Source organism: Caulobacter sp. AP07, assembly GCF_000281955.1.
Taxonomy (GTDB): domain Bacteria; phylum Pseudomonadota; class Alphaproteobacteria; order Caulobacterales; family Caulobacteraceae; genus Caulobacter.
In genome coordinates, this window is sequence record NZ_AKKF01000205.1 from 1 (window position 1) to 91678 (window position 91678).

The 91678-nt window shown below is 66.6% G+C and carries 85 protein-coding genes; 50 read left to right on the forward strand and 35 right to left on the reverse strand.

The annotated features are described in order from the left end of the window. The 7 genes from PMI01_RS18215 to PMI01_RS18245 form a co-directional block, all read left to right on the forward strand. A partial coding sequence (locus tag PMI01_RS18215) for an aminotransferase class III-fold pyridoxal phosphate-dependent enzyme (RefSeq protein ID WP_007672252.1) occupies positions 1–888 on the forward strand: 888 nt, incomplete at its 5' end. 86 nt (positions 889–974) lie between these two features. Continuing rightward, the gene (locus PMI01_RS18220; protein ID WP_007672253.1) at positions 975–2486 is read left to right on the forward strand and encodes an aldehyde dehydrogenase family protein; all 1512 of its coding nucleotides are present in this window, start codon (positions 975–977) and stop codon (positions 2484–2486) included. A 154-nt stretch (positions 2487–2640) separates the two neighbouring features. Next, on the forward strand, positions 2641–4065 hold the full coding sequence (gene leuC / locus PMI01_RS18225; RefSeq protein ID WP_007672256.1) for a 3-isopropylmalate dehydratase large subunit: 1425 nt from the start codon (positions 2641–2643) through the stop codon (positions 4063–4065). Then, positions 4062–4676: a 3-isopropylmalate dehydratase small subunit gene (gene leuD, locus PMI01_RS18230; RefSeq protein WP_007672260.1), complete on the forward strand. Its 615-nt coding sequence runs from the start codon at positions 4062–4064 to the stop codon at positions 4674–4676. Before leuC (PMI01_RS18225) ends, leuD (PMI01_RS18230) begins: the two co-directional genes overlap by 4 nt. Next, a complete protein-coding gene (gene alr / locus PMI01_RS18235) occupies positions 4670–5842 on the forward strand; it encodes an alanine racemase (RefSeq protein WP_007672263.1) in 1173 nt (390 codons plus the stop codon). The genes leuD (PMI01_RS18230) and alr overlap by 7 nt, the downstream gene beginning before the upstream one ends. Then, positions 5839–7095 (forward strand): D-amino acid dehydrogenase, encoded by a 1257-nt coding sequence (locus PMI01_RS18240; protein WP_007672266.1) that lies wholly within the window; start codon positions 5839–5841, stop codon positions 7093–7095. The genes alr and PMI01_RS18240 overlap by 4 nt, the downstream gene beginning before the upstream one ends. Before the next feature lie 31 nt (positions 7096–7126). Further along, complete coding sequence (locus PMI01_RS18245) at positions 7127–7474, forward strand: RidA family protein (RefSeq protein ID WP_007672269.1); 348 nt, start codon at positions 7127–7129, stop codon at positions 7472–7474. 68 nt (positions 7475–7542) lie between these two features. Here PMI01_RS18245 and PMI01_RS18250 read toward each other — a convergent pair whose 3' ends face one another. The 5 genes from PMI01_RS18250 to PMI01_RS18270 form a co-directional block, all read right to left on the reverse strand. Further along, positions 7543–7920, reverse strand: a complete 378-nt coding sequence (locus tag PMI01_RS18250) for a Fur family transcriptional regulator (RefSeq protein WP_085954887.1) — start codon at positions 7918–7920, stop codon at positions 7543–7545. Between the two features lie 88 nt (positions 7921–8008). Next, positions 8009–8368: a MerR family transcriptional regulator gene (locus PMI01_RS18255; protein WP_007672276.1), complete on the reverse strand. Its 360-nt coding sequence runs from the start codon at positions 8366–8368 to the stop codon at positions 8009–8011. A gap of 496 nt (positions 8369–8864) precedes the next feature. After that, positions 8865–9371: a TetR/AcrR family transcriptional regulator gene (locus tag PMI01_RS18260; protein WP_202948096.1), complete on the reverse strand. Its 507-nt coding sequence runs from the start codon at positions 9369–9371 to the stop codon at positions 8865–8867. Positions 9372–9424: 53 nt separating this feature from the next. Then, positions 9425–9769, reverse strand: a complete 345-nt coding sequence (locus tag PMI01_RS18265; RefSeq protein ID WP_007672287.1) for a DMT family transporter — start codon at positions 9767–9769, stop codon at positions 9425–9427. Positions 9770–10015: 246 nt separating this feature from the next. Next, positions 10016–11086 carry an AraC-like ligand-binding domain-containing protein gene (locus PMI01_RS18270; RefSeq protein WP_157223814.1) on the reverse strand — a complete coding sequence of 357 codons (1071 nt, stop codon included), beginning with the start codon at positions 11084–11086 and terminating at the stop codon, positions 10016–10018. Positions 11087–11314: 228 nt separating this feature from the next. On the opposite strand from PMI01_RS18270, the gene PMI01_RS18275 reads away from it, so the two are divergent. The 4 genes from PMI01_RS18275 (at position 11315) to PMI01_RS18290 (ending at position 18557) form a co-directional block, all read left to right on the forward strand. Next, positions 11315–13732: a TonB-dependent receptor gene (locus PMI01_RS18275; RefSeq protein ID WP_007672293.1), complete on the forward strand. Its 2418-nt coding sequence runs from the start codon at positions 11315–11317 to the stop codon at positions 13730–13732. 11 nt (positions 13733–13743) lie between these two features. Further along, entirely contained in the window at positions 13744–15933 is a 2190-nt protein-coding gene (locus PMI01_RS18280; protein WP_007672295.1) for a PQQ-dependent dehydrogenase, methanol/ethanol family, read from the forward strand. Positions 15934–16022: 89 nt separating this feature from the next. Next, positions 16023–17426 carry an aldehyde dehydrogenase family protein gene (locus PMI01_RS18285; RefSeq protein ID WP_007672297.1) on the forward strand — a complete coding sequence of 468 codons (1404 nt, stop codon included), beginning with the start codon at positions 16023–16025 and terminating at the stop codon, positions 17424–17426. A gap of 42 nt (positions 17427–17468) precedes the next feature. Then, the gene (locus tag PMI01_RS18290; RefSeq protein WP_007672299.1) at positions 17469–18557 is read left to right on the forward strand and encodes an aromatic ring-hydroxylating dioxygenase subunit alpha; all 1089 of its coding nucleotides are present in this window, start codon (positions 17469–17471) and stop codon (positions 18555–18557) included. Positions 18558–18845: 288 nt separating this feature from the next. Here PMI01_RS18290 and PMI01_RS18295 read toward each other — a convergent pair whose 3' ends face one another. The 3 genes from PMI01_RS18295 to PMI01_RS26125 all read right to left on the reverse strand — a co-directional run bounded on the left by PMI01_RS18295 (position 18846) and on the right by PMI01_RS26125 (position 21232). Further along, on the reverse strand, positions 18846–19265 hold the full coding sequence (locus PMI01_RS18295; RefSeq protein ID WP_007672301.1) for a nuclear transport factor 2 family protein: 420 nt from the start codon (positions 19263–19265) through the stop codon (positions 18846–18848). A 54-nt stretch (positions 19266–19319) separates the two neighbouring features. Beyond that, complete coding sequence (locus PMI01_RS18300) at positions 19320–19880, reverse strand: NAD(P)H-dependent oxidoreductase (protein WP_007672303.1); 561 nt, start codon at positions 19878–19880, stop codon at positions 19320–19322. 527 nt (positions 19881–20407) lie between these two features. Continuing rightward, positions 20408–21232, reverse strand: a complete 825-nt coding sequence (locus PMI01_RS26125; RefSeq protein ID WP_007672305.1) for a helix-turn-helix transcriptional regulator — start codon at positions 21230–21232, stop codon at positions 20408–20410. 479 nt (positions 21233–21711) lie between these two features. On the opposite strand from PMI01_RS26125, the gene PMI01_RS18310 reads away from it, so the two are divergent. The 6 genes from PMI01_RS18310 (at position 21712) to PMI01_RS18335 (ending at position 27318) form a co-directional block, all read left to right on the forward strand. Next, positions 21712–21990, forward strand: coding sequence for a hypothetical protein (locus PMI01_RS18310; RefSeq protein WP_007672307.1), 279 nt, complete (start codon positions 21712–21714; stop codon positions 21988–21990). A gap of 340 nt (positions 21991–22330) precedes the next feature. After that, positions 22331–23134, forward strand: coding sequence for an alpha/beta fold hydrolase (locus tag PMI01_RS26130; RefSeq protein ID WP_007672309.1), 804 nt, complete (start codon positions 22331–22333; stop codon positions 23132–23134). A gap of 10 nt (positions 23135–23144) precedes the next feature. Beyond that, positions 23145–24503, forward strand: a complete 1359-nt coding sequence (locus tag PMI01_RS18320) for an LLM class flavin-dependent oxidoreductase (RefSeq protein ID WP_007672310.1) — start codon at positions 23145–23147, stop codon at positions 24501–24503. A gap of 105 nt (positions 24504–24608) precedes the next feature. Then, complete coding sequence (gene leuC / locus PMI01_RS18325) at positions 24609–26000, forward strand: 3-isopropylmalate dehydratase large subunit (RefSeq protein WP_238537082.1); 1392 nt, start codon at positions 24609–24611, stop codon at positions 25998–26000. After that, positions 25997–26620 carry a 3-isopropylmalate dehydratase small subunit gene (gene leuD / locus PMI01_RS18330; protein ID WP_007672315.1) on the forward strand — a complete coding sequence of 208 codons (624 nt, stop codon included), beginning with the start codon at positions 25997–25999 and terminating at the stop codon, positions 26618–26620. The genes leuC (PMI01_RS18325) and leuD (PMI01_RS18330) overlap by 4 nt, the downstream gene beginning before the upstream one ends. A gap of 80 nt (positions 26621–26700) precedes the next feature. Next, positions 26701–27318 carry a TetR/AcrR family transcriptional regulator gene (locus PMI01_RS18335; protein WP_007672317.1) on the forward strand — a complete coding sequence of 206 codons (618 nt, stop codon included), beginning with the start codon at positions 26701–26703 and terminating at the stop codon, positions 27316–27318. Between the two features lie 107 nt (positions 27319–27425). On the opposite strand, the gene PMI01_RS18340 is transcribed toward PMI01_RS18335, so the two are convergent. Further along, positions 27426–28202 (reverse strand): alpha/beta fold hydrolase, encoded by a 777-nt coding sequence (locus PMI01_RS18340; RefSeq protein WP_007672319.1) that lies wholly within the window; start codon positions 28200–28202, stop codon positions 27426–27428. Between the two features lie 153 nt (positions 28203–28355). Here PMI01_RS18340 and PMI01_RS18345 point away from each other — a divergent pair, with 153 nt between their 5' ends. Further along, positions 28356–28982 (forward strand): NAD(P)-dependent oxidoreductase, encoded by a 627-nt coding sequence (locus tag PMI01_RS18345; protein ID WP_007672321.1) that lies wholly within the window; start codon positions 28356–28358, stop codon positions 28980–28982. Between the two features lie 101 nt (positions 28983–29083). Here the strand turns inward: PMI01_RS18345 and PMI01_RS18350 are convergent, their stop codons facing one another. From PMI01_RS18350 to PMI01_RS18365, 4 genes are all read right to left on the reverse strand, one after another. Then, on the reverse strand, positions 29084–29305 hold the full coding sequence (locus PMI01_RS18350; RefSeq protein ID WP_007672323.1) for a hypothetical protein: 222 nt from the start codon (positions 29303–29305) through the stop codon (positions 29084–29086). Between the two features lie 347 nt (positions 29306–29652). Then, on the reverse strand, positions 29653–30669 hold the full coding sequence (locus tag PMI01_RS18355) for an aromatic ring-hydroxylating dioxygenase subunit alpha (protein ID WP_007672324.1): 1017 nt from the start codon (positions 30667–30669) through the stop codon (positions 29653–29655). A gap of 137 nt (positions 30670–30806) precedes the next feature. After that, positions 30807–31925, reverse strand: a complete 1119-nt coding sequence (locus PMI01_RS18360; protein ID WP_007672325.1) for an alpha/beta fold hydrolase — start codon at positions 31923–31925, stop codon at positions 30807–30809. 16 nt (positions 31926–31941) lie between these two features. Continuing rightward, positions 31942–32475 carry a VOC family protein gene (locus tag PMI01_RS18365; protein ID WP_007672326.1) on the reverse strand — a complete coding sequence of 178 codons (534 nt, stop codon included), beginning with the start codon at positions 32473–32475 and terminating at the stop codon, positions 31942–31944. 320 nt (positions 32476–32795) lie between these two features. On the opposite strand from PMI01_RS18365, the gene PMI01_RS18370 reads away from it, so the two are divergent. The 3 genes from PMI01_RS18370 to PMI01_RS18380 all read left to right on the forward strand — a co-directional run bounded on the left by PMI01_RS18370 (position 32796) and on the right by PMI01_RS18380 (position 35405). Next, positions 32796–33338 (forward strand): hypothetical protein, encoded by a 543-nt coding sequence (locus PMI01_RS18370; protein ID WP_007672327.1) that lies wholly within the window; start codon positions 32796–32798, stop codon positions 33336–33338. Between the two features lie 178 nt (positions 33339–33516). Next, positions 33517–34761, forward strand: a complete 1245-nt coding sequence (locus tag PMI01_RS18375) for an NAD(P)/FAD-dependent oxidoreductase (protein WP_007672335.1) — start codon at positions 33517–33519, stop codon at positions 34759–34761. Between the two features lie 164 nt (positions 34762–34925). Then, the gene (locus PMI01_RS18380; protein ID WP_007672338.1) at positions 34926–35405 is read left to right on the forward strand and encodes a flavin reductase family protein; all 480 of its coding nucleotides are present in this window, start codon (positions 34926–34928) and stop codon (positions 35403–35405) included. Positions 35406–35523: 118 nt separating this feature from the next. On the opposite strand, the gene PMI01_RS18385 is transcribed toward PMI01_RS18380, so the two are convergent. Further along, the gene (locus tag PMI01_RS18385) at positions 35524–36987 is read right to left on the reverse strand and encodes an NAD(P)/FAD-dependent oxidoreductase (RefSeq protein ID WP_007672340.1); all 1464 of its coding nucleotides are present in this window, start codon (positions 36985–36987) and stop codon (positions 35524–35526) included. Positions 36988–37136: 149 nt separating this feature from the next. After that, entirely contained in the window at positions 37137–37508 is a 372-nt protein-coding gene (locus tag PMI01_RS18390; RefSeq protein ID WP_007672350.1) for a VOC family protein, read from the reverse strand. A gap of 386 nt (positions 37509–37894) precedes the next feature. Between PMI01_RS18390 and PMI01_RS18395 the strand changes: the two genes are divergently transcribed. After that, a complete protein-coding gene (locus tag PMI01_RS18395; RefSeq protein WP_007672352.1) occupies positions 37895–38905 on the forward strand; it encodes an aromatic ring-hydroxylating dioxygenase subunit alpha in 1011 nt (336 codons plus the stop codon). 248 nt (positions 38906–39153) lie between these two features. On the opposite strand, the gene PMI01_RS18400 is transcribed toward PMI01_RS18395, so the two are convergent. The 4 genes from PMI01_RS18400 to purU all read right to left on the reverse strand — a co-directional run bounded on the left by PMI01_RS18400 (position 39154) and on the right by purU (position 42832). Beyond that, positions 39154–40530: an aminomethyltransferase family protein gene (locus PMI01_RS18400; protein ID WP_007672354.1), complete on the reverse strand. Its 1377-nt coding sequence runs from the start codon at positions 40528–40530 to the stop codon at positions 39154–39156. Between the two features lie 158 nt (positions 40531–40688). Then, positions 40689–41117: a dihydroneopterin aldolase gene (locus PMI01_RS18405; protein WP_007672357.1), complete on the reverse strand. Its 429-nt coding sequence runs from the start codon at positions 41115–41117 to the stop codon at positions 40689–40691. Next, positions 41089–41967, reverse strand: a complete 879-nt coding sequence (locus tag PMI01_RS18410) for a bifunctional 5,10-methylenetetrahydrofolate dehydrogenase/5,10-methenyltetrahydrofolate cyclohydrolase (RefSeq protein ID WP_007672359.1) — start codon at positions 41965–41967, stop codon at positions 41089–41091. Before PMI01_RS18410 ends, PMI01_RS18405 begins: the two co-directional genes overlap by 29 nt. A gap of 4 nt (positions 41968–41971) precedes the next feature. Then, positions 41972–42832: a formyltetrahydrofolate deformylase gene (gene purU / locus PMI01_RS18415; protein WP_007672361.1), complete on the reverse strand. Its 861-nt coding sequence runs from the start codon at positions 42830–42832 to the stop codon at positions 41972–41974. 297 nt (positions 42833–43129) lie between these two features. Here purU and PMI01_RS18420 point away from each other — a divergent pair, with 297 nt between their 5' ends. Then, a complete protein-coding gene (locus PMI01_RS18420; protein WP_007672363.1) occupies positions 43130–43474 on the forward strand; it encodes a cupin domain-containing protein in 345 nt (114 codons plus the stop codon). A 153-nt stretch (positions 43475–43627) separates the two neighbouring features. On the opposite strand, the gene PMI01_RS28230 is transcribed toward PMI01_RS18420, so the two are convergent. The 6 genes from PMI01_RS28230 to PMI01_RS18450 form a co-directional block, all read right to left on the reverse strand. After that, positions 43628–43909, reverse strand: coding sequence for a helix-turn-helix domain-containing protein (locus PMI01_RS28230; RefSeq protein ID WP_007672365.1), 282 nt, complete (start codon positions 43907–43909; stop codon positions 43628–43630). 82 nt (positions 43910–43991) lie between these two features. Next, positions 43992–44738 (reverse strand): SDR family NAD(P)-dependent oxidoreductase, encoded by a 747-nt coding sequence (locus PMI01_RS18430; protein WP_007672367.1) that lies wholly within the window; start codon positions 44736–44738, stop codon positions 43992–43994. Continuing rightward, on the reverse strand, positions 44738–46042 hold the full coding sequence (gene fahA / locus PMI01_RS18435) for a fumarylacetoacetase (protein ID WP_007672369.1): 1305 nt from the start codon (positions 46040–46042) through the stop codon (positions 44738–44740). The genes PMI01_RS18430 and fahA overlap by 1 nt, the downstream gene beginning before the upstream one ends. Continuing rightward, a complete protein-coding gene (gene hmgA, locus PMI01_RS18440; RefSeq protein WP_007672371.1) occupies positions 46039–47334 on the reverse strand; it encodes a homogentisate 1,2-dioxygenase in 1296 nt (431 codons plus the stop codon). The genes fahA and hmgA overlap by 4 nt, the downstream gene beginning before the upstream one ends. A gap of 364 nt (positions 47335–47698) precedes the next feature. Continuing rightward, complete coding sequence (locus PMI01_RS26135) at positions 47699–48526, reverse strand: helix-turn-helix transcriptional regulator (protein WP_007672374.1); 828 nt, start codon at positions 48524–48526, stop codon at positions 47699–47701. 502 nt (positions 48527–49028) lie between these two features. Continuing rightward, positions 49029–51296, reverse strand: a complete 2268-nt coding sequence (locus PMI01_RS18450; RefSeq protein ID WP_007672376.1) for a TonB-dependent receptor — start codon at positions 51294–51296, stop codon at positions 49029–49031. Positions 51297–51744: 448 nt separating this feature from the next. Between PMI01_RS18450 and PMI01_RS26140 the strand changes: the two genes are divergently transcribed. From PMI01_RS26140 to PMI01_RS18465, 3 genes are all read left to right on the forward strand, one after another. Next, positions 51745–52953, forward strand: a complete 1209-nt coding sequence (locus tag PMI01_RS26140) for an aromatic ring-hydroxylating oxygenase subunit alpha (protein WP_007672377.1) — start codon at positions 51745–51747, stop codon at positions 52951–52953. A gap of 135 nt (positions 52954–53088) precedes the next feature. After that, positions 53089–54246 (forward strand): enolase C-terminal domain-like protein, encoded by a 1158-nt coding sequence (locus PMI01_RS18460; protein WP_007672379.1) that lies wholly within the window; start codon positions 53089–53091, stop codon positions 54244–54246. A 19-nt stretch (positions 54247–54265) separates the two neighbouring features. After that, positions 54266–55180 carry a ketopantoate reductase family protein gene (locus tag PMI01_RS18465; RefSeq protein ID WP_007672381.1) on the forward strand — a complete coding sequence of 305 codons (915 nt, stop codon included), beginning with the start codon at positions 54266–54268 and terminating at the stop codon, positions 55178–55180. Positions 55181–55235: 55 nt separating this feature from the next. Here PMI01_RS18465 and PMI01_RS26145 read toward each other — a convergent pair whose 3' ends face one another. Then, a complete protein-coding gene (locus PMI01_RS26145) occupies positions 55236–55835 on the reverse strand; it encodes a TetR family transcriptional regulator (RefSeq protein ID WP_007672383.1) in 600 nt (199 codons plus the stop codon). A gap of 67 nt (positions 55836–55902) precedes the next feature. Next, positions 55903–57369, reverse strand: a complete 1467-nt coding sequence (locus PMI01_RS18475; protein ID WP_007672384.1) for an amidase — start codon at positions 57367–57369, stop codon at positions 55903–55905. A gap of 544 nt (positions 57370–57913) precedes the next feature. Between PMI01_RS18475 and PMI01_RS18480 the strand changes: the two genes are divergently transcribed. From PMI01_RS18480 to PMI01_RS18490, 3 genes are all read left to right on the forward strand, one after another. Next, positions 57914–59119, forward strand: a complete 1206-nt coding sequence (locus PMI01_RS18480; RefSeq protein WP_007672389.1) for an MFS transporter — start codon at positions 57914–57916, stop codon at positions 59117–59119. 135 nt (positions 59120–59254) lie between these two features. Next, the gene (locus tag PMI01_RS18485) at positions 59255–59827 is read left to right on the forward strand and encodes a hypothetical protein (RefSeq protein WP_007672391.1); all 573 of its coding nucleotides are present in this window, start codon (positions 59255–59257) and stop codon (positions 59825–59827) included. Positions 59828–60167: 340 nt separating this feature from the next. Continuing rightward, entirely contained in the window at positions 60168–61541 is a 1374-nt protein-coding gene (locus tag PMI01_RS18490; RefSeq protein WP_007672393.1) for an anthranilate synthase component I family protein, read from the forward strand. On the opposite strand, the gene PMI01_RS18495 is transcribed toward PMI01_RS18490, so the two are convergent. From PMI01_RS18495 to PMI01_RS26150, 4 genes are all read right to left on the reverse strand, one after another. Next, positions 61506–61847, reverse strand: coding sequence for a DUF6572 domain-containing protein (locus tag PMI01_RS18495; RefSeq protein ID WP_007672395.1), 342 nt, complete (start codon positions 61845–61847; stop codon positions 61506–61508). The two genes, PMI01_RS18490 and PMI01_RS18495, sit on opposite strands and share 36 nt — an antisense overlap. Positions 61848–61851: 4 nt before the next feature. Further along, a complete protein-coding gene (locus PMI01_RS18500) occupies positions 61852–62694 on the reverse strand; it encodes a fumarylacetoacetate hydrolase family protein (RefSeq protein WP_007672396.1) in 843 nt (280 codons plus the stop codon). Between the two features lie 270 nt (positions 62695–62964). After that, a complete protein-coding gene (locus PMI01_RS18505; RefSeq protein ID WP_007672397.1) occupies positions 62965–63567 on the reverse strand; it encodes a cupin domain-containing protein in 603 nt (200 codons plus the stop codon). Positions 63568–63646: 79 nt separating this feature from the next. Next, positions 63647–64438, reverse strand: a complete 792-nt coding sequence (locus PMI01_RS26150) for a TetR/AcrR family transcriptional regulator (protein ID WP_157223815.1) — start codon at positions 64436–64438, stop codon at positions 63647–63649. 111 nt (positions 64439–64549) lie between these two features. Here PMI01_RS26150 and PMI01_RS18515 point away from each other — a divergent pair, with 111 nt between their 5' ends. From PMI01_RS18515 to PMI01_RS18555, 9 genes are all read left to right on the forward strand, one after another. After that, complete coding sequence (locus PMI01_RS18515; protein WP_007672399.1) at positions 64550–66814, forward strand: TonB-dependent receptor; 2265 nt, start codon at positions 64550–64552, stop codon at positions 66812–66814. Between the two features lie 11 nt (positions 66815–66825). After that, the gene (locus PMI01_RS18520; protein WP_007672400.1) at positions 66826–68289 is read left to right on the forward strand and encodes an amidohydrolase family protein; all 1464 of its coding nucleotides are present in this window, start codon (positions 66826–66828) and stop codon (positions 68287–68289) included. Between the two features lie 169 nt (positions 68290–68458). Beyond that, complete coding sequence (locus PMI01_RS18525) at positions 68459–70087, forward strand: long-chain-fatty-acid--CoA ligase (protein ID WP_007672401.1); 1629 nt, start codon at positions 68459–68461, stop codon at positions 70085–70087. Between the two features lie 59 nt (positions 70088–70146). Next, entirely contained in the window at positions 70147–70497 is a 351-nt protein-coding gene (locus PMI01_RS18530) for a hypothetical protein (RefSeq protein ID WP_238537084.1), read from the forward strand. A gap of 178 nt (positions 70498–70675) precedes the next feature. Next, on the forward strand, positions 70676–71272 hold the full coding sequence (locus PMI01_RS18535) for a hypothetical protein (RefSeq protein WP_007672403.1): 597 nt from the start codon (positions 70676–70678) through the stop codon (positions 71270–71272). 43 nt (positions 71273–71315) lie between these two features. Beyond that, complete coding sequence (locus PMI01_RS18540) at positions 71316–72209, forward strand: nucleotidyl transferase AbiEii/AbiGii toxin family protein (protein ID WP_238537085.1); 894 nt, start codon at positions 71316–71318, stop codon at positions 72207–72209. 127 nt (positions 72210–72336) lie between these two features. Further along, positions 72337–72798, forward strand: a complete 462-nt coding sequence (locus PMI01_RS27210) for a hypothetical protein (RefSeq protein WP_157223817.1) — start codon at positions 72337–72339, stop codon at positions 72796–72798. Positions 72799–73242: 444 nt separating this feature from the next. Next, on the forward strand, positions 73243–73980 hold the full coding sequence (locus PMI01_RS27215; protein ID WP_007672412.1) for an antitoxin Xre/MbcA/ParS-like domain-containing protein: 738 nt from the start codon (positions 73243–73245) through the stop codon (positions 73978–73980). Next, entirely contained in the window at positions 73977–74573 is a 597-nt protein-coding gene (locus PMI01_RS18555) for an RES family NAD+ phosphorylase (RefSeq protein WP_007672414.1), read from the forward strand. Before PMI01_RS27215 ends, PMI01_RS18555 begins: the two co-directional genes overlap by 4 nt. On the opposite strand, the gene PMI01_RS18560 is transcribed toward PMI01_RS18555, so the two are convergent. Beyond that, positions 74570–76942, reverse strand: coding sequence for a GTPase domain-containing protein (locus PMI01_RS18560; RefSeq protein ID WP_035037083.1), 2373 nt, complete (start codon positions 76940–76942; stop codon positions 74570–74572). The two genes, PMI01_RS18555 and PMI01_RS18560, sit on opposite strands and share 4 nt — an antisense overlap. Positions 76943–77338: 396 nt before the next feature. Between PMI01_RS18560 and PMI01_RS18565 the strand changes: the two genes are divergently transcribed. After that, positions 77339–77803: a PaaI family thioesterase gene (locus tag PMI01_RS18565; RefSeq protein WP_007672418.1), complete on the forward strand. Its 465-nt coding sequence runs from the start codon at positions 77339–77341 to the stop codon at positions 77801–77803. 51 nt (positions 77804–77854) lie between these two features. Here PMI01_RS18565 and PMI01_RS18570 read toward each other — a convergent pair whose 3' ends face one another. Further along, positions 77855–78817 (reverse strand): C-terminal binding protein, encoded by a 963-nt coding sequence (locus tag PMI01_RS18570; RefSeq protein WP_007672420.1) that lies wholly within the window; start codon positions 78815–78817, stop codon positions 77855–77857. A 210-nt stretch (positions 78818–79027) separates the two neighbouring features. Here PMI01_RS18570 and PMI01_RS18575 point away from each other — a divergent pair, with 210 nt between their 5' ends. The 4 genes from PMI01_RS18575 (at position 79028) to PMI01_RS18590 (ending at position 81816) form a co-directional block, all read left to right on the forward strand. Continuing rightward, a complete protein-coding gene (locus PMI01_RS18575) occupies positions 79028–79282 on the forward strand; it encodes a hypothetical protein (RefSeq protein WP_007672422.1) in 255 nt (84 codons plus the stop codon). Between the two features lie 239 nt (positions 79283–79521). Further along, entirely contained in the window at positions 79522–79854 is a 333-nt protein-coding gene (locus PMI01_RS18580) for a helix-turn-helix domain-containing protein (RefSeq protein WP_007672424.1), read from the forward strand. Between the two features lie 3 nt (positions 79855–79857). Further along, positions 79858–81138: a type II toxin-antitoxin system HipA family toxin gene (locus PMI01_RS18585; protein ID WP_007672426.1), complete on the forward strand. Its 1281-nt coding sequence runs from the start codon at positions 79858–79860 to the stop codon at positions 81136–81138. A 144-nt stretch (positions 81139–81282) separates the two neighbouring features. Continuing rightward, on the forward strand, positions 81283–81816 hold the full coding sequence (locus PMI01_RS18590) for a hypothetical protein (RefSeq protein ID WP_007672428.1): 534 nt from the start codon (positions 81283–81285) through the stop codon (positions 81814–81816). Between the two features lie 19 nt (positions 81817–81835). Here the strand turns inward: PMI01_RS18590 and PMI01_RS18595 are convergent, their stop codons facing one another. Continuing rightward, a complete protein-coding gene (locus PMI01_RS18595) occupies positions 81836–82795 on the reverse strand; it encodes an MBL fold metallo-hydrolase (RefSeq protein ID WP_007672429.1) in 960 nt (319 codons plus the stop codon). 169 nt (positions 82796–82964) lie between these two features. Here PMI01_RS18595 and PMI01_RS18600 point away from each other — a divergent pair, with 169 nt between their 5' ends. From PMI01_RS18600 to PMI01_RS18615, 4 genes are all read left to right on the forward strand, one after another. Beyond that, positions 82965–83882, forward strand: a complete 918-nt coding sequence (locus tag PMI01_RS18600; protein ID WP_007672431.1) for a LysR family transcriptional regulator — start codon at positions 82965–82967, stop codon at positions 83880–83882. 252 nt (positions 83883–84134) lie between these two features. After that, positions 84135–86348, forward strand: a complete 2214-nt coding sequence (locus PMI01_RS18605; RefSeq protein WP_007672433.1) for a PAS domain-containing hybrid sensor histidine kinase/response regulator — start codon at positions 84135–84137, stop codon at positions 86346–86348. 95 nt (positions 86349–86443) lie between these two features. Beyond that, on the forward strand, positions 86444–87268 hold the full coding sequence (locus tag PMI01_RS18610; RefSeq protein WP_007672435.1) for a trypsin-like peptidase domain-containing protein: 825 nt from the start codon (positions 86444–86446) through the stop codon (positions 87266–87268). 7 nt (positions 87269–87275) lie between these two features. Beyond that, positions 87276–87677: a hypothetical protein gene (locus PMI01_RS18615; RefSeq protein ID WP_007672438.1), complete on the forward strand. Its 402-nt coding sequence runs from the start codon at positions 87276–87278 to the stop codon at positions 87675–87677. Here PMI01_RS18615 and PMI01_RS18620 read toward each other — a convergent pair. Beyond that, complete coding sequence (locus PMI01_RS18620) at positions 87674–88027, reverse strand: MmcQ/YjbR family DNA-binding protein (RefSeq protein WP_007672440.1); 354 nt, start codon at positions 88025–88027, stop codon at positions 87674–87676. The two genes, PMI01_RS18615 and PMI01_RS18620, sit on opposite strands and share 4 nt — an antisense overlap. 273 nt (positions 88028–88300) lie before the next feature. Here PMI01_RS18620 and PMI01_RS27220 point away from each other — a divergent pair, with 273 nt between their 5' ends. The 3 genes from PMI01_RS27220 to PMI01_RS18635 all read left to right on the forward strand — a co-directional run bounded on the left by PMI01_RS27220 (position 88301) and on the right by PMI01_RS18635 (position 91299). Further along, entirely contained in the window at positions 88301–88627 is a 327-nt protein-coding gene (locus tag PMI01_RS27220) for a DUF2218 domain-containing protein (protein WP_007672442.1), read from the forward strand. A 300-nt stretch (positions 88628–88927) separates the two neighbouring features. After that, positions 88928–90775, forward strand: coding sequence for a phosphoenolpyruvate carboxykinase (GTP) (locus PMI01_RS18630; protein ID WP_007672444.1), 1848 nt, complete (start codon positions 88928–88930; stop codon positions 90773–90775). 14 nt (positions 90776–90789) lie between these two features. Next, positions 90790–91299: a MerR family transcriptional regulator gene (locus PMI01_RS18635; RefSeq protein ID WP_157223818.1), complete on the forward strand. Its 510-nt coding sequence runs from the start codon at positions 90790–90792 to the stop codon at positions 91297–91299. The last annotated feature ends 379 nt before the right edge of the window (positions 91300–91678 follow it).

Sequence of the window (91678 nt, forward strand, 5' to 3'; positions counted from 1 at the left end):
GGCGGCATGTCCGCCTGCGGCGGCGACGCCTGGCGTCGCAACTACGAGCCGCTGATGCCCGGCTTCCTGAACGTGGAGTCCCCCAACCTCTACCGTCCGCCGTTCGACGTCGACGCCGAGACGCTGTCGCAGATGTGCGCGACCCTGATGGAGCGGGAGATCCTGTTCCAGGGTCCTGACACCATCGCCGCCCTGATCGCCGAGCCGATCCAGGGCGCCGGCGGGGTCAACGTCCCGCCCGCCAGCTACTGGCCCAAGCTGCGTGAAATCTGCGACCGGTACGGCATCCTCCTGATCGCCGATGAGGTCATCACCGGCCTTGGCCGGTCGGGCGCCCTGTTCGGCGTCCGTAACTGGGGGGTCAAGCCCGACATCATGTGCTTGGCCAAGGGCATCACCTCCGGCTACATCCCGCTGGGCGCGACCTTGATCAATGAACGCGTGGCCAGCGCCTGGGAGGCCCAGGGTCCGCGCGCGGTCGTCATGCACGGCTACACCTACAGCGGCCACCCGGTGGCCTGCGCCGCCGGCCTGGCGGCCATCGACCTGACCCTCAACGAAAACCTGGCGGAAAACGCCCGCGTCGTGGGCGACTACTTCCTGCAGAAACTGCAAGGGCTGAAGGATCGCCACGAGGTGATCGGCGACGTCCGCGGCAAGGGCCTGATGATCGCCGTCGAACTGGTCAAGGATCGGGCGACCAAGGAGCCCTTCACGCCGCTCGACAGCTATCCCGGCCGGGTTTCGGACGCCTGTCTCGATCGCGGGGTCATGCTGCGGACCATCGTCAACAAGTTCATCATCTCGCCGCCGCTGATCTTCACCAAGGCGCACGTCGACGAGGTGGTCTCCGCGCTCGACGACGCCCTGAGCAAGACCCCCCGCTAGGCCAAAAGCCACGGCGCCCGCCCCAAGGGCGGGCGCCCTCCGGCCGCCCCGACGCGGGGCGCCTCTCGCGCAGTTGGAAACCGATCATGACGGCGAACCTCTTCAAACACGACCTTTCGACCATCGACCCGGCTGTCCGCGCGGTGCTGGCGCGCAAGCCCGCCTTCTACATCGACGGCCAATGGACGCCGGCCGCCAAGAGCTTGCCGGTCATCGACCCCTCGTCGGGCGAGACGGTGGCGGCGATCGGCGCCGGCGGCGGCGATGAGGTCGACGCCGCGGTCAAGGCCGCCAAACAGGCCCTGTCGTCGCCCGAATGGGGCAAGCTTGGACCGGTGGGCCGCGAACGCCTCCTGCATCGCCTGGTGGCGCTGATCGAGGAAAACGCCGCGGTGCTGGCCCAGGTCGAGACGATCGACAACGGCATGCCCAGCTGGTTCGCCTTTGGTCCGACCATCCTGGGGGCCGCCGACGTCTACCGCTACTATGCAGGATGGCCCAGCAAGCTGGCCGGCGAGACCATGCCGGTCGAGGGTCCGCCCGGGGCCGGCGTCTTCACCGGTTTCACGCGCCGCGAGCCGGTGGGCGTCGTCGCCGCGATCATTCCCTGGAACGTGCCGTTCATGATGGCGGCCTGGAAGCTGGCGCCCGCCCTGGCCGCCGGCTGCACCGTGGTGCTCAAGCCGGCCGAAGACACCAGCTTGACCGCCTTGATGCTGGCCGATCTGGCCCAGCAGGCCGGCTTCCCCAAGGGCGTGATCAATGTCGTCACCGGCCGGGGCGCCGAGGCGGGCGAAGCCCTGGTGTCGCATCCCGACGTCGCCAAGATCAGCTTCACCGGCTCGACCGTCACCGGACGGCGCATCGGCGAGATCGCCGGACGCAATCTGAAGAAGCACACGCTCGAGCTGGGCGGCAAGTCGCCCACCCTGGTGTTCGACGACGCCGATCTGGACGCCGCGGTGCCCGGGGCGGCCAATTCGATCTTCGTCAATTCCGGCCAGATCTGCGTCGCCGGCTCCAGGCTCTATGTCCAGGCCGGGGTCTATGACGCGGTCGTCAAACGCCTGGGCGAACACCTGGCCTCCGTGCGGGTCGGCGCGGGCCTGGTGCCGGACGTGTTCATGGGACCGCTGGTCAACGCCGCCCAGAAGCAGCGGGTCGAAAACTATCTCGACGCCGCCGCCAAGGCGGGGTTCCAGGTGCTGCGCGGCCCGCCCGTGAGCGCCGAGGCGGGCTACTTCGTCAGTCCCGCCGTGGTGATCGGAGCCGGTCAGCAGGACGCGATCACCCAGGAGGAGGTGTTCGGCCCGGTGTTGTCGGTCTATCGCTTCGCCGACGAGGCCGAGGCGATCGCCCTGGCCAACGACTCCGCCTACGGACTGGCCGCGACGATCTGGTCGCAGGACGTGGGCCGGGTGATGCGCGTCTCGGCCGCGCTCGAATGCGGCAAGGTCATCGTCAACAATTCGGGCTTTCCCTATGCCGGCTTGCCCGAAGGCGGCGTCAAGGGCTCGGGCCATGGCCGCGACCTGGGACGCGAAGGCGTCGAGGCCTGCCTGCGCACCAAGACCGTCATGATGCGGATCTCCGACTAACCCTTCGCAAGAGCCCCGGCGCGTCATCAGGCGCGGCCGGGGCCGACGGAAATTCAGTGATCTATTTTCGCGCCCTAGCCGCCCGGACCCGCGAGGTCAGGCGCGGCCTCGTCCTGTCGTGCGGCCAGCCAGCGTCCTTGCCAGGAGCGGCCCGGTGAGCGCCCGCGCGCCCCGGACCCTGTTCGAGAAGGTCTGGCGAAACCACCAAGTGCGCCGCGCGTCCGCCGACGCCCCCGCCATCCTCTATATCGACCTTCACCTGGTCAACGAGGTGACCTCGCCCCAGGCCTTCAGCGAGATCGCCGAGCGCGGTCTTGCGGTGCGCCGCCCCGACCTGACGCTGGCGACCATCGACCACGCCATCCCCACGCTGCCGCCCGGCCTGGACGGCTTGCGGCCGTTCGTCAGCCGAGCCGCCCGCGATCAGGTCGATCGCCTGCAGGCCAACGCCGCGCGCCACGGCATCGCGTTTCTGGGCTGGGACGATCCCCGTCGCGGGATCGTCCATGTGATCGGTCCCGAACTGGGTGCGACCCAGCCGGGCATGACCATCGTCTGCGGCGACAGCCATACCTCGACCCATGGCGCGTTCGGGGCCCTGGCGTTCGGGATCGGCACCTCCGAGGCGGCCGGCGTGCTGGCTTCGCAATGTCTTCCGCAGCGTCCGCCCCGCCAGTTGCTGGTCGATGTCCAAGGCGTCCTGCCGCGCCACGTCACCGCCAAGGACCTGACCCTGGCGATCGTCGGCCGGCTGGGCGCCAGCGGCGGCTCGGGGTTCGCCATCGAGTATGGCGGACAGGCGATCCGCGCGCTCTCGATGGAAGAGCGGATGACGGTCTGCAACATGACGATCGAGACCGGCGCCAAGACCGGCATGATCGCCCCGGACGAGACGACCCTGGACTATCTTCGTGGGCGCCCGTTGGCGCCGTCCGCGTCCGAGTGGGCGGAAAAGAGCCGGCGATGGCTGGAACTGCGCTCCGACGACGACGCCGTCTTTGATCACCGCGTGACCCTGGACGCGCGAGGTCTGGCCCCCATGGTCACCTGGGGAACCACGCCCGACACCGCGATCGCCGTGGATGCGATCGTGCCGGCCCCGGCCTCGGCCGACGCGCGGCGCGCGCTCGACTACATGCGTCTGGAAGCGGGACGGCCGATCGCCGGCCAGCCCGTCGACTGGGTGTTCCTGGGCAGTTGCACCAACGGCCGTCTTTCGGACCTGCGTTCGGCGGCCGAGGTCCTGCGCCGCGGCGGCCACATCGCCCCAGGCGTGCGGATGTTGGTGGTTCCCGGCTCCGAACAGGTCCGGCGCGAGGCTGAAGCCGAGGGTCTCGACCAATTGTTCTTGCAGGCCGGGGCCGAATGGCGCCTGCCCGGCTGTTCGATGTGTCTGGGCATGAACGGCGACGTGACGCCGCCTGGCCAACTGGTGGTGTCGACCTCCAACCGCAACTTCGTGGGACGACAGGGTCCCGGCGCGCGCTCGATCCTGGCCAGTCCGGCGACCGCCGCGGCCTGCGCCCTGGCCGGCGCCATCGCCGATCCCCGCGACTATCTGGAGCGCCCGGCCCCATGAGCGCCCCGAACTTCCCCCCGCTGATCCGATACACCGCCCCGATCGTCGCCTTGCCGGCGAGCGGCATCGACACCGACCAGCTTTTCCCCGCGCGCTTCATGACCACGACCAGCAGGGCGGGTCTGGGCGAGTTGCTGTTCCATGACTGGCGTCATGACGCGGCGGGCGCCAAGACCAGCCACCGGCTCAACCGCATGCCCCCTGGCGGCCCGGCCATTCTCGTGGCCGGGGCCAATTTCGGCTGCGGCTCGTCGCGCGAACACGCGGTCTGGGCCCTGGCCGACTTCGGGGCGCGTGTGGTGATCTCCAGCGTCATCGCCGAGATATTCGCCGGCAACGCGGTACGCAACGGGGTCCTGCCGATCGTGGTCGAGGAGGCTGTCGTCCAGCGCCTGATGGCTTGCGACGGCGGCGATCTCACCGTCGATCTCGAACACCAGCGCCTGACCACGCCTGGGCTCGAGGACATGCCCTTCGCGGTCGATGGCTTTGCCCGTCGCTGCCTGATGGAGGGCGTCGACGCCCTGAGCTGGCTGCTCGGCCAGGCCCAAGACATCGACGCCTTTGAACGCGATCGCCGGAACGGTCGCGGGGGAGGCGGCGGATGCTGATGGACGAGACCTTGCGGGACGCGGCCGGGGCGAGATTGACGATCGACCTGATGGCGCTCGTCGACAACTACCGGGCCATCGCGCGGCGCGTGGCGCCGGCGGCGGTCGCCGCCGTCGTCAAGGCTGACGCCTACGGCCTGGGCGCGCGGGTGGTCTCGCGCGCCCTGGAGGCGGCCGGCTGCGCCGACTTCTTCGTCGCCACCCTGGGCGAGGCGATCGACCTGAAGCCCGCGCTCGGCGCGGCCTCGCGGGTCTTGGTGCTCAACGGCTTGCAGCCGGGCGCTGAACGGGTCTGCGCGGCCGCAGGCGCCATCCCGGTGATCAACGCCCTGGAGCAGGCCTGGCGTTGGCGCGACCTGACACTGGAACTGGGCCACGCCCTGCCCGTCGCCCTGCAGGTCGACAGCGGCATGTCGCGCCTGGGGCTCTCGCCAGACGAGGTGGAGGTTCTAGCCGGCGATGAGCTGTTCCTCGCCCAGGCGCCGCCGATCCTGGTCATGAGCCATCTGGCCTGCGCCGACGAACCGGAAAACGGCTACAATCGCACTCAAGCGATCCAGTTCGCCAAGCTGGCCGACGCCTTGCCGCCGGCGCCGCGTTCCCTGGCCAATTCCGGCGCGGCCTTCCTCGATCCAAGCTTCCACGGCGATCTGGTTCGCGCCGGCGTTTGCCTCTACGGCGCCGCGCCCAACGCCGCCCGCCCCAATCCGATGAAGCCCGTGGTCAGGCTGGAGGCCCGCGTCGTCCAGATTCGCCAGATCCCCGCCGGACAAGGCGTCGGCTACGGCCTGACCTACACGCCGACCGCGCCGACCGCGATCGCCACGATCAGCCTTGGCTACGCCGACGGCTGGCCGCGAGCCCTGAGTAACATCGGGGCTGCCTACTATCAGGGCGTTCGCCTGCCGATCGCCGGACGGGTGTCGATGGACAGCATCACCCTGGATATCAGCGCGCTGGCCAAGACAGGCCTTGCCCTGCGCCTGGGCGACGCGGTCGAGTTGCTGGGCGCTCACCAGACCCTGGAAGACGTCGCCGAGCAGGCCGGCACCATCGCCTACGAAATCCTGACCGGTCTGCGACACCGCTATCACCGAACCTATGTGGAGAGTTCCTTGGCCCAAGACCGCCTGGCCGCGCCTAAGCCCGTGGGCGCGGGCCGATGAGAGTCGCCGTTCTGGGAGCCGGCGTCGTCGGCGTGACCACGGCCTATTATCTGGCCAAGGCCGGGCATGAGGTGACGGTGATCGACCGCCAACCGGGTCCGGCGCTGGAGACCAGCTTCGCCAACGCCGGTGAGATATCGCCAGGTTACGCCTCGCCCTGGGCCGCGCCGGGCATTCCGCAAAAGGCGATCAAGTGGCTGATGATGGAGCATGCGCCGCTGATCCTGCAACCGACCCTGGATCGCGAGACGCTGAGCTGGCTGCTGGCGATGCTGGGCAATTGCACGGCGGGCCGGTACGCGATCAACAAGGAGCGCATGGTCCGTCTCGCCGAATTCAGTCGCGACCGCCTGATGGACCTGCGCGCCGACACCGGCATTCAATACGACCAGCGCATGCGGGGCACCTTGCAGTTGTTCCGGGACCGCCGACAGCTCGACGGCGTGGACAAGGACATCGCGGTGCTGCGGGCCGGCGGCGTGCCTTTCGACGTCCTGGACCGCGCCGGCTGCGTGGCGGTCGAGCCCGGCCTGGCCGCGGCCAGCGAGGATTTCGTCGGCGGGCTGCGGCTGCCCAATGACGAGACCGGCGATTGTTTCAAGTTCACCAACGCCCTGGCCGACCTGGCCGAAGGCCTGGGGGTGGACTTCCGGTTCGGGACGCAGATCCAAGCCATCGAGATGCTGGGCGACCAGGTCGCCCAGGTCCAGACCTCGGGAGGGCCGGTCGCGGCGGACGCCTATGTGGTGGCCCTGGGCAGCTACTCGGCAAGACTGTTGCGGCCCCTGGGCCTCGGGTTGCCGGTCTATCCGGTCAAGGGCTATTCGATCACGGCCAAGATCGTCGACGCCGGCCGCGCTCCGGTCTCGACCCTTCTGGACGAGACCTACAAGGTCGCCATCACCCGTTTGGGGGACCGTATCCGGGTCGGCGGCATGGCGGAGATCTCCGGCTACAACAACCAGCTTCCGCCGCGACGTCGCGCGACGCTCGAACGCTCGGTGGGCAGTCTCTTTCCGGGCGGCGGCGATCTCGAAGGGGCGCAATACTGGTCGGGCCTGCGGCCGATGACCCCCGACAGCACCCCCGTGGTCGGCCCCACGCCGATCGCCAATCTCTATTTGAACACCGGCCACGGCACCCTGGGCTGGACCATGGCCTGCGGTTCGGCCCATGTGCTCAGCGACCTGATCGGCGACAAGGCTCCGGCCATCCGCGCCGACGATCTTTCGATCGCCCGTTATCGACGCTAGTCGCCCCTTTTCAACCGAGAGAGATGCTCCCATGACGATCACACGCCTTCACGCCGGCCCACGCATGAGCCAGGCCGTCATTCACGGCGACACCGTCTATCTGGCTGGACAGGTCGGCGCGCCCGGCGCCAGCGTCGCCGAACAGACCAAGGCCATCCTGGCGCAGATCGAAACCCTGCTGGCCGAGGCGGGCAGCGCCAAGGCCAAGATCCTCTCGGCGACCATCTGGCTCGCCGACATGGCCGACTTTGGCGAGATGAACGCCGTCTGGGACGCCTGGCTGGGCGGGCAGGACGCACCGGCCCGCGCCACCGGCGAAGCCAAGCTGGCCACGCCCGCCTACAAGGTGGAGATCATCGTGGTGGCCGCGCGCGACTAGGGTTGGCGACCGGGTTTGCGGCCGCGGCGAGCGGATCTCAAGCCCGGTCCCGCTCGCCGCGCGCCTGACTAGTCGGCAACAGAGCGCGGCAAGGGCTGCGCGTAGAGCTCGAGGCGATGGCCGACCAGCCTGTAGCCGAGACGCCGCGCGACCGCCTCCTGCAGCGCCTCGATCTCCTCGTCCAAGAACTCGATGACCAGGCCACTGGTCAGGTCAATGAGGTGGTCGTGGTGATTGGCGGGCGTTTCTTCGTAGCGCGAACGTCCATCCCGGAAGTCATGTCGCTCGACGACGCCGGTTTCCTCAAGCAGCCGCACGGTGCGATACACCGTGGCGACGGAAATCTGAGGATCCAGCAAGAGCGCGCGCCGATGGACCTCGACGACGTCGGGATGATCGTCGGCGTCCGACAGGACCTCGGCGACGACCTGTCGCTGCGCCGTCATCTTCACGCCCTTGGCCCGGCACTTCGTCACCAGCGCGTTCAAACCGGCTTCCTCCTGAACAAAAGGACCTGAGCGCCGCGCGTCGAGGTCAAGGCCGATCCAGCCGAGCGAGATAGTCGCGCAGCGCGGCGCGTTGCGTCTCCAGGTTCCCGGCCAGCACCTCCAGGCGCTTGCGAAGCTTGCGTTCAGCGTCGGGCGCCTCGGCGATCAGGATCGCGATCTCCGATATCCGCAAGCCGAGGTTTTTCAGCGCGACGATCTTCGCAAGCCGGGCCTTGGTGGCCGGCGTCAGGAACCGCGCGTTCTTGGGGCCGCGTTCGCAGGAGATCAGGCCGACCATCTCGTAGTGGCGAATGGCGCGCATGGTCAGCCCTGTCTGGCGACTGACCTCATGGATCGAGGACGAGAACTCGGCCGTCGGGGCGGCGGGAGAGGAATTGGCGAACATGTCGTCTCGTGGTTGCGACGTCCGGTCTTAGGGGCGACGGCGCGCCAGGACCTTGGCCAGATTTGCCGGTCCGGCGGGTTCACCGCGCCATCGCCGCTCCTGGCCGGCGGATCGCGGTCGGGACCAAGATCTGAACGCCCGTGGAGGGTGACAATGTCGCCAACCTCCGATCACCGGGCTCTACCCTTGGAGGGGGACGCGCCCAGCGCCGAGAGGCTATTAAAGGCGATCGGTGCAAATCCAACTTGCATATGCGACTTAGTCGCAGTAAATATCACATGACGTCGAGGCCCCCACCGGGGACGCTCGGCGGCAGCGGCTTCACGTGGCGACAGGTCGGGGGGAGTGTCGTCACACTCCGAACTCCCTGACTCCCGTGAAGCCGTTGCTATCGACACCCTTCGGGTCGCGACCCATCCGGCAGTCCGCGACCTCCCGGTCATCCGCCCACGCAAGCGCGGGGGCGTGGCCGAAGAGCGCCAGCGCCGAGGATGATCTATTTAACGCCTCGGGACAGATCCAGCAGGGTCTTGCGCAGCCGGAACGCGTCGATGCCGTGGGCCGCCCCGGAAATCTGCGCCAGCCAGGCGCCGTCGACCGCCAGGCGGATGACCTCGAAGAGCGGCGCGGCGTCCGTGTCGGCATGGCGTCGCAATCTCGCGTCCATCCAGGCGGTCCAGCGCGGGGTGAGGGAGCTGTCGATCGCCAGCGAGCCTCCCAGCGCCGTCCAGGCGCGGCGCGGCCGCTCGTCCATGGTCAGGGTCGCGCTGACATAGGCGCGCGTGAACCGGCCTGGCGCGGTCGGCTCATCGTCCATCTCCTGATCGATCTGCTGGTCCAGGCGTTCCAGAAGATCGTCGACCATGGCCTCGACCAGGGCCTGCTTGCTGGCGAAGTGGTGAAAGAGCCCGCCCTTGGTGACGCCGGCCGCCACGGCCACGGCGCTGACCGTGACATTCGCCAGGCCCTGCTCGGCGGCGATGTCGATCGCGCAGTCGAGCAAGGCGCGGCGAACACGTTGCGGCTCCTTCTTTCGGGTATGGGCCGATCCGCTCGTCAATGGCTCACCGATTTGGAGAAGCCGTTGACGACCACCACGCCCGCGACGATCAGGCCAATGCCGAACAGGGCGGTCGGGTCGAGCCGCTGCTTGAAGACCACCACGCTGATGATCGCGGTCAGCACGATGCCAAGACCACCCCAGACCGCATAGGCGACTCCGAGCGGAACGCTGCGAAGGGCCTGGGCCAGAAGGAAAAACGAGCTGGTGTAAAACAGCGCCGAGGCCAGGGTCGGCCAGAGTTTGGTGATGTGCTCGGACTTTCCCAGGAAGGTCGTTCCGGCCACTTCGCACAGGATCGCGCCGCCGAGCGCCGCCCAGGACAAAAGCGTGGTGTTCATGGCGGGCCTTTTCTCATTGATGGGAACAGCCGATAAGATACCTACTGCGCGGTATGTTTCAAGGGTCACACATCGAAAATCACCGGCCATATTAAAAATCAGCCGCTTCAGCCGTCGGATCAGCGCCCTGCCAGGCGCCTTCCCGCGGGGTTGCGATGGGGTCGGGATGGGGGCTTCCGCGTCACGGTTTCGACGCCATCGACCCTGACCACGGACTCAAGATCACGCCCCGAGCGCCGGCGGCGTTCATTTCAGGCGTCGACGCCGATAGTCCCGCGGGCTGGCGCCGAAGGCGGCGCGAAAGGCGCGCGCGAAATAGCCCTGGTCGTTGAAGCCCGCGTCCGCGGCGATGTCGACGATCTTGCCGTCCGTGGTCTCCAGCGTCTGCGCCGCCCATGACAGCCGACGCGCCAGGATGTAGGCCGAAGCCGTCGTGCCCTTGGCCGCGAACAGCTTTTGCACGGATCGCGGACAAAGCCCCGACGCGGCGGCGATATGTCGGACGCCATAGTCCGCCGCCGCGAAATTCCGGTCGGCGAGGGCGAAGACTTCGCGCTCCAATCGCGAGACGGTCAGGCCAAAGCCCGGACGGCAGGCCGGCGACAGGCAGGCGATGGCCATGTCGACGACGATCGGCTCCAGGTCGCTGCCGTGCTCGGGGTCGGAGACCTGGTCGCTTTCGCTCCAGATCGCCTCGACGAACGACCGCAGCAGCCCGGTGCGGCCAAGTTCGGGCGTGAGGCGGACCGCCACGGCGTCCTCCAGGCGCGGAAGGCGGCGCTTCATCACGCCGGCGGGCAACCGCAACACCAGAAAGCTGGCGCTGTCGTCGAACTCCAGACTGTAGGGCCGGGTGGTGTCGCAGATCGCCAGGTCGCCCGGGGCGAGCAGAGCCTCGCGTCCCGCCTGACGATTGACGCTCTTGCCGGTCATCTGGAGGTGAACCAGGAAATGCTGGTCGCGACCCTGCTGCGCCACATGTTCGCGTGTATGGTAGATCGTCGAGGCCGACGAATGAGCCTTCGCCAGCCGGACGGCGCCGATGCCCAATCGATCGAGCTGGGCCGAATAGGTCACATCCGAAGCCGCCTGGACCGTCAGTCCAGTAAAGGTCTCGTTGTTCAGAGCGTTCCAGAATTCAAGGCGTTTGTCGGCATGAATTCCATGGGTCGAGAAGCGCTCAACACCAAATTGAGACGGCTGTGTCGATCGGGAAACAACGCCCTGTTCCATCCCGCCCCCAATGTTCGTGAGGCGTATCTTCGACGCCCCTTGAGGAATCCATAGTCCGAAAAACATGGGTCGGCAAATCACCACCGCCAGCCGTTGGCGCGCCCAAAGGCGCCGCGCACGGCCTTGGCGAGCCGAGACTCGACCGTCCGACAAGGAGGCGGGCGGCCGCGGGCTGGCGCGCGCCGCCGCCGGCCTGAATCGGGAAGAAATTTTCGCGCCAGTCCCAAACCTGGTCGGGCCAGTCCAAGCAGGCCCTTCGCTGCCGACCGTAAGCTGTCCGCCAAAGACTTAAAAAAGTCGGGGGAGGACACCATGAATATTTCCAGGAACGCGCTCTACGTCTCGGCCGCGGTCGCCGCCTTGAGCGTCTCGGCCTCGCCAAGCCGGGCGCAGGACAACCCAGCGGCCAAGCCGCCGGAAAACGCCCTGGCCGAGATCGTGGTCACCGCGCGCCGGCGCGCAGAGAACGTCCAGACCGTGCCGCTGGCCGTGTCGGCGCTCAACGGCGACGTCCTCAAGGCGCGCGGCATCAGCAGCACGCTGGAGCTGTCCAGCGCGGTGCCGAACGTCCAGTTCGACTCGACCTCGTCCTTCTCGGGCGTGTCGTCGTCCTTCCAGGGCTTCATCCGCGGCATCGGTCAGTCGGACTTCGCGATCAACACCGACCCGGGCGTGGGCGTCTATATCGACGGCGTCTATCTGGCCCGCACCGTGGGCGGGGTGGTCGATCTGATGGATGTCGAGCGCGTCGAAGTGCTGAAGGGACCTCAGGGGACGCTGTTTGGCCGCAACAGCATCGGCGGCGCCGTCAACGTCACCACGCGCGACCCCAGCTCCGACCTCGGTTTCCGGGGCCAGGTGCAATATGGCCGCTTCAACCAGGTCAATACCGGCGGCGTCCTGAACCTGCCGCTCGGCGACAACCTGGGCGCCACGGTGTCGTTCTCCACCCGGGCGCGCGACGGCTATCAGAGCCGCATCGCGTTTCCGGGCTTCGTGGGCCAGACCGGCGCCACCCTCAGCCAGACGATGGTCGCCGACAAGAACCAGGGCGGCAAGCCCGGGGCGGAAAACAACCAAACCCTGCGGGTGAAGCTGAAGGGGACGCACGGCGATCTGTCGGCCACTCTCTCGGCGGACTACTCCCATATCCGGGACGCGGCCGCGCCCGGCACCTTGCTGACCGCCGATCTGGATCCGGTCAATTCGCTGTCGGCGCTCTATAACGGTTGCGTCCTGGGCCTCGCTCCGCGGGCAATTTGCGGGGTTTCGCAATATCTGCCCTACGGCGCCAACGCCGACGCCAACCCCAACAACAATCTGCCCCTCTACGACAACCGGTTCGTGACCGGCAATCGCGACACGACCTACGCCACGGGGGCCAATTTCTCCAACATCGACTCCTACGGAACCTCGCTCACCCTGGAATACGCGCTATCGGACAACGCGACGGTCAAGTCGATCAGCGCCTACCGCAAGATGAACGCCAAGTTCGGCCGCGACATCGACGGCTCGCCGCTCGACATGGACCAGACCTCGTTCCAAGTCAGCCAGAACCAGCAGAGTCAGGAACTGCAGTTGAACGCGCGGGCGTTCGAGGCCCTGAAATATACGCTGGGCGCCTACTACTTCCGGGAAAGCGCCCAGCAGAACGACATCGTGCCGCTGGGGCAGGGGATCTTGCAGATCGCCGGTCCCAACACCCAGCGCACCAACGCCTGGGCGCTCTTCGGCGAGGCCAACCTCGAGGTCACCAGCCGCCTGAGCCTGCTGTTTGGGGGCCGTTACACCGAGGAGCGCAAGCGGATCAATCTTGACTCGCGCAGCCTGACCTCGTTCTTCAACCTGGTCCTGCCGCCCGGCGCGTTCCCGCGGGCCGACACCAGCTACCTGGCGCCCGAGGATCCGCAGCGGGCCAAGTTCACCGATTTCTCGATCCGCGCCGGCGCCAACTACAAGATCAACGACGACGCCTTCGGCTATTTCACCTATTCGCAGGGCTTCAAGTCGGGCGGCTTCACCACCCGCCTGACCGCGCCCTACAACCCCGCCTTCCCGGGCAATTCGGAGCTTCCCTCCCTGGCGTTTCAGCCGGAGAGCGCCAACAATTACGAGATCGGCCTGAAGACCCAGTTCGCCCAGCGGCGCGGGCGGCTGAACCTGGCGGCGTTCTGGGACGACTACAGCAACATTCAGGTGGTGGTGCAGCGGGGCATAACCCCCTCGAACGAAAACGCCGCCAAGGGACGCATCCGGGGCTTCGAAGCCGAGCTGGACGCGCGGGTGACCTCGCGGCTGCGCATCGGCGGCGCGCTGGGCTATACGGACGCCAAGTACACCGCGCTCAATTTCCCGCCGGCCGCCGCGCCCTTCGGCCTGGACGCCAAATTCCAGAACACGCCTGAGTGGACGCTCAGCGCCTCGGCCAACTATTCGCTGCCGCTCGACAGCGGCGCCGTCGTCGATCTGAACGTCAACGACAGCTATCGCTCGGCCCAGTACAAGGACGCGGCCAACACCCCCCTGCTGCGGCAGGGGCCGGTGAACCTGGTCAATGCGTCGGTGGCCTATACCGCCCCCAACAAGGCCGTGACCTTCACCGTCGGCGGCAAGAACATCTTCGACAAGCGCTACATCATGTCCGGCTTCGCCACCTCGAGTATCGGCTTTGTCGAGGCCACCTACGCCCGGCCGGCCGAATGGTACGCGCGCCTCGATTTCAGCTTCTAGGACCCGCCCTCATGAGCAAGCACCCAGCGGCGTTGGCCGCGATGCTCCTGGCCGGCGCCCTGGCGATCGCCGGGTGCGGCGGGCGGGGCGACGCGCCGTCCGACCAGGGCGGCGCGAGCGTCGCGGCGGCGACGGCCAACGATCCGACCGGACAGCGGATCATCGACGCCGCCGCCCACGGCGACGACTGGCTCAGCCATGGCCGCGGCTATGACGAGGCCCGCCACAGCCCCGCCAGCCAGATCAATACGAGCAACGTCAAGACCCTCGGACTTGCCTGGTCATATGATCTGGACACCAATCGCGGCCAGGAGGCCACGCCGCTCGTGGTCGACGGGGTGATCTACACCACCAGCGCCTGGTCGAAGGTCCAGGCGCTGGACGGGCTGACGGGCAAGCTGCTCTGGCAGTTCGATCCCAAGGTGCCCGGGGCGACCGCGGCCAAGGCCTGCTGCGACGTCGTCAACCGCGGCGTGGCCTATTGGGGCGGCAAGGTGTTCGTCGGCGCGCTCGACGGACGCCTGATCGCCCTGGACGCCAAGACGGGCCAGACGCTGTGGTCGGTCGTCACCGTCGACCAGGCGAGGAACTATACGATCACCGGCGCGCCGCGCGTCATCAAAGGGCGGGTGATCATCGGCAATGGCGGCGCGGAGTTCGGCGTGCGCGGCTATGTCAGCGCCTATGACGCCGACAGCGGCAAGCTGGTCTGGCGCTTCTACACCGTCCCCGGATCCGACCGAAAGGACGGCGCGGCCTCCGACCCGGTGATGGCCATGGCCCGCAAGACCTGGACCGGCGACTGGCATGATCGCGGCGGGGGCGGGGGCGGCACCGTCTGGGACTCGATGGCCTATGATCCGGCGCTGGACCTGCTCTATCTGGGCGTCGGCAACGGCTCCTATTGGCGACGCACCGCCCGCAGTCCCGGCGGCGGCGACAATCTCTTCATCGCCTCGATCCTGGCCCTGCGCCCCGAGACCGGCGAATATGTCTGGCACTACCAGCAGACGCCCGGCGATCAGTGGGACTACACCTCGACCCAGCACATGATCCTGGCCGACCTGCAGATCGGCGGCCAGCCGCGCAAGGTTCTATTGCAAGCTCCCAAGAACGGCTTTTTCTACGTGCTCGATCGCGTCACGGGCAAGCTGATCTCGGCCAAGCCGTTTTCGAAGGTCAACTGGGCCAAGGGCGTGGATCCGGCGACCGGTCGGCCGATCGTCACCCCCGAGGCCGACTATTCCAAGACCGGCAAGCCCTTCGTGGCCATGCCCGGCCCGCTGGGCGCCCATGACTGGATGCCGATGGCGATGAACCCGGCCACCGGCCTGGTCTATATTCCCGCCCAGGAAATGGGTTTTGTCTATCAGGCGGACGCGGCGTTCAAGCCGATGCCCAAGGGCGTCAATCTCGGCGTCGATCTGGGCGCGGCCACCGTGCCCGACGACCCCAAGATCAAGGCCGCGATCCGCAAGAGCATGAAGGGCTACCTGCTGGCGTGGGACCCGCGCCTGAACAAGGAGGTCTGGCGCGCGCCTCACGCCGGATCCTGGAACGGCGGCGTCCTGTCGACGGCCGGAAACCTGGTCTTCCAGGGCGACGGCGACGGCCAGCTCAACGCCTATGACGCCAAGGTCGGGACCAAGCTCTGGTCTTACGACGTCCAGACCGGCATCGTCGCCGCGCCGGTGAGCTGGTCGCGCGACGGCAAGCAATACATTACCGTGGTCGCCGGCTGGGGCGGGGCGTTCCCGCTCCTGGGCGGCGAACTGGCCTGGGGCCGGGACGGCCCGCGCCGCAATCTCAGCCGCGTGCTGACCTTCGCCCTGAACGGGGCCGCCAAGCTTCCTCCGCCGCCACCGGCCAGGCCTCGCGGCGACCTGCAACTGCCGTCCAAACCGATCGCCGCCTCGGTGATCGAGACGGGCCGGTGGGCCTTCGACCGCACCTGTTCGGGCTGCCACGGCCCGGCCGCGGCCAGCGGCGGCATCGCCCCGGATCTGCGCTATTCCCCGGTGACCGGCGATGCCGACACCTGGCGTCAGGTGGTCTCCGAAGGCGTCCTGGCCGACAACGGGATGGTCAGCTTCAAGGAAAACTTCTCGCCCGCGCAAATCGAGGCCATCCGCGCCTACGTCCTGAGCCGCGCGGCGCAGAAGGCCCAGGAGGACGCAAGGCCGCCCCCTGGCGGCCGTTGACCCCGGTCGCCGGCGGCCAGTCCGCCAGCGACCGGCCCAGGTCCATGGCGGACCGGTTTGAACATGTTCCCGATTAGCAGGAGGCCCGCATGGGCGATCATCGCGTGACGACGGACGGCGGGGCGGCGCAAGGCGGCCGGCTGATCAGCATCCGCAATCCCTCGACCGGCGAGGTCGTCGGGGTCTGTCCCGCCGCGACAGTCGCCGACCTGGAGGCCGCGGTGGCCGCCGCCAAGGCCGCCTTCGCCTCATGGTCGGCCACCAGCCCGGCCGAGCGCCAGGCCGCCTGCGTCGCCATCGCCGAAACCCTCGAGCGCCACGCCGAGGAACTGGCCCAATTGCTCACGCGCGAACAGGGCAAGCCCCTGAACGGCCTGGGATCACGCTTCGAGGTCGGCGGGGCGGCGGCCTGGGCGCGCTACAACGCCAGCATCGATCTTCCCGTGAAGATGGTTCGGGACGACGCCGAAGGGCGGATCGCCATCCACCGCAAGCCGGTGGGGGTGGTCGGCTCGATCACGCCTTGGAACTGGCCGCTGATGATCGCGGTCTGGCATGTGGTTCCGGCCCTCCGCGCGGGCAACACCGTGGTGATCAAGCCTTCGCCGCTGACCCCGCTGAGCACCCTGCGGCTGGTGGAACTGCTTAATCAGGTGCTGCCGCCCGGGGTGCTCACCTGCGTGGTGGGCGGCGACGAGATCGGCCCCTTGCTGGTGGCTCACCGCGACGTGGCCAAGCTGGTCTTCACTGGATCGACGAGCACGGGCCGCAAGGTCATGGCCGGCGCCGCCGAGGGCCTCAAGCGACTGACGCTGGAACTGGGCGGCAACGACGCGGCTATCGTGCTGCCCGACGTCGATCCCTCGGCGATCGCCGAGGGCCTGTTCTGGGGAGCCTTCGTCAACAACGGCCAGACCTGCGCCGCGCTCAAGCGGCTCTACGTCCATGACGACATCTACGAGGCGGTGTGCGCGGCCCTGGTGGCCTACGCCGCCACGGTGAAGACCGGCGACGGGCTCAGCGAGGACAATGTCCTGGGTCCGGTGCAGAACGCCATGCAGTTTGCGAAGGTGCGCGACATGGTCGATCAGGCGCGGGCGCGCGGCGCGCGCATCCTGGTCGGCGGAACCCCGCAAGGGGAGGGCCTGTTCTTCCCGGTGACGCTGATCGCCGACGCGGCCGAAGGCATGGACATCGTCGACCTGGAGCAGTTTGGCCCAGCCCTGCCGATCCTGCGCTACCGAGACATCGAGGACGCGATCGCCCGCGCCAACGGGCTCGATTTCGGGCTTGGCGGTTCGATCTGGACGGCGGATCTCGCGCTCGGCCGCGCGCTCGCCGCGCGGCTGGAATGCGGCACGGCCTGGATCAACAAGCACGGCGCCCTACGCCCCGACACCCCGTTCGGCGGCGTCAAATCGTCCGGGATCGGCGTCGAGTTCGGCCCCCAGGGGCTGGAGGAATACACCACCATCCAGGTCGTTCACGAATAGCCCCGCCGCCCGCCCAATCGCCATCGGCCAGGAACAGACAAGATGACCAGCGTTTCACAAAAAATGATCGACGCGTCGCAACGGGCCCAGAAGCGGCTGGCGGGGCGCGATACGCCGTTCGTGACCAATTGCTGGTATGTGGCCGGCTTTTCCTGGGAATTTTCCCGCGCCCTGCGCGCGCGCACCATCCTGGGACGACCGCTCGTGCTCTACCGCACCGCGGCCGACAGGCCCGTCGCGTTGTCCGATCGCTGCGTCCACAGATCCTATCCGCTCAGCGCCAGCACCCTGGACGGCGACACCATCGTCTGCGGCTATCACGGCCTGCGCTATGACGCCGATGGGCAGTGCGTCGAGGCTCCGGCCCTGCAGACCTGTCCGCGCGGCGTCGGCGTGCGGTCCTATCCCGTGCGCGAGCAGGGACCTCTGGTGTGGATCTGGATGGGCGAGGCGCCGGCGGACGAGGCCCTGCCGATCGGCGACTGGGTCAGCGACCCAGCCTGGCCAGCCAGCCAACAGTCCTACCATCTGCCGGCCAGCTATATCGCGCTGCACGAGAATCTCCTCGATCTGACCCATCTGTCGTTCCTGCACGCCAACAGTTTCGGCACGCCCGATTTCGCCTCTGCGCCCTACGAAGTGGATCTGGAATCGACGCCGGGGCGGTTTGTGCTGACCCGTTCGGTCATGCCCACGCGCCTGCCGCCGGTGTGGGCCGAGCCGACCGGGCTGACGGGCCGGGACGCGGCCCGCATCACCACGTCCGAATTCCTGGCGCCATCGGCCCATGTCGTCAGCGCGCGGTTCTATGGCCTGGATGTTCCAGAGCAGGAGCGGGCCGACACGCGGATCATGACCGCCCACCTGGTGACGCCGGAAACCGCCGCCAGCACGCACTATTTCATCCATCACGCCCGCAACTTCGCCCAGGCCGATCCCGGCGTCACCCAGTTCATGAACGATCAGCTGGCCGTCGCCTTCACCGAGGACGTGGTCGGGCTCACCAAGGTCGAGCAGATGATCGCCGCCACCCCGGACGGGGACTTCTACGAGATATCGCTGAACTCCGATCGCGCGGGCCTGGCCATGCGCCGCTGGCTGTTCCAGGCCGCGCACGGCGCCGCCGACTGAGCGACGCGGGAACGTGGCTGTCTTGCCTGATCACCTTGGACGAAACGCTGGACGGTCTGCGGATGGTGATTGCGCCGGAGGAATAGGTCAAGGGCCGACCCGTGCCAATCTAACCCAGCGGCGTGCGAGCAACCCGAGACGCCGATCGATCACGACAAGGTCTCCAAGGCGTGCTCCACTCCAGTTGCGGAGCTCGGTCTGGGATGTGGACCTCCAAAGGCGCCGGACCAGCCCGGTTGGCCTCTATCGCGGGAGTCGCGGGAAGGTCGGGCCATAGCGTCCCAACGCCTAACCGCGCGCGAAAAGCCGGTCGGCGCCCAACCAGGTCACGCGCCAACCCTCGGCGGTGTTTCGAAGCGTCGCGCCATAGGCGTCCAGAGCCAGGGGCGGGGCCATGGGCGAAGCAAGGCCGGCGACCGGATGGTCGTCGCTGAGCGCCAGCGCGCGAAAGGTCACCTCCGCGGTCGCGCCGTCGCAAGCCACGATGATCAGATTGCTGATCAGGTGCTGGATCCGGCGGCCTGGCGGTCGCCGCCCCATCTCGTCGATGATCGCGCCTTGCCCCACGCGCTCGCCGTCGCGCCGGCGCCAGACCCCGTCGGTGCAGAACAGGCCGGCGACCTGGTCGGCGTCCTCGGCGTCGATGTAGGAAAAGAGGCGAAGGATCGCCTGTTCGATCAGTTGCCGATCCTCACGATCACAAGACATTGGCGGTCCTCGAGATTTTCTAGGCGCGGCGATCGTGCGGGCGGCCCGGCCGGCCTATGCGCCGGCGGCGCCAAGCGCCTCCACCTTCTCCAGCCAGCGCGCCCGGTCGGCGGCGAAGACATTGCCCAGGGCCAGGGTCCGGATCGGCTTGAACCCACTGGTCCACAGCACCCCGCGCCGAAGCCATTTGACGCCTTGGGCGAACATCAGGTGGAAGACGAAGGCGGGAATGATCATCGTGACGATGATCCGGGCCGACCGGCCGCCCAGCAACGGCTTGTGGCTGTCCTTCTCGAAGCTGAAGCCGTACCGGCAAATCTGTTCGAAGAAGCTCTTGAGCAAGGCCGGCGGCCCGCCGATCCACAGGGGAAAGACAAGGACCATGTGGTCGCACCAGGTGATCAGGTCCTGGGCCTGACGGATGGCTTCGGGCGGCTCGCCTTCGAGTTCCAGGCCGGTGATCACCGGCGGAAACAACAGCGCCCCCAGATCGAGCCGGCGAACCTCGCGCCCGCTTCGCGCGGCGCCCCTGGCGTAGGCGTCCGACAAGGCGGCCGCCAGCCGTTCGGCGCTGGCGTCCGGGTGCCCGTTGATGATCAGGATCTTGCGAGACACCGCGCCCCCGAATGAAAACGCGAGCCAGCCGAACGCCGCTCTCCGCCTGGAACAAAGGCTTGGCGACCAAGATCGCGGGGCCTTGCCGGACCCGTATAGATCGCGGCGGCCCAGGATCACCAATACCCCGTCTTGGTGACCTGCACGGTTGGTCCGTGAACGGTCGGGCCGCGCCCGTGATCGGCCTCAACGTGGCCCTGACATGGACCGAACGCCTCCGCCCGATCGCGTCAGGCTGTAGGGAAGGGCGGCCGATGGCTCAGCCCACTTCGAACTCCAACCCCGGAAAATGCAGCTGATACATTTCGCAAGGACTGATCACGGTGAAGGCCGCGACACCGACGTCGCCGTCGCGTCGGCCGCCTGGTCCATCGCCGGCCGGGTTGGCCGCCGCCGAAGACTCAAGCGAGCGAGATCTGGTCGCGACGGGATTTGAAGCGGCGGGCGCGTGTGGCGCCAAGGCGGACGAGGAGGACGAGAGCGCCATTGAGCAATACCTCATGGACGCGGCTTGATAAGCCAGGACCTTAGGCGGCTTGAGGCGCGCTAAGGCGGGTGACGGTGCGGAAGTAGCGGGAGAAGAGTTCGTTCTGGCTGCTGATGCCCAGCTTGGCGTAGGCGCGCTTGCGATGGGTGCAGATGGTGTTTTCGGAGATGCCGAGGTTGAGGCTGATGGCCAGGGTGCGAAAGCCCAGCACGATGCTGGCGCAGATCTGGGCCTCGCGCGGCGTCAGGCCGTGACCCTCGGCCATCAGCACCGCCGACAGGTGCTCCAGAACAGGGCGTCCGGCCCCGGATTCAACCGGTCGCGGGCTCACCGGGTGTTCGTAGTCGGGATCAGCCCGATTGAGCTCCATGTGCCGAAAGAGCACCGGCAAGGAAACCCGAGCCAGCAGCTGCGCGCGCTCCAGGTCGGCGGGCGTGAAACAGCTCTTGCTGGCGCAGCGGTAGAACCCGATGCTGAAACGCCTGCGGCCAAAAAAGCCGAGCACGCTGATTTCCGAAGCGATATGGGGCTCGTCGTAATAGTGACGACGATAGGATTCGTCGCTGATCGCCTCGGGCACGACCAACCGCGCCTGTAGGTCCGAAACGCTGTAGAGGTCCTTGATCGCCGGGTCGCTGCGGAAGCCGTTCTCGACATAGGCCGAGCCGAGCGCCTTGGTGATCGCGCGCCGCGCCGGGCCAAGACCTTCTAGTACGATTGGCGAAGGCTCATCCGTTTCCGAAAAGACGAAGGCTGTACAGTTGCTCACGTCTAGCGTCTTGCGGGCCAAATCAAAATAGGCCGCATCGAAACCAGACCGCCCGATATTAACGATCAACCGGGAAAGCGCGTCGGTGTCGAGCATGTTTTACTCTCCCTAGTGATACCGCACCATTGATGGTGTCTGTTGTACTTTCGCCGCAAGCCCGTGATCCGAGTCGCGACGCCTTTGACTTCAATTGACGCCATATCGCGCGGTCGACTTGGCGCCTGCCCGCAATTTGGACATTCGACCAGATTGAGAGATGAGCTCGCTCCGGTCCTGGATCGCCCCCTCGCCGCAAGGGCGACAGGTCAACCAAAAGGCTTATCGCAGGAAATTGGACATCTGTCCAGATTTGAAGGTTGGCGGAGCCTGCGGCCGACCGACGCAGTTCTCCCGTGGCGGCGCGGCGCCCTTGGCCGGGCCCAGGAACGACCGTCATGGCGGCGGGCTCACGCTCCACGACCCAGGTCGCAAAGGATGCGGATCGAGCAGCGCCAAACCCCTCGGCGGTCCCCCAGGGCGGGTATGGCGGCGTCCGGGTCGATGGCTAGGGTTCTCCGCCTTGGAGAGACCCGCCCATGACCTTCTTCCTCATCGTCAAAGTGTCGCTGATCCAGCCCTTCGATCACTGGGTGAAGCTCTTCGACGCCGACCGCGAACCCCGGGAAGCCAGCGGCACCCACGTGGTGTTTCGCCATCCGGTCATCGGTGAGCAGGCCGCGGTGTTCGGGGTCAGAACCCAATCGCCGCGACTGGTCCACGACATGATGTACCACCCCGAGGTGCGGGCGATGATCGAGGCGTCGGGCCTGGTGGTCGGCAGCGAGCAGATCATCGTCTGCGAAGCCGTCGACTGAGTTGGGAGGATCGCGTCGGCGACGACGCCGGCGTCCAGCGCAACACGGGGGAAGCGCCGCGTGTCGATGCGGCGGCCCCCGCATCCGGACCTGTCCCCCCGCGCGCTCGGCGAAGAGCGCGGACGGTTTGACCTTCAACATCAGCCATTTCGACCGGCCATCATCGCGTGCGAGCGTGGCGACGCGCGCCCTTGGCGCGACCCGCCATCGCTGGGAATCTCCGTTCGGCGGGGGCGTGCGGCGCCGCTCCAACGTCATGGGTCACATTGAGAGGGGATGCCTCAGACCTCGGCCCTCCCACTAGGTTGAGCGCCAAGATCGTTTTTGGAGGCTGATCCTGATGTCCGAAGCCAAGTTTGCAGACTATCGGGAAGCATCGTTCATCGAGGCGGGGGGCGTTCGCACCGCCTATCGCCGCCAAGGCTCGGGTGAGCCGGTGCTGTTCCTGCACGGCGCGGGCCTGACCCGCCGCTGGTTCCCGTTCTATGAAGCCCTGTCCAAGCATGGTGATCTGATCGCGCCCGAGCATCCGGGATTTGGCGAAAGCGACCTGCCCGACTCGCTGACCGACTTCACCGACATGGCCGTGCATTACGCCGACCTGCTCAAGGCCCTCGACCTGGAGGCCGTGCATCTGGTGGGCCACTCCTATGGCGGCTGGATCGCGGCGGAATTCGCCGCGCTCTACCCCGAGAAGATCAAGAGCCTGACCTTGATCGCGCCGATGGGTCTGCGGCCGCCGCCCGAAGTGAAGATGGCCGACATGTTCCGCTTCGCGCCGCAGGATGGTCTGCGCGCCCTGCTGGGCGCCGACGGCGACAAGTGGTTGCCCTATTTCGATGAAGGCGACGCCGGCGCCCAGGCCATCCAGGACTATCAGGAAGTCTCGGCCTTTGGCCGCCTGACCTGGAACCCGCGCTACAGCCTGAAGCTGGAGACCCGGCTTCGCCGGATCACCGCGCCGACCCAGATCATCCTGCCCGAGCACGACGGCGTCGTCCCGGTCGAGATCGGCCAGCGCTACGCCGAGCTGATTCCGAACGCCAAGCTGGTGACGCTGAAGGGCGCCTCCACCCCGACCGAACATCTGCTCAGCCTTCAGGAGCCTCAGCGCCTGGCCGACCAGATCGCCGCTGTGATTTGAGGATTGATCGATGACCCACTTCAGCACTGAAATCCAGCAACCCGGCCCCGAAAGCGATCGTCGCCTGGAGTTCGGCCTCTTCATGGGCGGGCAGAACGGCTTCTATCCCCACGTCGGCGAGAACCGCACCAACTATGTGGACCTGCCCAACGGCGAGTTCAGCGAGCCGTCGCTGAGCGCGATCAAGGTCGAGAAATACCTGCGCAACCTCATCGAAGGCGAGCGCCTGGGCTTCGACATGATCATCAGCATGGAGCAGCGCTGCCCCGCGCCCTACAATAGCGCCATGATCATGGCCAGTTGGCTGCTGGCCAAGACCAACAAGATCCAGGTCGGCGCCATCGGCCCGGTGATGAACACCTATCTGAACCCGCTGCGCCTGGCCGAAGAGATCGCCCTGCTCGACATCATGTCCGGCGGCCGCCTGTCGGTCGGCCTGCCGCTCGGCATCGGTCCGGCCTATCACCACATGGGCGTCAAGCCGAACGAAGCGCGCGGCCGTTTCAAGGAAGGCGTCGAGCTGATCAAGCGCGCCTTCAGCGAGCCGGGTCCGTTCGACCACCGGGGCGACTATTTCAACCTGCCGGTCTGCAACCTCTATCCGCGCCCGCACCGCACGCCGGAGTTCTGGCTGCCGGCGTCGGGGTCGCTGGAGTCGATCGAATTGGCGGCCGAACACCACCTGACCTACCTGGCGATCATGAACCCCATGAAGGCGCTGATCTCCAACACCCAGCGCTTCCGCCAGACCGCCGAGGAAAAGTACGGCTACACGCCGGGCCGCAACCAGGTGGGCTGCATGGCCCTGGTCCACGTCGCCGAGACCGACGCCCAGGCTCGCAAGGAGGCCGAGGCCCACATCCTCTGGTACAATCAGAACCTGATGCGCTCGGTGATGCACGACTTCCTGCCCCCCGGCTATTCGGGCATGGAGACGGTCAAGCGCATCTTCGGCGGCGGCAACTACCGCGCCAAGCCCCCCGAGCAGATGAGCTTCGATGAGACGGTCGAGCAGGGCTGGGCCTTCGTCGGTTCGCCCGACACCGTCGCGCGCGGCATCGAGGAAATGACCGATAAGCTGGGCGCGGGGAAGCTGCTGATCATGGGCGACAACGGCAGCATGCCCGACTGGATGATCCAGAAGAGCCTGACGATGTTCGCCTCGGAGGTCATGCCGCGCTTCCGGCCCGCGCGCGGTCGGCCGGTTTGGGCCGATCGACCCAAGGCCGGTTTCGAGACGGTGTCCGAAGCCTCGGCCCTGGCGGTCAAGCCGCCGCGCACGCCCATCGCGGTGTTCGAGGGCCTGGGCAAGATCGACATCCGGACCGCCCACATCGACGAGTTGCGCACCCCGGTCAAAGAGGGCTGACCCCCTCCGGGAGGCCGATCCCAGGATCTGGCCTCCCGGACGCTGGTCCGATCGCGGGCCCACGACGACCAAAGAGCGGGATGACAGATCCATATGTCTTCGGGGATGAGCCTCTTCGACAAGCTGTGGCGCCAGAATCTGATCGAGGATCTGGGCGAGGGACGCGGCCTGATCCACATCGACCGCCACCTGCTGCACGAGCTCTCCAGTCCACAGGCCTTCGCGGGCCTGCGCCAGGCTGAACGCGTGGTGCGCTCCCCCGACCTGGCCTTCGCCGTTCCCGACCACATCGTCGACACCGGCCCTGGCCGCGGCGACCGCACCGTCCCGGGCGGCGAGGCGATGATCAGGGCCCTGCGGGCCAACGCCAAGGCCGCCGATATCGCCCTGTTCGACGTCGGCGATCCGCGCCATGGCATCGTCCATGTCGTGGCCGCCGAGCAGGGGATCGCCCTGCCGGGCATGGCCATCGCCTGTGGCGACAGCCACACCTGCACCCTGGGGGCCCTGGGGGCCTGGGCGTTCGGCATCGGGACAAGCGATGTCGAACACATCCTGGCCACCCAGACCCTGGTGATGCGCAAGCCGGCGAGTTCGCGCCTGACCGTGACGGGGACCCGCGCGCCCGGCGTCTCGGCCAAGGATCTGGCCCTGGGGATCATCGCCCAGATCGGCGTCAACGCCGCCAAGGGCGGCGTCCTGGAGATCGCCGGCCCCGCCATCGAGGCCCTGACGATGGAGGAGCGGTTCACCCTGTGCAACATGGGCATCGAGGCAAGCGCGCGCTCGGCGATCATCGCCCCGGACGCGACGACCTTCGCCTATGTGGCGGCGCGGCCAAACCCGCCGGTCCCCTTGGCGCCCGCCATCGCCGCCTGGCGCGCGCTGCGCAGCGATCCGGACGCGCGCTTCGACGCCGAATTCGCCTTCGACTGCGACGATCTGGCCCCGCAGGTCAGTTGGGGAACCAATCCCGGCCAGACCATCGGCGTGAACCAGGCCGTCCCCGACGCGCCGTCGGACGCCGCCCCGCGCGAGCGCGACGCGGCCCTGCGCGCCCTGGCCTATATGGGTCTGGAAGCCGGCCAGCCGATCCTGGGATTACCCGTCAGCGTGGTGTTCATCGGCTCCTGCACCAACAGCCGCCTGTCGGACCTGCAGGTCGCCGCCCGCGTGGTCGAGGGCCGCAAGGTCGCCCCCGGGGTGCGGGCCCTCGTCGTGCCCGGATCGGCGCGCGTCAAGGCCGAGGCCGAGGCGCTGGGCCTGGACGCAATTTTCGTGGCGGCCGGCTTCGAGTGGCGCGAAGCGGGCTGTTCGATGTGCGTGGGCATGAATTCGGACCGTGTCGCCCCCGGCGAGCGCAGCGTCTCGACCTCCAACCGCAATTTCGAGGGCCGCCAAGGCCCAGGGGCCCGCACCCACCTGGCCAGCCCGGCGACGGCCGCGGCGAGCGCCATCGCCGGCGCGATCGCCGATCCGCGGGCGTATCTGCGATGAAGGCCGTCAGCATCGTCGCCGGCGTCGCCGCGCCGCTCAACAGGGCCGACATCGACACCGACGCGATCATTCCGCAGAACTGGCTGATCACCACCGAGCGCGAAGGCCTGGGCAGGGGCCTTTTCTCCAATTGGCGCTATCTGCCCGGCACGGAAGTCCCCGATCCCGCCTTCGTGCTCAATCAGCCGGCCTTCGCCGGCGCTCGCATCCTGGTGGCGGGTCCCAACTATGGCTGTGGCTCTTCGCGCGAGCACGCCGTCTGGGCCCATCTGGACTTCGGCATCGAGGCCGTGGTGGCGGCCAGCTTTGGTCCGATCTTCCGCGACAACGCCCTGAAGAACGGCCTGCTGACCGCCGAGGTCGAGGCGGATGTCGCCGCCGACATGCTGGCGCATCTGCAAACCCGCTCGCCCCGGACGATGACCATCGACCTGGCCGACACCCAATTGGTCGGGCCCGACGGCCGCCGCCACGGCTTCCGGATCGATCCCGAGCGTCGCAACGCCCTGCTGGAGGGCCGCGACGACATCGCCTCGACCCTGGATCGGTCCCAGGTGATCAGCGCGTTTCAACGACGCGACCGCCAGCGCCGGCCTTGGATCTGGGGCCAATCCTCATAAGGACCGGGCTCGCCGGCCTGGTCGGCCGGAGGAGGGGACCCCGCGATTGACATTTTTGTAGCGACCACTAATTATGCCTCATGTCCGATCGTTCGAGCAAGCCGCTGGGTCGACCGCGCGGCTTTGACCGCGGCGTAGCCCTGCATCAGGCGCTGCACGAGTTTTGGCGTCACGGCTATCAAGCCACCTCGATCGCCTCCCTGACCTCGGCGATGAACATCCAGCCTCCGAGCCTCTACGCGGCGTTCGGCGACAAGAGCTCGCTGTTTCGCGAATGCGTCGGCCTCTACCGGCGGATCTATGAAAACGATGTCACCGAGGCGTTCCAGGAAGAGCCGACCGCGCGCCGGGCTATCGAGCGCATGCTCGGGGTGCTTGCCGTGCAATATACAGATCCGACCCATCCGCCCGGCTGCCTGATCATCAGCGCCACGGCGGCGCATGGCGCGGACGCGGCCGAAGTGGCCGAGGAACTGCGCCAATTGCGGGAAGGCTTCAAGGCGGGCCTGGCCGCTCGCATCGCCCATGACGTCGGCGCGGGCATACTGCCGCCGAAGACCGACGCCAAGGCGCTGGCCGTGTCCTTCGCGGCGACCATCCAGGGCATGTCGTGCCAGGCTCAGGACGGCGCCAGCCGAGAGGACCTGCAGGCGATCGCGAGATTGGCGATGGCCGCCTGGCCGACTGCGCAAGCCTGAGGCCGAACGCCTCGACGATTTGATCGCGGTCTCGCGCGCCTGGACCGAGACGAAAGGATCGGCGGTCGGAGGGTTCGAGAACCGGCCGGCCGCCGCCGAGGAAATCGCTAGGCGCCGACTTCGTCGAGGAAGGCTGTGGCCAGTTTCAGCCATTCCTCGGGACTTTCGAGGAACAGCAGGTGGCCGGTGGGGAAGTCGACCATTCGCGCGCCGGGGATCTGGGCGGCCATGCCGCGCTGGAGCCCGATGGGCGTCAGGCGGTCCTCCGCCGTTCCGACCACCAGGGTCGGAGCCTTGATCTTGCCGAGGTCCCCACGAACGTCGATCCGGCCAAAGAGTTCGGCCTGTTCCGGCGCCCCCGGCGAGAGGCCCGCCGCCGCGCCGCTGGCGATCGCGCGAACCATGTCCATCGGCATCGCCGCCACCGCGGCCGGGCTCAGCGACAGCAAGGCGGCGATCTTGCCAAACAGCATGGGGTTGCTGGCCAGGAGTTCGCCCGAAGCCTCGGTCGCCAAGGTCATGTAGTTGTCGAGGCAGGGGTAGGCGGCGTTGAGAACCAACGCCGAGATGCGATCGGGGTGGCGCGCCGCGGCCCGGATGGCCACGGGTCCGCCCATCGAAAAGCCGATCAGCGCGAAGGTCTCCAAGCCCTCGTCGACGGCGGCGGCGACGATCTCATCAGCCAGTTGGTCCAGCGACAGCGGCGTGGAGGACCGCGGCGTGTCGCCGCTGCCCGGATAGTCGACGCCCACGACCGTGCGGCCGGACGACAGACCCGCGAGCACCGGACCGTAGTGCGCGGCGATGCTACCGCCCATGCCATGCGCAAGGGCGACGCCGGGGCCAGCGCCCAGAACCGTACGGGCGAAGGTTGGTTTCGACATGGGATCCGACTCTTTCTGTAGTGATCAATAAGAAATCCATAGCGATCATTCATAGCGTTCGCTACAGAATTATGGGGCGGAGGCCGTGTCGCTCGCACGGCGCGCCTATCGCCTTGGATGGCCGAGCGCCCTGAATTGGATCTGGAGGTTTGGATGCGAGTTTTGCTGATCGGCGCGGCGGGCATGATCGGAAGCCGCGTGGCCCTCGAGGCGCGGACCCGGGGACACGTCGTCACCGGAGTCGGGCGCACGGGTCGGGACCATATCATCGGCGCCGACGCGTCCGATCCCCACGCCCTTGCGGCGCTTGCGGCCGACCATGACGCCATTGTCCTGGCCGCGCGGGCGATGCGGACCGACGTCGCCCCCCACGACGGTCTGCTGGCCATCGGGCGAGCGGTCACGGCGGCCATGCGCGAGACGGGCGTCGAGCGCCTAGTGGTGGTCGGCGGCGCGGGCAGCCTGGAGGTGGCCCCAGGGGTGCGGTTCCTGGACCAGGCCCTGAACCTCCCGGACGCGATCAGGGAGGAAGCCAATGCCCAGGCCGCCTTGCTCGCGTTCCTGCGCCAGACGGCCGGCGACCTGTCCTGGACCTATGTTTCGCCCGGCGGGATGATCGCCCCTGGCCAGCGCACCGGCAAATTCCGGATCGGCGGCGACCAGGTGCTGGTGGACGGCGGCGGCAAGAGCTTCATCAGCGCCGAGGACTACGCGATCGGGCTTGTCGACGAACTGGAGACGGCCGCCAACGTCGGTCGCCGCATCAACCTTGGCTATTGATCCAACCGCCAGCGCATGCGGGAGGGGCGTCTCGGAGCCATTGGCCTGGATCGAATCCCCCGACCCTCCGAGGCCGCGCGGGCGCTTTTAACAGCCGCGCGTCAGACGCTCCACGGCTTGATCGCCCAGGCCGCCAGCGGCGCCGCGATCACCAGGCCCGCGACGGCCGCGACCTGATCGGTGACGCCCGGAACCAGCGTGAAGAAACCGGCCAGCATGTAGGCCGGAAGACTGGCGCTGAAGATCCAGGCCAACCACGGCAGCACCCTGCGTTCGATCGGACCGAGCGGACGCTCCTCATCGTCGGGCCACCTGTTCGCCATCATTCCCTCCCGCGAGCGCCCAACTCTGGCGAAGATGACGAGAACAACGACGGTTTTCGTTGAGACCCCGCGGCCTGGAAGATCAGCCTGAACTCGTACATCGGGGGCTTGAAATTGTCATCGACGGGGCCTGGAGAGACGGCTTGGCGAGCACGATCCGCTCTAACGCCGTCAACTGACCCCGGCGCCTGGCCCTCAGGATCGGCGGATTGAGCGCCTCGATAGAGGCTTGGATCCTGGCAGATACACCAGATTCATGCCCAGGCCGGTTGCTCGCCGATCGGCAGATCGAAAAGCGCCTCGCCGACTGGCGGACCCATGGCGACGACCCGTTGGCCGGCCTGGTTTCAAGAGACCGGCTGCAACGGGGAGCCGGCCGTCGCCTCGGCGCGCTCGCGTTCGATCATGGCGTTGAGCTTGCGTCGCACCCGAACGCTGCTGGCGTCGATCGACAGCAGGATCGGCTTGAGATCGAACAGCTCGCGCTGGCCCATCCGCCGCTGGACCGCCTCGATCATCGGCTTGTCCTCGTGATCGAACACCTGGGTGAGCGAGGCCAGGAACGCCTCGCTGCTGACCGGCGAATCCTTGGGCAGGGCAGAGGCCCAGAAATAGTGCGTGCTGGTGGCGGTTTCCGGCGTGACGATATGGGCGGCCGGCATTTCGGCCGCCTGAAAGGCCGCATCCTTCGGCGTCACCCGCGTCAGCAGCGAGTGGATGCCCGGCGCGCGCCAGCGAATGGTGTCCACGCCGGTCACCGGCGTATCGCCGACCAACATCGAGCTGGGCGCCTCGGAAGTATATTCGGAGACGACGTCGTCGCCTTCCTCCCAGGATCTGAACTTGGGCTGGTAGTTGAGGCCGCCAAACAGCGGATGGAGCATGGCCGTGTGGGTCAGGTCCATCAGGTTGTCGGAAAACAGGCGATAGTCGGCCTTGGCGGCCGAGACGCCGAACACCGGGCGCAAGGCCGAATCGGTGTGGAACGGAAAGCGGACGATGGCCTCGGTCGGCCCGGCCGGGCCCGGACCCATCCAGATCCAGATGATGTTGTCCTGCTCGAAGACCGGGAAGGTGCGGACCCGCGCCGCCTTGGGCGCGACGACATTGATGCAACTGCCGACACAGGCGCCGTGTTCGTCGAATTCCAGGCCGTGATAGCCGCAGCGCACCTTGCCGTCGACCAGCACGCCCATCGACAGCGGCGCGAAGCGGTGAGGGCAGGCGTCCTCCATCGCCACCACCTGCCCGTCGGGCTTGCGATAGAACAGGACCGGAAGGTCCAGCAGGGTGCGGGTGAAGAACGTCTGGTCGATCTCGTGCGCCCAGGCCGCCACGTACCAGGCGTTGTAGAGATAGGGCATGGTCACCTCTTGGGAGCTGGCGCGCGGCCCGACGGGGTCGCTGGCGGATGAGCCGGACAAGTCTCCAATCCCTACCAAGCCGGCGCCCCTCGACCTGTACCCTGGGCTGGTGACGGGGCGCGACGCCGGCGCGTCCCTCAGCGGGCCCGGATCCAGTCGGCGATGGTGTCGGCGCTGAAGGCGATCAGCTCGGGCTGGCGAACCAGATAGTGGTCGCCGTGCTTGACCGGGACATGGGTCACGCGGTCGCCGGCGGCGGCCTTCCAGGCCTCGCGGGTGCTGGGATAGGTCGACTGGTCGGCGGTGTGCTCCATCAGCAGGACCGGGACGCTGGTGGCGGCTAGGTTCTCGGGGCCTCGAGCCTGGGAGCGCGACGACAATTGCGAGCGGAAGGCCCGGATGCTGGTCAGGCGGCCAAAGGCGTTGGCCGCCAGGTTGACGACGCGCGGGTCGCCCCAGACGCTGCCGGCGGCGCGGTCGTTGGCGTCCAGGCTCAGATCCAGGAAGCGCGGATCGGCATGGGTGCGCTGGATCAGGAAGAACTTGTCGGCCGGCGCGCCGGGCGTGCGCCTCAGTTGCTCGGCCTGGTCCTCGACCCAGGCCTCGATGCGATCGCGGCGCGCCAGCTGCGCCGCCTTGAACCGCTGCACGAAGTCGGCGCTGTAGGGCGGCTTGATCGGCCCGTCATAGAGGTCGAGCTCGAGATCGACCTTGCTGGGGTCGCCTTCGTCCAGCACCGCCGGATCGATCCATTCGGAAAAGATCTTGGCCCGGCCCAGATGGGCGGCGCTGAGGACGATGCCGTCGGCCGCCGGAAGATCGTCGGCCGACAAATGCGTGGGCTCGCCGCTGACGAAATGGGTCGCCGTCAGGTTTTCGGCCTGAGACTGGTAGAAGGCGGCCAGGGAGGCGCCGCCGGAATTGCCGATCAGATAGACTTTCTCGACCCCGCGGCGGCGCAGTTCGGCCACGCCGGCCCCCAGATCGACAATCACCCGCTCCATCTCGAGCAGGCCGTCATTGCCGACATAGCGCGAATTGAGGGCCAGGCAGGCCACGCCGCGCTCGGCCAGGGGCGTGAGCAGATAGTGGCCCATATAGTTGGACGTCGGGTGCATCAGGATCGCGCCGACCTTGGCGCCGCCTGGCGGCATGGCCAGGGCGCCGAAGATGCGCGGGCGCAGGTTCTGCAGCCCCGACTGGCTTTCCATGACGACGCCGGGACGGACGTCGATCGCAACGTGTTCGATGATCATGATCTGGAAGCGGAACCTAGCTGGAAACGGTGTGGGCGCGATGCCAGGAGACGTCGGGCGCGCGCTTGGTGCGATCCCATTCGGCCAGCAGGGCCTGGGCGTTGGCCTCGAACTGAGCGCGCGTTTCGTCCGACATGGTCTCGCAGGTGATCTCGATGCGGTGACCGCTGGGATCGTGGAAATAGATCGACTTGAAGATGGCGTGATCGGTGACGCCCAGGACGTCCAGACCGGCCGCCTTCAGCTTCTGCCGATAGGCCTCGACCTCGGCTTCGGAATCGACGCGGAACGCCAGGTGCTGGACCCAGGACGGGGTGTTGGGATCAAAACCCATCGGCTCGCCGTCGGCCAGTTCGAAGAAGCCCAGATAGGAGCCGTCGCCGTTCTCCAGGAAGATATGGATGTGCGGATAGACCGCGCCGGTCGATGGGACCTTATTCTCGGCGACGGCGTAGCTGTACCGGAGGCCCAGAAGTTCGGTGTAGAACTTCACGGTCTCGGCGGCGTTGACGCATCGATAGGCCACATGGGACAGGCCGTTGATCTTCATGGTCTTCACTCCTCCAGGGCAGAGGCTTCCCGGCGACGTGCTGGCCGGCGACGCACTGGCGACGTTTCGTCGCGATTGGAGCCGGCCGAGCCGCCTTGGGCCATCCCCCCCGCTTGTGACCGCGCAAGGGCCGCAACGTTCGGGCGCCACGATCCCAGGCCGCGGCGCGGGACCGATGGGCCATGCGGACGGGCCGTGGCCGCTTGATTTTGCCGAAAATGTCGTAACCTAAGTAGACACCGACACGATCCTGCGTGTTTCCCCGCCGCGTCGCCAGGTCCCCTCGGCCCCCGCGAGCGGGGCTGACGGGAGCCGCAACGGTGAGCATGAGCAATGGATCCAAGGCCCGGCGGGCGGGCTTGTCGGGTGAGCCGCCCGGGCCGGGGACGATCGAGGACCCGCCGGCGTGGAGCCGGCGGTTCGGCCATCATCACGACGCCCGATACCGCTGCGTCTTCGGAGTCAGCAACGGGTTTCCGGACCCGGTCGTTCTCAGCCGCCTGCTCGTCGACCTGACGCACCTGGTCGTCGTGTCGGCCCCGTCGGGCGCCCAAGCCCCTTACCGCTGGAGCGTGGCCGTCAGGGCCACGAGCACGCTTGCCGACCAGGCGGTTGGCCGCTGTGTCCAGCTGGCGGTCGGCGCCGCCGCCGGGAACGACTGGCGTCCGGACGCTCTGCTCGAGGAAATCGATCTGTGGGACGCAGACCCCATCGTCGTGACGTTCGAGACCGTCAGCGTCTGGCTGCGTCGCCCGGCGCCGCCCTGGACCGTACCCCAGCCAGGGTATGACGCCGCGGTGTCGCCGATGTTAGGCCAAGGAGCGGCTGGACCGCTCGGCGAGGCGCTCCGTCCGTCACCCTAGGCCAGCCAGATCGGCGCCCCCGCTCGCGACACCGCTCCCCCGGTTCGTCGCGCGCGCCGATCACGAAACGGGGCAGGGGGCGGCGGGGACGCCGCCTCCTGCGCTTGTCCTCCAGACCGCCGCGCCGGCCCGTCGGCGCCATTGGCCAGGCGCTTCCGCCTTGAACCCGGAAATCAACATGAACCGTTCCTTCGATGTGCTGATTGTCGGCTCTGGCCATGCCGGAGCCCAGGCCGCGATCGCGCTGCGCCAGCGCCATTTCGAGGGCTCGATCGCCATCGTCGGCGAGGAGACCGAAATCCCCTACGAGCGTCCGCCGCTCTCCAAGGAATTCCTTGCGGGCGAAAAGACCTTCGAGCGCCTGCTGATCCGGCCGGCGGCCTTCTGGGTCGAGCGCCGTGTCGAGCTCCTGCTGGGCGAGGCGGTCATATCGGTCGATCCAACCGCCCGCGCCGTCGGCCTCAGCGACGGCTCGACCATCGAATACGGCCAGATGATCTGGGCGGCTGGCGGCCACGCACGCCGCCTGACCTGCCAGGGACACGACCTGGCCGGCGTCCACTCGGTGCGCAACCGCGCCGACGTCGAACGGATGATGGCCGAGATGGCGGCCGCCGCCAAGGTGGTGGTGATCGGCGGCGGCTACATCGGTCTGGAAGCCGCCGCGGTGATGACCAAGCAGGGCAAGTCCGTGACCCTCCTGGAGTCCCTGGACCGGGTGCTGGCGCGGGTCGCCGGCGAGCCGCTGTCGCGCTTCTACGAGGCCGAGCACCGCGCCCATGGCGTCGATCTCAGGCTTGAGGTTCAGGTCGACGGCGTCGAGGCGCGCGATGGCAGGGCCAGCGGTGTCCGGCTGGCCGACGGACGCGTGCTGCCCGCGGACATGGTGATCGTCGGCATCGGCATCATCCCCGCCGTTGGCCCCCTGATCGCGGCGGGCGCGGCGGGCGGCAACGGGGTTTGGGTTGACGACCACTGCCGCACGAGCCTGACCGACATCTTCGCGGTCGGCGACTGCGCGCTGCACGCCAACGGCTTCGCCGACGGCCAGAAGATCCGCCTGGAGTCGGTGCAGAACGCCAACGATCAGGCGACCACGGCCGCCCTGGCCATCCTTGGGGCGCCCGAGCCCTATCGGGCCGCGCCCTGGTTCTGGTCTAACCAGTACGACCTGAGGCTTCAGACCGTCGGTCTGTCGACCGGCCACGATGACCTGGTGGTTCGCGGCGACGTCGCTTCGCGCAGCTTCTCGGTCGTCTACCTCAAGCAGGGACGGGTGATCGCGATCGACGCGGTCAACGCCACCAAGGACTTCGTGCAGGGCAAGGCGCTGGTCGTGGCCGGGCATCGCCCCGACAGGGCCCTGCTGGCCGATCTGGCCACGCCGCTCAAGAGCTTGATCGGCCGCGAGGTGGCGGTTTGAGCCCGCGGTCGCCGCGCCCGTCCCTAGGAGAGGGTAGGGCAGGGGGCCAGGCTTGAGCCTATCAAAACAAGGCCCGAGAGCAGCGACGCCGTCACTCTGGCGACACGCTTTCCGCCTGGACGCGAGGCCTTTGGGTCCGATTGTCCGTCAAAGAGGATCTGGGAATGGATAGCCTCAAACAAGCCCTGCGGCGACTGGCCAAGGCGGTCGTCGTCATCACGACCGCCAAGGACGGGGTGCGCTATGCGATGTCGGCGACGGCGGTGAGCGAGTTGAGCATGGACCCGCCGTCGATGCTGATCTGCGTCAACCGCTCCGCCTCGCTCTATCCGATCCTGGCCCAGCAGGCCCCGTTCGCCATCAACATTCTGCACAATTCGCAGATCGACATCGCCCGACGTTGCGCCGGCGAGGTCAAGGGCGAGGCGCGGTTCGAGCAGGGCGATTGGCGCGAACTGGACCTGGGCGTTCCCGGACTGGTGGGCGCTCAGGCCACGATCCTGTGCCGCAACGCCAAGCAGGTCGATCATGGCACCCATGGCATCTTCATCGGCGACGTCAGCGAGGTGTTCCTTGAGGGGCAGCCCGAGCCGCTGGTCTATGTCGATGGTCGCTTCACCAAGGCGCTCGAAGGCGCCTTGTAGGACGACGCGCCCGGCGCGCCAAAGCGCCCGCCTTCGCCGTCTCGCGGGTTTGACCGGGGCTCGCGAGAGGGCCGCGCCTCCGCCGCGCCGACGGCGCCGTCACCGCGCTGGCCCGACCTCATGAATGATAGGCAAGCTTGCCGCCGTCGGTGAAGCGCGACATCCGGTAGCCGCCCAGATCGAAGCTTGGCGCGCGGCCCGTGGCGAGGTCGGCCAGGGCCTCTCCCGCCGCCGGGCCAAACGTCAGGCCGTTGGCGAAGCCGCTGCCGATGAACAGGCCCGGGACCCGCGGAGCCTCGGAAATCACCGGCATGTTGTCGATCGTCGTGCTGATCGCGCCGGCCCAGCGGTCCCGGATCTGGGCCGCCGCGAAGACCGGGAACCGCTCGATCAACTTGGCCAGGGCCTCGGCCGGAGGCCTGGCCCAGTAGATCGGCTCCAGGATGCGCCGCGCCTCGAAGGGCGAGGGGCGATCAAGTTTCCACCGGCGGGGCGACATCATCTCGTCCCACGCGCGGCTTGCCGAAAAGCCCAGGCGCGCCTGGGGCATCAGCGCCTGGACCGTGGACGGCGCCGAGAGCGCCGCAGCGATCAGATCGCCATCGAGCGGGACGGCCATCTCGACGACCCCGACCGAATAGCCGCCGTCGATCTGTCGGCGAAAGCCGAAGGCCTCCGACGACAGCGAAACCTCCGGCCCGGCGACCGGCGACAGCGAGAGCATCGACAGGAAGACATCGACTTGCCGAAATCCCGCCCCGACGCTGCGGGCGAACATCGGCGACCAAGCCCCACCGGCCAGAATGACCGCCTTGCAGGCGATCACGCCGCGTTCGGTGACGACGCCCGAGACGCGGCCGGCCGAGGTTTCCAGCCCTCGAGCGGCGCAGTTCTGCAGGACGATCGCGCCCTTGCGCTGGGCGGCCTCGGCGATGGCGGGCGCGGCCAGAACCGGCTCGACCGACGCGTCGGTCTGGCTCAGCAGCGCCTGATCGGGCGGGTCGCGCATGGCCGGAAAAAGCCGCGCGATCTCGGATTTGGAAATCACCCGCCCATCGACGCCGGGCGCGCCGGCGACCGAGGCCAGCCAGGCCTCGGCATAGGCCGCCTGCTCGGGCCCGGCCAACGGCGCGACGACGCCGGTGCGACGATAGCCCGTCTCCAGGCCGGTTCGCGCGTTCATGGCCGCCCAAAGGGTCTTGGAGCGCTCCAGCAGGCCCATCTTCGCCGGATCGGCCCACTGGCTGTAGACAAAGCCCATCGATCGGCCCGAGGCTTCCCCGGCGACCACGCCCTTTTCGCACAGCGCCACCGACACGCCGCGCTCAGCCAGGGTTAGGGCCGCGCTGGCCCCGACGAACCCGCCGCCGATCACCACCACGTCCACCGCGGCCGGAAGACGGTCGGCGCCGACCAGGCTCCGAGCGCGCGATCGGCCCAACGCGACGCCGACCTCGGTTCGCGACAGAACCAGGGCGCCGGCCGCCCCGCCGGCTCCCGCCGCGAGAGCGCCGCCGATCAGAAGCCGGCGGGAAAACCCGCCGCGCGTCGGCTTGCCGCCGTCAGAATCCGTTTTTGGCATGTCCGTCCCTTGGCCCCGCGTCCGGTCTTCACCGCCGCCGATGTCGCCGTGCTCCACGGCCGCGGGCTATACCCGCGCCGTGGGACTTTTGGCCGCGCGCCGTCGGGAGACGTCCGTCCTGGGCGATCGAGAACCGCCGTCCTCGCGGACTAGGCGCTGGGCGACTGCTGCAACAGGTAGAGATTGCCGTGGAGGTCCTTGAAGATCGCCATCACGCCGTAGGAACGCGACTCCGGCGCCTGGACGAATTCCACGCCCCGCGCCTTCAACCGCTCGTAGGACCGGCGGCAGTCCTGCGTGCGCAGGACGACGGCGGCGTTGGTTCCCACCTGTTCGGGAAACCAGTCGGGGAGGGCGAAGCTGACCTGGTCGTCGGGCGAGGCCACCGTGATCCAGCGCTGGTCGCCGACGACGTGGTCCTCGCGCTTCTCGAACTGCAGCTTGTCGATGAACCAGGCCAGGGCTTGTTCCTGATCGCGCACCGCGACGACGATCGTGGCCACCTGGACGGCTTCGGACATGGCGGATCCCATAGAGTGCTGCGAGGCGTGCTGAACACGGTCGACCAAAGCCGCTTCAGCGCCGCCAAGACTGGTTCGATCACAGTAAACTCGCGGCTCGCCGGGCCAAATACCCTTTCCTGGTGACAACAAGGACGCCGACAACGGACTGGCCGGCGTCCATGAACAGTCAAGATAGGCGAGATCTGCTCGCAACGTCGCTCGCGGTCGGGTCGGCGAGCGTTCCGCGGCCGTCGAGCACTATCGGAATTCTTAAGAACGGCGGCTTGACACCTGCGAAAAAGTCGTAACCTAAGTATGACCCATCGCGATTTTGTGACGGATCGCCGGCAGCGACTGGAGCTCTCCTGAGCGCCCATGCCGGGATCGTGAATGGGGCCGAAACCATGACCTACATCTACAATGCCTGGTATCCCGCCGGTTGGGTCCACGAATTAGAAAAGGGCCCTATCGCCCGGAAATTCCTGGATATTCCGGTGATGATCTATCGCCTCTCGACCGGCGTCCTGGCGGCGCTTCACGATCGTTGCCCGCACCGCTTCGCGCCGTTCTCCTACGGCACGATCGTCGAGGACAAGGTGCGCTGCATCTATCACGGCCTGGAATTCGACAGCGCCGGCAGGTGCGTTGGCAACGCGCTGTGTTTCGCCGCGCCCAAGGTCGCCAAGGTCCGCAGCTTCCCGGTGTTCGAACAGGACAACGTGGTCTGGATCTGGATGGGCGAAGAGGAGCCCGCCGACACCTCGACGATCCCTCGCTACGCCTACCACAACGACCCGAAATACCGCTGCGTCTACGGCAACAACTACACCAAGGCCGACTACCGCCTGCTGTGCGACAACCTGATGGACCTGACCCACATCGTGCTGCTGCATCCGGTGTTCGACGCCCTGCACCGCAAGCAGAGCTTCAAGTCCTGGGAGGAAGGCGACGACGTCCTGGCCAGCTACAGCGCCGTCGAGCCGCACGAGGAATATCACACGATCAACACCATCCGCTGGGCCGCTCCGGGCAACCACGACCTGGAAATGCACATCATCCCCGACTTCGGCAAAGGGCCGGTGATCCAGGAATGGTCGGCCAACCTGCTGACCCCGGAGACCAAATACACCTCGCACTACCTGTGGAGCGTGGCGGTGTCGGTGGATTCCCCCGAGACCGACGAGCAGATCTACGATCGCATGATCCAGGTCGTCGACCGCGAGGATTCCTGGATGATCGAGGGCGTCCAGGACCGCATGGGCGAGGCCGACCTGTTCGATCTCGACCCGGTGCTGATCGCCACCGACGCGGCCGGGGTGCGCATGCGCCGCAAGCTGGCCGCCATGGTCGAGAAGGACGCGGCCAGGCGGGCCGCCCGGGCCGCCAGCCGCGAAGCGGCGCCGGTGAGCGCCTAGACCGTCCTGCCAGGGGGCTCCTCCGCCCCCTGGAAGGCCGGAGGAGCCCGCGGGGACAAAACCCTTGGCGAAGCGCGCGCGGCGGCCCCGCGCGCGCTTCTTGCCGTCCGGTCCAGGCCGGGCCAACGCCGTGCGGACTCGCCGCGCCGGCCTTGACCCCCGGGCCCAGCGCCCCGGACGCAAAAGGGCCGCGCTCCCAGGGGAGGCGCGGCCAGTTGGCAGGGAGGTTCAGGCCGTGAAGGGTCTGGTCAGGCGTCGAGCGCCACCGCGCCAGCCAGGCGCGGAATAGCGCTCACGTCGATATGCTCGTTGCGCGGCAGGTCGAAAATCGGGAAGCGGGCGACCGTGGCGCGGATCTTCTTCTGCCGAGCTCCCGGCTCGCCCCAGACGATCTCGACCTCGCCGCCCAGATCGGCATGGGCGATGTCGATCGGGCAGAGCGAGATCATCGCCCGATAGTAGTAGCTATAGACCCGGCCCATCGACAGACCGACGCGGACGCCGTCCTTCAACACCTCGTCGACATGGCTGACCATGCCGTTCTTGCTCCAGATCGTGTCGGCCTGGAACGTCATGAAGTCATGGGCCGGCCCCTTCTCGAAGAACGAGGCGTAGACGTCCAGGATGTCCTGAACGTTCCAGATCAGGGTGACGACCGCGCGCCGCGGCGCGGCCACCAAGGCGGCAAGGGCCTCGCGGCCGATGAAGTCGTGGTCGAACTTGACCACATGGCTCCAGCCCAGGTCGATCGGATTGGAATAGCGGGCGGCCAGATCCGGCCCGGCGCTGCCTTCCAACTGGGCGAAGTGTCCGGCGTAGTAGTCCATGGCCTCGCCCAGATAGGCGATGAAGTCGGGGTCCTGATGCCAGGCGGCCATGAAATGGATGGCCACCTGGGGAAAGCCGTTCTCGGTGTGGTTCATGCCGTAGACCAGCATGCCGATCCGCTCGACCCCGAACGGCTGACCCGCCTGCAGGATCTTGGCATAGACGGGCAGGGCGTCCTCGATCCTGCCGTGGACCTCGTAGGCCAGACTACCGGCCATGCCGATGCGCAGGACCTTGATGTCCACGACCTGGCCGCTCTCGACCGTGATCTGGGCCGGCCGGTGGCGCAGGAACTTGATGTCGTGCAGATCTTCCTGCAGCGCCGCTTCCAGGATTTCCAGCGAACGCGGCCCCGCGACCTGGAACATGAACACCTGGCCCGTCAGGTCCTCGCCCTTGACGTCGTACTTACCGGAATCGACGAAGTAGTTGATGTAGGGCGACAGGTAGAAGGTGATGAACTCGTCTTCGCCGGTGCGCAGCAACATGCCGTGGGCCATGATATTGCCCTGGGCGTTGCACATCACCGCATGCTTGGAGCCGCCGATCGAGAACTTGGCGAAGCTGTTGACGCAGGTGTCCGCAAACAGCTTCATCGCGTCGGGGCCGGAGATCTTATAGGGATAGGTGGGATTGAGCCCCGCGTGCAGATAGGCGGTGTCCTTCCAGGACATCACCTCCTTTTGCCAGCCGGCGAACTCCCAGGGGGTCAGATGGCCCGACGTCGAATTGTACGCGGCGACCTCGGGGTCCAGCGGCAGGTAGGGACTGTGGGGGATCTGGCCTGGATCGTTCATCGACTGTCTCCTCGAGCGCTCGGCCCTGATGGAATGGGAAGGGTGGCGGGGTCAGGACCGGTCCGCGAACCGGCGGCGACTTGACGGCGCCTTGGCTGAACGGACGCTAGCAACTCGCCGTGCGCCCAAATATCACCCCGGCTTGGGACGAAGCCGGGTCAGACGTTGCGCCCCATGGCTGGAGCGACGCGCGCCACGACCACCCGCGCGCCGGCCAGGGCCTCGCGCAAGGCGGCCGGCTTCTCGACCGCCACCTCGGCCGCCAGCACGACCGCATGCTCCAGGCAGGCCAGGGCCAGACGCCGCGCGAAGGTCTCGATCAAGCCGATGCGCTCGCCGGCCAGCGACTGGGCGTGAACGACGATTTGGTTGTAGTCGATCGTCTCGCCCAACTGATCGACCAGGACCGGAGACACCTCCAGCACCACGTCGATATCGAGCCGTTGCCTTTGGCCGATCTCGTGGTCGTGGACGCCGATGTCGGCCTCGACTCGCAGGCCGCGCACCATCACCTCGGCCCGGACGACCTGGGCCGAGGCTTCGGCGACCAGCGCCCGTTCAGGCGTGACCTTGGCGATCGCGTTCATCCGACAGGCTCCTTGCGGCTTTGACGGTGTTGGCCAGCAGGCAGGCGATGGTCATCGGGCCCACGCCGCCGGGGACCGGCGTGGCCGCTCGGGCGTGGCCGAGTTCCTCGGTGGCGGTGTCGCCCACCAGGCGCGCGCCGCCATCGGATTGATGAACCCGGGTGATGCCGACGTCGATGACCACGCAGCCGGGCTTGATCCAGTCGCCCCGCACCAGGCGCGGACTGCCGGCGGCGGCCACGACGATATCGGCGCGGCGGACGATGTCGGGCAGGTCGCGCGTATGGATATGGGTGATGGCCACGGTGCATTCGCGCTCGAGCAGCAGCAGCGAGACCGGCTTGCCGACGATGTTGGACTTGCCGATGACCACGGCGTTCAGGCCGCGGTAGTCGTCGATGACCGAGTCCAGCAGCATCATGCAGCCCAGCGGCGTGCAGGGCACCAGCCCGCCGGTCCCGGTCGATAGTCGCCCGACATTGACCGGGTGAAAGCCGTCGACATCCTTGCTGGGCTTGATGCTCTGCAGGACCTTGCCCGCGTCGATCTGCGGCGGCAGGGGCAGTTGCACCAGGATTCCATGGACGTCGGGATCGGAGTTCAATCGCGCCACCAGGATCAGGAGATCCGCCTCCAGGCAATCGCGCGACAGGCGGTGTTCCTGCGACACGATCCCAACCTGGCTGCACTTGGCGACCTTGCGGCGGACATAGACCTCGCTGGCCGGGTCGTCGCCGACCAGCACCACGGCCAACCGCGGCGTGAGACCCGTCGCCGTCAGGGCCGCGACGTCCTGGGCAAGGCTTGCGCAGAGCCGTTCGGCGATCGCCGCGCCGTCGATCAGTTGCACCGCCCTAGTCCTGGAAGACGACGGTCTTGGCGCCGTTGAGCAACACCCGGTCCTGCAGATGGAAGCTGACCGCCCGGGCCAGAACCCGGCGCTCGATATCCCGGCCCTTGCGCACCAGATCGTCGGGCGCGTTGGCGTGGCTGACGTGCTCGATGTCCTGAGCGATGATCGGTCCTTCGTCCAGGTCCCCGGTCACGTAGTGGGCCGTCGCGCCGATGATCTTGACGCCGCGGGCGTGGGCCTGATGGTAGGGCTTGGCGCCCTTGAAGCTGGGCAGGAAGCTGTGGTGGATGTTGATGCAGCGCCCGCTGAGAAAGCTGGCCAGATCGTCCGACAGGATCTGCATGTAGCGCGCCAGGATGATGAGCTCGGCGCCGGTGTCCTCGACGATGGCCTTGATGGCCGCTTCCTGCTCGGCCTTGGTCTCCTTGGTGATCGGCAGGTGGTGGAACGGGATGTCGCCGAAGTCGGCCCCGCCATAGGTGGCCCGCGCGTGGTTGGAGACGATCCCGACCACGTCCATCGCGATCTCGCCGATGCGGTGGCGGTAGAGCAGGTCGACCAGGCAGTGGTCGAACTTCGAGGCCAGCAGCAGAACCTTGCGCAAGGTGTTCTTGGGCCGCACCGTCCAATGGGTGGCGAACGCCTGGACCGCTTCGCCGAAATTGCGCCCCAGCTCGGCTTGGTCCACCCCCGCGGGAAGGTCGAACTCGATCCGAGTGAAGAACATCCCCGTTTCGACGTCGTTAAACTGGTGCGCCTCCAGGATGTTGCCGCCGCAAGCGAACAGATATCCCGTCACGCGCGTCACGATGCCCGCCTGGTCTGGGCATGAAAGGGTAAGGAGATAAGGTGTCCGCGACATGTGACTTCTCGCACGATTTATATATTGTCGGTATCTGTACAAACTGCACCGTCATCGGCTCGCCGAACAGGTGTTTACAGATGCGATGCAGAGATCGACTTCACCTGTATTTGCGCAGTGCGTCGTTTCGGGCAATACCCGTAGGATGGGACTTTCAAAGACCAAAAAAATAAGCGCCGACGGCGAGGCGGTCCGCTGAGCCGGCGCGGGCCTCCTCAAGTCCCCTCGCAGGGGTATGGGTCGGCTCCCCGGTCTGGACGACCCTTGGGCTTGGCCCGTCGCCGAAGGATCTCCGCCGTGAACGTCACGCGTTTCGAAACCGCCACGGAATATTTTCCGCCCAATCACCACGACATGCGCTGCCTGCGCCTGCAGGGCCACGAGGCGGGGCCGGCGGATTCGCTTTGGCTGGGGGTCTCGGTAATCGCACCGGGCGGCCATGTCGAAAGCTCGGCTTCGCCGCTGGAAAAGCACTATGTGGTCCTCGAAGGCGAGTTGACCTTGAGCACCGGCGCGGAGACCGCGGTCCTGAAAGCCTTCGACTCCTGCCGCATGGCCCCGGGCGAGCCGCGCGAGATCCGCAACCATAGCAGCCAGCCCGCAAAGATCCTGCTGGCCATGCCGTTTCCGCCGGTCGTCTGACGCCGGCGCCGGGAGGTGGGGGGCAAGGAGCCCGGCTCATGCCAAGGTCCTGCGATGTCAGGCCCACGGCGTTAGCGGGCGCACGGCCGTTTGCGCGCGCAGCCCTTCGGCTTGGACAAATTCCCACACCGAACGATAGTCGACCTTCAGGTCTCAGACGATCCGCAGTTCGGCCACCAGCCCGCGAAAGGTGAAGGGCTTCTCCCGGCAGCGCGCGATCAGCCACACGGCGTGCTCACCCCGGATCGTTCTGAGCTTGTAGCCGCCGACCTTGCGAGGCGCCGCGCTCCCCGTCGCCCCGAACCGCGCCACCCAGTTGATCGCCGAGCTTGGCGAGACGCCAAAACGTGCAGCCGCCTGACGGCGTGACATCCCGCCCGTCACGACGGCCGAGATCACGCGATGTCGTAAATCCAGCGAATAGGATTTCGCCATCCTGTCGCCCCCTCCGATCATGGAGCACCTTGCCCATGGCGACGCCCAAAGAGGTCGAGGCGCCATGGGCCGCGGCGGAGCGTCAGACCAGGAAGCGCCCGCCATCGACGACAATCCGAACACCGGTCGAGGCCGTCAGCAGGGTGGCGCAGGCCAGGACGGCGCGGGCGACGTCCTCGGGCTCGACGATCTTCTTCAAAGGCGTCGACTGCGCGATCTTGGCCAGCGCCTCGCGACCACGCCCGGCCACGAAATCGGTGGCCACCGCGCCGGGCGACACGCAAAGCACGCGGATCTCCGGTCCCAGGACGCGCGCCAAGGACAGGGTCATGGTGTCCAGGGCGGCCTTGGAGGCGCAATAGGCCACGTTGCTGCCCGAGCCGGTGAATCCCGAGATCGACGAGATATTGACGATCACGCCGTCGCCCGAGGCCTTGAGCAGCGGCGCGAAGGCGCGAACGGCGGCGAACGGGCCCCTGGTGTTGCCAAGCAGAATCTGGTCGATCAACGCGTCGTCGAGCGCGTCCAGATCGCCATGCGGCACGGGACGGGTGGTTCCCGCGGCGTTGATCAGGATGTCGGCCCGGCCGTATCGCGCCTCGACGGCCTTGGCCGCCGCCTGCAGCGAAGCCGAATCGTCGATCTGGATGGCCATCGCCTGGTGACCGCCGCCGGGCAGCGCCGCAACCACACCGTCGGCCTTGTCCCGGTTGCTGTTGTAGCCGACCACCACGGTCGCGCCCGCCGCCGCCAACTGCTGGGCGGTGGCCGCGCCGATGCCGCCGCTGGCGCCGATCACCACGGCGACTTTTCCCGTCAGACTGTCCATCAATTTCCCTCGACTGTTCGCGCGGCGGAAATGGTCCCGCGACACACACCAAAACCAATGCCGACAAAGCCGTCCCGCTCGCAGCGGCCGGTCATCACCACCTCGTCGCCGTCCTCCAGGAACCGGCGGATCTCGCCCTCGGCGAGGGTGATCGGCTCACGGCCGCCAGAGGTGATCTCCATCAGGCTGCCAAACCCGCCGACGCCCGGGGAGGACACCGTGCCGGTGCCCAGAAGATCGCCGGCTTCCAGGTTGCATCCCCCGACCGTGTGGTGCGCCACCAACTGGGCCGGCGTCCAGTAGAGGTCGGTGGCCCGAGCTCGCCCGACCACGCGCGGCGCCTGCCCCCCGGCCCGCATCGCCGGACTGCGGATGGCGACCTCCAGCGCGATGTCCAGAGCCCCGCCGGCCTGATCGGCCGCGCAGTCCAGATAGGGCAGCAGCGCGGGCGCGTCGCTCGGGCGCGCCGGCTGGGCCGACCGGAACGGCGCCAGCGCCTCCATGGTGATCACCCAGGGCGAGACGGTGGAGGCGAAGTTCTTGGCCAGGAAGGGCCCAAGGGGCTGATATTCCCACGCCTGGACGTCGCGGGCCGACCAGTCGTTGAGCAGGCTGACGCCGGCCAGGCGCGAGGCGGCGTCCTCGATGCCGATCGGCTCGCCCTGCGCGTTGCCCTGGCCCATCCACAGGCCCAGTTCCAACTCGTAGTCCAGACGTTGCGAGGGCTTGAGCACGGGGGGTGTGTCGCCGTCCCGCACCTGCCCCCAGGGCCGGCGCACGACATCGTCGGACACCCGCACCGAGGAGGCGCGACCGTGATAGCCGATCGGCACGTAGCGGTAGTTGGGCATCAACGGATTGTCGGGCCGCAGCAGCCGTCCGACATTGGTCGCGTGGATGATCCCGGCATAGAAGTCGGTATAGCCGCCGATCCGCGCGGGCAGGTGCATGACGCAGTCGCCAGCCGCGCGCAGGTGAGGCCGCAGCGCGGCCTCGCCCGCGCCGCCTTCCAACAGCAGATCGAACAATACATGGCGCAGGGCCAGACGCGCGGACGCGTCCAGCGCGAACAGACCGTTGAGCCTGGGCTTGGCGACGACGGCGGCGACCGGCGCGGGCAACAGGCCCGCCTGGGCCAGACCCGCCAGATCGACGATCTCGTCGCCGATGGCCACGCCGCAGCGCGGCGGCCCTGAATCGTCCGAAAACACGCCCAAAGGCAGGTTCTGGATCGGGAAGTCGCGATGGGTGTTGGCCGAGCTCACCCAACTGCGGGCGGCCGAATCGTGAGTATGGTCGATCATCGCGGCGGCGCGCCCTTCTCGAAACCTTGCCAGCAGGCGTCGTAGTCGTCCTGAAGCTGCGGGCTGGCCATCGCGCAGAGGGTGGGGCGATAGGTCCAGCGGCTTTCGAACATGAAGGCGATGCTACCGGCCAGCCGTCGCGGCTCCAGCTCGGCGGCGATCGCCATGCCGTAGGCGGTGCGGTCGGGACCGTGGGCCTGCATGCGGTTGTGCAGCGAACTGCCGCCCGGCACGAAGCCGCCTTCCTTGGCGTCATAGGAGCCGTAGATCAGCCCCATGTACTCGCTCATCACGTTGCGATGGAACCAGGGGGGACGGAAGGTGTCCTCGGCCACCAGCCAGCGCGGAGGAAAGATCACGAAGTCCATGTTGGCGGTGCCGGCCACCTCGCTCGGGCTGGTCAGAACCGTGTAGATCGACGGATCGGGATGGTCGAAGGAGATGGCGCCCACTGGGCAGAAGCGCGACAGGTCGTAGCGATAGGGCGCCAGGTTGCCGTGCCAGGCGACCACGTCGAACGGTGAATGATCCAGCACCGTGCTCCAGAGCGCGCCTTCGAACTTCTGGACGCAGACGGTCGGCTGATCGACATCCTCATAGGCGGCGACCGGGGTCTCGAAATCGCGGGAATTGGCCAGGCCGTTGGCCCCGATCGGCCCCAGTTCGGGCAATCGCAGAGCCGCGCCGTAGTTCTCGCAGATATAGCCGCGGATCGGCCCGTCGATCAGCTCGACGCGGATCTTCACGCCGCGCGGTATCACGACGATGAAGCCGGGCTCGGCCTCGATTCGCCCGAACTCGGTGACGAAGCGCACCGCGCCCGACTGCGGCACGATCAGCATCTCGCCATCGGCGTTGTAGAACACCCCCCCCATCGAGCGATTGGCGACATAGAGATGGACGGCGCTGCCGGTTCCCATCGAGACGTCGCCGTTTCCGGCCATGGTCACCAGGCCCTCGACGAAGTCGGTCGGCGTCTCGGGGACGGGAAGGGGATCCCAGCGCAGGCGGTTGGGCGAGGGCGGGGTCTCGACGAATGGTCCCGAGCGCAGGGTCGGGTGCGGCCGCGCCAGTTCGAACGGTCCGTGGCCGGCCGAGGGCCGCAGGCGGTAGAACCAGCTGCGCAGGTTTTCGGCGCGGGGGGCGGTGAACGCCGTCCCGGAAAGCTGCTCGGCATAGAGGCCAAAGGCGGCCTTCTGCGGAGAATTGCGCCCGATCGGCAGGGCGCCGAGCCTCGCCTCGGTGGCGAACTGGTTGCCAAAACCGGACAGGTAGTCGGTCGAGCGGGTCAATCTGGTCTCCTCCAAACAGCATCGCCTTGGATCCGTCCCGCAGGTGGACGGCCTGGCCGGCGAGTTGGGTGTCTGGCGGCGGGGACGGCGCGCGGCCGCGCGAACGCGACCAGATCCGCCGTCTTGTTCAAAGCCGCTGACAACCTGCTGGTCTCGCCTGGAAAATCGATAGGGCGACACTATCGGCGCGCCCTTGGCGGCCAATACCCGTGCGAGGGTACGAAAGGGGGGCGGGGCCCGCCGAGGCCCGCGAGGGGAGCCAGCAGGGGCGGGGCCCGGGTGGTCCCGGCGGCCGGCGGGCCTGACGCGCGCCGGCGAATGATAAACCGCCGACGACGTCTACGGGCGCGCGCCGACCCCGCGCCTAGGCGGCCTGGTTGGTGAACCGGGTGACGGTGCGGAAATAGCGGGAGAAGAGTTCGTTCTGGCTGCTGATGCCCAGCTTGGCGTAGGCGCGCTTGCGGTGGGTGCAGATGGTGTTTTCGGAGATGCCGAGGTTGAGGCTGATGGCCAGGGTGCGGTAGCCCAGCACGATGCTGGCGCAGATCTGGGCCTCGCGCGGCGTCAGGCCGTGCCCCTCGGCCATCAGCACCGCCGACAGGTGCTCCAGCACCGGTTTGCCCGCCGCGGCCCCGGGCGCGACCGGCGTGTCGACGGGCGCGTCCTGGTATTCCGGATCCGCGCGACTGAGCTCCAAATGGCGCGACAGCACGGGCAGGGAGATCTTGGCCAGCATGCGCGCGGCCTCGAGATCGACCTCGCTGAAGCTCTTCTTTCCTGAGATCCGATAGAAGCCGATATTGAAGCGCTTGCGGCCGACCCGGCCAAGAACGTTGATCTCCGAGACGATGTCGAGATCCTCGTAGTAGTGCTTGCGGTAGCCGTGATCGCCGATGCCCTGAGGCGACACCAGCCGCACATAGAGATCGGAGATGGCGCCGATGCTTTTCAGGAAGGGGTCGTCGCGAAAGCCGGATTCGACATAGGTCGAGCCAGCGTCCTTGGTCTTGCTGCGATGCTCCTCGCCAAACCCCTCCAGAACGATGGGCGCCGGGTTGGCTGTGTCTGAAATAAAGAACGCGCTGCAGCTGCTGACGTCCAGAGTCTTGCGCGCCAATTCCAGGTACGCCGCGTCGAATCCCGTTCGGCCGATGTTCGCGATTACGCGCGCAACAATATCGGTGTCGAGCATGTCGCACTCTCCCTACTGACGCCGCACCATTGATGGTGTCTCTTGTACTTTTGTCGCAAGCGCCAGATCCACGGCGCGACGCCTATTGACTTCTATTTACGCCATAATCGCGGGGCCGGCCCGGGGCCTGCCTACAATTTGGACGACCGACCAGATTGGGAAATGGGCCCGCTCCGGTCATTGGATCACCCTCGCCCGAGGACGGCAGGCTGATCGAGATCCTTGTTAGCGAAAAATTGGACATATGTCCAGATTGCGACGAGGACGGAGCATGCGCAGGCCCGCGACCGACCGTCGCGGCGCAAAGCGAGCTCGATCAAAACATGATTTCGGTCCCCCCGTGGGGCGCCGACAGACCGGTCCCCGCGTGGCCGGCCGCGCCGTCAAATCGACGAGAAGCCCGGACGTCGCCCCCACCGGACCGGGCGCGCCCCAAACGACGACGACGCCCCTCGGGACTGACCCGAGAGGCGACGCCGCTCAATCTTGAGAACCGCTAGGGTTACCAGCGGTAGCTGAGGTCCAGGCCGTAGGTCCGGCCGATATCGAAGTATTTCAGGAAATAGCCCGGGGCCAGGCCAAAGCCCGACGCCAAAGCCCGCTTGTCGGTGATGTTGTTGGCGTAGAAGGCCAGCGCGAAACCCGAGCCCGAATGCGGATCGAAGCCGACGCGCAGGTTGCCGGTCGTCAACGGCGCGCCGCTGAGCACGGGGTCGTTGGCGGAGTCGAAATAGACACGACTGCGATAGGACCAGGTGGTGTTGGCGCGCAGGTCGTAGTCGCCGGTGACCGGCAGGGTGTAGGTCGCCGAGAGGTTGGAGCCCCATTTGGCGGCCTGGATCAGTCGATTGCCCGAATAGTCCGCGCCGATGAACGGATCGCTATACTGGTCGTAGCGGCCGTCGGTGTAGCTGAGCGTGCCGCGCAGCTCCAGCCGGTCGCTGACCAGGGCGGTCAGTTCGGCCTCGGCGCCGTCGACCTTGGCCGCCGACGCGTTGGCCGTGGTCACCAGGCCGTTGTTGTAAACCGTGACCTGCTGGTTGCTGTAGTCGTAGTGATAGACGCCGGCGTTGAACCGGACCCGGTTGTCGAACAGGCTGCTCTTCAAGCCCAGTTCGTAGGCCTTGACGGTCTCGCCCTCGTAGGGGTCGGGCACCGGAGCCGGCAAGCTGGCGGCCGCGAACACCGTGGCCCCGGGGTTGAAGCCGCCGGAACGGAAGCCCTTCGAGATCCGCGCGAACAACATCACCCGCTCGGCCGGCTTGTAGTTGATCGTGGCGTCCCACGTCCAAGGCGTCGACTTTTGCCGCAGGTTATAAATCAGCGCCTGCGACGGCGCGACCGGCGGCGGCCCGTCGAACACGATGTTGGTCTGGTCCCAGTCGTAGTTGCCGTCCTGGAAATAGAGCTTGGAGCCCGCCTGCTTCTTGCTTTCCGAGGACTTGCGCAGCCCACCGGTCGCCGAGATCTGGTCGGTGAACTTGTAGGTCAGATTGGCGAACACCGCGTAGGTGGTGGTGCGGGTGTCATAGCGGCTCAGATTGTTGAAATCGGCGCCGAGCCCAAACAGCGTCGAACTTTCGGTGCCGACCTCCTTGGTCTCGTCCTTCTGGAAATAGAGCCCCACCAGGCCGCTCAGCCGGCGACCGGCGTCGGACGCCACGCGAACCTCCTGGCCATACTGCTCGGTCGAGGCCTTCGAGGTGTAGAAGAAGATGTCGTTGGCCGAACCGTCGAGGTCCTGGTCGTTGTCGGTGTCGGTCTTGCGGTAGTGGGTGATGGACGTGAGGTTGAACGCGCCCAGCGCCTGCTCCAGGCGCAAGGTCGCGCCGTTGTTGTCGAAGTTGTCGTAGAAGCGATAGTCGCTCAGGCTGATGTACTTGCCGTCTTGCGCGGCCGGCAGCACCTGGGCGCGTCCCAGCGGCGTATCGCCCCGCTCGCGAGTGCTGAACACCGTCAGGTTGGCGACGGTGCCGTCCCGCGGCGTCCACCGCAGTTGGAAGCGGCCCGACTGGGTTTCGGCCTCGCCGCGCTTGAAGCGATTGGCCTGATCATAGAGGTAGCCGCTTTGGCTATCGAGCTTCAGACTGAAGCGCATGGCCAGGATGTCGTCGATGACCGGGACGTTGACCGCCGCTTCCAGATAGCGCTCGGGACGGGCGCCCGCGCCGACCCGGCCGTTGACATAACCGCCCAGTTCATTGGTCGGGGTCTGCGAGAAATAGGCGACCGCGCCCCCGGTGGTGTTCTTGCCGAAGGTCGTGCCCTGCGGACCACGCAGGATCTCGACCCGCTGAATGTCGAACAGACCCGCCGTGATCCCGAACTGCGAAGCCTGGTAGACGTCGTCGATATAGGTCGCGACGGCGGCCGAGCCGGTCGGCAGGGTGTCGGTCGTCGTCAGGCCGCGCAGCGTGAAACGCGGCGAACCGGCCGAGACCGTATTGAGAACATAGAGGCTGGGCGACAGGGTCGACAACTGGGCGGCGCTGGTGACGCCTTCCTTGCGCAGCGTGTCGGCGCCGACCGCGGTGAGGGCGATCGGCACGCTCTGGGCGCTGGCCGACTGACGGGTCGCCGTGACGATCACTTCCTCGATCTGCACCGAGCCGGCGTCCGAGGGCGCCTGCGCGGCGGGAGGGACGGGCGTGGCCACCTGAGCGTGGGCGGCGCTCGCCACCGCCCCCATCGCCGCGATCATGGAAACCAGTCCGCTGTATCGCAGGGCGATAAGCCGGACCGACGGTTTGCAACTCTTGATATCGGTCATGAAGTGCCTCCTCACACTTTCTGATTTCGAACTGTCGCAATTCCCGGCTAAACTAATCGCATTCACGCATGCAAATCGCCTAGTTGTACGAGAACCTATTCACAGTTTCTGCAAGTTATTGCAGCCATTACGCTGGTCTTAGCCTCTACTTGAGACGACAACTGAAGCCATAAGGCGTGGAGAGGACTTTCCGACCGTCCCATTTTCTTGAACGACGAGGCGAAAGCACCAAGTATAGAATTCCCGCCGCATCGCCCCCAAAGGCCTCGCCGCAAAGAAGCTCAAATCTCGCGCCGCCGCGACATACCCCTCGCTTGGGACCACCGTCGCCGTGGCGTCTGGCCGCGTCGCTGGACGATCGGCCAAGCCGAACGACGGGTAACAACGCAAGGGTAGTGCCCGGCCCGGCCCGGCGACCTAGCCTGGGTCGTCAATGTTGGGAGCGGCCATGAAATATTCCGGCGACATCAGCGAGCAGGAAATCCTGGCGTCTCACCTGACCGCGGTCGAGGTCGAGAACGTCACCAAACCGCTCGAGCAGGCGTCCGTCATGCCGCTCAAGGTCTACAGCAACCGGGCCTATCACGAGCGCGAGGTCGAGAAGGTCTTGCGGCCCAGCTGGCATGCCCTGGCGCGGGTGCACGAGGTGGCCGAACCGGGCGCCTTCGTCACGTCCGCGATCTTCGGCGAGCCGGTGCTGATCATCCGCGGCAAGGACGGGGTGCTGCGCGCCCTGTCGAACGTCTGCCGCCACCGCGGCACCCAGTTGATGACCGACTGCGGCGTGGCCAAGGCGCTGGTCTGCCCCTACCACTCCTGGACCTACAACATCGACGGTGGGCTGCGCGGCGCGCCGCAGATGAACAAGATCGAAGGGTTCGATCCCAAGACGGTGCGCCTGCCGGAGTTCAAGCTGGAGGTGTGGAACGGCTTCGTCTTCGTCAATCTCGATCCCCAGGCCGAACCGCTGGCCGGGCAGATCTCCGCGCTGACCGAGAAGCTCGCCGTCTACAAGCTCGACGACTGGGTGTCGGTGCCGTGGAAGGAATTCGAGTTCGACTGGAACTGGAAGATTTCCCTGGAGAACTTCTCCGAGGCCTATCACCACATCGGCGTCCACAAAAATAGCATCGGCAAGGTCTCGCTGGCCGAGAACGCGCTCTACGAAGACACCAACAACAACTACTCGCTGTTCTTCGTCCATATCGGCGGCCACGACGACGAGTATCTGCCGGAGGCGGGCCACCCGTTCCCCAACATCCCCAACCTGCCGCCGTTCTTCCACGAATATTCGCCGGTCGTAAACATCTATCCCACCTTCCACATGGTGATGGGCCCCAACTTCATGCTCTGGCTGCGCATCGAGGTCGAGGCGGTGGACCGGCATCGCCTGATCTGGCGCTGGATGGTCGCCCCCGAAAGCGCGCAGCTGCCCGATTTCGAGGAACGGCTGAAGGAACTGGACGCGATGATGGCGCCGATCGTCGCCGAAGATGTCGGCTTCATGCCCCGCGTGAAGGCCGTGGTGCGCTCGCAGGTGTTCGAGCCGGGACGCTACTGCGACCAGGAGCGCGCGCTGCACCAGATGCACCAGTGGCTGCTGGCCAAGATGGGCGCGGCCGCCGACGCCCTCCTGCCCAAAACTCAGACGGCCTAGCTGTCTGACCGTCGTCGGCCGGCCGCCACAGGGCCGGTCGGCGGCGTCTGCTTTCCAAACCGTCTCGCCGTGCGCGGGGGTGCGCCCGATGCGGTCTGCGCGCCGGTCGCGTCGTCATAGCCAGGAAACGTCGCTTTGAAGATCGTCGATATTCGCCAAATCAGCGTCCCGCTCGAGGGGGCCGTCTCCAACGCCGTGGTCAGCTTCGCCGAACACGACGTCTCGCTGGTCGCGGTCATCACCGACGTCATCCGGGCCGGAAAGCCCGTCGTCGGCTACGGCTTCAACTCGATCGGGCGCTTCGCCCAGAGCGGCATCCTGCGCGATCGACTGATCCCGCGACTGCTGAGCGCCGATCCCGCGTCGCTGTTGGGGGCGCAAGGCTTTGACTGCGAGGCCGTCGCCAGGACCGCGTTGCGCAACGAGAAGCCCGGCGGCCATGGCGACCGCGCCGCCGCCCTCGGCGCTCTGGAACTGGCCTTCTGGGACCTCAACGCCAAGCTGGCGGACGAACCGGCCTACGCCACCATCGGCCGGGCCTTCGGGCGCACCCCCTCGGACAAGGCGGCGGTCTACGCCGCCGGCGGCTACTACTACCCCGAGGACGGCCTGGATCGATTGAAGGCCGAACTGGAAGGCTACATCGCCGCCGGCTTCGACGCCTTCAAGATCAAGATCGGCGGGGCGAGCCTAGCCGACGACATGAAGCGGATTCAAGCGGCGCTGCAGGCCTGCGGGACCGGGGCCCGCCTGGCCGTCGACGCCAATGGCCGCTTCGATTTCGACACCGCCATGGCCTATGGCCGCGAGATCGAACCGCTGGGCCTTCGCTGGTACGAGGAGATCGGCGATCCGCTGGACTATGCGCTGAACGCCAAGATCAGCGCCAACTATGCCGGGGCGATCGCCACGGGCGAGAACCTGTTCTCCACCGCGGACGTGCGCAACCTGCTCAATTTCGCCGGGATGCGTCCAGGCAAGGACATCTTCCAGATGGACGCGGGCCTCAGCTACGGCCTGACCGAGTTTGGCCGCATCATCGCGTTGATGGAGGCGCACGGCTTCGATCGCGCCGCGTCCTATCCGCACGGCGGGCACCTGATTAATCTGCACATCGTCACGGGCATGAACCTGGGCGGCTGCGAGGCCTATCCCACGGTCTTCCAGCCCTTTGGCGGCTACTCGCCGCAATGCGAGATCGGCGGCGGGTTCATCCGCCCGGCCGACCATCCGGGCTTTGGCCTGGAAGCCAAGCCCAACCTCAAGCCGCATCTCGACAAGATCAGCGCCTAGCAGAAGAGGGCCTAAAGCCATGAAGATTTGCGTGGTCGGATGCGGCGCGATGGGCTCGATCTATGCGGGCCTGCTCGCCGATGCGGGACATCAGGTGCTGGCGCTCCATACCGGCCAGGCTCATGTCGACGCGATCAACGGCGTCGGCCTGCGCGTCGAAGGCGCCTCGGGCGACCGGACCGTCCAGTTGGAGGCGGTCACGCAGGCCCCCGATCGGGTCATGGACCTGGTCATCGTGGCGGTGAAGGCCGCCCAGGTCGAGGCCGCGGGGCGAGCCCTGGGTAAGTTGATCGGTCCCGACACCATGGTCCTGACCATCCAGAACGGCGTCGGCAGCGCCGACGTCCTGGCCCGGTTCGTCGATCCCGATCGCCTGTGCATCGGCATCGCCGCGGCCTTCGGCGCCATCATGCGCGGGCCAGGCCATGTCTTCCACAACGGCATGAGCCTGATCCGCATCGGGCCCTATGCCGACGCGCCGATGAGCAAGGTGGAAGCCGTCGCCGAGGTTTGGCGTCAGGCCGGGTTCAAGACCGAGGCCAGTGCGGACGTCCTGGCCATGCAGTGGGAAAAACTGATCTGCAACGTCGCCTATAGCGCGCCCTGCGCCCTGACGGGCATGACCGTCGGCGAGGTCCTCGACGACCCGGAGATCGGGCCGATCAGCCGCGCGGCGGCCATCGAGGCCTGGACCGTGGCCCGCGCCCTGGGGATCGCGATCAAGGTCGACGACCCCATCGCCCACGTCCGGGCCTTCGCGGCCGGCATGCCCAACGCCCGGCCATCCTTGCTGCAGGATCTCGAAAACCGCCGCCACGGCGAAATCGACGTCATCAACGGCGCGATTCCCGCCGCCGCCGCCAGGGCCGGCCTGGCCGCCCCGATCAATCAGACCCTGACCGCCCTGGTGCGGCAGCGCGAACGCGGCTTCTAGGCCATGGAGGCCAGCGACGGCGAGAATCCGCCGCCGCGCTCGCCCCATGGTCCCGTCAGGCCCTGACGGGGCCGGCCGCCAGCGCCAGCTCGAAGCCGATCAGGGTCCGGATATGGGCGAGAATGTCGTCCGATCCGATCCGCAGGTCCGGCGCGACGGCGAACGAGGTCACGCCCACCGAGAAGGACATCAGCCGCCAGGCCGCCTTTGTCGCGGCGTCGTGGTCGAGCTTGCCGCCCGCCTCCAGGATCAGCAATTGCCGGACCCGGTCCAGCCAGATCTCGGTCAGGGACGAGTAGAGCTGGCCAAACTCCTCATCCCGCGCCGCTTCCTCGACCGCCGACATCCAAAGGCGCCGGGTCGACAGCTCGGTGTCGAGAGCCGGCATGAGCAGGTAGGTGATCAGCCGCTCCTCGGGCGGCAATTCCTGGGCCGAAGCGTCCAGGCGGGCGACCTCGTGCTCGGCGAAGCGGCGAAACGCCTCGCGCTTGAGATCGGACGCCGAGGCGAACAGATGGTGGATGTTGCCCGAAGCGATCCCGAGTTCCTGGCTGACGCGACGGACCGACGCGGACGCGAACCCGTCCTCTCCGGCGATGCGTACAACCGCGTCGAGGATTTCGATGCGCCGTTCGTTCCGCGACAGATAGGCCATGGTCAGGTTCCCGTTGGCTCGGAGGCCGATGGAGTTGCGATACCGCGTTCGACTCGACGCGGCGACTCTAGTCGTGATCGCGACCAAAGCGGCGAACATGGATCGGCGGAACGCGATCCGCCCACGGATTGGCCGATTCAAGTTGCGAGGCCAATCGCAGAAGCATCGCCTCCTGGCCCAGTCCCGCGACGAAGTGACTGCCGATCGGCAAGCCGGACTTGCCGTGGACGAGCGGAACCGACATCGCCGGCACGCCCGCCATGTTCACCGAGGCGGTGAACGGGCAGAACTTCATCATCTCGATGTACCAGTCGTAGAAGGTGTCGGCCTTGATCGCCGTCAACGCCCCCAGATCCGACGGCTCCCTGGAGCCGGTCGGGGTGAGCATGACGTCGTAGCGCGAGAAATAGTCGCCATAGGCCCGCGAAATCATGTTCAGGCTGGCCAGGGCGCCCTGCAGGTCCGCCGCCGTCATGGCCTCGGCGGCGTGGAAGGCGGCCAGATTGTGCGGCTCGATGGTGTCGGGCGAGGGAGCCAGGCCCACCAGGGTGCTCAGATCCAGCACGCCCCGCCGGATGCCGCTGGCCCAGATCACGTAGTTGGCCTGGAGCAGCGCTTCGTGGTCGAACTCCAGCTTGGCCTCTTCGACCTGATGCCCCAGGGATTCGCACAGTCTGGCCGCCTCGAGCGTGGCCTCCACGACCGTCGCCTGCAGGGGCGTGGGCGGAAAGTTCGTATGGAGATTCAGGCCGATCCGCAGCTTCCCCGCCGGGCGCATGGTCTCGGCCAGATAGGAGCCGGAAAGACGGGGCGTGTAGCACCAGGGCCCGGCGTCGGGCCCTGCGGTGGCGTCCAGCATGGCCGCCGAATCGCGCACGGTGCGCGACACGATGTGTTCGGCCGCGTAGCCGTTGACCGGCAGGCCGGCGTCGGGGCCGACCGGGTTGAGGTTGCGGCTTGGCTTGAGGCCGAAGAGCCCGCAGCAGGCGGCGGGCCAACGGATCGAGCCGCCCGCGTCGTTGGCGTGGGCGATCGGCGTCATGCCCGAGGCGACGGCGGCGGCCGCGCCGCCCGACGAGCCGCCGGGCGACTTGCTCAGATCCCACGGATTGAGCGTCGGACCGTAGAGCAGCGGCTCGGTCGTGCAGGAGGTGCCAAGCTCGGGAATGTTGGTGCGTCCCAGGATCGTCACGCCGGAGCCTCGAAACCGGTTGACCAGTTCGGAGGCGAAGGGCGGCGCGTTCAGGCCTTTGGTCAGCCGGCTGCCCAGCTCATGCTTGACGTCGGCGTCATGCGAACCGATGTCCTTGAGCAGGAACGGCACGCCAAAGAAAGGGCGATTTTCCAGGTCCGGTCCGTCGTCCAGCTTGGCCACGGCATAGTCATAGACTTCGATCACGGCGTTGAGCGTGGAGTTCATGGCGGTGATGGCGTTGAGGCCGCAGCGCGCGACTTCGCGACGACTGATTTGGCGTCTCTTGACCAGGTCGGCCAGGCCCAAGCCATCGAAACTGGCGTATTCATGCAGTTGCATTGGATTTCCCCTGTCCCGAGGTCCGCGCCCCGGGACCCTGTCCGGCTAAGGACGCGGCCTATCGATCAAATTCGGCGCCGTGATCGGCGAGGTGCGGGGCGCCGACGGGACTTGCGCTGGCGCCCGCGCCGCCGCCAAGCCAGAGGGCTTTCAGGTACGGCATGGTGACTCCCTTTGTCGCATGGCCGACGCGAACCACCGGGGATCGATCGACACGAAACTGATCATCGACGCTAGCAAGTCTCGTGGCCGCCGCCTGATACCCTCTGCTGGTGACCGGATCCGCCAGGCGCCCGCGCGCCGCGATCGGCGCTCATCCCATGCAAAGGGTATGGCGGCTTGCCGCGGCGGCGGCATGATCAAGCCAAGCGTCTGGCGCGACGCCGCGACCTCCGCCCCATGGCCCTCGACGGCCAAGCGGCGCAGTTTCGGCGGGACCTATTTGCGATCTGAGCTGACGACGGCGGACACGGACTAAGACAAGCCTTTAAACCTTCAGGCCCACGGCCCGCGTCACCAGACGGGCGATTCAAAGGGGACGATCTTGGCGTTTAACTACCGGCGAACCGAATATGTCGCCCTGGCCGTCGGGGCCGCCTCGGGATCTCTCGTTTTTGGGGCCTTGCCGCTGACGGTCGGCGCCGCGACGACTGTGTTCGGCGGCGCCGGCGCCGGCGGCACCGCCGCGGCGGCCGAACTGCTGGCCATGGGCCTGGCGTCGATGATCGTCAGCGCCAAGCTTGCCGCCTTGCCGGGCCGGGTCACCGCCATGATCGGCGGCTTGCTGTTGCTGCTGGGTCAATTGCTGAGCTGGTTCGCGATCGTTCACGCCAACTGGCCGCTCTTTCTGGCCGCCCGGCTGATCGCCGGAGCCGGGGAGGGGGGCCTCTACACGGTGTCGAACGCGTTCGCCGCCAAGGCGCCCCGTCCCGACCGGGCCTTCACGATGATCGCCTTTGGTCAGACGATCTTCAACGCCCTGTTCTTCACCGGCATGGCCATCCTCAACGCCGCCTACGATCCGGTCCGGGTCCTGGTGTTCTTCAGCGTCTTCGCCGGCGTCGCCTGTCTCACGCTGATCGGGGCCCCAAACTACCTGATCTCCGCCGACCAGGGGCTGGACTTCGATGTCGAGAAGAAGGCGTTCACGCCGCTGGTGCGGCGGGTGCTGATCGGGTTTGGGGTCTACAGCGTGGCGCTGTTCTTGCTGTTTCCCTATGCCGAGAGCGTGGGCCTGGCCAATGGCCTGAGCCATGCCCAGATCGCCGCGGTGTTCGGCTTCAGCGCGCTTTTCGCCTTGCTGGGCCCGGCGATCACCGCCTCGCTTGGCGTACGGTTTGGTCGTCTCGCGCCGATCCTGGTGGCCATCGCCTTCCAGATCGCCGCCATCGTCGCCGTCGTCTATTCGCGCCACATCATCATCTGGGGCGGCGGCGAGCTGACCTCGATCATGATGCTCTATCTGCTGACGCCGTTGATGTTCAGCCTGATCTCCGAACTGGAGCCCAGCGGTCGGGCCGCCGCGGTGGCCACCGCGGTCATGGCGATCACCGCCGCCATCGGTCCGGCCATCGGCGGGGCGATCATGTCGGCGACCGGCAGCTACGCGGCCTTGGGCTGGGTCAACGTTCTGGCCTACGTCCTGATGGCCGCCCTGGTGTGGAAGCCGTTGCTCGTGGCCGGCCGCAACCTCAAGGCCAAGATCACGCCGCTCGCGGATTCGGTCCAACACGCGCCGGCTGGCGAGTAGGGGGTCGGCGCGCGAGAGGCGGCGGCATCCGCTCTCTCGCGCCCATGCCGAGCGCTTGACGCCCCAGCCGCGACGCCAAGGGCGCCGCGACGGATCCTGGCATAGTCTTCGTGCTTCGAATCGCCGAGATTGAAAATGCTCGCCAACGATCCCTTCGCGCCCCTGCTGGCGGTTCTGGCCTCGGCGCTGCCCTACGCGCCCGTTGTCGGTTTGGCGGGCGCCGCGGTGACGGCGGGTTGGTTTGGACCGGCGCGGGTCACGAGTGGTCGCGGTTGGGCCGCGCGAATTTTCACGACCTTCGGTCTGCTATGGCTGGGCGGCGCAGTTGTGTACGCCGGCGCAATCGTCGTGCTGTTGTGGGCGGGCGTCTCGCCCGCCGTGTTCGCGTTCGCCCTGACGCCCCAGGCCGGGTTGGCGACGGTCGCGCTCGGCCTGGCTCTTGTCGCGATCAAGGGCCGCTGGCTGTTTGTCTACGGGGTGATCGAGGTGATCTGCGCCTTGACCGTCCTGTTCGCCAAGGCCGTTCATCCGGAAGACGATGTGATGCTTCGCTTCGCCAGTCTGGTGGTGGCGATGTATTTCCTGGTGCGCGGCGTCGAGAACATGACCCTTGGTGCGCCCGAGGCTTGGCGTTCGAGGCTGAGGCCGTGGTTTCGGCTCTTCGCGCCCAAGCTCGATCCCGAGCGGCCGCGCGCGCCTCCCCGGTAAGCAGTGGGCGGTCCCTTGGACAGGGTATGGGAACCCAAGGCGGCCGCGCCTAGCCATAGGCGGGCCACAAGATCCTGATGAGGTTCCCGTGCAGATCACCGGCAGCGTCCTGACGCCGCACGCCATCCGCCGCCCCCAGCCGAGGCGCGAGCCCTGGTGCATGTGTGCAATGAGGCTTTCGACCCTGCTGGCGGCGGCGTGGACACAGTATCGCCCGCCGGGCTGGCGACCGGAAAGCAGCCGACACCAGCCTCAAGATCTGTCCGGTCGGAGGCGCCTGATGGTCTCGCCCGCCCCGCGCTTGCCGGGAGTCTAGACCCTGCGCCCGCGACATTCGACCATGCGGCATACCGCGATCCTGCAGGCGCCATGGCGCGAGCCGGTCGACGCGCTTTCGCCCTGGCGGGACGAGGCGTTCGCCTGCTTGCTGATCTCGGGCGGCGGGCGCTGGTCCTACCTGCTGCGCAAGCCTGACGCGGTCTTGACCGTGCCCCCGGACGATCAACGCGACCCGTTCGTCCTGCTGGCCGACTTGATCGGACCCCGGCGCGACATCGACCCGGCGGGACCGCCGTTCCAAGGCGGGGTGGTGGGCCTGGCCAGCTACGAACTGGGCGATCGGGTCGAGCGGCTCGGCCTGGCGCGATCCGACTGGCCTGATCTGGTGTGCGCTCGCTACCCCGCCCTGCTGGCGTTCGATCATGTCGGCCGCTGGGTCGTCGCCGTCGGTCGGGGCGAGAACCAGCGCGCCGCGCAGCAGCGCGCCGCTGGCGCGTTGACGTGGCTGAAGACGCCTGCTCGCGAGCGGTTCGATGACCGGCTGTGCACGGATTTGGTCGCTGACCGGCCCGAGCGCTACGAGGCCGCGGTCGGCGCCGTGGTGGCGCGGATCGAGGCTGGCGAACTGTTCCAGGCCAATATCGCGCGTAGCTGGACGGGACGGCTGGTGAGCGGCGCCGCGCCCTTTGATCTTCTCGCCCGGCTGGCCACGAGCCCCGCGCCGTTCGCCGCCTATCTGCGGCTCGGCGATCGCGCCCTGGTTTCCAACTCTCCTGAACGGTTCGTCCAGGTGGCCAGCGACGGCGCGATCAACACCCGGCCCATCAAGGGAACCCGTCCGCGAGGCGCCGACGCGGCGCAGGATCAGGGCCTGGCCGCCGAACTGCTGTCCAGCGACAAGGACCGCGCCGAAAATCTGATGATCGTCGACCTGATGCGCAACGACCTGGCCCGCGTCAGTCCGGCGGGCAGCGTGCGCGTTCCGGAACTCTTCCGCGTCGAGACCTACTCGAACGTCCATCATCTGGTGTCGACCGTCACCGCGACGCTCCGCCCAGGGCTGACCGCCGCGGATCTGCTGAAGGCCAGCTTCCCGCCAGGATCGATTACGGGCGCGCCCAAGGTGCAGGCAATGAGTGTGATCGCCAACTTGGAAACGCCGCGAGGGCCTTATTGCGGATCCCTGTTCTGGGCCGGGGTCGACGGGGCGTTCGAGTCCAGCGTCCTGATCCGCACCGTCGCGTTCACGCGGGACGACAAGGGTTGGCGATGGGAAGCCCGGGCCGGAGCCGGGATCGTCGCTCAGAGCGCGCCGCGCGCGGAACGATTGGAGACCGAGGCCAAGATCGGCACCCTGTTGAACGCCCTTACAGGGACGGGCCGTCCGTCCAACCACGCCTCACTGCTGGCGTCGATAGCGAATGTCGACCCCTAGCTGGATCAGCGTCAGGCTCGCCGCGTGCTCGATAAGACGCTGGCCGGCGTCGTCGAGAGCATGGCGCGTCACCACGTCGATGCGACGCGACCGTCCCGCGGCGTCAGGATAGTTCGCCTCCAGGTCCACGATAAAGGCGATACAAGCGTCGAGCTTGTTCTCCAAGGTCCTCAGGCTGCGGTCGGCGTCTTCCCAGCGGCCGGGGTCGAGGATCGTCAGAACGACCATGTCGCTGACGGGCTCCAGGTCCACCGCATCGATGAGATCGCCGAGATCTAGACCGTCGCCGGACGGGCAGGCGCTCATCGGATCAACACTCCGAGGCGATGGTGTTGGCCAGCAGGCCAACACCGGTGATCTCCACTTCGACCAAGTCGCCCGAACGCAGCCACACAGGCGGCTGGCGCTTGGCGCCGACCCCGAGGGGCGTGCCCGTGAGGATGAGATCGCCGGGCGACAGGGCGCTGAAGGTCGACAGATAGGCGATGATGGCGGGGAGGGGGAAGATCAGCTCGCTCAGGCCCCCTTGCTGCATCGTGGCGCCGTTGAGCCGAGTGGTGATCGTGGCGGTCGCGATGTCGGCGATCTCGTCAGGCGTAACCAGCCAGGGTCCAAGGCCGCAGGTGGCGGGGAAGTTCTTTCCAGGCGTGAACTGCGGCGTATGGGATTGCCAGTCCCGGACCGAGGCGTCGTTGGCGCAGGTAAAGCCGGCGATATGGTCCATGGCCTCGGCCGGCGCTATGGCGCGCCCGCCCTTTCCCACCACGACCGCCAGTTCGCCTTCATAGTCCAGGCGCGTTGAGACCTTCGGGAGGAGGATCGAACCGCCGTGGCCCACCAGGGTGTCGGCAAAGCGCGTGAAGATCGACGGATATTCAGGGGCCGGCGCGGCGACGGGTTCGCCAGGCGCGCGATAATTGGCGCCCACGCAGAAGATCTTTCCGGGATTGACGACCACGGGCGTCAATTCGACGTCGTTCAGGGCGATGTGTGTTTCGGCCGCCGCGTGCAACGGGGCGATCAGACCCAGCCGCAAGGCGCCGACGAGATCTGGCGCAGGATTGCCGGCGACGGCGCCGAAATCGGCCACCCGGTCGCCGACGACAGCCCCATAGCTGGCGACGCCGCGGTAGCGGAAGCTGATCAGTTTCATCGGCGTTTCATTTGGCTTGTGGAGGGCGGTGACGCTGAGTGCGCCAGAAAATCTGGGACGGCGCGCGGGCGCGCCGACACCCCGCGTTTAGTCGCCTGCCGGCGCTTTCCCATACCCTGCGCAAGGGACGGCGCGCCGTCACGGCCGACATCCTTCGGTGACGACGTCCTTGGCGAGCCCCGGGAAAGCTGCTTGTCAGACGCGCGCATCGCCGGAACACCTCAAACGCGGCGACGCCAAGAACCCCAACGCCCGTGTCGGGCGCGGTCTTCAAGCCGTGGCGTTAGCGGATGGCTGAGTCGGACGAAACCAGTTTGCAAGTTGACCGTCGAACGCGCCATCTACCAGAATGAAGGCCATGCGGCAGACCTTGTCCGAGCGATTGTCCCAGGCATGGTTCGTGCCGCGCTGGACGACGATGTCGCCGGCCGTGAGACGGGTTTCGTCCGCGTCGAGGACAAGGTGGATTTCGCCTTCGAGCACGATGCCGTAGTCGATGGACTCCGTGCGGTGCATGCCCGGATGGGGGGAGTCGGATCTCCAGGTCGAAGCGGTCGCGTCGCCGTATTTGGCGAAGCTCTGCTGAAGATCGGCCTGATCGCCGCCTCGGTTCTTGCCGGGGCCGCCGGGATGGAAATCGACCAACCGGATGATCGAACCGTTGTGTCGCGGAGAGATTTTGACCGGGCGGGCGGTCGGCTCGGCCTCGGTCGCAGCGACGGGAGCCGGCGAGGCGTTGGTGTTCCAAATCTCGAAGAAGGCGGTCTTGGACGCCTCGTCGGAAAGATGAACCGGCGGCGCACCATCCGAAACGATGACGGCCCTGCCGTCCTGATTGTGGCCGGTGACGACGCGACGAGCGGTTCTGTCCATGTGCTTCCCTGTCCCTTTTTTTAGCGGGCGACTTCGCACCACGCATTTCGAAGGTCGCTTCGAAGACCGGGCCGGCCTCCTATTCGACTGGCTGCGTCCTGTCGGTGATCCGCTTACGGTGCTCGGGCGGCGCGAAGCCCAGCAGGATGATGACCAGGCTGTTTGCGACTACAGCCCGGAACTGGTTGTCGGTCAGCCCCTCGGCGACCCAAAGGGCGAGGGCGCCCCGGAACGAGACGACCGCCTGCTGCGGCAGAAGCACCCTCCACAAGGACTCCCGATCGGCGAGAAAGGGCGCGCCATCTTGCAGCGCCAAGCGCCAGAGGAACTCGTTGTTTCGGCGCAATCCGACGTGCGATTGCGCCTCGGTCGCGGTGAGCAGCGAGCCCGCGACGAACTTCGACAGCCTCGGATTCTGCAGCAGGTAATCGACGCCGGCCTCCGCCATGAAAAAGAACCGATCGATGGCGTCGCCCGCGGGCCCGCGGGCCATGTAGAGCGCCTCGATACGCGCGTTGTATCTGTCGATCAACGCGCGCAGCACACCACTCTTGGACCCGAAATGGGCGAACGGGGTCGTGACCGCCATGCCCGCTTCCAGCGCGAGCTCGCGCATCGAAAAGGCGTCCTGGCCGTCCCGATCCAACAGGCGCTCGGCCGCATCCAAAATCGCGCCGCGAGTGAACTCGCGCTTCCGGTCGCCGTGACGCACCACACCCGTCGAATCTTCACTCATCTCGCTGCCGTCCCGTTGGTCACGCGGTCCCGCCCCGGACGGTCGCGCGCCGCCGATCAGACTGACCGCCTCCTCAATCACCGACGCGCCCTCCGAATTCAATCCTGAAAAACATATCTCGTTATGATTTGACAATCATGATATGTCAAGACAATCCTGTCATGCAGCGCGGAATGGACCCAATCGAGTCCCGTCGAGCGCAGCGATCAGCCCGGACGAAGATCCGGGGCGATGGGAGGATTCCGGATGAACAGAACGCGATTGCTCGCGAGCGCGGGGGCCATGGCCGTTACGGCCTGCATGGCGGGCGCGGCGCTGGCGCAAGACAAGCCTGAAAGAGCCGCAGCGACGAGCCTTGAGGAGATCGTGGTCACGGCCCAGAAGCGCACCGAGTCCGTGCAGAATGTGCCGCTGGCAGTCACCGCGATGAGCGGACATGACCTAGTCAAGGCCGGCGCCACGAACATCGAGGCGCTGCAGACCATGGTCCCCAACCTCAACCTGGGTCAGCAACTGGGCGTGGCGCGGATCGCCCTGCGAGGCGTCGGCCTGGACAACCTCAGTACCGGCGCGGAAGGCAGCATCGCCTTTCATGTGAACGGCGTCTTTGTTTCCCGCTCGGCGTCGGCGCTTTCGAGCTTCTACGACCTGGACCGCGCAGAGGTGCTGCGCGGACCGCAAGGCACGCTCTATGGCCGTAACGCCACCGGCGGTTCGATCAATCTGATCACGCGCCGGCCTGACTCCGATTTTTCGGGTTACCTCAACGCCACGGCCGGAAACTATCATCGCACGGCCGTGGAGGGCGCGATCAACATCCCGCTGGGCGAGAAGCTCGCCGCACGGATTGCAATTCAAACCAATGACCGCGACGGTTACGGACGCAACATCGTTACTGGAAACGATATCGATGACGCCAGGGCGCGGTCCGTGCGGGCCTCATTCCTCTACAAGCCTGGCGAGAACACCGAGTTGCTGGTGGTCGGCGACTATCATCGCGAGAACGACCACGCCAATGGCTACCACTATCTCGGGGGCGCCGGGTTCACCGCGGCGGGCCAGCCGATCACCCCCTACGGCTTGGCGTTCGGCGGGGTCGTCGCGCCAAGCCGCCGCGACATCGCCAACGAGGCCGATCCAGTCAATCGGCGTGAAATTTGGGGCGTCTCGGCGGACCTGAAGCACATGGTCGACCAATGGACGTTCCGCTCGATCAGCGCCTATCACTACACCAACTACGCCACCGCCGCGGACTTGGACTCGACCAGTTTTCAACTCGCGCCGATCCTGCAATCCGAACGCGCCTGGCAGACCAGCCAGGAATTCCAAGCGCTCTATGACACCGACCGCACCCACGCGATCCTGGGCGCCTACTATTTCCACGAGAGCATCAAGGGCGGAATCGCCGACCCCACCAACGATATCATTTTCGGCGGGCCAGGCGTCTTGCGGCAGGGCTACTTCGCGGGGGGATCGCTCAAGACCAAGGCCGCGGCCTTGTTCGGCCAGGTCGCGTACAAGGCGACGGATCGGCTCAGCTTGACCATGGGCGGCCGCTACAGTTGGGAACGCAAGTCGATCGTGGATCTGCTCCAGTTCGATCTGACGCGACCCTATGTCCTGGGCGCGCCGGTGATCCCGCAAGCGGTTTGCGCCGAGGACCTTCCCTCCGTGCCGGGCTGCAAACCCCAGGAGAGCTGGAGTTCGTTCACGCCGCGCGCATCGCTCGACTTCCGTCTCGATCCGAATACGTTGCTCTACGCGTCGGTGTCTCGAGGCTTCAAGAGCGGCACCTATAACCTCGGCGGTGTTCAACCCGCGATCGCGCCCGAAACCGTTACGGCCTACGAAAGCGGCGTCAAAGCCGAGATGTTCGATCGTCGGCTCCGCGCCAACGTCGCGGCCTTCTATTACGACTACAAGAATCTGCAGGTCGGCAAGGTGGTCGGCGCGACGCTCCTCTTGGAGAACGCCGCGACCGCGAAGATCTACGGCCTCGAGCTGGAAATGCGCGCCCGTCCCGCGCCCCCGCTCGAGATCGGCCTGACGGGATCCTACCTCCACGCCCGGTTCGACAACTATGTCAGCGTCGATCCGTCCCGGCCCGCCGGCGACGGCGTCACCTTCGACCACGGCGCTCCGGCCTTCGATAATGCGGGCAACACCTTGCCGCAGGCGCCCAACTGGACGCTGAGCCTCTACGGCGAGTACTCGGCTGACCTCTCGGTCGGCGTCCTGACGTTCCGGGGCGACTCCAGCTGGACCGACAAGGTCTATTACACAGCCTTCAACCGATCGGACGTCGCTCAGAAACAGCGCGCGAAGTTGAACGCGTCCGTCAATTTCACGACGAGTGACAAGACCATCACGGTGACCGCCTTCGTGCGGAACATCATGGACAAGACCTACGTCTCAAACGCCTTCGTCAGCTCCGCCCTCGTCGGCTTTCCGATCAACGGCTTCCTCGAAGAACCCAGAACCTACGGCGTGACGCTCGGCTACAGTTTCTGAGGAACATGACGATGTCCGACTCCCACAGGCTCCTCATCCGCGGCGGCGCGATCCTCTCCATGGATCGCCTCGTCGGAGACTTCCCAACTGGTGATCTGCTGATCGAAGAAGGGAAGATCGTCGCGATCGCGCCCCGGCTGGATGTCGACGACGCCGAGGTCGTCGACGCCGCCGGCATGATCGTGATGCCGGGTTTTGTCGATACCCACCGCCACGTCTGGCAGACCCAGTTGCGCGGCGTGGCGATGGACTGGAGCCTGTTCGACTACACCGTTCAGATGCGCACGATGTATAGCGTCTGCTACGATCCGGAAGACGCCTATGTCGGCAACTACATGGGCGCGATCGAGGCCCTGAACGCTGGCGTTACGACCTTTATCGACCACTCGCACCTCCAGCTCTCCGAAGACCACACCGACGGTCTTGCGCAGGGCTTGCTGGACGCGGGCATACGGGGCGTCTTCGGCTATGGGGTCTACCGCAATCCGGTCTACCGTCCGGGCGACCAGGATATCGACGTCGATGCGCTGAAGGCGGAACTCTTTGGTCCGCTGTCCAGCTTTCACCGCGCGAACGCCGAACGTGCCCGCGACAAGTACTTCCCTTCGAACGACGGGCTGCTGCGGTTCGGGATCGCCACGAGCGAGTTCAGCGCCTTTTCGGACATGGCGCCGGTGCTTGAGGAGATGGCGTGGTGCCGGACCCTGCAGCCGGCGCGGATCAGTGCTCATATCGGGGTCGGCGTCGAGAACGAGTTGCACATCATAGAAGGCTTGGCCAAGGCCGGGCTGCTTGGGGAGGATCTCCTTCTGGTTCACGGCGCGCACCTCACGGACGAGGAAATCCGCCTGGTCAGCGAGCACGGCGCATCCATCTCGACCACCCCCGAAACCGAGCTGCAGATGGGGATGGGCTATCCCGTCGCCGAACGGTTCGAGGCCGCGGGCGGCCATCCGAGCCTGGGCGTCGATATCTGCTCCAACGTGTCCGGCGACATGTTCGCGCAGATGCGCCTCATGCTGCAAACCCAGCGGTTCCGGGACTATGAGCGTGCAGGGCATCTCCCTACCAGATTGGACTACCCGACCCGGAAGATCCTGGAAATGGGGACCCTTGGCGGGGCCCGCGCGCTCGGCCTCGAGAGCCTTGTGGGGAGCCTGACCCCTGGCAAGCAGGCGGACATCATCATGATCCGCACCGATACCGTGCCCATGGTCGCGGTTAACGATCCTGTGGCGGCTGTTGTCTTCTACGCCCAGTCTTCGGACATCCACAATGTCCTGGTGGCTGGCCGCTTCGTAAAGCGTGACGGCCGTTTGGTCGGCGTGGATTGGCCGAGCCTCAGGGCCCGCACGGAGCGCTCTCGCGACAATATTTTCCGTCGGTTGGCCCAGATTCCGATCGAGCAGGTCCAGGCGGCGTGGGCGGGTTTCTACCGCCTCGAGAACGACGCCGAGGCCGCGATGCTTCCCTGAGGTTCGAAGGGCGGTGAAGGACTCCCGCCCCTCAGACCCTGCCACGCCGGGGCGCCCATTCCTCCCCGGCGTTCCGGCGGGGCAGGCCGTCCCGATCCCGCTGTCACCGTTGGTTGGACCGGCGGCTGGCGGGCTCGATCACTGAAACTGAACTATGGAGAGCAGTCGCATGCACGGCTTGATGCAAGCGTGGCCCCTCACGCTCGACAAGATCCTGGACCACGCCAAGACTTGGCACGGCGGCGTCGAGATCGTCAGCCGTTCGGTTGAAGGGCCTATCGTCCGCACCACCTATTCCGAGGTCCATGAACGCGCCAAGCGTGTCTCCAACGCCTTGCTCGAGCTTGGCGTGGAGGCGGGCGACAGGGTGGCGACACTGGCTTGGAACTCCGCGCGACACCTTGAGACTTGGTACGGGATCATGGGGATCGGCGCGGTCTGTCACACCCTCAATCCCCGGCTGTTTCCCGAACAGCTCTGCTACATCGTCAACCACGCCGAAGACCGGATCATCTTCACCGATCTGACCTTCCTGCCAATGCTGCTTGAGCATCGCGACAAGATGCCCACCGTCGAGCGCTTCATCGTCCTGACCGATGAGGGCCATGTCGGCGACACCCTCCCCGGCGCGTTGGCCTATGAGACCTTGATCGAGAATGCCTCGTCCGACATTCCCTGGGGCGGGTTCGACGAGAACACGGCCGCAGGGCTTTGCTACACCTCGGGCACGACGGGCAATCCCAAGGGCGTGCTCTATTCCCACCGCTCCAACTTCATCCAAACCCTGATCACTCTGGGGGCGGACGTCCTGAGTCTGCGCGCCACCGACGTGGTGCTGCCGATCGTCCCGATGTTCCACGCCAACGCGTGGGGGCTGGCCTTTTCGGCCCCGGCGGTTGGCGCCAAACTGGTCATGCCCGGACCCAAGCTGGACGGCGCATCCGTCCATGAGCTGATCGAGACCGAGGGGGTCACCTTCTCGGCCGCGGTGCCTACCGTATGGCAGATGTTGCTCAACCACCTGCGGCGAACAAACGGCAAGCTCACGCGCCTTCAGCGGGTGGTGATTGGCGGCGCCGCCGTGCCTGAAGCCATCGTAAGAGCCTTCCGTGACGACTACGGGGTCGAGGTCACTCATTCCTGGGGCATGACCGAGACCTCGCCGCTTGGCACGCTCGCCACGCCCAATCCGGCCATCGCCGCCATGAGCCCGGATGACAGGCTGCGCTATCAGCTCAAGCAAGGGCGAGCCCCAATCGGGATCGAACTGGCCCTGGTCGATGACGATGAAAACGATCTGCCTCACGATGGCGCCACCTTCGGTCGGCTGAAAATCAGAGGCCCCTGCATCGCCGGTGAGTACTACAGAGGCGAGGGCGGACGCGTCCTCGATGCGCGGGGGTTTTTCGATACCGGCGACGTGGCCACCCTCGACGAGCACGGGTTCATGCAGATCACGGATCGGGCCAAGGACGTCATCAAGTCGGGCGGGGAATGGATTTCCTCCATCGAGATCGAGAACATCGCCGCGGGGCATCCCAAGTCCGAACTGGCGGCAGTGATCGGGGTGGCTCACCCCAAATGGGACGAGCGGCCTGTCCTCCTGGTGAAGCTGAAAGACGGCGAGACGGCCACCCGCGATGAGTTCCTCCAGTTCCTGGACGGCAAGATCGCAAAGTGGTGGACCCCCGACGATGTGGTTTTTGTCGACGACATCCCGCTTGGCGCCACGGGGAAGATCGACAAGAAGCTGCTCCGGGAGCGGATTATCCGCTCGCCGCAGTCGAGTTCGCCCTGATCCTGCCCAGCCTGCTTCTGCTCTATGTCGGCACGGTGGAAGTCGGCCAGGGCCTGACCGTGGCCCGGAAACTGAGCAACGTCGCTGTCGTCACCGCCGACCTGATGGGCCAGAGCGAGAGCCTTTCCGCCGACGACATGAGCGACATCTTCGCCGGCGCCAAGGCGAGCCTGGCGCTCTATGATACGCACGGCCTCAAGATCCCGGCCTGCGTCGTTGCGACGACCGGCGCGACCCAGAAGGTCAAGTGGTGTGCGGCGGCGAACGACACCGCCCCGGGGGAGGGCGCGACGCCGCCGGTCTCTATTCCTTCCGCTCTGGTCGAGAGCGGCGTGGAGGTGGTGGTGGTTCGAACGCGCTATCACCTGGACACGCCCTTCTCGTCGGCGACGCCATCGACTAAGGAATGAGGCCTTTCGCGACCGCCCGCACCGGACCCGGACATCATCGCCATGGCCGGTAGGCTTCGTCATGCCACCCTCTAATAGGCTGTTATAAATTATGTTTTCTGGACATGAATGATGAAGTGTGCATGAATTTTCAATGAGTTTCGTTGTAAATGGTCGTAAGGCAACCTAGGTTCAGACCATGGACGCGCTCGGCAAACTCAAAAAGCGGCTACGCCCCGGAAGTGTGTATCGGCGCGCCGACCTGGCTAAGTGGTCCGCGGCCGTCGATCGCCACATCAAGGAACTGGTCGGGGAGGGGGCCCTGCGCAAAGCCGCCAGCGGCCTCTACTATGTGCCTCGACAGACCGCGTTCGGACCGGCGCCGGCCGAGGACCACAAGCTCGTGGCCGGCTTCCTGAAGGACGATCGGTTTCTGATGACATCGCCCAACGTCTACAACGGCCTGGGCGTGGGCACGACGCAGCTCCACAACAAGACCGTCGTTTACAATCGTAAGCGCCATGGGAAGTTCACCCTAGCCGGCCGGCCGTTCGAGTTTCGGGTCAAGCCGGATTTCCCAACCAAGGTCAGTCAGGAATTCCTGCTGATCGACCTAGTGAACAACTTAGCGACGCTCGGGGAGGATCAGAACCAGGTGCTGTCGAGGGTAAGCCAGAAGGCCTCGAACCTGGACGCCAAGCGCCTGGCGCGCGCGGCCAAGGACTACGGGTCGGTCAGGACGCGCAAGTTTTTCGAAAAGGCGCTGGCCGAACCACTGGCCCAACATGCCCGCTGAGTTGCTCCACCGTCGAGCCGACTTTCCCGACCTGTTGCGTATCGTGGCCAGTAACCGCGGCGTGGACGTGACCCTGGTCGAGAAGGACTACTGGATCATGCATTGCCTGTGGGGCTTGCAGCAGCAGGACCTACGCTTTGAGCTGAAGGGCGGGACATCGCTGTCCAAGGGCTTTGGCGTGATCCACCGCTTTTCGGAAGACATCGACCTGCGGATCGAGCCGCCCGAGGATGCAAAGGTGTTCACGGGCAAGAACCACACGAAGGAGGCCCACGTCGAAAGCCGCAAGGCGTTCTACGATCGGCTCGCCGAGACCATCATCATCGATGGCCTGATCGCAGTCGAGCGCGACCACGAGTTCGACAACGAGCGCTATTTCAGCGGCGGCGTCCGGCTGCTCTACCCCACGGTCGGCGCACCGATCGCCGGGATCAAGACCGGTATCCTCCTAGAGGTTGGGTTCGACGACGTCACACCGAACGCACCCAGGACCATCAGCTCGTGGGCCTACGACTTCGCCGTAGGCCAGGGCGTGGAGGTGATCGACAATCGCGCCAAGGACGTCGCCTGCTACTCGCCCGGACACACCCTGGTCGAGAAGCTGCAGGCCATTTCAACCAAGTACCGGCGGCGCCAGGAAACTGGGGATTTCCCGCCCAATTTCATGCGTCACTACTACGACGTCCACAGCTTGTTGCAACTCGACGAGGTCCAGGCCTTCGTTGGGACCAAGGCTTATGTCGCCCACAAGGCCAAGCGCTTTCCCAGGGCCGATGAGCCGGACCTGAGGGTCAACCCCGCCTTCGTCCTGCCCGACGAAGCCGTTCGCGACGAATTGAAGGCCGCCTACGCCCGCTCCAGCGCCCTCTATTACCAAGGTCAGCCGCCGTTCGAGGAAATTCTAGCCACCATCACTCAATGGGCGCCGCGGCTGTGAGGCAGCGCGCGCCTAGGGCGCGTGGCTCGGGAAGGCTGGGGATGGGCCTTGGCGGACAGCCATTTCGAAATTCGACGACTCGGGTCCATCCTCATGGGCGGTGATATCCGGCTGAGGGGTGCGACCGATGGCGAGCGACATTCCCGTGGCCGACTGGCCAGTGAAGTCAGTGAAGCTTCATCCTCGGCTTGAGGCCTTCCTCCAGGAAAAGAGCCGAGCATCGGGCCGATCTCTGGAGGCTGAAATTGTCCGACTGGTTGGCGAAGCGATGGAGGCCGCCGATGTTCCATCGGCGCCTGTTAATGCGCGTTTCACCTGCACCGAAGCGCTGATGGCCCAGAAGGCGGAGTGCCAGGACTGCCATGACGGAATACGGCACAACGCCAAGGTCTGGGCTGAAAGACATGTTCAGCAGACCGGCCACAATGTGCACGTCTCGCTGCATTTCGACATGCGCGGCGAGGATTGGATGGAGCGCCTGCCGCCTGAACGCCGTGCGGAGATCGAGGACCTGATTCAAAATCCCGACAAGGCGAAAGCACTGGTGGGACAACTGCTCAGAAAAGCCAAGGGCGATAAGGTCAACTAAGTTGATCAATTTCCGATAACAATAGTTAGACGCAACAAATTTCGAGCCTGACCGGTAGCGATTTTTCGCTGACTCCAAACCCTGCGAGTCGTGTTTGCGACTCCTTTCCCAACGCCTAGCGGATCAGCCTGAGCGATTAACCCAGCCGCCTGTGGTGCGGACGGCAAGGCCTGGACGCTGCGGCATTACATGGACCGCCTGCAGGGCCTGACCGACAAGACAGGGCCGGTGCGGGCTGAAGGCAGAATGGCGACCTTCGGCCGCCGCGACGGACCGTCCAACTCTCTTCATCTTGCTCCTTCACGCTCAAGCCATCCCTGGGAACCCAGAACGACAAACGCGCGGGAACGATTTTCAGGTGTTGCCGTTTAACCACAGTTCGATATGGACATTTAGTACATTCTGTACGATATGGACATTGCGCGGGTGAAGAAGGAACGATCCATGACGGCTAATGGCGACCAACGGCTCGGGGGAGCTCATCCTGCCCTTGCCGGCCCGACGGTGAGCGCCATGATCCAAATCCTTGGCCAGGAGAACCCGCAGTCCGATCGCAAGGTCGTTGAGACTGCCGGCAAGGCCGCCGCCGCGGTGTCGGACATCACGGTGCGTCTGTCCCCAAGCATTCAACGGCTGCTGGCACGCAATCACGGCTTTCAACGCCGCGTGGAAGCAGCACTCATCGCAGCGCTTGAGCGGCTAGCCGAGACCGCTCAGGAAGAAGCGCCGCCAGAGACCATGGAGGGCGAGGGCTTGGGCGAATTGTTGTCGACCAAGCATGGACGCAAGCGCCTGCGAGCCTATGCGGAACCTGTGGCGATCGAGGACTGGGCCGGCCCCGTGGCGGGCCCGAGCGCTCTGAAGAGCCAGTTGGGCATCGCTCGCTCGACCCTGCATGCCTGGCAACAACAAGGCGCAGTCATCGGCCTGCTGACCGGCGTGCGCAAGCACGTCTTTCCACTGGAACAGTTCATCGACGCGCGCCCCATTCCAGGCCTCGCCGACATCCTGGCGATCATTGGAGATGGCCGCACGGCCTGGCTTTGGCTGATCACGCCTCATCCGGGACTCGCGACCACGCCGGCCAAGGCGAGCAAGCCGCCTCGACCGATCGAGAACCTGAAAACGGGCGACCGAGCGCGCGTGGCGGGCTTGGCGCGGGAGGACTATGGCCAGCCGTGAAGATCGACCCGGATATCGTTCGACAGCATTCCAAGCGCTCGCACCTCAAGTCCCACCTGAGGGTGACGCCGTTAGCGCACGCCGCGACGCCGCTGGGAATGGGCTTTGGCAAGACGCGCCTGGCCTGTCCGGACGACACGTTCAAGGTGCTCTACATAGCGCCCCAGCTCGTAACGGGGGTCGCCGAGACCATTATTCGCGATCGGTTTGTCGAGAAGGCCCAACGTCGCCTGACGGAGGAAGACATCGAAACCTGGGGGGCCACCGAGGTCGAAAGTCGCGAGGCTCTCAATATCCTGGATCTTCGCAAACTGGCGCCCCATCATCTGGGGCTGCGCACGGACGCCCTGTTGGCCAAAAATCAGGCTGCGGGGCGCCGCGTAAGCCGCGCCATCTATGAGCAGGCGCCCCGAGTCGACGCCATTCTCTACACGTCGCGCCTCACCAAGATGAACTGCGTTTGCGTGTATGATCGGGCGGCGACAAAGCTTCACGCCGGGCCAGTGCACCCCCTGATCAATCTCAGAGCCCTCACCCCCGCTCTGGAGCTCCTGAAGATCCAGGTTCTTCGCGCCCCTATCGCCAGGCCCTAGCTGATGAGCCCCCGCCGTCTCCACTCGTCCATGGTTCGGTTGATCATCAAGACAGCTCGGCGCCCCACCGCGCCCTGCCGAACCAGGATGTGATCCAATCGCCGACGGCGACTGAACATCCGCGTAATGCTGACCCGGACATTCTTGTTTGTTTCGTCCCACAGACGCAGACCGCCTGGCACCTCCGTGCCGCCCGCCTTGTTACCCTCCACAAACCGCAAATAGGTCAGCCAGATGAAGGCGTTGCGGATTGAAGCGGCTGTCCAGCGTTCGACACTGCTTTCGCGCTTGAAATCCACGAGACCTTCGACGAGCGGCCGAGGGAACAACGTCGTATGGAAGACATGCTCAATGTAGCTGAGACTGCGGCAGAACCCGTCCACCACCGCCTGTCCAAGGTTGGTTACGCCATAGCCTCGCTCACCGTCGCCGGCGACGTGAACGACGATCATCTCCGAGCGCAACAAGACGTTCAAAGCGATACGAAGCTCATTGGGCCTATAGCCCGTCAAAGCCTTCATCTTCCTTCGAATGGCCTCTTCCGAGGGGAAGAGATCATCAGCGCCTCCCCCCTTGCCGAGTTCCTCTTGCATATCGAGGCGCCATTGGGTGATAGACTGAATAATTCTTACCTTCTCGAGGAAGCAATGCAGATCAGACTCATTTCTATGCTGAATTGTCGTATAGTTGAAAATGTTATCTAGTATACCCGTGAACTGCGGGTTGTCCCTGTATCGACCCTCTTCGCTACCCGAACGCGACGATCCAGAGCGTGGAATAATCGCCGTTTCAAACCACGGCAGATAAGAAAATAACAACAGCTCCACCAAGCGATAGCGTCGCTGCCGAACAACAAGACCGCCCTGGTCGGTCTGAAGCGCTCTCAAAAATTTCTCAGGCGTATCGACTTCATTCCAATCACTTCGCGCGCCGAATTCATCGACGAACATAAGAAATATTTTATGGATGAACTCCATGGCCGTGCGGATATTATTTCCAAAAATTCTATAGGCGGCGCGATGCCCGCCCTTGATCTTCCCCGCATGACTGATCGTCGCCATGATCAGGGCGATGCCGCGCGTAAAATCCCGGATCAACGCGGCTTGCTCCCGATCGATCTCCGCCTGGGACAGGCGATGTCGTTGGGCGCGCGCCCAGGCGTCCGACGCGCGCAGGACCGCATTGTGAATGGCGACCTCCGGATCGATGGGCTCGACCAGAGCCACCATCGTTTCCGCCAGCTTGATCTGTCGGTCATCGAGATAATGCTGGAACGTGTTGCCACGCATGACGAACATTGGCGCCGAAGCGACGCTAATTCGCCTTCCGGAAATCATGAAATTTGTCAGACTGGATTTACGCTCCAGAATCCGACGCAGAATAATATGCTGATCGCCCTCGAAGAAAAAATCTTCGATCGAGATCGCGTCGAGACCATCCATGATCAAGCAAAACTTGGCGATGTCCTCACCCGCCAGTTTGCGACCACGATGGTAATTAAGCCGTGACAGTAGACTAGCCCGCACCTCATGGGGGATGAGAGCGAGCGCCGCGGTGTCGATTTTGCGCGCGCCGAGGCTGTCTCGCAGAATCTCAAGCCACTGACGTGCTTCCTCGGCAAGAACCACGGGGTCCCGGCCCACGCGATTGAGCGCGAGCACCGCGCTCAACATCAAATCCTCCATAGAGGCGTCGCTGAAAAGGCTGGACGATCTCAGGCGCGGATGATCACCGCCATCACGATCATATGAAAAGAACAAAATCGCATCACGAAGCATGATGTATGAAAAATATTCATCGAGCGACCCATCGATATCATCAATGTTAAGCCAGCTTTCCTTGAATTTTAGATATTCAAACCTACTGAATATAATATATTTATCGCGAATCTTAGAATGATGTATGTTCAGAAGATACTTTATAAGGGTCGACTTCCCTGCCCCTGGATCCCCGATCACAAAGGTTCGAGGATAGGAGCCCGTCCGGAGCCTCGGCAGCAGGCGGTCGAGGAACCAGGTCGAGGCAGAGTCAGCATCCCAATTGATGATGTCGTCATTGGGCGGCGGGGTACCGATGCGGTCGTAGGTCCCATCAGGGGCCATCGGCAGACGATCGGTCGCGAAGCGCATATGACGACGCCACTGGGCATCGGTCGTAATGCCGTACTTCAGCTTCCCGGTGCCTTCGAGAATGTAGTCGAAGAGCGGTTTGAGCGTAGCGCCAACATGCGGACTATTGGCGCGGTCCTTCAGATTTCGCTTCAGATAGGCAGGGCGCTTGAGGCTTGGTCGCGTGTATTCCAATCGCCCTCCGATGCGATCGAAGTTCAATTGCGGCAAGTTATCGAACAGCGCGAAGAGATCTTTCATGGGCCCAAACACCTTCCGGCGCGATCCCGTACGGCAAGGCGCACGCCGGCGCCGCCAAGGCTTGATGATCCATTTCCCCCCCGGGCTCGGCTCCCCTCCGCTGTCGCGGCACCGGTCCAATGAATACACCTTGGCAGCGGTATCCGCGCCGAGCAACGCCCCTGGGTTGATGAATTGTCAAATTTCCGACCGCCCAAGGACGATCTTCGTGGGCGCGCTTCTCCTGCGGAACGAAAAAGGGGCGCGGCGCAATGGCGACCGAGCGCCATGCGCGACCAAGGCTGTCAGCCTGCATGCGTCACACGGTGAGTGGAGCGACGTACCGCCGCCAGCAATACATGATCAAACTTCCGCAACCGCGCTTGCCGAACCGCCGCCTTGATCTGGAGTCCTCCCATGACCGTTCCCAAGACCACCCCGGCCGACCAGATCGCACCGGGCGTCACCGGCCTGGAGCAACTGCAGGCGATGATCGCCGCCGGCGGCCGCCCGCCGATCGGCGACACCCTGGAGTTCTCGCTGACCGAGGCTGGCGACGGCTGGGCGACGTTCGAGGGCCTGCCCGGCCGCCACGCCTACAACCCGATCGGCACGGTGCACGGCGGCTATGCGGCCACCTTGCTCGACTCCGCCTGCGGCTGCGCGGCGCACTCCAAGCTCAGCGCCAAGCAGGGCTACACGACCCTGGAACTGAAGGTCGCCTATCACCGGCCCCTGACCGACAAGACAGGGCCGGTGCGAGCCGAAGGCAAGGTGGTGACCTTCGGCCGCCGCGCCGCCTTCGCCGAGGCGACGATCAAGGACGCCAGAGGGCGGATCTACGCCACGGCGACCTCGACCCTGCTGGTGTTCGAACGATAAGCGCAGCGGCTTCAAAGGGTCCGGCGGAAGCGAGGTCGCCCAGTCTGACGATCACGACCGAAGGTCTGGACGATTGCAGGCGTGCCTTGGCGCATGACCCGCCAGAACCCGAACGACCTCTTCGGCCGCGCGACGACGCAACTCGATCAGGGACGCCTCCGACGAAAAGGCCACGTGCGGGGTGATCACGACATCCGGGCGTTCCATCAGCGCCCGAGGCGGCGCCGGCTCGCCCTCGATCACATCGAGCCCCGCGCCCGAAAGGCGACCGCTTTCGAGCGCGTCGAGCAGAGCCTGATTGTCGACCATCGGCCCGCGGCTGACATTGATCAGGAAGGCGCCGGGCCGCATGCCGCTCAAACGCCGCGCGTCAATCAGATGATGGGTTTGGGACGTGAGCGGCGCGTGCAGGATCACCACGTCGCTTTGGGCGAGCAAGTCCTCGAGCAAGGTCGCACACACCAGGTCGTCGGTCCTTGCCGATGGCGCGTTGACCAGCAGCCGACACCCGAAGGCCCGCAACTTGCTGGCGGTCGCGCGGCCGATGCGGCCATATCCGACCAGGCCCACCGTCAGGTCGGACACCCGGCGCAATCGGGCGCTGGCGGGATTCCACCCTCCCAGCTTGGCCTCCCGATCGAACGCGACGATGCCTCGAGCCCAGGCCAGGAGCAGTCCGACAGCATGATCGGAGACTTCTCCCACGCAATAGTCAGGGACGTTGGCCACCCAGGCCCCGCGCAGCGTCGCCGAGGCGACCGCGATATTGTCCAGGCCGACGCCGATCCGTTGCACGATGCGCAGGTCCGTCGGACCCGCGATCGCTCGCGCGGTCACCTCGCCCCAACAGGTCATGATAGCCTGGGGATCGTGGCGAGCGACGAAGTCCTCGATCCACGCGGCCGCCATCGGCGTTGACGGTCCGCTGACCAGGACGTGGCCAGCCTGCTCGATGACCGAGCGCTCGACGCTGTCGTCGGCCCAGGCGAAATCTGTCTGCAGGACCAGCGCCATGACCGATGCTCCCCGTGAGTGGACGATGGGGGTTTATGGCCCCCAGCGCGAGTCGCCGCAAAAGCGCCTCAGGCTCGCGTCCCCGGGATTGCGACCAGGCGCTAATCAGCCGGGCCAAGGCGGGCCGGAAGCAGGGTCCCAAGCTCGGGGTATTTGGGGTTTGACGGAACCGGCGGAAATCGCCCGTCTCCCGTTGCTAGAGAGACTCCCATGGATCTGGCCACCCTCGACGCTGAACTGTTCAACCAACTGAGGCGCCGCATGCCCGCCACGACGCGCAAATGGATGATGGAACTCTACGGCGTCAGCGAAACCACCTGGCGCAAGCTTCGCGACGGCAGGCCGGTCAAGCGCACCACGCTCGAGCGCGTTCTGGCGCGCTTCGAGCAGGCCTCCGCTCCGTGCGTCCCTTCGGTGGAGGTTTGGCCGGCGTGCTTCCTGTGGCTCGATCCGCTCGCGACCTAGATCCCGCCTCGCCGCGACCTTGGAAACAAGCCACCGCCGTCGAAGAACATAGACGCGACCACTCCGCCCACCGGTCGCCAAGGGTCGTCGCGCCATACAAGTGATGCACCATAAAAGGCGCATTAAGAGACTTAGTGCATTCTTTTTCGGGCGCCAGAATCTTCACCCATCTTGATCTTTGAGAAATTGCGCCATAAATAGTGCGCAATAGCACTCTATGCGCGCTTTATGGTACAAACATGAAAGCTTCTCGCGCCCAGACCGCCCTCCCCCTGGCCGTCCAGCGCGCTCTGCGCCAGTTGGGCGATGATATCTCGACGGCCCGACGGCGGCGCAACCTCACCATCGCCCTGGTCGCCGAGCGCGCCTTCGTGGGCCGCAACACCATCACACGCGTCGAACGCGGCGATCCAGGCGTCGCGCTGGGGATCTACGCCACGGTGCTGTTCGTCCTGGGCCTCGCCGACGGACTGAAGACCCTGGCCGACCCCATGAAGGATCAGGTTGGTCAAACCCTGGAGGCCGAGCGCCTGCCCCGACGGGCGCGCACGCCCAAGACCGGATCGAACTAGGGCGTGGACCGCGACCTGGAAGTTTATCTGGACTGGGACGGCGAGACCCTGGCGATCGGCCGTCTGTGGGCGCGGGCCCGCGGCGCGCGCGAAAGCGCCTCGTTCGAATATGATCGCGGTTGGCTGGGCCGGCCCGACGCCTTCGCCTTGGACCCCAATCTCCCCCTCGCGTCCGGCCAGCACCAGTGGGCCGGCGGCCTCTTCAACGCCTTTACCGACTGCGCGCCCGACCGCTGGGGCCGCAATCTGATGACCCGGCGCGAACGCCGCTTGGCCAAGGCCGAGGGCCGCGCGCCACGCGCCTTGCTGGACGCCGACTGCCTGGCCCTGGTCGAGGACGAAACCCGCATGGGGGCCCTGCGCTTTCGCGACGTGGGCGAGGCGGCCTTTCTCAGTCAGACCGATCGCCCGGTCCCGCCGCTGGTGGCCTTGCCCAGGCTTCTGAGCGCGGCCGGCAAGGTCATCGCCGACAAGGAGAGCGACGATGATCTGCGGCTGCTGCTGGCGCCCGGCAGCTCGCTCGGCGGGGCTCGGCCCAAGGCCTCGGTGCGCGACGGCGACGGCGCCTTGCTGATCGCCAAATTCCCCAGCCAGACCGATGACTGGCCGATCCCGCGCTGGGAGGCGACCGCGATGGACCTGGCCGGCCGCGCCGGGATCGAGGTCCCTCCGTGGCGTCTGGAAACCGTGGCCAGGCGGCCGGTCTTCATGATGCGCCGGTTCGACCGCGAGCCGGGCGGCCGGCGCGTGGCCTTCATGTCGGCCCTGACCGCGCTGAGCGCCGCCGACGGCCAAAGCCGCAGCTATCTGGAACTGGTCGATATCCTGCGCCAGGCCGGCGCGGAGGCGGACCGCGACGCCGCCCAGCTCTGGCGACGGATGGTGTTCAACATCCTGATCTCCAACACCGACGATCATTTGCGCAACCACGGCTATCTGCGCGACGCCCGCGGCTGGCGCCTCTCGCCGGCCTATGATCTCAATCCGATGCCCGCCGACGTCAAACCCCGCATCCACGCCCTGGCCCTCAACGAGACCGACGACGACGCCTCGCTCGACACCGCCCTGTCGGTGGCGCCCGCCTTTGGCCTGACCCACGCCCAGGCCGTCGCCATCGCCGGAGAGGTTGGAGCGGCCGTCTCCGATTGGCGCGCCGCCGCGAGCCGAAACGGCCTCTCCGCCGCGCAGATCGAACGGATGGAAAGCGCCTTCCAGCATGAAGACCTCGACAAGGCGGTCGGCGCTAGGCCCCTGGCGGCCCCGCCTCGCAGGTCGCGGCGCTAGTCGAGCCGACGGCCCCGCCCTTCTCCGCAACGTCCGTCGGCGAACAGGCCAGCCTCAATCTGCTGGTCGAACGCCTCGAGGCCACGCAAGATCGCTTGGCGTCGGCGCTCCGCCCGCCAGGCGCGCCGATTCGACAGAGCCATCATGACCAAACGCGCCGCGCCGGTGACTAGCGCCCTGAAGGCGGAATTTCGCGAAGAGGCGCGGCGCCTCATTCGCGCCGACCGCGCCGCCAAGAACGCCGGCCTGCCGCAAAACACCATCGGCGCGATCGCCAACGCCCTGGAGCGCGCCTTCAAGCGCGGGCGCGACACCCCCGACGATGTCGGCGCGCCTGACCGCGACTGGGAGCTCATCCCGCCACGCGGCCGCGACGCGCTCAGCTACCTGGCCGCCGGGCCCCGGCGCGGCCCGGTTCGGCTGCTCGCCATCATCGACGATGACGGCCGCCCCCGCTGGGTCCTTGAGAACCGTCGAGACGGCGCCCGGGCCTTTCCGCCGGTCGCGATCAATCCGCTGGTGAAGCTAGGGCTGTTGGCGCCGCCGGCCGACGCCCCGGCGATGCTTGAGCTCTCGGCCGCTGGACGGGCCGCCCACGACCGCTACCGTGAACGTCAAGCCGCGGGCGACCCGACCTTGCCCCTGGCCGGCATGCGGCCGACCAAGCAGGGCTGGTAGCCCGCCGGCTTGCCGGCGGTCATGGACTGTGAGGCTCGGCCTCGACGGTCTTGCTGGCGGGAGCCGCGCCCTTGGGGTCTTCCGCCGGCCACTTCATCTCGCCCTTGATGACCTTGGCGGTCAGTTCCAGCGAGCCGTCCCGGGGGAGGTCCGGATAGCGGGCCTTCATGGCGGCGATCAGGGCGACGGAATCCGGGGCCTTGGCCGCCTCGATTTCGAAAGCCTTCAGGTAGTCGCGCGTGAAGGCGACGGATTTCACCGTAAAGGGCTGGGAGCCGTCGGGGTTGGGCAGGTAGTGGCCCGGCACCACCATGCTGGGCTTCAGCGCCAGTATATGATCCAGGCTGTCGAGCCAGTGGCCGCGCGAGGCGACCGTCTGAGTGTCGGCCATCCACACATGACCGTTGGCCGCCACCAGCACGCCGCCGACCACGGCCTTGCGGGAGGGGACCCAGACATAGGTGCGGTCGGGCGCGGGGCCATCCAGTCCCATGATGCGCAGCGCCTCGCCGTCGACCTTCAAGGTGTCGGTCTCCAGCGGCTGCGGCACGATGATCGTCTTGGGCGCCTGATCCTTCAGGACCGGCCCCCAGTAGGCCAGCTTGCCGTCCTTGGTGGCCTTGATCTGCGCCACTGTCTGGGGCGTGGCCAGCACCTTCGCGCCGGGGAAGGCGGCGATGATCGTGTCCAGGCCGAAATAGTAGTCCGGGTCGCTTTGGCTGATGTAGACGGCGGTGAGGGTCTTGCCGCTCGCCCGGATTTTCGAGACCAGCGCCTCGGCGTCGCGACGTTGGAACTGGGCGTCGATCAGGATGACTTCGGTCTTGCCGGAGATGATTTCCGACGAGACCGGAAAGACCCCGTCGGCGCCGGGATTGTAGACCTCGATGTCCAGGCGTCCGGTTCCCGCCGCCTGGGTCGCCCCCGCGCCCAGCGCGGCGATCGACATCGCCGCCACCGCCAGCATCGTCTTGAGCATGCTCAGTTCTCCTTGGGTCTGGATGCGGCCGAGGCCCTCGAGCTCGCGAGGGATGGAGCGACGGCGCCTCTGACGCTGGCCGATATGGCAAGGATCCAACGACCTGAGCAGGCCAGATACGTTGATGCATCGTATGGAAAAACCAAACGATCCCGATTTACGATGACGCATGACCCTCTCTCGCAACCTCAACCGGCTGATCTACTTCGTCACCGTGGTCGACGCCGGATCCTTCACCGCGGCCGCTGAACGGCTTGGCCTGACCAAGGCCGTTGTCAGCCAGCACATCGCCAAGCTGGAGCAGGAGGTCGGCGCGACCCTTCTCCTGCGCACATCGAGAAGCCTGCGCCCCACCGAGGCCGGGCGGACCTTTCACGCCCGGTGCGCAGCCATCCTGCGGGACTCCGAGGAGGCCTTCGGCGAACTGGCCCAGGCGGCGCGGACGCCGGCGGGCATGTTGCGGCTGACCGCGCCGTTCGACTATGGCGCGGCCGTGGTGGCGCCCGCGCTCGCCGAATTCGTCCGTCGATATCCGGCGTGCGAGGTGGATCTCCAGCTCAGCGATCGCACGCTGGACATGGGCGCGGCCCGGATCGACATGGCCATTCACGTCGGCTGGCTGTCGGACTCCCGCCTTCAGGCCCGGCGGGTCGGAAGCTTTCGCCAGATCTTGGTGTGCGGTCCCGCGTTCGCCCAGCAGGTCCGAGACCTTCAGGGCCCGGAAGACCTCGCCGCCCTACCCTTCGTCGTCAATCCGGCCTTGCCCGATCCGCGACGCTGGCGGTTCACCGACGCGGACGGGGTTTCCCTGGTCGTCCAGGTTCGCCCGAGCCTGGTCGTCGATGCGACACCGGTGGTTCATTCGGCGGCGCGGGCGGGGGCGGGTCTTGCCATCCTTCCCGACTACACCGTCGCCGAGGATCTGGCGCAAGGTCGGCTGACCCACGTGCTGCCGGCCTGGTCCCTGCCGTCGGGCGGCATTGACGCGGTGTTTCCAGCGGCGCGGTTTCGCCCCGTCGCGGCCAATGCGTTCGCCAATCTTCTGGCCCAATTCGAAAAACGCCGCGCCAACGGCTCGACATCGTGACGTCGAGCCCGGCGTCGAAGCTGTCCTGACAGGCTCGGCGACGGCCCACGCCCAAGGCCTTGGCCTCCGATTGGCCTGGGCCCCATGCCTCGGCCCGCGCGGCGCGGACACCCGGCGTTGCGACGATTTGACAGGGACCAGATTAACCAGACCCGCCGCCCTGCGGGCCTAGTCTCGGCTCATGGGAAGGCTCCAGGCCACATTCCGCGTTCGATCCCGCCTTGCCCAGACGACGGGCTTGGGAGAGGCCTGATGCTTCTCGCCGCTCAAAAACGCCGTCTTGGCGACAAGATCGCGACCGCCGCGCCCTTCGACGTGCGCACCTCGATCGAGCTGGCGCGGCGTGGCGCGTTCGACCGGATCGCGTTCGCCGTCCTCTATGCGGGGCTGTCGCTCCTCATCGCGCCTTGGCCAGCGGTGCTCGCCTGGATCTCGACGATCCTCGCCTGGGAGTTGGTCCTCGCGCCGCGGTTGGACCGGTTCGTCACCAAGCTCCTGGAACCGCGTGCGTCGGCCGCCTTCGCGACCACCAACATGGTCGGCGCGGGCCTCTACCAATGCGTGACCCTGCTTGGCCTGATGGACGGCGGATCGATCGGGGTGGCCATCGCCGCGACCTGGTTCAGCGGATCGGTGCTGACCACATTCATCCATTTCAACGCCAATCGTCGGCTTCTGCTGGCCACGCTTTTCCCGGCGGTCATGGCCTCGGTCATCGGTCCGGCCCTGGCCTATGGCCTCGACTGGCGGATCCTGATCGTACCGGCCCTGCTGAGCATGACCGTCCTATCGGCCAGGCGGTTCTCCTTGGATCACAACGCTGTCTTGCATGAGTTGGCCAATCGCCAGGTCGCGATCGGCGATCTTGAGCGAAAACTGTCGGTGGCGATCGAGGCCTCGGGCGACGGTCTCTTCGAGTCCGACCTCGTCGCCGACACGTTCCATGCCAGTCCAGCCTGGTCGGCGATGCTGGGCTATGGGCCGGGCGAGGTCGGCGGCCAGATCGACTGGCGCGCCTTCGTCCATCCCGACGACCAGGCCGCGCTGGCCGAGGACTATGCCGCGCACTTCAGGGGCGATGCGCCCCACACCACCTCCGAGCTTCGGATGCGCTGCAAGAACGGCGCGTACAAATGGGTGCTGTCGCGCGCCCGGGTGATTTCGCGAACAGCCAGCGGAGACCCCTGGAAGATCGTCGGCACGACCATCGATATTTCGGCGCGCAAGGCGTTGGAGCACGATCTCGAGGCCGCCCGCGACCTGGCCCAGAACGCCAACAGCGCCAAGAACGTGTTCGTCGCCAATATGAGCCACGAGATCCGCACCCCGCTCAATGGCGTGATCGGGATCGCCGGCGCGCTGGCCCGTACGGCGCTGTCGTCCGGGCAGCGGGAGATGGTGTCCCTGATCCAGTCTTCCGGGCAGGTGCTCGAGCGGATGCTGTCGGACATCCTCGACCAGGCCAAGATCGAGGCGGGGAATTTCCAGCTGCAGATCTCGGCCTTCGATCTTCGCGAGGAGGTCGACGCTGCGGCGTCCTTGATGCGGGCCCCCGCCGACGAAAAGGGCGTGGTGCTCCGCGTCGAATACGCCGACGCTGCCCGGGGCGTCTTCGAGGGCGACGCGGTGCGGATCCGGCAGATCATTTCCAACCTGGCGTCCAACGCCATCAAGTTCACCGCGCGCGGCGACGTCGCGATCAAGGTCGCGGTCACCGATCCCGACCAGGCCAGTGCGCCGTCGGTGATCAGGATCGAGGTCCGCGACTCTGGGATCGGCTTCGACGCCCAGGTCGCCGATCAGTTGTTCAATCGGTTTGTCCAGGCGGATGGATCGATTTCACGGCAATTTGGCGGAACGGGTCTGGGACTGGCGATCTGCAAGGCGCTCGTCGAGTTGATGCAGGGCCAGATCACCGCGCGCTCCTGGCCAGGCGTCGGCAGCATCTTCACGGTGGAGATTCCCCTGGCGCGGTCCATGACGATCGCCGCCCTCCCGCGCCAAGGCGCCAATGCCGGAATTCCTGGCGAAACCGCGCCGTCGATTTCCGTCTTCGCGACGACCAGGATCCTGCTCGCCGAGGACCACCCCACCAACCAGCGGGTGGTGCAGTTGATCCTGGAGTCGACGGGCGTCGAGCTGACCATCGTCAACAACGGCCAGGAGGCGGTCGATATCTTCCAGCCCGGCCGGTTCGACCTGGTCCTGATGGACATGCAGATGCCCCTGATGGACGGCTTGGCCGCCACGCGCGCGATCCGTGCCCGGGAGAAGGCCTTGGGCTGCTCGCCCACGCCCATCGCGATGTTCACGGCCAACGCCATGGACGAGCACCGCGCCTTGGCGATCGCGGCCGGCGCGGAGCATCACATCTCCAAGCCGATCACCCCCGAACGCCTGCTGATGGGGATCGACCTGGCCCTGAGTCCGGGCCAGGTCGAAAGATCAATCCGCGCCGAGGCCTGATCGCGGCCGAACGTCGCCGATCATCGGCTTGTCAAGGATTCCAAGGGCTGCGAGGAACAGACAGGACCGCCACGATCCACGGACAATCCTCGCCCATGGCGTTCGACACCAACCATCTGATCGACCTGCCGCCGATCTCGGTGAAGCTGAGCTTCACGATGAGGAGCGGCGGTCAGTACGAAGGCACGGGGTTCTGCGTCGAGCATCAGGGGCGGATCTGGCTCGTCACCTGTCGGCACAATGTCGAGGACCGCGAGTACGACTTCACCGGCGCCAACGACCTGATCTCCATGTCGCTGGGGGGCGGGAGCGTGCTGGCGTTCGATGCGACGCGAAGCGTGGTCGCCATCAGCGTCGACGGCTTCGTCCCCGATTGCGCGGCCATCGAACTGCGGCCTGGAGAGTGGGGTGACACGCCAAGGTTCTCGACCGCCACGGCCATGTGGACCAAGAACGTCAAGCTGCCCGACACGATCAACGTCCAGGCGCCGCCGCCGTCCACGCAAGCGGCGAAACTCCAGCCGACGGGCTGGGTGCTGTTCCAGGGCTTCCCCGGCGGCGCGATGACGCCGACCACCCTGCGGGGCGTCAGGGTCGTTCCCCTGCCCTGGCGCATCAGGTCCTGGATGCCGACCTTCCTGCCCGCCTGCGTGGAAGGCTTCTCCGGCGGGCCGGTGCTGGACATGACCGACGAGACCATGACCCTGCTCGGGATCACCACCCACAGGTTCCCCGCCCAGTTCCAAGTCAACGTGGATGAGGGCCGCCGCGCGGAAGTCCAGATCGAAGCCTCGATCGCCGCGCCGCTCGCGCCGCTGCTGTGGGCGCTGGAACGCGCGCCGCCGGGCGTCAGCGTGATTCCTGTTCGATCCGCGCAAGTCGGCGCCGGATCGGCCAACCCCCGCCCTGCCGCCCCATGAGGTTTCGATGATCGTGCTGCGCCTGGCCGCCGGCGGCCGAGTCGCCGTTCGCCCCGAGGACGTCGTGGCGGCCCAATCCTCGCCCTGGGGCGCGGTCGTGCTGCTGGCCAGCGACAGCTCGACCTTCGAGGTCGAGCATTCGGCCGACCAGATGGCCAAACTGATCCCGAGCCTTTGGCTGCATGGGGACGGCACGGTGATCAATCCCGACCGCATCGCCTCGATCTGGGAACAGGACGGCGATCTGCACTACAGGCTGGAGGGCGGCCTTCAGATGACCCAGCGCGGGGTCGATCTGCATCAGTTCATGGACGCCATCGAGACGGCCCGCCGACAGAGGGCGGCCCAGGACGCCCCGGCCGACCCCGACCCGTCTTCCGGCGCCGGCGAGCCGACCGGGTCCGTCTAGGCGTTGGCTGGCCGTCGGCCTGGCGCGGAAGGGATCGGAGTTTGGCTGGCGCGCGCCAGAGCGTCCAGAAGAACTGGACGCAGAAGGTCGGGATCGGCGTTCGACAGCCGCACACAGGTGACCCCCCGGGCGCCGGCTCCGCCCGGTTGCGGGAAGAAGGCCGAAGGGGCCGACCGCACCGCCTTGGTCTGATGGACGGGCGACAGTTTCAAGGTGGCCAGGGCCGGATCGGGTCCGCCCAGCGTCGCGAAGACCCTGTCGCCGATCAGGAAGTTGACCGCCCCGAGATTGGTCGCGTAGCGCACCTGCGGCAGGCTCAGCGCCAGAAGGCGAAACTCGTCTGCCGTCATTGCGTCGATCCGTCCTGCGCGAACCCGCTCAATGCCACATTTGTCTCAAGACTCAAGATGCGACGCGACCCCTGTCGCCACGCGCTGATCGCCATGGCGCTCGCCCAACCGATCGCCCAGACGGTTGGCTTTCTCCAAGTCCGACGACGCCCGCCCGGCGGAGCCGCGCGGCGCGATCGGACACGATCCGCCAGGTCGCGTCCCTCTGCCAGGGTATGTGAAAGGGGCCCGCCGGCGTCTAGCGATCACCGTGAAGACCTCATGGAGAGCGCCTTGCAGATCACCGGCCGCGCCCTGACGCGTCACGCCAGCCGCTATCTCCAGCAGGCGTGCGAAGATTGGAGCGAGCAGTTCCCCGCCCGCTTCGACCAAAGCCGCGGCCGCATCGACTTCGATCGAAGGTCGAGCGTCGAGATGAGCGTCGCCGCCGACGTGGACGCCCTGGATATCGTGCTGCGCTGCGAACCCCAGGGCGCCGATGAACTGGAGAGGCGCGTCGAAGCCCATATCCAGCGCGTCGCCCAGCCGGACGGCGCGCTGAAATTCGTCTGGACCGAAGCCGACGCCGGGCCGGCGACCTATCCGATCTTCTACCCCTAGCGACAGACGGACCCCTCGCCGGGCGCGTCGTCTCAAGCGCGACCCGCGGCCCCGATGGCGAAGACCTTTACTCTGCAATTATCGTATCGATGAGTTTTCCGGATATCCAAACAAGCGTTCTCCCCCCGGATAGAACTGCATGGTTTGCGCCTCACCCGCGGCCACAGAACAGGCGGCCGAGGCCGCTTCCTTTAGTGACAACGCTATCATTTCTCGACCGCTCTTTCTCTTCCGAAGCAGGCGGTTATTCTGAGGACAAGACAAACAATAGCTTTGTCACCTTGCAGCAGGATTGACACAATGAACAAGAGCGGTCTTGGCGCCAACGCGCCCTTGACGAAACACGCGCGCCTGCTGGCCTGGGTCGACGAGGTCGCCGCCCTGACCAAGCCAACGGCCGTCCACTGGTGCGACGGCTCCGACGCGGAATGGATGGCCCTGACCGACGAACTGGTCGCCGCCGGCACGCTCAAGCGCCTCAATCCGGACCTGCGCCCCAACTCGTTCCACGCCGCTTCCGACCCGCGCGACGTCGCCCGTGTCGAAAGCCGCACCTTCATCTGCTCCAAGGACCAGGCCGACGCTGGCCCGACCAACAACTGGCGTGATCCGGCCGAGATGCGCGGCCTGCTCAACGGTCTGTTCGACGGCTGCATGAAGGGCCGCACGATGTATGTCGTGCCGTTCTCGATGGGCCCGGTGGGCTCGCCGATCAGCGCCCTGGGCGTCGAGATCACCGACAGCGCCTATGTCGCCGTCTCGATGCGGGTGATGACCCGCATGGGCCAGGCGGCGCTGGACGCCTTGGGCGAGGACGGCTTCTTCGTGCCGGCCCTGCACACCCTGGGCGCGCCGCTGGCCGAGGGTCAGGCCGACGTGGCCTGGCCGTGCAACGACGACAAGTACATCGTCCACTTCCCCGAAAGCCGCGAGATCTGGTCCTACGGGTCGGGCTACGGCGGCAACGCCCTGCTGGGCAAGAAGTGCTACGCCCTGCGCATCGCCTCGGTGATGGCCCGCGACGAGGGCTGGCTGGCCGAGCACATGCTGATCCTCAAGCTGACCTCGCCGGCCGGCAAGGTGCGCTACGTGGCCGCCGCCTTCCCCAGCGCGTGCGGCAAGACCAACATGGCCATGCTGCAACCCACCCTGCCGGGCTGGAAGGCCGAGACGATCGGCGACGACATCTGCTGGATGCGGTTCGGCGCCGACGGGCGGCTGTACGCGATCAATCCGGAGGCCGGCTTCTTCGGCGTCGCGCCGGGCACGGGCGTCAAGACCAACCGCAACGCCGTCGACACCCTGCATTCCAACTGCGTCTACACCAACGTCGCCCTCACCGCCGACGGCGACGTCTGGTGGGAAGGCCTGACCGAGACCCCGCCCGAGGGCCTGACCGACTGGAAGGGCCGCGCCTGGACGCCGGAGTCCGGCGAGCCCGCCGCCCATCCGAACGCCCGCTTCGCCGTGCCCGCCGGCCAGTGCCCGGTGATCGCCGACGAGTGGGAGGATCCCGCCGGCGTGCCGATCTCGGCCATCCTGTTCGGCGGCCGCCGCGCCTCGGCCGTGCCGCTGGTCACCGAGGCTTTCGACTGGGAGCACGGCGTGTTCCTGGCCTCCAACGTCGCCTCGGAAGGCACGGCCGCGGCCGAGAACAGCATCGGCGAGCTGCGCCGCGATCCCTTCGCCATGCTGCCGTTCTGCGGCTACAACATGGGCGACTATTTCGCTCACTGGCTGAAGGTCGGCGCCTCCGCCGATCCGGCCAAGCTGCCGCGCATCTATTTCGTCAACTGGTTCCGCAAGGACGAGCGCGGCAAGTTCGTCTGGCCGGGCTATGGCGAGAACAGCCGCGTGCTGAAGTGGATCGTTGACCGCCTGGAAGGCGAGGCCGACGCCGTCGACAGCCCGATCGGCCGCCTGCCCGCCCGCGACGGCCTGGACCTGACGGGCCTGAACCTCAGCGACGCCCAGCTGGACCTGCTGCTGACCGTCGATCCGGCGATCTGGCGCGCCGAAACGGCGCTGATCGCGCGCGACTACACCAAGCTCGGCGATCGCCTGCCGCCCGCCCTGTGGCGCCAGTTCGAGACCCTGCAAGACCGCCTGACGCCGGCGGCGACCGCGAAGACCTTGGAGCCCGCCTGACATCGATGAACGCCATGCCGCTTTCGCGCCCCGACGCGGCCGCCTCGGCCGCGTCGGACCAGGCGCATCTCGACAACGACGCCGCGAGCTTCGAGGACGCCTTCACCCAGGCGCGCTGGCGGGCTTTTCTGCGCATTGTCGAGGGTCGCCCCCGTCCCGCGACGAAGGCGATGATCGGCGATGTCGCCCGCTGGCACGGCGTCACGCTCAAGGCCCTGCACAATCTGGATGAGCGCCGGATCACCCAGTGCGAACGTGGTCCAGGCGGCGTCAGGTTCTATGGCCCGGACGACCAGGCCAGGATCGAGGTGGCGCTTACCCTGCGCGATTTCGATGTCGGCCTGGACGACATCCGACGCTTTATCGAGCTTTTGGACCGCGACAGAGGAGCGGCCAGGACATTCCTGGCCCAGGTCCTGACCGATCGCATCGCTGATTTTCGCCGCCGAGAGCAGCGCGCGGCCCGGACGATCGCCTGGCTGCGAACGGCGTCATCGCAAACCGGGGACGATCGCCTGCCCTAACGTACCCCTTTCAGGGGACGGCCAGCCCGCGGGGAAGCCGATAGATTGGCGGCAGCCTGATGGGACAGACGGGACAAGGGAGGAGATCGGCATGGAGGCCATGGCCGGATATTTGCTGCTGGGATTCCTGTCGTCGCGCGCCGCGCCGGATCGGCTCGCGACCGAAGCACGGACCGCGCAGGTCGTGCCATCCATCGCCGGGCGCCCACGGACGCGCCGGACCACCCAAGCCTCCCGATAGGTCCCCGACCGCCTTGGAACAAACAGCGCGCGTCGGCCTGGCGCGTGGGTCACCTGGCTTGGCCGAGCGGGCCTCAAGCGAGGCTCAGTCTATTAGCCGGCCGGCGACGGTCCTAGTCCGGGAGGAACCATGGTCGAC

What these genes read in the sequence shown, in the direction of transcription:
- PMI01_RS18220 (WP_007672253.1), top strand. Translation starts at nt 975, where the DNA reads ATGACGGCGAACCTCTTCAAACACGACCTTTCGACCATCGACCCGGCT.
- leuD (WP_007672260.1), top strand. Translation starts at nt 4,062, where the DNA reads ATGAGCGCCCCGAACTTCCCCCCGCTGATCCGATACACCGCCCCGATC.
- alr (WP_007672263.1), top strand. Translation starts at nt 4,670, where the DNA reads ATGCTGATGGACGAGACCTTGCGGGACGCGGCCGGGGCGAGATTGACG.
- PMI01_RS18240 (WP_007672266.1), top strand. Translation starts at nt 5,839, where the DNA reads ATGAGAGTCGCCGTTCTGGGAGCCGGCGTCGTCGGCGTGACCACGGCC.
- PMI01_RS18245 (WP_007672269.1), top strand. Translation starts at nt 7,127, where the DNA reads ATGACGATCACACGCCTTCACGCCGGCCCACGCATGAGCCAGGCCGTC.
- PMI01_RS18250 (WP_085954887.1), bottom strand. Translation starts at nt 7,920, where the DNA reads ATGACGGCGCAGCGACAGGTCGTCGCCGAGGTCCTGTCGGACGCCGAC.
- PMI01_RS18255 (WP_007672276.1), bottom strand. Translation starts at nt 8,368, where the DNA reads ATGTTCGCCAATTCCTCTCCCGCCGCCCCGACGGCCGAGTTCTCGTCC.
- PMI01_RS18265 (WP_007672287.1), bottom strand. Translation starts at nt 9,769, where the DNA reads ATGAACACCACGCTTTTGTCCTGGGCGGCGCTCGGCGGCGCGATCCTG.
- PMI01_RS18275 (WP_007672293.1), top strand. Translation starts at nt 11,315, where the DNA reads ATGAATATTTCCAGGAACGCGCTCTACGTCTCGGCCGCGGTCGCCGCC.
- PMI01_RS18280 (WP_007672295.1), top strand. Translation starts at nt 13,744, where the DNA reads ATGAGCAAGCACCCAGCGGCGTTGGCCGCGATGCTCCTGGCCGGCGCC.
- PMI01_RS18285 (WP_007672297.1), top strand. Translation starts at nt 16,023, where the DNA reads ATGGGCGATCATCGCGTGACGACGGACGGCGGGGCGGCGCAAGGCGGC.
- PMI01_RS18290 (WP_007672299.1), top strand. Translation starts at nt 17,469, where the DNA reads ATGACCAGCGTTTCACAAAAAATGATCGACGCGTCGCAACGGGCCCAG.
- PMI01_RS18295 (WP_007672301.1), bottom strand. Translation starts at nt 19,265, where the DNA reads ATGTCTTGTGATCGTGAGGATCGGCAACTGATCGAACAGGCGATCCTT.
- PMI01_RS26125 (WP_007672305.1), bottom strand. Translation starts at nt 21,232, where the DNA reads ATGCTCGACACCGACGCGCTTTCCCGGTTGATCGTTAATATCGGGCGG.
- PMI01_RS18310 (WP_007672307.1), top strand. Translation starts at nt 21,712, where the DNA reads ATGACCTTCTTCCTCATCGTCAAAGTGTCGCTGATCCAGCCCTTCGAT.
- PMI01_RS26130 (WP_007672309.1), top strand. Translation starts at nt 22,331, where the DNA reads ATGTCCGAAGCCAAGTTTGCAGACTATCGGGAAGCATCGTTCATCGAG.
- PMI01_RS18320 (WP_007672310.1), top strand. Translation starts at nt 23,145, where the DNA reads ATGACCCACTTCAGCACTGAAATCCAGCAACCCGGCCCCGAAAGCGAT.
- leuC (WP_238537082.1), top strand. Translation starts at nt 24,609, where the DNA reads ATGAGCCTCTTCGACAAGCTGTGGCGCCAGAATCTGATCGAGGATCTG.
- leuD (WP_007672315.1), top strand. Translation starts at nt 25,997, where the DNA reads ATGAAGGCCGTCAGCATCGTCGCCGGCGTCGCCGCGCCGCTCAACAGG.
- PMI01_RS18335 (WP_007672317.1), top strand. Translation starts at nt 26,701, where the DNA reads ATGTCCGATCGTTCGAGCAAGCCGCTGGGTCGACCGCGCGGCTTTGAC.
- PMI01_RS18340 (WP_007672319.1), bottom strand. Translation starts at nt 28,202, where the DNA reads ATGTCGAAACCAACCTTCGCCCGTACGGTTCTGGGCGCTGGCCCCGGC.
- PMI01_RS18345 (WP_007672321.1), top strand. Translation starts at nt 28,356, where the DNA reads ATGCGAGTTTTGCTGATCGGCGCGGCGGGCATGATCGGAAGCCGCGTG.
- PMI01_RS18350 (WP_007672323.1), bottom strand. Translation starts at nt 29,305, where the DNA reads ATGGCGAACAGGTGGCCCGACGATGAGGAGCGTCCGCTCGGTCCGATC.
- PMI01_RS18355 (WP_007672324.1), bottom strand. Translation starts at nt 30,669, where the DNA reads ATGCCCTATCTCTACAACGCCTGGTACGTGGCGGCCTGGGCGCACGAG.
- PMI01_RS18360 (WP_007672325.1), bottom strand. Translation starts at nt 31,925, where the DNA reads ATGATCATCGAACACGTTGCGATCGACGTCCGTCCCGGCGTCGTCATG.
- PMI01_RS18365 (WP_007672326.1), bottom strand. Translation starts at nt 32,475, where the DNA reads ATGAAGATCAACGGCCTGTCCCATGTGGCCTATCGATGCGTCAACGCC.
- PMI01_RS18375 (WP_007672335.1), top strand. Translation starts at nt 33,517, where the DNA reads ATGAACCGTTCCTTCGATGTGCTGATTGTCGGCTCTGGCCATGCCGGA.
- PMI01_RS18380 (WP_007672338.1), top strand. Translation starts at nt 34,926, where the DNA reads ATGGATAGCCTCAAACAAGCCCTGCGGCGACTGGCCAAGGCGGTCGTC.
- PMI01_RS18385 (WP_007672340.1), bottom strand. Translation starts at nt 36,987, where the DNA reads ATGCCAAAAACGGATTCTGACGGCGGCAAGCCGACGCGCGGCGGGTTT.
- PMI01_RS18390 (WP_007672350.1), bottom strand. Translation starts at nt 37,508, where the DNA reads ATGTCCGAAGCCGTCCAGGTGGCCACGATCGTCGTCGCGGTGCGCGAT.
- PMI01_RS18395 (WP_007672352.1), top strand. Translation starts at nt 37,895, where the DNA reads ATGACCTACATCTACAATGCCTGGTATCCCGCCGGTTGGGTCCACGAA.
- PMI01_RS18400 (WP_007672354.1), bottom strand. Translation starts at nt 40,530, where the DNA reads ATGAACGATCCAGGCCAGATCCCCCACAGTCCCTACCTGCCGCTGGAC.
- PMI01_RS18405 (WP_007672357.1), bottom strand. Translation starts at nt 41,117, where the DNA reads ATGAACGCGATCGCCAAGGTCACGCCTGAACGGGCGCTGGTCGCCGAA.
- purU (WP_007672361.1), bottom strand. Translation starts at nt 42,832, where the DNA reads ATGTCGCGGACACCTTATCTCCTTACCCTTTCATGCCCAGACCAGGCG.
- PMI01_RS28230 (WP_007672365.1), bottom strand. Translation starts at nt 43,909, where the DNA reads ATGGCGAAATCCTATTCGCTGGATTTACGACATCGCGTGATCTCGGCC.
- PMI01_RS18430 (WP_007672367.1), bottom strand. Translation starts at nt 44,738, where the DNA reads ATGGACAGTCTGACGGGAAAAGTCGCCGTGGTGATCGGCGCCAGCGGC.
- fahA (WP_007672369.1), bottom strand. Translation starts at nt 46,042, where the DNA reads ATGATCGACCATACTCACGATTCGGCCGCCCGCAGTTGGGTGAGCTCG.
- PMI01_RS26135 (WP_007672374.1), bottom strand. Translation starts at nt 48,526, where the DNA reads ATGCTCGACACCGATATTGTTGCGCGCGTAATCGCGAACATCGGCCGA.
- PMI01_RS18450 (WP_007672376.1), bottom strand. Translation starts at nt 51,296, where the DNA reads ATGACCGATATCAAGAGTTGCAAACCGTCGGTCCGGCTTATCGCCCTG.
- PMI01_RS26140 (WP_007672377.1), top strand. Translation starts at nt 51,745, where the DNA reads ATGAAATATTCCGGCGACATCAGCGAGCAGGAAATCCTGGCGTCTCAC.
- PMI01_RS18465 (WP_007672381.1), top strand. Translation starts at nt 54,266, where the DNA reads ATGAAGATTTGCGTGGTCGGATGCGGCGCGATGGGCTCGATCTATGCG.
- PMI01_RS26145 (WP_007672383.1), bottom strand. Translation starts at nt 55,835, where the DNA reads ATGGCCTATCTGTCGCGGAACGAACGGCGCATCGAAATCCTCGACGCG.
- PMI01_RS18475 (WP_007672384.1), bottom strand. Translation starts at nt 57,369, where the DNA reads ATGCAACTGCATGAATACGCCAGTTTCGATGGCTTGGGCCTGGCCGAC.
- PMI01_RS18485 (WP_007672391.1), top strand. Translation starts at nt 59,255, where the DNA reads ATGCTCGCCAACGATCCCTTCGCGCCCCTGCTGGCGGTTCTGGCCTCG.
- PMI01_RS18490 (WP_007672393.1), top strand. Translation starts at nt 60,168, where the DNA reads ATGCGGCATACCGCGATCCTGCAGGCGCCATGGCGCGAGCCGGTCGAC.
- PMI01_RS18495 (WP_007672395.1), bottom strand. Translation starts at nt 61,847, where the DNA reads ATGAGCGCCTGCCCGTCCGGCGACGGTCTAGATCTCGGCGATCTCATC.
- PMI01_RS18500 (WP_007672396.1), bottom strand. Translation starts at nt 62,694, where the DNA reads ATGAAACTGATCAGCTTCCGCTACCGCGGCGTCGCCAGCTATGGGGCT.
- PMI01_RS18505 (WP_007672397.1), bottom strand. Translation starts at nt 63,567, where the DNA reads ATGGACAGAACCGCTCGTCGCGTCGTCACCGGCCACAATCAGGACGGC.
- PMI01_RS18515 (WP_007672399.1), top strand. Translation starts at nt 64,550, where the DNA reads ATGAACAGAACGCGATTGCTCGCGAGCGCGGGGGCCATGGCCGTTACG.
- PMI01_RS18520 (WP_007672400.1), top strand. Translation starts at nt 66,826, where the DNA reads ATGTCCGACTCCCACAGGCTCCTCATCCGCGGCGGCGCGATCCTCTCC.
- PMI01_RS18525 (WP_007672401.1), top strand. Translation starts at nt 68,459, where the DNA reads ATGCACGGCTTGATGCAAGCGTGGCCCCTCACGCTCGACAAGATCCTG.
- PMI01_RS18535 (WP_007672403.1), top strand. Translation starts at nt 70,676, where the DNA reads ATGGACGCGCTCGGCAAACTCAAAAAGCGGCTACGCCCCGGAAGTGTG.
- PMI01_RS27210 (WP_157223817.1), top strand. Translation starts at nt 72,337, where the DNA reads ATGGCGAGCGACATTCCCGTGGCCGACTGGCCAGTGAAGTCAGTGAAG.
- PMI01_RS27215 (WP_007672412.1), top strand. Translation starts at nt 73,243, where the DNA reads ATGACGGCTAATGGCGACCAACGGCTCGGGGGAGCTCATCCTGCCCTT.
- PMI01_RS18560 (WP_035037083.1), bottom strand. Translation starts at nt 76,942, where the DNA reads ATGAAAGATCTCTTCGCGCTGTTCGATAACTTGCCGCAATTGAACTTC.
- PMI01_RS18565 (WP_007672418.1), top strand. Translation starts at nt 77,339, where the DNA reads ATGACCGTTCCCAAGACCACCCCGGCCGACCAGATCGCACCGGGCGTC.
- PMI01_RS18570 (WP_007672420.1), bottom strand. Translation starts at nt 78,817, where the DNA reads ATGGCGCTGGTCCTGCAGACAGATTTCGCCTGGGCCGACGACAGCGTC.
- PMI01_RS18575 (WP_007672422.1), top strand. Translation starts at nt 79,028, where the DNA reads ATGGATCTGGCCACCCTCGACGCTGAACTGTTCAACCAACTGAGGCGC.
- PMI01_RS18580 (WP_007672424.1), top strand. Translation starts at nt 79,522, where the DNA reads ATGAAAGCTTCTCGCGCCCAGACCGCCCTCCCCCTGGCCGTCCAGCGC.
- PMI01_RS18590 (WP_007672428.1), top strand. Translation starts at nt 81,283, where the DNA reads ATGACCAAACGCGCCGCGCCGGTGACTAGCGCCCTGAAGGCGGAATTT.
- PMI01_RS18595 (WP_007672429.1), bottom strand. Translation starts at nt 82,795, where the DNA reads ATGCTCAAGACGATGCTGGCGGTGGCGGCGATGTCGATCGCCGCGCTG.
- PMI01_RS18600 (WP_007672431.1), top strand. Translation starts at nt 82,965, where the DNA reads ATGACCCTCTCTCGCAACCTCAACCGGCTGATCTACTTCGTCACCGTG.
- PMI01_RS18605 (WP_007672433.1), top strand. Translation starts at nt 84,135, where the DNA reads ATGCTTCTCGCCGCTCAAAAACGCCGTCTTGGCGACAAGATCGCGACC.
- PMI01_RS18610 (WP_007672435.1), top strand. Translation starts at nt 86,444, where the DNA reads ATGGCGTTCGACACCAACCATCTGATCGACCTGCCGCCGATCTCGGTG.
- PMI01_RS18615 (WP_007672438.1), top strand. Translation starts at nt 87,276, where the DNA reads ATGATCGTGCTGCGCCTGGCCGCCGGCGGCCGAGTCGCCGTTCGCCCC.
- PMI01_RS18620 (WP_007672440.1), bottom strand. Translation starts at nt 88,027, where the DNA reads ATGACGGCAGACGAGTTTCGCCTTCTGGCGCTGAGCCTGCCGCAGGTG.
- PMI01_RS18630 (WP_007672444.1), top strand. Translation starts at nt 88,928, where the DNA reads ATGAACAAGAGCGGTCTTGGCGCCAACGCGCCCTTGACGAAACACGCG.
- PMI01_RS18635 (WP_157223818.1), top strand. Translation starts at nt 90,790, where the DNA reads ATGCCGCTTTCGCGCCCCGACGCGGCCGCCTCGGCCGCGTCGGACCAG.